This window comes from Ferrovibrio sp. (assembly GCF_036381655.1).
In the GTDB taxonomy this organism is placed as follows: Bacteria; Pseudomonadota; Alphaproteobacteria; order Ferrovibrionales; family Ferrovibrionaceae; genus Ferrovibrio.
Genome location: NZ_DASVCJ010000006.1, coordinates 1 through 113,428 on the forward strand (window position 1 = coordinate 1; position 113,428 = coordinate 113,428).

102 protein-coding genes and 2 pseudogenes (1 of these 104 cut by a window edge) are annotated in these 113,428 nt (G+C 64.4%); 46 read left to right on the plus strand and 58 right to left on the minus strand.

The window, feature by feature from the left end; all coding sequences use genetic code 11:
- Window positions 1-109: 109 nt before the first annotated feature.
- The 3 genes from VF194_RS00400 to VF194_RS00410 form a co-directional block, all read right to left on the minus strand.
- Window positions 110-493, minus strand: coding sequence for a recombinase family protein (locus VF194_RS00400; RefSeq protein ID WP_330886898.1), 384 nt, complete (start codon window positions 491-493; stop codon window positions 110-112).
- Window positions 494-622: 129 nt separating this feature from the next.
- Window positions 623-1,702 (minus strand): TauD/TfdA family dioxygenase, encoded by a 1,080-nt coding sequence (locus VF194_RS00405; protein ID WP_330886900.1) that lies wholly within the window; start codon window positions 1,700-1,702, stop codon window positions 623-625.
- Between the two features lie 124 nt (window positions 1,703-1,826).
- On the minus strand, window positions 1,827-2,594 hold the full coding sequence (locus tag VF194_RS00410) for a glucose 1-dehydrogenase (protein ID WP_330886902.1): 768 nt from the start codon (window positions 2,592-2,594) through the stop codon (window positions 1,827-1,829).
- 151 nt (window positions 2,595-2,745) lie between these two features.
- On the opposite strand from VF194_RS00410, the gene VF194_RS00415 reads away from it, so the two are divergent.
- Window positions 2,746-3,222 (plus strand): MarR family transcriptional regulator, encoded by a 477-nt coding sequence (locus tag VF194_RS00415; protein WP_330886904.1) that lies wholly within the window; start codon window positions 2,746-2,748, stop codon window positions 3,220-3,222.
- A 24-nt stretch (window positions 3,223-3,246) separates the two neighbouring features.
- Here the strand turns inward: VF194_RS00415 and aliB are convergent, their stop codons facing one another.
- Window positions 3,247-4,401 carry a cyclohexanecarboxyl-CoA dehydrogenase gene (gene aliB / locus VF194_RS00420; RefSeq protein ID WP_330886906.1) on the minus strand — a complete coding sequence of 385 codons (1,155 nt, stop codon included), beginning with the start codon at window positions 4,399-4,401 and terminating at the stop codon, window positions 3,247-3,249.
- 185 nt (window positions 4,402-4,586) lie between these two features.
- Between aliB and VF194_RS00425 the strand changes: the two genes are divergently transcribed.
- The gene (locus VF194_RS00425; protein ID WP_330886908.1) at window positions 4,587-6,107 is read left to right on the plus strand and encodes a class I adenylate-forming enzyme family protein; all 1,521 of its coding nucleotides are present in this window, start codon (window positions 4,587-4,589) and stop codon (window positions 6,105-6,107) included.
- A 25-nt stretch (window positions 6,108-6,132) separates the two neighbouring features.
- Here the strand turns inward: VF194_RS00425 and VF194_RS00430 are convergent, their stop codons facing one another.
- The 9 genes from VF194_RS00430 to VF194_RS00470 form a co-directional block, all read right to left on the minus strand.
- On the minus strand, window positions 6,133-6,915 hold the full coding sequence (locus tag VF194_RS00430; protein WP_330886910.1) for an enoyl-CoA hydratase/isomerase family protein: 783 nt from the start codon (window positions 6,913-6,915) through the stop codon (window positions 6,133-6,135).
- Window positions 6,916-7,010: 95 nt separating this feature from the next.
- On the minus strand, window positions 7,011-8,264 hold the full coding sequence (locus VF194_RS00435; protein WP_330886912.1) for an ABC transporter substrate-binding protein: 1,254 nt from the start codon (window positions 8,262-8,264) through the stop codon (window positions 7,011-7,013).
- Window positions 8,265-8,301: 37 nt separating this feature from the next.
- A complete protein-coding gene (locus VF194_RS00440; RefSeq protein WP_330886914.1) occupies window positions 8,302-9,123 on the minus strand; it encodes an ABC transporter ATP-binding protein in 822 nt (273 codons plus the stop codon).
- A 7-nt stretch (window positions 9,124-9,130) separates the two neighbouring features.
- On the minus strand, window positions 9,131-10,204 hold the full coding sequence (locus VF194_RS00445) for a branched-chain amino acid ABC transporter permease (RefSeq protein ID WP_330886916.1): 1,074 nt from the start codon (window positions 10,202-10,204) through the stop codon (window positions 9,131-9,133).
- Window positions 10,205-10,207: 3 nt separating this feature from the next.
- Window positions 10,208-11,095, minus strand: coding sequence for a branched-chain amino acid ABC transporter permease (locus VF194_RS00450; protein ID WP_330886918.1), 888 nt, complete (start codon window positions 11,093-11,095; stop codon window positions 10,208-10,210).
- Entirely contained in the window at window positions 11,096-13,033 is a 1,938-nt protein-coding gene (locus VF194_RS00455; protein ID WP_330886920.1) for an AMP-dependent synthetase/ligase, read from the minus strand.
- Window positions 13,020-13,823 carry an ABC transporter ATP-binding protein gene (locus VF194_RS00460; RefSeq protein ID WP_330886922.1) on the minus strand — a complete coding sequence of 268 codons (804 nt, stop codon included), beginning with the start codon at window positions 13,821-13,823 and terminating at the stop codon, window positions 13,020-13,022. Before VF194_RS00460 ends, VF194_RS00455 begins: the two co-directional genes overlap by 14 nt.
- Window positions 13,820-14,731 carry an SDR family oxidoreductase gene (locus tag VF194_RS00465; protein ID WP_330886924.1) on the minus strand — a complete coding sequence of 304 codons (912 nt, stop codon included), beginning with the start codon at window positions 14,729-14,731 and terminating at the stop codon, window positions 13,820-13,822. Before VF194_RS00465 ends, VF194_RS00460 begins: the two co-directional genes overlap by 4 nt.
- 131 nt (window positions 14,732-14,862) lie before the next feature.
- Window positions 14,863-16,200 (minus strand): TetR/AcrR family transcriptional regulator, encoded by a 1,338-nt coding sequence (locus VF194_RS00470; RefSeq protein ID WP_330886926.1) that lies wholly within the window; start codon window positions 16,198-16,200, stop codon window positions 14,863-14,865.
- Window positions 16,201-16,425: 225 nt separating this feature from the next.
- Between VF194_RS00470 and VF194_RS00475 the strand changes: the two genes are divergently transcribed.
- The 5 genes from VF194_RS00475 to VF194_RS00495 are packed head-to-tail and all read left to right on the plus strand — an operon-like array spanning window position 16,426 to window position 23,582.
- Window positions 16,426-17,586 carry an acyl-CoA dehydrogenase family protein gene (locus VF194_RS00475; protein ID WP_330886928.1) on the plus strand — a complete coding sequence of 387 codons (1,161 nt, stop codon included), beginning with the start codon at window positions 16,426-16,428 and terminating at the stop codon, window positions 17,584-17,586.
- Between the two features lie 11 nt (window positions 17,587-17,597).
- Window positions 17,598-18,992, plus strand: coding sequence for a phenylacetate--CoA ligase family protein (locus VF194_RS00480; RefSeq protein WP_330886930.1), 1,395 nt, complete (start codon window positions 17,598-17,600; stop codon window positions 18,990-18,992).
- Window positions 18,989-20,596 carry an acyl-CoA carboxylase subunit beta gene (locus VF194_RS00485; protein ID WP_330886932.1) on the plus strand — a complete coding sequence of 536 codons (1,608 nt, stop codon included), beginning with the start codon at window positions 18,989-18,991 and terminating at the stop codon, window positions 20,594-20,596. Before VF194_RS00480 ends, VF194_RS00485 begins: the two co-directional genes overlap by 4 nt.
- 11 nt (window positions 20,597-20,607) lie before the next feature.
- Entirely contained in the window at window positions 20,608-22,623 is a 2,016-nt protein-coding gene (locus VF194_RS00490) for an acetyl/propionyl/methylcrotonyl-CoA carboxylase subunit alpha (protein WP_330886934.1), read from the plus strand.
- The gene (locus VF194_RS00495; protein ID WP_330886936.1) at window positions 22,620-23,582 is read left to right on the plus strand and encodes a hydroxymethylglutaryl-CoA lyase; all 963 of its coding nucleotides are present in this window, start codon (window positions 22,620-22,622) and stop codon (window positions 23,580-23,582) included. The genes VF194_RS00490 and VF194_RS00495 overlap by 4 nt, the downstream gene beginning before the upstream one ends.
- Window positions 23,583-23,628: 46 nt before the next feature.
- On the opposite strand, the gene VF194_RS00500 is transcribed toward VF194_RS00495, so the two are convergent.
- From VF194_RS00500 to VF194_RS00510, 3 genes are all read right to left on the minus strand, one after another.
- The gene (locus VF194_RS00500) at window positions 23,629-24,438 is read right to left on the minus strand and encodes an enoyl-CoA hydratase/isomerase family protein (protein ID WP_330886938.1); all 810 of its coding nucleotides are present in this window, start codon (window positions 24,436-24,438) and stop codon (window positions 23,629-23,631) included.
- 28 nt (window positions 24,439-24,466) lie between these two features.
- Window positions 24,467-25,174, minus strand: a complete 708-nt coding sequence (locus VF194_RS00505; RefSeq protein ID WP_330886940.1) for a transglutaminase family protein — start codon at window positions 25,172-25,174, stop codon at window positions 24,467-24,469.
- Between the two features lie 377 nt (window positions 25,175-25,551).
- On the minus strand, window positions 25,552-26,538 hold the full coding sequence (locus VF194_RS00510; RefSeq protein ID WP_330886942.1) for an ABC transporter substrate-binding protein: 987 nt from the start codon (window positions 26,536-26,538) through the stop codon (window positions 25,552-25,554).
- Window positions 26,539-26,715: 177 nt separating this feature from the next.
- Between VF194_RS00510 and VF194_RS00515 the strand changes: the two genes are divergently transcribed.
- From VF194_RS00515 to VF194_RS00550, 8 genes are all read left to right on the plus strand, one after another.
- A complete protein-coding gene (locus VF194_RS00515; protein WP_330886944.1) occupies window positions 26,716-27,432 on the plus strand; it encodes a TetR/AcrR family transcriptional regulator in 717 nt (238 codons plus the stop codon).
- A 61-nt stretch (window positions 27,433-27,493) separates the two neighbouring features.
- On the plus strand, window positions 27,494-28,309 hold the full coding sequence (locus VF194_RS00520; RefSeq protein ID WP_330886946.1) for an ABC transporter permease: 816 nt from the start codon (window positions 27,494-27,496) through the stop codon (window positions 28,307-28,309).
- On the plus strand, window positions 28,306-29,352 hold the full coding sequence (locus VF194_RS00525) for an NAD-dependent epimerase/dehydratase family protein (protein WP_330886947.1): 1,047 nt from the start codon (window positions 28,306-28,308) through the stop codon (window positions 29,350-29,352). The genes VF194_RS00520 and VF194_RS00525 overlap by 4 nt, the downstream gene beginning before the upstream one ends.
- Window positions 29,339-30,208 carry a GNAT family N-acetyltransferase gene (locus VF194_RS00530; RefSeq protein ID WP_330886949.1) on the plus strand — a complete coding sequence of 290 codons (870 nt, stop codon included), beginning with the start codon at window positions 29,339-29,341 and terminating at the stop codon, window positions 30,206-30,208. The genes VF194_RS00525 and VF194_RS00530 overlap by 14 nt, the downstream gene beginning before the upstream one ends.
- Window positions 30,209-30,228: 20 nt before the next feature.
- The gene (locus VF194_RS00535) at window positions 30,229-31,293 is read left to right on the plus strand and encodes a dihydrodipicolinate synthase family protein (protein ID WP_330886951.1); all 1,065 of its coding nucleotides are present in this window, start codon (window positions 30,229-30,231) and stop codon (window positions 31,291-31,293) included.
- A complete protein-coding gene (locus VF194_RS00540; protein WP_330886953.1) occupies window positions 31,290-32,051 on the plus strand; it encodes an ABC transporter ATP-binding protein in 762 nt (253 codons plus the stop codon). Before VF194_RS00535 ends, VF194_RS00540 begins: the two co-directional genes overlap by 4 nt.
- A 235-nt stretch (window positions 32,052-32,286) precedes the next feature.
- On the plus strand, window positions 32,287-33,606 hold the full coding sequence (locus tag VF194_RS00545; protein WP_330886955.1) for an MFS family transporter: 1,320 nt from the start codon (window positions 32,287-32,289) through the stop codon (window positions 33,604-33,606).
- A gap of 17 nt (window positions 33,607-33,623) precedes the next feature.
- The gene (locus VF194_RS00550; RefSeq protein ID WP_330886957.1) at window positions 33,624-34,472 is read left to right on the plus strand and encodes an aldo/keto reductase; all 849 of its coding nucleotides are present in this window, start codon (window positions 33,624-33,626) and stop codon (window positions 34,470-34,472) included.
- 18 nt (window positions 34,473-34,490) lie between these two features.
- Here VF194_RS00550 and dinB read toward each other — a convergent pair whose 3' ends face one another.
- Window positions 34,491-35,684 (minus strand): DNA polymerase IV, encoded by a 1,194-nt coding sequence (dinB, locus tag VF194_RS00555; RefSeq protein WP_330886959.1) that lies wholly within the window; start codon window positions 35,682-35,684, stop codon window positions 34,491-34,493.
- Window positions 35,685-35,799: 115 nt separating this feature from the next.
- A complete protein-coding gene (locus VF194_RS00560) occupies window positions 35,800-36,351 on the minus strand; it encodes a ferritin-like domain-containing protein (RefSeq protein WP_330886961.1) in 552 nt (183 codons plus the stop codon).
- A gap of 174 nt (window positions 36,352-36,525) precedes the next feature.
- Between VF194_RS00560 and VF194_RS00565 the strand changes: the two genes are divergently transcribed.
- Together VF194_RS00565 and typA are read left to right on the plus strand one after the other, a co-directional pair.
- Complete coding sequence (locus VF194_RS00565; protein WP_330886963.1) at window positions 36,526-36,822, plus strand: SelT/SelW/SelH family protein; 297 nt, start codon at window positions 36,526-36,528, stop codon at window positions 36,820-36,822.
- Between the two features lie 951 nt (window positions 36,823-37,773).
- A complete protein-coding gene (gene typA / locus VF194_RS00570; protein WP_330886965.1) occupies window positions 37,774-39,594 on the plus strand; it encodes a translational GTPase TypA in 1,821 nt (606 codons plus the stop codon).
- 34 nt (window positions 39,595-39,628) lie between these two features.
- Here typA and VF194_RS00575 read toward each other — a convergent pair whose 3' ends face one another.
- A complete protein-coding gene (locus VF194_RS00575; protein ID WP_330886967.1) occupies window positions 39,629-40,495 on the minus strand; it encodes an SPOR domain-containing protein in 867 nt (288 codons plus the stop codon).
- A gap of 82 nt (window positions 40,496-40,577) precedes the next feature.
- Between VF194_RS00575 and VF194_RS00580 the strand changes: the two genes are divergently transcribed.
- Window positions 40,578-40,799, plus strand: coding sequence for a biotin/lipoyl-binding carrier protein (locus tag VF194_RS00580; protein WP_330886969.1), 222 nt, complete (start codon window positions 40,578-40,580; stop codon window positions 40,797-40,799).
- A gap of 28 nt (window positions 40,800-40,827) precedes the next feature.
- On the opposite strand, the gene VF194_RS00585 is transcribed toward VF194_RS00580, so the two are convergent.
- Together VF194_RS00585 and mtnA are read right to left on the minus strand one after the other, a co-directional pair.
- Complete coding sequence (locus VF194_RS00585) at window positions 40,828-42,882, minus strand: bifunctional aldolase/short-chain dehydrogenase (protein WP_330886970.1); 2,055 nt, start codon at window positions 42,880-42,882, stop codon at window positions 40,828-40,830.
- Between the two features lie 16 nt (window positions 42,883-42,898).
- Complete coding sequence (mtnA, locus tag VF194_RS00590; protein WP_330886972.1) at window positions 42,899-43,993, minus strand: S-methyl-5-thioribose-1-phosphate isomerase; 1,095 nt, start codon at window positions 43,991-43,993, stop codon at window positions 42,899-42,901.
- Between the two features lie 121 nt (window positions 43,994-44,114).
- Between mtnA and VF194_RS00595 the strand changes: the two genes are divergently transcribed.
- On the plus strand, window positions 44,115-45,284 hold the full coding sequence (locus VF194_RS00595) for an MFS transporter (RefSeq protein ID WP_330886973.1): 1,170 nt from the start codon (window positions 44,115-44,117) through the stop codon (window positions 45,282-45,284).
- Window positions 45,281-46,270 carry an NADPH:quinone oxidoreductase family protein gene (locus tag VF194_RS00600; RefSeq protein WP_330886975.1) on the plus strand — a complete coding sequence of 330 codons (990 nt, stop codon included), beginning with the start codon at window positions 45,281-45,283 and terminating at the stop codon, window positions 46,268-46,270. The genes VF194_RS00595 and VF194_RS00600 overlap by 4 nt, the downstream gene beginning before the upstream one ends.
- Window positions 46,271-46,300: 30 nt before the next feature.
- On the opposite strand, the pseudogene VF194_RS00605 reads toward VF194_RS00600, so the two are convergent.
- The 7 genes and pseudogenes from VF194_RS00605 to VF194_RS00635 form a co-directional block, all read right to left on the minus strand.
- Window positions 46,301-47,833 (minus strand): annotated as a pseudogene (locus VF194_RS00605) (PAS domain-containing sensor histidine kinase); the annotation flags it as partial.
- Between the two features lie 379 nt (window positions 47,834-48,212).
- A complete protein-coding gene (locus VF194_RS00610; protein ID WP_330887385.1) occupies window positions 48,213-49,385 on the minus strand; it encodes a type III PLP-dependent enzyme in 1,173 nt (390 codons plus the stop codon).
- A gap of 342 nt (window positions 49,386-49,727) precedes the next feature.
- Complete coding sequence (locus VF194_RS00615) at window positions 49,728-50,366, minus strand: FecR domain-containing protein (protein ID WP_330886977.1); 639 nt, start codon at window positions 50,364-50,366, stop codon at window positions 49,728-49,730.
- A 98-nt stretch (window positions 50,367-50,464) separates the two neighbouring features.
- Entirely contained in the window at window positions 50,465-51,103 is a 639-nt protein-coding gene (upp, locus tag VF194_RS00620) for a uracil phosphoribosyltransferase (protein WP_330886979.1), read from the minus strand.
- 22 nt (window positions 51,104-51,125) lie between these two features.
- A complete protein-coding gene (locus VF194_RS00625; RefSeq protein WP_330886981.1) occupies window positions 51,126-52,364 on the minus strand; it encodes a URC4/urg3 family protein in 1,239 nt (412 codons plus the stop codon).
- A 5-nt stretch (window positions 52,365-52,369) separates the two neighbouring features.
- Window positions 52,370-53,656 carry a GTP cyclohydrolase II gene (locus tag VF194_RS00630; protein ID WP_330886983.1) on the minus strand — a complete coding sequence of 429 codons (1,287 nt, stop codon included), beginning with the start codon at window positions 53,654-53,656 and terminating at the stop codon, window positions 52,370-52,372.
- Complete coding sequence (locus VF194_RS00635) at window positions 53,653-55,200, minus strand: acyl-CoA carboxylase subunit beta (protein WP_330886985.1); 1,548 nt, start codon at window positions 55,198-55,200, stop codon at window positions 53,653-53,655. Before VF194_RS00635 ends, VF194_RS00630 begins: the two co-directional genes overlap by 4 nt.
- A 199-nt stretch (window positions 55,201-55,399) precedes the next feature.
- Here VF194_RS00635 and VF194_RS00640 point away from each other — a divergent pair, with 199 nt between their 5' ends.
- Complete coding sequence (locus VF194_RS00640; RefSeq protein WP_330886987.1) at window positions 55,400-55,867, plus strand: carboxymuconolactone decarboxylase family protein; 468 nt, start codon at window positions 55,400-55,402, stop codon at window positions 55,865-55,867.
- A gap of 51 nt (window positions 55,868-55,918) precedes the next feature.
- On the opposite strand, the gene VF194_RS00645 is transcribed toward VF194_RS00640, so the two are convergent.
- From VF194_RS00645 to VF194_RS00660, 4 genes are all read right to left on the minus strand, one after another.
- A complete protein-coding gene (locus VF194_RS00645) occupies window positions 55,919-56,701 on the minus strand; it encodes an SDR family oxidoreductase (RefSeq protein ID WP_330886988.1) in 783 nt (260 codons plus the stop codon).
- An 81-nt stretch (window positions 56,702-56,782) separates the two neighbouring features.
- Window positions 56,783-57,916 (minus strand): CaiB/BaiF CoA-transferase family protein, encoded by a 1,134-nt coding sequence (locus VF194_RS00650; RefSeq protein ID WP_330886990.1) that lies wholly within the window; start codon window positions 57,914-57,916, stop codon window positions 56,783-56,785.
- The gene (locus VF194_RS00655; RefSeq protein ID WP_330886992.1) at window positions 57,913-58,344 is read right to left on the minus strand and encodes a rhodanese-like domain-containing protein; all 432 of its coding nucleotides are present in this window, start codon (window positions 58,342-58,344) and stop codon (window positions 57,913-57,915) included. The genes VF194_RS00650 and VF194_RS00655 overlap by 4 nt, the downstream gene beginning before the upstream one ends.
- A 41-nt stretch (window positions 58,345-58,385) precedes the next feature.
- Window positions 58,386-59,513 carry a hypothetical protein gene (locus VF194_RS00660; protein WP_330886994.1) on the minus strand — a complete coding sequence of 376 codons (1,128 nt, stop codon included), beginning with the start codon at window positions 59,511-59,513 and terminating at the stop codon, window positions 58,386-58,388.
- A 144-nt stretch (window positions 59,514-59,657) separates the two neighbouring features.
- On the opposite strand from VF194_RS00660, the gene VF194_RS00665 reads away from it, so the two are divergent.
- On the plus strand, window positions 59,658-60,497 hold the full coding sequence (locus VF194_RS00665) for a transglycosylase SLT domain-containing protein (protein ID WP_330886996.1): 840 nt from the start codon (window positions 59,658-59,660) through the stop codon (window positions 60,495-60,497).
- A 1-nt stretch (window position 60,498) separates the two neighbouring features.
- On the opposite strand, the gene VF194_RS00670 is transcribed toward VF194_RS00665, so the two are convergent.
- Window positions 60,499-61,437, minus strand: coding sequence for a 2-hydroxyacid dehydrogenase (locus VF194_RS00670; protein ID WP_330886998.1), 939 nt, complete (start codon window positions 61,435-61,437; stop codon window positions 60,499-60,501).
- A gap of 301 nt (window positions 61,438-61,738) precedes the next feature.
- On the opposite strand from VF194_RS00670, the gene VF194_RS00675 reads away from it, so the two are divergent.
- The 4 genes from VF194_RS00675 to VF194_RS00690 are packed head-to-tail and all read left to right on the plus strand — an operon-like array spanning window position 61,739 to window position 65,600.
- A complete protein-coding gene (locus VF194_RS00675) occupies window positions 61,739-62,827 on the plus strand; it encodes a polyamine ABC transporter substrate-binding protein (RefSeq protein WP_330887000.1) in 1,089 nt (362 codons plus the stop codon).
- A 4-nt stretch (window positions 62,828-62,831) separates the two neighbouring features.
- Complete coding sequence (locus tag VF194_RS00680) at window positions 62,832-63,911, plus strand: ABC transporter ATP-binding protein (protein WP_330887002.1); 1,080 nt, start codon at window positions 62,832-62,834, stop codon at window positions 63,909-63,911.
- 1 nt (window position 63,912) lies between these two features.
- On the plus strand, window positions 63,913-64,797 hold the full coding sequence (locus VF194_RS00685; RefSeq protein ID WP_330887004.1) for an ABC transporter permease: 885 nt from the start codon (window positions 63,913-63,915) through the stop codon (window positions 64,795-64,797).
- The gene (locus tag VF194_RS00690) at window positions 64,794-65,600 is read left to right on the plus strand and encodes an ABC transporter permease (RefSeq protein ID WP_330887006.1); all 807 of its coding nucleotides are present in this window, start codon (window positions 64,794-64,796) and stop codon (window positions 65,598-65,600) included. Before VF194_RS00685 ends, VF194_RS00690 begins: the two co-directional genes overlap by 4 nt.
- On the opposite strand, the gene cobD is transcribed toward VF194_RS00690, so the two are convergent.
- Window positions 65,597-66,631 carry a threonine-phosphate decarboxylase CobD gene (gene cobD / locus VF194_RS00695; protein WP_330887008.1) on the minus strand — a complete coding sequence of 345 codons (1,035 nt, stop codon included), beginning with the start codon at window positions 66,629-66,631 and terminating at the stop codon, window positions 65,597-65,599. The genes VF194_RS00690 and cobD overlap by 4 nt on opposite strands.
- 38 nt (window positions 66,632-66,669) lie before the next feature.
- Here cobD and cbiB point away from each other — a divergent pair, with 38 nt between their 5' ends.
- Window positions 66,670-67,647, plus strand: coding sequence for an adenosylcobinamide-phosphate synthase CbiB (gene cbiB, locus VF194_RS00700; RefSeq protein ID WP_330887009.1), 978 nt, complete (start codon window positions 66,670-66,672; stop codon window positions 67,645-67,647).
- On the opposite strand, the gene VF194_RS00705 is transcribed toward cbiB, so the two are convergent.
- Genes VF194_RS00705 through glmU form a run of 6 tightly spaced genes read right to left on the minus strand, consistent with a single transcriptional unit; the run spans window position 67,628 to window position 74,768 of the window.
- The gene (locus VF194_RS00705) at window positions 67,628-69,067 is read right to left on the minus strand and encodes a cobyric acid synthase (protein WP_414656060.1); all 1,440 of its coding nucleotides are present in this window, start codon (window positions 69,065-69,067) and stop codon (window positions 67,628-67,630) included. The genes cbiB and VF194_RS00705 overlap by 20 nt on opposite strands.
- Window positions 69,068-69,081: 14 nt before the next feature.
- Window positions 69,082-69,612, minus strand: coding sequence for a bifunctional adenosylcobinamide kinase/adenosylcobinamide-phosphate guanylyltransferase (cobU, locus tag VF194_RS00710; RefSeq protein ID WP_330887013.1), 531 nt, complete (start codon window positions 69,610-69,612; stop codon window positions 69,082-69,084).
- 1 nt (window position 69,613) lies between these two features.
- Window positions 69,614-70,981 carry a glutathione-disulfide reductase gene (gene gor / locus VF194_RS00715; protein ID WP_330887015.1) on the minus strand — a complete coding sequence of 456 codons (1,368 nt, stop codon included), beginning with the start codon at window positions 70,979-70,981 and terminating at the stop codon, window positions 69,614-69,616.
- Window positions 70,968-71,570, minus strand: a complete 603-nt coding sequence (locus VF194_RS00720) for a protein-tyrosine-phosphatase (RefSeq protein ID WP_330887017.1) — start codon at window positions 71,568-71,570, stop codon at window positions 70,968-70,970. The genes gor and VF194_RS00720 overlap by 14 nt, the downstream gene beginning before the upstream one ends.
- Before the next feature lie 13 nt (window positions 71,571-71,583).
- A complete protein-coding gene (glmS, locus tag VF194_RS00725; protein WP_330887019.1) occupies window positions 71,584-73,410 on the minus strand; it encodes a glutamine--fructose-6-phosphate transaminase (isomerizing) in 1,827 nt (608 codons plus the stop codon).
- Window positions 73,411-73,421: 11 nt separating this feature from the next.
- Window positions 73,422-74,768: a bifunctional UDP-N-acetylglucosamine diphosphorylase/glucosamine-1-phosphate N-acetyltransferase GlmU gene (glmU, locus tag VF194_RS00730; RefSeq protein ID WP_330887021.1), complete on the minus strand. Its 1,347-nt coding sequence runs from the start codon at window positions 74,766-74,768 to the stop codon at window positions 73,422-73,424.
- A 150-nt stretch (window positions 74,769-74,918) separates the two neighbouring features.
- Here glmU and VF194_RS00735 point away from each other — a divergent pair, with 150 nt between their 5' ends.
- Window positions 74,919-75,599 carry an HAD family hydrolase gene (locus VF194_RS00735; protein WP_330887023.1) on the plus strand — a complete coding sequence of 227 codons (681 nt, stop codon included), beginning with the start codon at window positions 74,919-74,921 and terminating at the stop codon, window positions 75,597-75,599.
- On the opposite strand, the gene VF194_RS00740 is transcribed toward VF194_RS00735, so the two are convergent.
- Window positions 75,554-76,678 carry a HAMP domain-containing sensor histidine kinase gene (locus tag VF194_RS00740; protein ID WP_330887025.1) on the minus strand — a complete coding sequence of 375 codons (1,125 nt, stop codon included), beginning with the start codon at window positions 76,676-76,678 and terminating at the stop codon, window positions 75,554-75,556. The two genes, VF194_RS00735 and VF194_RS00740, sit on opposite strands and share 46 nt — an antisense overlap.
- A gap of 75 nt (window positions 76,679-76,753) precedes the next feature.
- Between VF194_RS00740 and VF194_RS00745 the strand changes: the two genes are divergently transcribed.
- A complete protein-coding gene (locus VF194_RS00745) occupies window positions 76,754-76,972 on the plus strand; it encodes a hypothetical protein (protein WP_330887027.1) in 219 nt (72 codons plus the stop codon).
- A 12-nt stretch (window positions 76,973-76,984) separates the two neighbouring features.
- On the opposite strand, the gene VF194_RS00750 is transcribed toward VF194_RS00745, so the two are convergent.
- Both VF194_RS00750 and maiA read right to left on the minus strand, forming a co-directional pair.
- Window positions 76,985-78,049, minus strand: coding sequence for a TAXI family TRAP transporter solute-binding subunit (locus VF194_RS00750; protein ID WP_330887028.1), 1,065 nt, complete (start codon window positions 78,047-78,049; stop codon window positions 76,985-76,987).
- Window positions 78,050-78,688 carry a maleylacetoacetate isomerase gene (gene maiA / locus VF194_RS00755; protein ID WP_330887030.1) on the minus strand — a complete coding sequence of 213 codons (639 nt, stop codon included), beginning with the start codon at window positions 78,686-78,688 and terminating at the stop codon, window positions 78,050-78,052.
- 179 nt (window positions 78,689-78,867) lie between these two features.
- On the opposite strand from maiA, the pseudogene thiS reads away from it, so the two are divergent.
- The 3 genes and pseudogenes from thiS to VF194_RS00765 all read left to right on the plus strand — a co-directional run.
- Window positions 78,868-79,044, plus strand: a pseudogene (gene thiS, locus VF194_RS19760) (sulfur carrier protein ThiS); the annotation flags it as partial.
- A gap of 21 nt (window positions 79,045-79,065) precedes the next feature.
- Window positions 79,066-79,848 (plus strand): bifunctional sulfur carrier protein/thiazole synthase protein, encoded by a 783-nt coding sequence (locus VF194_RS00760; protein WP_414656065.1) that lies wholly within the window; start codon window positions 79,066-79,068, stop codon window positions 79,846-79,848.
- Between the two features lie 12 nt (window positions 79,849-79,860).
- On the plus strand, window positions 79,861-80,505 hold the full coding sequence (locus VF194_RS00765) for a DedA family protein (RefSeq protein WP_330887034.1): 645 nt from the start codon (window positions 79,861-79,863) through the stop codon (window positions 80,503-80,505).
- A gap of 14 nt (window positions 80,506-80,519) precedes the next feature.
- On the opposite strand, the gene VF194_RS00770 is transcribed toward VF194_RS00765, so the two are convergent.
- Window positions 80,520-80,972: a MarR family transcriptional regulator gene (locus VF194_RS00770; protein ID WP_330887036.1), complete on the minus strand. Its 453-nt coding sequence runs from the start codon at window positions 80,970-80,972 to the stop codon at window positions 80,520-80,522.
- Window positions 80,973-81,070: 98 nt separating this feature from the next.
- Here VF194_RS00770 and hppD point away from each other — a divergent pair, with 98 nt between their 5' ends.
- Genes hppD through VF194_RS00785 form a run of 3 tightly spaced genes read left to right on the plus strand, consistent with a single transcriptional unit; the run spans window position 81,071 to window position 84,356 of the window.
- On the plus strand, window positions 81,071-82,141 hold the full coding sequence (gene hppD, locus VF194_RS00775; RefSeq protein WP_330887038.1) for a 4-hydroxyphenylpyruvate dioxygenase: 1,071 nt from the start codon (window positions 81,071-81,073) through the stop codon (window positions 82,139-82,141).
- Between the two features lie 22 nt (window positions 82,142-82,163).
- Window positions 82,164-83,330 carry a homogentisate 1,2-dioxygenase gene (locus VF194_RS00780; protein ID WP_330887040.1) on the plus strand — a complete coding sequence of 389 codons (1,167 nt, stop codon included), beginning with the start codon at window positions 82,164-82,166 and terminating at the stop codon, window positions 83,328-83,330.
- Between the two features lie 30 nt (window positions 83,331-83,360).
- Window positions 83,361-84,356, plus strand: a complete 996-nt coding sequence (locus VF194_RS00785; protein WP_330887042.1) for a fumarylacetoacetate hydrolase family protein — start codon at window positions 83,361-83,363, stop codon at window positions 84,354-84,356.
- Here VF194_RS00785 and VF194_RS00790 read toward each other — a convergent pair.
- Window positions 84,349-85,020: an MBL fold metallo-hydrolase gene (locus VF194_RS00790; protein WP_330887044.1), complete on the minus strand. Its 672-nt coding sequence runs from the start codon at window positions 85,018-85,020 to the stop codon at window positions 84,349-84,351. The genes VF194_RS00785 and VF194_RS00790 overlap by 8 nt on opposite strands.
- A 59-nt stretch (window positions 85,021-85,079) precedes the next feature.
- Complete coding sequence (locus VF194_RS00795) at window positions 85,080-86,444, minus strand: hypothetical protein (RefSeq protein WP_330887046.1); 1,365 nt, start codon at window positions 86,442-86,444, stop codon at window positions 85,080-85,082.
- 378 nt (window positions 86,445-86,822) lie between these two features.
- Here VF194_RS00795 and aroQ point away from each other — a divergent pair, with 378 nt between their 5' ends.
- Genes aroQ through aat form a run of 4 tightly spaced genes read left to right on the plus strand, consistent with a single transcriptional unit; the run spans window position 86,823 to window position 89,945 of the window.
- Window positions 86,823-87,302: a type II 3-dehydroquinate dehydratase gene (aroQ, locus tag VF194_RS00800; RefSeq protein ID WP_330887049.1), complete on the plus strand. Its 480-nt coding sequence runs from the start codon at window positions 86,823-86,825 to the stop codon at window positions 87,300-87,302.
- A 58-nt stretch (window positions 87,303-87,360) separates the two neighbouring features.
- Complete coding sequence (gene accB / locus VF194_RS00805) at window positions 87,361-87,858, plus strand: acetyl-CoA carboxylase biotin carboxyl carrier protein (RefSeq protein ID WP_330887051.1); 498 nt, start codon at window positions 87,361-87,363, stop codon at window positions 87,856-87,858.
- Between the two features lie 17 nt (window positions 87,859-87,875).
- Entirely contained in the window at window positions 87,876-89,219 is a 1,344-nt protein-coding gene (gene accC / locus VF194_RS00810) for an acetyl-CoA carboxylase biotin carboxylase subunit (protein ID WP_330887053.1), read from the plus strand.
- A 54-nt stretch (window positions 89,220-89,273) separates the two neighbouring features.
- Window positions 89,274-89,945: a leucyl/phenylalanyl-tRNA--protein transferase gene (gene aat, locus VF194_RS00815; RefSeq protein WP_330887055.1), complete on the plus strand. Its 672-nt coding sequence runs from the start codon at window positions 89,274-89,276 to the stop codon at window positions 89,943-89,945.
- Here the strand turns inward: aat and VF194_RS00820 are convergent.
- From VF194_RS00820 to VF194_RS00835, 4 genes are all read right to left on the minus strand, one after another.
- Window positions 89,882-90,307, minus strand: a complete 426-nt coding sequence (locus tag VF194_RS00820) for a DUF2155 domain-containing protein (RefSeq protein WP_330887057.1) — start codon at window positions 90,305-90,307, stop codon at window positions 89,882-89,884. The two genes, aat and VF194_RS00820, sit on opposite strands and share 64 nt — an antisense overlap.
- A gap of 55 nt (window positions 90,308-90,362) precedes the next feature.
- Window positions 90,363-90,875, minus strand: a complete 513-nt coding sequence (gene mlaD / locus VF194_RS00825; protein ID WP_330887058.1) for an outer membrane lipid asymmetry maintenance protein MlaD — start codon at window positions 90,873-90,875, stop codon at window positions 90,363-90,365.
- 56 nt (window positions 90,876-90,931) lie between these two features.
- On the minus strand, window positions 90,932-91,273 hold the full coding sequence (locus VF194_RS00830) for an NADH:ubiquinone oxidoreductase subunit NDUFA12 (protein WP_330887060.1): 342 nt from the start codon (window positions 91,271-91,273) through the stop codon (window positions 90,932-90,934).
- 99 nt (window positions 91,274-91,372) lie between these two features.
- Window positions 91,373-91,918 carry a hypothetical protein gene (locus tag VF194_RS00835; protein ID WP_330887062.1) on the minus strand — a complete coding sequence of 182 codons (546 nt, stop codon included), beginning with the start codon at window positions 91,916-91,918 and terminating at the stop codon, window positions 91,373-91,375.
- Window positions 91,919-92,165: 247 nt separating this feature from the next.
- Here VF194_RS00835 and VF194_RS00840 point away from each other — a divergent pair, with 247 nt between their 5' ends.
- Both VF194_RS00840 and VF194_RS00845 read left to right on the plus strand, forming a co-directional pair.
- The gene (locus tag VF194_RS00840; protein WP_330887064.1) at window positions 92,166-95,789 is read left to right on the plus strand and encodes a vitamin B12-dependent ribonucleotide reductase; all 3,624 of its coding nucleotides are present in this window, start codon (window positions 92,166-92,168) and stop codon (window positions 95,787-95,789) included.
- Window positions 95,790-95,944: 155 nt separating this feature from the next.
- On the plus strand, window positions 95,945-97,072 hold the full coding sequence (locus VF194_RS00845) for a VIT1/CCC1 transporter family protein (protein ID WP_330887066.1): 1,128 nt from the start codon (window positions 95,945-95,947) through the stop codon (window positions 97,070-97,072).
- 12 nt (window positions 97,073-97,084) lie between these two features.
- Here the strand turns inward: VF194_RS00845 and VF194_RS00850 are convergent, their stop codons facing one another.
- From VF194_RS00850 to aspS, 3 genes are read right to left on the minus strand one after another with little or no spacing between them, the layout of a single operon-like run.
- Window positions 97,085-98,032 carry an alpha/beta hydrolase gene (locus VF194_RS00850; protein WP_330887068.1) on the minus strand — a complete coding sequence of 316 codons (948 nt, stop codon included), beginning with the start codon at window positions 98,030-98,032 and terminating at the stop codon, window positions 97,085-97,087.
- 24 nt (window positions 98,033-98,056) lie between these two features.
- Entirely contained in the window at window positions 98,057-98,689 is a 633-nt protein-coding gene (locus VF194_RS00855; protein WP_330887070.1) for a MarC family protein, read from the minus strand.
- An 18-nt stretch (window positions 98,690-98,707) separates the two neighbouring features.
- Window positions 98,708-100,513: an aspartate--tRNA ligase gene (aspS, locus tag VF194_RS00860; RefSeq protein WP_330887072.1), complete on the minus strand. Its 1,806-nt coding sequence runs from the start codon at window positions 100,511-100,513 to the stop codon at window positions 98,708-98,710.
- A gap of 158 nt (window positions 100,514-100,671) precedes the next feature.
- Between aspS and rnd the strand changes: the two genes are divergently transcribed.
- Window positions 100,672-101,838 carry a ribonuclease D gene (gene rnd / locus VF194_RS00865; protein ID WP_330887074.1) on the plus strand — a complete coding sequence of 389 codons (1,167 nt, stop codon included), beginning with the start codon at window positions 100,672-100,674 and terminating at the stop codon, window positions 101,836-101,838.
- On the opposite strand, the gene VF194_RS00870 is transcribed toward rnd, so the two are convergent.
- On the minus strand, window positions 101,835-103,346 hold the full coding sequence (locus tag VF194_RS00870) for a Ppx/GppA family phosphatase (RefSeq protein ID WP_330887077.1): 1,512 nt from the start codon (window positions 103,344-103,346) through the stop codon (window positions 101,835-101,837). The genes rnd and VF194_RS00870 overlap by 4 nt on opposite strands.
- A gap of 1 nt (window position 103,347) precedes the next feature.
- Window positions 103,348-105,525 carry an RNA degradosome polyphosphate kinase gene (locus tag VF194_RS00875; RefSeq protein WP_330887079.1) on the minus strand — a complete coding sequence of 726 codons (2,178 nt, stop codon included), beginning with the start codon at window positions 105,523-105,525 and terminating at the stop codon, window positions 103,348-103,350.
- Window positions 105,526-105,656: 131 nt separating this feature from the next.
- On the opposite strand from VF194_RS00875, the gene VF194_RS00880 reads away from it, so the two are divergent.
- The gene (locus VF194_RS00880; RefSeq protein WP_330887081.1) at window positions 105,657-106,193 is read left to right on the plus strand and encodes a histidine phosphatase family protein; all 537 of its coding nucleotides are present in this window, start codon (window positions 105,657-105,659) and stop codon (window positions 106,191-106,193) included.
- Window positions 106,194-106,264: 71 nt separating this feature from the next.
- Here VF194_RS00880 and VF194_RS00885 read toward each other — a convergent pair whose 3' ends face one another.
- Window positions 106,265-107,245, minus strand: a complete 981-nt coding sequence (locus VF194_RS00885; protein WP_330887083.1) for a bile acid:sodium symporter family protein — start codon at window positions 107,243-107,245, stop codon at window positions 106,265-106,267.
- Between the two features lie 250 nt (window positions 107,246-107,495).
- On the opposite strand from VF194_RS00885, the gene VF194_RS00890 reads away from it, so the two are divergent.
- Both VF194_RS00890 and VF194_RS00895 read left to right on the plus strand, forming a co-directional pair.
- Window positions 107,496-108,794, plus strand: a complete 1,299-nt coding sequence (locus VF194_RS00890) for an Nramp family divalent metal transporter (protein WP_330887085.1) — start codon at window positions 107,496-107,498, stop codon at window positions 108,792-108,794.
- A 114-nt stretch (window positions 108,795-108,908) separates the two neighbouring features.
- Window positions 108,909-109,082, plus strand: coding sequence for a DUF4169 family protein (locus VF194_RS00895; protein ID WP_330887087.1), 174 nt, complete (start codon window positions 108,909-108,911; stop codon window positions 109,080-109,082).
- Here VF194_RS00895 and VF194_RS00900 read toward each other — a convergent pair.
- Both VF194_RS00900 and VF194_RS00905 read right to left on the minus strand, forming a co-directional pair.
- Window positions 109,079-109,867, minus strand: coding sequence for an alpha/beta hydrolase (locus tag VF194_RS00900; RefSeq protein ID WP_330887089.1), 789 nt, complete (start codon window positions 109,865-109,867; stop codon window positions 109,079-109,081). The two genes, VF194_RS00895 and VF194_RS00900, sit on opposite strands and share 4 nt — an antisense overlap.
- A 74-nt stretch (window positions 109,868-109,941) precedes the next feature.
- Window positions 109,942-112,461, minus strand: coding sequence for an autotransporter outer membrane beta-barrel domain-containing protein (locus VF194_RS00905; RefSeq protein ID WP_330887091.1), 2,520 nt, complete (start codon window positions 112,459-112,461; stop codon window positions 109,942-109,944).
- Between the two features lie 160 nt (window positions 112,462-112,621).
- Between VF194_RS00905 and VF194_RS00910 the strand changes: the two genes are divergently transcribed.
- Window positions 112,622-113,428: the 5' portion of a sensor histidine kinase gene (locus tag VF194_RS00910; RefSeq protein WP_330887093.1), read on the plus strand. Its footprint extends 651 nt past the window's final position; 807 of the gene's 1,458 nt are visible here — the first part of the coding sequence; the start codon lies at window positions 112,622-112,624; the stop codon falls past the right edge of the window.

The following is a 113,428-nucleotide window of genomic DNA, read 5'->3' on the forward strand; positions in this document are numbered from 1 at the left end:
TCGGCCGTCGTCACTCCGGCCTCGTGCTCGCGTAGGATCGTGATGATCTGTTCTTCGCTAAATCGGCTCCGTCTCATCGTCCGGCTCCTTCTTCGGATCGGACTCTACCTCAAATCGGGGGCCTTTCGGGGGAGCAGGTCACCTTCAATGTCGTGATGCCGGCTGCCTGGATGTCAGCAATGAAGACTGCATAATCTTTCGCTCTGGCATCTGCCCTTTCGACAAGAGCTCGTGTACCGAGCTTGGTATCGACGGCGATACCTTTGAAACCGCCGAACTTGACGCCTCGTTGCTTTGCGGCTGCCAGTGCGGCCTTTGTACGCTCTGAAATCAAGCCCGCCTCCAACCGCGCGACGGCGGCGAGCTGCTGCAGAATGAATCGCCCCATTGGCCCCGAGACCTGAGGCAGGTCGGCAGACACCACCTCGACATCGCCGCTCAGAATCGTTTCCAAGAAGTGGACGTTACGGGCCAGCCGATCGACCTTGGCCACGACCAGGGCAGCCTTGTTAAGTGGAAGGCCTCATCTCTGATTAGATTGGCGTTTTCCTTGCCTTCCTTCCAATCTCGCGCTGAAATTCGACGTGCGTTGAACCGAGGATGCATCCGCGTCAGCGCCGCTTCAAACCGGATCGTAAGGCACGGTGAGCTGCATCCCCTCGACAGTCACCCCGCCCCTCCCGCCCGGCGTGACGCTGCCGTAGCGCTGCGCGAATGCCGGCGGCAGCGGCCGCGCATCCTCGGGCGCCAGCCAAAGCCGCAACAGATGCCGCCGCCGCTCCGGCTCGCGCCAGTCCTCAAAGGCGGTACGATCGTGCAGCAGGGTGTGATTGTGCACCAGCTGCACATCGCCCCGCTTCAACGTCATCTGGAAATTGAGGCTTTCGTCGTTGGCCAGCGCATCGAACAGGTCGTAGGCTTCGCGCTGCGCGGCCGTCAGCGGCGGCACATCGCTGAAGCGCCGCGCTGACTCGATATACTGCCGCTGATAGATGGCCGAAAGCAGCCCCGCATGCCAGCTATAGGTGGGGATGGTAAAATACGGCTTTTCGCCCGGCGGCACCTCGCCGCGCCGATCAGTTTCGATCGGCTCGAACAGCAGGGCCAGAAGATTGGGCCGCCGCCGGCGCATTTCATTGAAGATGGTGACCGAGCTTACCAGCGCCGAATGTCCGCCGGCCTTGGCGGTCTGCAGGCAGAGCAGGCCGACGATATCGCTCGAATCGGTGTGAAAGGTCTGGCGTTCATGGGTCTGGTAGATGCGGACATTGGGATCGTCGCTCGACAGCCCCATATCGATGACATGGCCGAGCACGTGGCCCCTGGCATTCTGTGGACGCGCCCTGCCGAAATGGCTGCCCAATCCCAGGAATGCGATCGCCGCCTGCCGTCGGCTCCACCGCTCCACCGGCAGGCCGCGGAGCAGAGCGAAGCCGCGCCCGTCCAGCACTTCCTTGCGCACCTGCCTGAGCCTCGGTGCGAGCTGCGGCAGCGGAAAATCGTCGGCCGTCAAAGCCGCAAGATTGACACCGGGATCGGTCAGGACGGCTTGCGTGGCAGCCTCGATTTCGGCGACATCGGCAGCCGTGAAATGCTGACACCACGATTGGTCCTGGATCATATCCGGTCCATACCAGGCGCTTGGCCCGGTAATCTCCGGCGGCAAGTCGAATGTCTGGAATTTCGGGTCGGCGGCGCTCATGTGGAACCCATCTTCGGAAACCTGACCGAGGTTTCCACGAGACGAAGCCGACTTCAATGCTCTTTTAGCTCGATGATGGCTCAATGGCGGGGCGCGGGCGGCTCGATGGCCCTGCCCCGCGCCATCAGCCATTCATGGTCAGGCCGCCGGACACGCTGAGAACCTGCCCCGTGATGTAATCGGCGTCGTCGCTGGCGAAGAAGGCAATGGCGCCCGGCAGGTCGTCGGGCTGCCCCAGCCGCCCGAACGGCACCGCGCGCTTGAAGGCCTCGACCAGCTTCTCCGGATTGCCGGCGCCCTCGAGATAGCCCTTGAACAGGTTTGTGTCGGTCGGGCCGGGGCAGACCACGTTGACGTTGATGCCCTTGGAGGCCAGCTCGCGCGCCACGGTCTTGGAGAAGGATACCAGGCCGCCCTTGCAGGCGGCGTAGACCGCCTCGCCCGAGGAGCCGACGCGCGCGGCATCCGAGGCGATGTTGACCACCTTGCCCGCGCGTCGTTCGGCCATCAGCGGCAGCACGGCGTGATGCAGGTTCAGCGCGCCGACCAGGTTGATGGCGATGATCTTCTGCCAGAGCTCGGGATCGGTCTTGGTGAAGGGGCAGAACACGTCCCAGCCGGCATTGTTGACCAGGATGCGGATCGGTCCGAGATCGGATTCCACCGCCTGCACCGCAGCGGCAACGGCAGCATGATCGGTGATGTCGACGGCATAGGCCCTGGCGGTGCCGCCGGCCGCGGCGATCTCCGCCCGCACGGCTTCCGCGCCCGGCCCATCGCGGTCGAATATCGCCACCTTGGCGCCTTCCGCGGCGAAACGCAAGCAGGTCGCCCGCCCGATGCCGCCCGCACCGCCCGTGATGATCGCCACGCTGTCGCGCAAACCACGCATGTTGCCTCCAATACCTGACATCGCCGCGCCGTCGCTATCGCCGCCGGCCGTTCCCGCCGCCGCGGCTTTCCATCGGCCGCTTTCTGCGCCATCATAGAATTCAAACGGATTACGTCAATATATTGTTATTCCTGTATGGGAAGGCCTTAGCATGAAAGATCTCCGCGGCAACAAGGCCTCGGCATCCTCGGAACTGGCGAACCGGATCTTCTTCCGGCTCTACCAGGCGGCCAACACCATGCACAAGACTGGCACCAAGGCGCTGGACAAATACGGCATCACCACCCAGCAATGGTCGGTGCTGGGCGCGCTGTCGCGTCCGCAGGCCGCGAACGGCATGGTGATCGGCGATCTCTGCCGCTTTCTGATGGTCAGCCGGCAGAATCTGACCGGGGTGCTCGACCGGCTCGGCCGGCAGGGCTACATCACCGCCGTCACCGATCCCGCCGACCGCCGCTCCAGGCGGGTCAAACTGACGCCGAAGGGCGAGAAGATCTGGAACGCCATCACACCGCTGATCTATGATTATTACGACAATACCTTGCAGGGATTCTCGTTCGACGACCGGGTCGCCTTCCTGCACCACCTGAATCACCTGCTGGACAACATGGTCAGGCTGGACGGCTAGGCGCATCCCGTCCGCGTCCGCCGGTCAGTAGGGAACGTTCTTCCGTCCCGCCCGCGTGCGGGCCACGATGGTCTTCATGATCTGCGCCGTGCCGTCGCCGATCTGCAGGCCAAGCACGTCGCGCAGGCGCTGCTCGAAGGGCAGATCGCGCGAATAGCCGGCATGGCCATGCACCAGCAGGCATTGATGGATGGTTTCATAGGCGAGCTTCGGCGCCCACCATTTCACCATCGCCGCCTCCGCGCTGTGCGGCAGACCGCTATCCTTCAGCCACAAAGTTTTCTGACACAGCAGGCGGGCAGCCGTCGCATAGGTGTCGAATTCCGCCAGCATATGGGAAACGCCCTGGAAGGCAGCCAGCGGCTGACCGAAAGCGTGGCGCTCCTGCACATATTGCCAGGTCTCGCGCAGCGAGGTTTCCGCCACCGCCAGACATTGCAGGCCGATCAGCGCGCGGCTGAAATCGAATCCCTGCATCACCTGGCGGAAACCGCCGCCCTCCTCGCCGAGCCGGTTGGAGGCCGGCACGCGCACATTGTCGAAGATCAGGCTGCCGCGGCCGATGGCGTGCTGGCCGTGATCGGCGAACCGGCCGCGATGGATGCCCGGCGATGACAGATCGACCAGGATTGCCGTAATGCCGGACGCGCCCTCCTCCGGACGGCCGGTGCGGCCGAAGACAATGGCGGCATCCGCCTGATCGGCCATGGAGATCGAGGTCTTCTCGCCATCGAGGATATAGCTGTCGCCGTCGCGCCGCATCCTGAGTTGCAGGCGCGCCGCATCCGATCCACCCTGCGGCTCGGTCAGGGCGAGCGCGACGACGACCTCGCCGCGCATCAGGCGCGGCAGCCACTGCCCGGCCAGCTCGGGCGCGGCATGATCGGCCAGAATATGGCCGTTCAGCGAGGCCAGAAGCTGGATATAGGCGATATTGAAATCGGCTGCCGCGATATTCTCGATGATCATGCCGGCCGTCACATAGCCGAGCCCGAGGCCGCCATAGCTTTCCGGCAGTTCGGGCGCGATCAGGCCCAGCGCGCCCATCTCGGCGATCAGGCCGCGGTCGAACCGCCCGGTCTCGTCGTGCTGGCGATACAGCGGCGCCAGCCGATCCTGCGCAAAGCGGCGCGCCGTTTCACGGATCGCGTCCTGTTCCGGCGATAAGGCGAAATCCATCTTTTCCTCCGCTATCCCGAGTCTTAGAATTGAGCCGGCATGTATGTCAATATATTGTTATATAAGACATGCGGCCTAAGGGTATGAGTTGGTAGAGAACAACAATAGATTGCCATTCTTCCGCTTGCAGGCGCGGACCGGTTGCGCCCGCCTGCGGCGGATGGAACAGAAGGAGGAATACCGAGATGGGACGCGAGCAGCAGCAGGCGGCACAGACGAGCGTCTATGATCTGTTTCATGGCCGTGCGCTGGCGACACCCGATGCGATCGCCATCGAGGACGGCACCAGGAAGCTCAGTTATGCGCAACTTCTCGACCGGGTGGACCGGCTTGCCGGTCTGCTGGCCGGCCGCGGCGTCGGGCGCGGCGACCGCATCGCCATCCTGTCGCATAACCGCAGCGACTATATCGAACTGGAACTGGCTGCCGCCGCCCGCGGCGCCATCCTCGCCTGCCTCAACTGGCGGCTGGCCGGCCCCGAGCTTTGCCATTGCGTCACGCTGGTGGAGCCGCGCCTCGTCTTCGCCGAGCCGGACCTCGCCCCGGCACTGGCCGCCATTTCCGGCATCGCGGTGCTGGTGTTCGATGCCGGGTACGAGGCGGCGCTGGCCGCCGCCGCACCCGTCGAGGCTACAGCGGTCGATCCCGAAGACGGCCTGGTGATCCTCTACACCAGCGGAACGACCGGCCTGCCGAAAGCCGCCGTCATCAGCCACCGGGCGATGGTGGCGCGCGCCATGGTGTTCGCCTCGGAACTGGCGATCGAGCCGACCGACGCCTTCGTCGCCTGGGCGCCGCTTTATCATATGGCCTCGACCGATCATGCGCTGGCGACGCTGATGCGCGGCGGCACCGTCGTGGTGGTGGACGGCTACCGGCCGGAGGCGCTGCGCGCCGCCATCGCGGCGCACCGCATCGGCTGGCTGGTGCTGATCCCCGGCATGGTCGAGCCGTTCATCGCGGCGCTGAAGGCCGATCCGGTGAAGCTGAAGGGCATTCGCGTCTGCGGCGCCATGGCCGATCTCGTGCCGCCGCATCAGATCGCCGAGATCACCGCTATCCTCCAGGCGCCCTATCTCAATACCTTCGGCTCGACCGAAACCGGGCTGCCGCCCGCCACCCGCGCCCTCATCCCCGCCGGCACCGCGCCCGAGCGCCTGTCGAAGCGGCTCAGCGCTTTCTGCGAGGTACGGCTGGTCGATCCGGAAGACCGCCCGGTGGCGCCCGGCACGCCGGGCGAGATGGCGGTGCGCGGCCCGACGCTGTTTTCCGGATACTGGAACGCAGCCGAGGCGAATGCGGAGGATTTCCGCGGCGGCTGGTTCCATATGGGCGACGTGTTCCGCCAGAATCCCGACGGCACGGTCGATTTCGTCGACCGCGCGAAATACCTCATCAAGACCGGCGGCGAGAATGTCTATCCGGCCGAGATCGAGCGGGTGCTGCTGGCCGATCCGCGGGTGACGGATGCCGCCGTGGTGCGGGCCGCCGATCCGCGCTGGGGCGAAGCGCCGGTCGCCTTCGTCTCGCGCTCGGACGACAGCCTCACGCCGGAGGCGTTGATGGAGCGCTGCCGTGCGGCGCTGGCCGGCTACAAGCTGCCGCGCCAGATTCGCTTCATCGGCTTCGACGACTTCCCGCGTTCGAGCAGCGGCAAAATCCAGCGCCACGCCCTGGAAGCGCGGCTGCGTAGGGGCGCGGCCTGACCTCTTCTGGCGTCACAGCGTCCCGTCAGCGCCCCTGCCAGACGGGCAGGCGCTTCTCGGCGAAGGCCTTCGGGCCTTCGATGGCATCGAGGCTGGCATAGACTTCCGCATGCAGGCGCTTGCCCTCTTCGATGCCGGCCGAGCAGCCGAGGTCCATCGTGGCCCGCAGGCTCGCCTTGGCCGCCTTCACCGAAAGCGGCGCGCCGGCGACGATGCGGTCCGCGAGCAGACGGGCACGGGCACGCACGGCATCCGGCGTCTTCTCGATGTAGTTGGTGAAGCCGTAATGATGCAGCGCTTCGATCGGCATCAGTTCGCCGGTCAGCAGCATTTCCATCAGGATCGGCTGGGGCAGCATCGACAGCGCCGGCGCCGCCCAGGGCGAGCCGCGTCCGACCTTCACCTCGGTGATCCCCGCCTTGGTGCCGGCCAGGCCGACCCTGAGATCGCAGTTGAGCGCCAGCATCATGCCGCCGGCCATCAGCGATCCGGTCATCGCGGCGATGATCGGCTTCGAGACATTGCGCATGATGTCGTGGAAGGGATCGCGCATCTTGCTCAGGATGTCGACGCCCTCGCGCGCGGCGATCTCCTGCGCCTCCTTCAGGTCGAGGCCGGCGCTGAAGATGCCGCAATCGGAAGAGGTGAGGATGGCGACCCGGATGGCGGGATCGGCCTCGATCCGCTCCCAGGCATCGGCCAGCCCGTTGGCGACCGCAACCGACAGCGCATTCTTGCGCTCCGGCCGGTCGATCAGCACGGTCGCGACCGCGTCCTTCACCTCGACCCGAAGACTTGCATCCGCCATCACGCCCTCTCCTCCGATTTCCCCTGTCCTTGAAATGCAGACGGCCGCCTTTTCGCCAGGCGGCCGTCCCGATCGGGCCAAACCGGCCCATGCGCTTACTTGTTCTCGGCGGCGAACTTCTTGGAATTCTCCTTCACGACTTCCCAGACGAGGTCGTTATAGGCGGAAATCCAGTCAGTCTGCGGCACCCACTTGGTGCCGTCCCACATCTCGAGGCGGGTCTTGCCGCCGCCGCCGTGATCCTCCGCCGTCACCGTGACCGGCGCGAAGAGCCCGTTGGCATCGTAGTTCTTGATGCTCTCGAAGCCTTTCTTCAGGGCTTCCGGCGTCACCGGCCAGCCGCCCTGCTTGACCGCATTGCGCGCCGCCTCGAAGGCGACCGAATAGATGGCCAGGCCGGTATTGTAGTACACGTCGTTGATCGCGGCGCGCTCGCCGTTGCCCTTACCCTTGTCGTAGAGATCGGCGATGATTTCCTTGACGATGGGAATGTCCTGACCGCCGGCGACGTTGGTACCACGCTTCAGCCCGGCGGCTTCCTTGCCGCCGAGATTGGCGATGTCGGTCTCGTTGAGCCAGTTCACCGAGATGTACTTGCTCATCGGGATGCCGTTGCGCTTCATCTCGCGCGAAGCGACGACATGCATCTTGGACAGCGACCAGCTTATGATCCAGTCGGGCTGGAACCGCCGCACCTGGGTCCAGGTCGAGCTCTGATCGCTTCCGGGCAGCGGATACGGGAACAGCCCGAGCTCAAAGCCCTCGCGCTGGGCGATGGTCTGCAGGATCTTGATCGGCTCCTGGCCGAAGGGATAATCGACATAGACGAAGGCGATCTTCGCGCCCTTCAGCTTGGCGCCCATCTGCTGCTTGATATAGGCCACGTCGTTCGCGGCCTGGCCCCAATAGGTCGGGCCGACCGGGAACACCCAGTCGAACACCTTGCCGTCGATGGCATCGCCGCGGCCGACCAGCGATTGCAGCAGGATGTTCTTGTCCTTCATGATGCGCGGCAGCACGGCGATCGATACCGGCGTCGACAGCATGTCGAACACCATCACGCCTTCGCGCTTCAGCTTTTCATAGCATTCGATGCCGCGCTGCGGCTCGTTGCCGTGATCCTGGACGACGAGTTCGATCTTATGTCCGTCCAGCCCGCCCTTCATGTTGACCAGGTCCGCGAGGTCGCGCGCGGCCTGGACGACCTGCGGGGTGATGAAGGTATAGGATTTGCTGAGGTCATAGCACATCCCGAACTTCATCGTATCCTGCGCGGATGCCGGGAATACCGAACCGATGCTTAGCGCCAGGCCGAGTGCGGCGCCCTTCATGCCTACCCCTAATCTCATGCTCTGTTCCTCCCTTTCGTCGCCGGAATTGGCGAGCTCATGTCAACCAGCGTTTCCTGCGCCGGTAATGCTTGACGTCGTGAAAACTCGTTTCGCCGCCGCCCAGGTAAAACTCCTGGATATCGGAGTTGTTCTTCAGCGCCTCGGCGGAATCGTGCATGACGATCCTGCCGTTTTCGATCAGATAGCCGTGCGAGACGATCTCGAGCGCGGCGAGCGCATTCTGCTCGACGATCAGGACGGACAGCCCCTGTTCGCGGTTGATCCGCTGGACGATGCCGAAAATCTCGGCGACCAGGAATGGCGCAAGTCCCAGACTCGGCTCATCCAGCATCAAAAGCCTGGGCTGCGTCATCAGCGCCCGGCCAATGGCAAGCATCTGCTGCTCGCCGCCCGACAGATAGCCAGCCTGCGAGGTCCGCCGCTGAAACAGCCGCGGGAAATAGCCGTAGATGCGGTCCTTTTCGCGCGCCACCGCCTGCCGCGACATGGCAGGCGGCGCCGCCGCCTCCAGGTTCTCGTCGGGCGTCAGATGCTCGAAGACACGGCGCCCTTCGAGCACGTGGCAGATGCCGAGTTCGACCCGCTCCTGCGGCAGCAGATTGTCGATCTGGCGGCCGGCGAACATCACCTCGCCGCGGCTGACGCGGCCGCGCTCGGGCTTGAGCAGGCCGCTGACCGCCTTCAGCGTCGTGCTCTTGCCTGCACCATTCGCGCCGAGCAACGCCACCATCTGCCCCTTCGGCACCTCCAGCGACACGCCCTTGATCGCCAGCGATACGAAATCGTAGACGACCTCGATGCTGTTGAGCGACAGAATGATGTCGTCCGGGCCGGCAGCGTTCTTTTGGTCGGTCATGCTGGGCTCATTTCTTCACGTAACCGAAAGGCCAGACCAGCAGGTAATCGCGGATATTGGCGTAAATCTTCCCCAGGCCGAGCGGTTCTATGATGAGAAAGCCGACGATCAGCGCGCCGTAGACCGCATTCGGCACATGGGCAAGCGTCTCCGGGCTCATCCGCACGTCGAGAAGCCCCACAATCCAGGCGAACAGGCCGTTCGACACGCCCGGCATCAGCAGGATCAGGGCGACGCCGAAATAGCTGCCGATGATGCTGCCGAGCCCGCCGACGATCACCATGGCGAGCAACTGGATCGAGACATTCACCGTGAACTGCTCGGGCGAGGCGAGGAAGTAAAAGGTGGCAATCAGGATGGCGCCGCTGATGCCGGCGATGAAGGACGATGCGGCAAAGGCGACGATCTTGTAGTAGAAGCTGTTCACGCCGAGGACCGCAGCGGCGTAATCCTTTTCGCGCACGGCAACGAGCGCCCTTCCCAATCCGGTGCGCCGCAGGTTCAGCATGAAGACCGTCACCAGCACACACCAGCCGAAGGCGACGTAGTAAAGCCCGGTTTCGGAGGTGATCGCATGGCCGAGCAGGCGAAGCGTGGGCGACTGCAGCGAAGCATGGGTGCCGCCGCTGATCGCCGGCACGTGCGACAGAATCCAGTCCATCACGAACTGCATGGCCAGCGTGGTGAGCGCCAGGTAAAGCCCTTTCACACGCAGCGCGGCGGCGGCGAAAATGCTGCCGATCACCGCCGACATCAGGCCGGCCGCGGGCAGGGCAAGCTCCCACGGAATGCCGGCGCGCGTCGCATGCACCGCGGTATAGGCGCCGACGGCCATCACCGCGGCATAACCCAGATGCAACTGCCCGGCCCAGCCGATGATCAGGTTGAGGCCAAGCGCCGCAGCCGTCCAGACCAGCCAGGGCAGGACGTAGCTGGCGATATAGAGCGGATCGAGCAGAACCGGTGCCGCCAGGCCGAGCAGACCGACGAGCCACAGGGCGGCGCGGTCGGCGGGAATCGTGAACAGCCTGCTTTCGGAAATGTAGCTCGTATGGCGGACGCCCGATTGCCGGTAGAACACGGATCAGATCCTTTCGATATCGTGGCGTCCGAGCAGGCCGTGCGGACGCAGCAGGACCGTCAGAATGAGCACCGCCGCGACGACGAGATCCCGGCTGCCGCCGCCGACCATCGGGTCGATATAGGACGAGCCGATATTCTCGACGATGCCAAGCAGAATGCCGGCGATGATGGCGCCGACGATGCTGTCGAGGCCGCCAAGGACGGCAACCGTGAGTCCCTTGAGCAGCAGCAGCGACAGCGACTGATCGACGCTCTGAATCTCGCCCCAGATGACGCCGGCGGCGACCGCCACCACGGAGGCGAGCGCCCAGGAGATCGCCACGGCGCGCTCGACCGAGATGCCGACCGACCACGAGGCGACGTAATCGTCGGACACCGCGCGCAGGCGGACGCCGAGACGGGTGCGGAAGAACAGCAGAAAGGCAACGAACAGCACCACGGCCACGCTCGCTCCCACCAGGTTGACGCGGCTCAGGAGGATCGGACCAAGAAACAGCGGATCGTAGCTCACGCCGAGATTCATCGGCCGCGACGTGGCGCCCCAGATCGCGAGCGTGGTTCCGTGCATGAAGATGTCGAGCCCCATCGTCATCATCAGGATCATGACGATGGGCCGCCCGGCCAGCGGCCGCAGCGCAACCCGTTCGATCAGCATGCCAAGAAAGAACATGACGATGACCGCGGCGATGATCGACAGCCACAGCGGCAGGCCGAGCTGTTCGACGAAGGCGAGCACGAAATAGGCGGCAACCATCGTCAGCCCGCCCTGGGCCAGGTTGGGGACCGAGGAGGACTTGTAGATCAGCACGAGGCCGATGGCGAACAGCGAGTACAGCAGGCCCGTGAGCGCCCCGTTGGCTGCCAGTTCGATCAGGAAAGCCGCGTCCATTCAGACCTCATGCACGGCAAGGGTACGCTCGACGATCCCCTTCTCGCCGCTCTCATACGTCACCTGGGCCTGCACCTTCACCGCGGACGAGCCGTCATAGAGTGCGTCGATCACCCGGGCGTAGCGCTCCTCGACGACCTTGCGGCGCAGCTTGCGGGTGCGCGTGATTTCGCCGTCGTCGGGATCGAATTCCTTGTGCAGGCTGACGAAACGGCGGAGCCGCAAGGCTTCCGGCAGTTCGGCGTTCACCCGGGCGAAGGCGGCCTTGAGGAGATCGGAAACTTCCGGCCGTTGCGACAGGTCGGCATAGGACATGTACGGCACGCCGTTGACCTCCGCCCAGTGACCGACCGCATCGAAATCGATGCAGACCATCGCCATCAGCCGGTCGCGGCCAGCCCCGATGACCGCGGCATCCTTGATATAGGGACTGAACTTCAGCCGGTTCTCGATATAGTTGGGCACGAAGCGCTCGCCGCCGGCGGTATGGACGACCTCGGAGACGCGGCCGAGCACGACGAGATGGCCATCCTCCTCGAGATAGCCGGCATCGCCGGTATGCAGCCAGCCGTCGCGCATGGTTTCCGCGGTGGCCTCCGGATTCCTGTAATAGCCGGCGAACACGCTCTCGGAGCGCAGCAGGATCTCTCCGTTATCGGCGATCCTGACTTCGACGCCGGGCAGCGCCTTGCCCACGGTGTGCAGCTTCACTTCATCGGGGCTCTGGATCGCGTTGAAGGCGCTGTTCTCGGTCTGGCCGTAAAGCTGGCGCAGCTTGATGCCGAGCGCCCGGTAGAACACGAAGGTATCCTCGCCGATCGCCTCGCCGCCGGTGAAGGCGTTGTGCAGCCGGGTGAAGCCAAGCTGATCCTTGATCGGACGGAATACCAGCCACTCGCCGAGGCGCCGCCACAGCCGCTCGAAGCGCGGCGGCGGTTCGCCCTTCAGCTTCCGCCGTTCCGCCGCCATCGCCCGATCCATGAAGCTCCGGTAGAGCCACTTTTTCAGCGGCGTGGAATCTTCCATGCGCACCTGCACGGTGGTCAGCAGAGCATCCCAGCTGCGCGGCGCGGCGAGATAGAGCGTCGGGGCGATTTCGCGCATGTCGCGCAGCACCGTCTCCTGCCGCTCCGGCACGTTGATCGTGAAGCGGCAGGTGATGCCGGCGGCAAGCGTCAGCGCGAAATCGCCGACCCAGGCCATCGGCAGATAGGCCAGGACTTCCTCGCCGTAGCGGAAAGCGCCGCCCTCGCGCGCGTTGCGCGCCGCCGCGATCACGTTGCGGTGGCTCAGCACGATGCCCTTGGGCCGTCCCGTTGTTCCCGAAGAATACAGAAACACCGCCGGATCCTCGGGCCCTGCGCGCGCGATGAGCTCCGCGCGCAGCGACGGAGTCTCGCGCAGCCGCTCGGCGCCGCGCGCCTGAATCTCGTCCCACGAAACCAGCCCGCGCGCCTGATAGGCATTGAGCCCGCGGGAATCGTCATAAATGATGGTGCCGATATCGACCCCTCGCCCGCGCAAATCGAGCACCTTGTCGACATGCTCCTGGTCTTCCGCGAAAGCAGCGACCACGCGGACGTTTTCGACAACGCTGTAAAGCTCGTCGAGCGTGACGCCGGTATAGGTCGGCGTGGCATAGCCGCGCAGCATGCCGGCGGCGAGCATGCCGGCATAGAGCCGTACCCGGTTGTCGCCGAGGATCAGCATCGCATCGCCGTCGCGGAAGCCCAGAGCCTCCAGACCGGCGGCGCAGCACAGCACCCATTCGGCCAGCTCGCTCCAGGTCACCTCTTTCCAGATGCCGCGCTCCTTTTCGCGCATCGCGACGGCCTTGGGATAGGCCGCCGCATTCGCGGCGAGGCTCGCGATCAGCGTCGTGCCGGCATCCTCCGTATTGGGCGCCGGAATGCGGGAGGCGATCCTACCCTGTTCCACGGGCGCCTCCGATATAGGCTTCGATGACGCGCGGATCCTTGACCACCTCCTTCGGGGCGCCGCTGGCGATCATCTCGCCGTAATTCAGCGCCAGCATGCGGTCGCAGATGCCGGTGATCACATCCATGTGGTGCTCGATCAGTAGGACCGTGACGCCCCGCTCGTCCCGCGCATCGAGGACGAAGCGGGCCATATACTCCTTTTCCTCTTGGTTCATGCCCGCCATCGGCTCGTCCAGGATCAAGAGCCGCGGCTCGGCCACCAATGCGCGCGCCAGCTCGACCCGCTTCTTCAGTCCCATCGGAATCCCGTCGACGAGTTCGTGGCGGATGCTCTCGAGCTGCATGAACTCGATCACCTCCTCGACCACTTCGCGGTTGGCGATCTCCTCGGGCCGCGCAAGCCACCAGTAGAGGGCGGTGCGCAGCACGCCGGGCCGCATATGGATGTGCCGGCCGAGCAGGATGTTGTCCAGCACGCTCATGCCGTTGAACAGGGCGAGGTTCTGGAAAGTGCGCGCGACGCCCAGCGCCGCCACCTTGTGCGGCGCCATGCCGGTGATATCCCGCCCGGCGAGCTTGATGGCGCCTTTCGTCGGCGGATAGAAGCCGCTGATCGCATTGGTCAGCGTCGTCTTGCCCGAGCCGTTCGGTCCGACAAGGCCGAAAATCTCGCCCGGCATGATATCCATGTCGATCCCGGTGACGGCGACCAGCCCGCCGAAACGCCGCTCGATCGAACGGCATTCGAGCAACGGAGTGTCGGCTGCGGTTTTCTCGTTCGGAGTCATTGGCCGCGCACCATTCTCTCAGGCGCGACTCTCTCAGGCGCGGCCGGCGGCCGGCCGAGATCGAAATACGGCGGCCTGCCGGTCGGCCATGGATCGCCCCAAAGCTGCTGCCCGCCATCGACGGTCAGCACTTCGCCGGTCACGAACTTGGCCGAGGGCGCCGCGAGATAGACCACGGCCTCGGCCACATCCCATTCGTCGCCGACATGGCGCAGCGGATTGGATTCGTCGAAGGTCGCCGCGCCCTCGGGCGGGTATTGGGCAAATCCGGTACTCTCGCAGCAGCCCGGCGCCACGCAATTGACCCGGATGCGATGCGGCGCCCATTCCACCGCCACCGTTTTCGACAGATAGACCACGCCGGCGCGGGCGGCGCAGGTATGGGCGATGCCGGGCATGCCGCGCCAGATATCCGCGACGATGTTCACGATCGCGCCCGGCCGGCCGGCTTCGACCCATTGGCGCGCGGCGGATTGCATCATCCACCAGGTACCGTTCAGGTTGGTGTCGATGACGGCATTCCAGCCCTTGGGGGAATAGTCGAGCGCCGGCTGGGGGAACTGCCCGCCGGCATTGTTGACGAGAATGTCGGCGCCGCCGAAACGCTCGCGGACCGCTTCGAAAAATGCCTGCACCTGTTCGACATTGCGGATGCTCATCGGCACCGCGAGCACGTCGGCTCCCAGGCTGCGCAGAAACCCGGCCGCCTGTTCGAGCCGGTCCAAATTGCGGCCGCAAATCGCCAGGTTTGCGCCGAGCCGGGCGAACAGCGCGGCGATGCCGCGGCCAAGGCCGCTCCCCGCCCCGGTGACGATCACGGTGGACTGCTTGAAAAGGTCCGCGCGATAGACGGTCTGTCTCGTCGTCAGATCGGCTTCCGAGAAGCCGAAGCCCGGCGCCTGCGCCATAGACAGACTCTCCTCCCTGCTTAATCGCGATCTTATGCCGCTTACGGACAAAAACTAACAGACGTTAGAAAGCCATGCAAGACCCACTTTATGGAACGATTCAGCCGGCCCGGCGCTCCCGCCCGCCGATGTCAGGCGGACAGCTTTATATGCGATTCCTCGGGCGGCGGCAGCGCGATGCCGTCGAGAAGAAGCTGCACGCACATATCGGCGAACTGGTCGAGATTGGCGAAGCCGTCCCGGTCGGCCTTGGCGGGATCGAGCCATTCGACCGTCCAGTTCAGGGCGCCGAGCAGCACTTGCCGCAATTGCACGACCTTTATATCGCGCCGCAGCGCGCCGGCCGCCTGGGCCTCGGTCAGCAGGCGATCCCAAAGCGAGGAATAATCGCGGCGGATCGGCCGATGGCGCTCGCGGATATGCTCGGGAAGCTGCCCGTAGCTGCGGATATTGGCAGAGGTGAATTCACCGCGGGCCAGCAGAAACGTCAGATGGGTGCGGATCGCCGCCGCGATCGTGGCGCGATAGTCGCGGTCGGAGCCCTTTTCGCAGATAACCGCCCGCACGCCGTCGCGAATGTCGCGCAACCCGCGATCGAGCACCTCGTCGAGGATCTTCTCCTTCGAGCGGAAGTGGTAATAGATGCTGCCGGCCTCCATGGCGGCTTCGCTGGCGATATCGCGCAGCGTCGCGGCGGCATAGCCGCGGTCGCGGATCAGCCGGGCGGCGGCGCGAAGGATTTCCTCGCGCGTCCTGTCCCCTTTCGGCCGCAGCCCGTCGTCCTCCAGCGCCACTTTCTCGGGCAAACGGTAAGGCATGCCCCCCGTATCCGCGACCTCAGGTTTCGTGGCCATGCCGTCGAGGATCAGCTTTGTCGCACGCTCGCCCAGCATCTTGACCGAGGACCGCTCCGGATCGAACCACTCCACCGTCCAGTTCAGCGCACCCAGCACGAACTGCCTGAGCGGAACGATGCGAAGATTGGGGCGTATGGCGCCTTCGGCCTGCGCCTGTTTCAGCAGACCGTCCCACAGCGCGCCATACTGGCGCCGAAGCGGAAGATGGCGGCGGCGCACGGCCTCCGGCAACTGCGAATAGTTGCGGATATTGGTCGAGGTGAAATCGCTCAGCGTAAGGAGATAGGTCAGATGCGCCGCCACCGCGGCGGCAAAGCGCGTGCGGAAATCGGCGCCGGCCTCCTCGCAGTCCGACAACGCCGCCTTGACGCCAAGGTAGATGTCGCGCACGCCGCGATCCAGCACTTCGTCAAGGATCGCGTCCTTCGAATCGAAATGATAGTAGATGCTGCCCGCCTCCACCTGCGCTTCTGCGGCGATGTCTCTCAGCGTGGACGCGGCATAGCCCCGCCGCCGGAACAGCCGCGCCGCCGCGCCAAGAATCTGCTCCCTGGTCGCCTGCGACTTGGTCAGCGCGGCTTGCGGGTCCCGATTGTTTTTCGGCTTGGCCATGGCTGCACAAAATGCCCGCGACCATCGCAATTGCAAGCATCTTGATTCGAACATACGTTCGATTTTCTCCCGATGCCGCAGTTATGGGCTTGCCAAATAATCTAACGATTGTTAGTTTTTTCTCAAATAGAAATGCATCGCCATGCGAGGGAGGCCGCCCGTGACCGTCTTCGCCCCGACGCACGACATGCGCTGCATCCCGGACTTCATGCGAGGGCAGAACTGATGGACTTCAACCTCACCACCGAGCAGCGCCAGATCTACGAGTACGGCGGCAAGCTGGCCCAGAAATACGACAATGCCTATTGGCTGGAGCATGCCCGCCGTCATGCCTTTCCGAAGGAACTGTTCCGGCAGATCGCGGATGACGGCTTCCTGGGCATTATGGTGCCGGAGGAATATGGCGGCGCCGGCCTCGGGATGACGGAAATGGCGCTGCTGATGGAAGGCATGGCCAATCACGGCATTCCGCTCCTGATGCTGGTCGTCGGCCCGTGCATGTCGCTGGCGCACCTGGCCGCGCATGGCACCGAGTTCCACAAGAAGGAACTGCTTCCGGCCGCCTGCCGCGGCGACATCCAATTCTGCTTCGCCATCACCGAACCGAACGCCGGCTCGAATTCGATCAGAATCGAGACGGTGGCCAAGCCGAACGGCAACCGGTTCTCGCTGACCGGACAGAAAACCTTCATCACCGGCGCCGATCTTGCCGATTATTGCCTCGTCGTCGCCCGCACCAAGCCGCATGATGAAGTCGCCCGAAAGACCGACGGCTTCACCCTCTTCGCGGTCGATCTCAAGGCCAAGGGCATCGAGAAGCAGCGCGTGCGCGTCTCGATCCCGGTTCCCGAGGAGCAGTGGACGCTCTATTTCGACGAGGTCGATCTCGGCCCCGAGGACATCGTCGGCGAAATCAACGACGGCTTTTCCATCCTCTTCGACTCGCTCAACCCGGAGCGGATCATGGTCGGCGCGATGTGCTGCGGCCTCGGCCGCTTCGCGCTCGGCAAGGGCGCCGCCTATGCCTCGCAGCGCTCGGTGTTCGGCCAGCCGATCGGCGCGCATCAGGGCGTGCAGCATCCGATGGCCAAGGCCCATGTCGCGGTCGAGACAGCCAGCCTGATGACGCGGCGCGCCGCCTGGGAGTTCGACAACGGCTTGCCGGCCGGCGGCTCCGCCAACATGGCGAAATACGCTGCCGCCGAGGCGGCAATCGAAGCCGTGGACGCGGCGCTGCAGGCCCATGGCGGCGCTGGCTTCACCGAGGATACCGGCCTTTACGAGCTTTATCCGCTGGTCAGGCTGCTCAGGACGGCACCGGTCAATCGCGAACTATGTCTGAGCTTCATCGGAGAAAAGCTCCTGGGCATGCCGCGATCTTATTGAGGGAGGAAATCGTGGAATTCGGGATGCGCTTCCGCCGCGCCGACGCCTTTGAGCGAAAGGGCGCCAGGTCCTGGCATGACATCGAATGTGCGCCGCTGGACGAGGTCAGACGAGTCCAGGAGGCTAAACTCGTCCGGCAGATGGAATGGCTGAGCCGGCGCTCCGCCTTCTACCAGCGCAAGTTCGCTCAAGCCGGCGTTGCCTTCGAGGATATCCGCCGCATCGAGGACCTGCAGAAGCTGCCCTTCACGCTGAAGACCGAAATCCGCGAGAGCCTGTCGGCCGAGCGCCCGTTCGGCACGCATCTGGCCGCCGACCTGTCGGCCATCGCCCAGATGCAGGCGTCGTCCGGCACCACCGGAAGCCCCTCTTACGTCGCCCTGACGGAATCGGATGCCGAGATGTGGCATGAGATGTCGTCGCGCTGCTTCTTCGCCGGCGGCATCCGCCCCGGCGATATCGTGCTGCATGCCTTTTCGATGGCCAAGGGCTTCGTCGGCGGCGTCCCCATCGTCCAGGGGCTCCAGTATATGGGCGCCATCGACGTGCCGATCGGCGCCGATGGCGGCGCCGACCGCCTGCTGCGCGCCGCCGCCGATCTGCGGCCCCGCTGCGTGCTCGGCGCGCCGAATTTCGTCGCCTATCTGGCCGAGAAGGCGCCGGAACTGATCGGCATGAAGGCCCGCGATCTCGGCGTCGAGCGGGTCATCGTCGGCGGCGAGCCAGGCGGCGGCATTCCCGCGATCCGCCACCGTATCGAGGAGCTGTGGGGCGCGAAATGCTGCGAGCTGCTCGGCGGCACCGATATCGGCATGGCGTACTGGTCGGAATGCGACGAACAGTCGGGCATGCACATGGTCGCGCTCGATCACGTGATCGTCGAACTGCTCGACACCGAGACGGGCGCGATCATCCCGTTCGAAACCGGCGTCCGCGGCGAACTGATCTACACCGCCATCGGACGGCAGGCGAGCCCGCTGGTCCGCTTCCGCTCGGGCGACCATGTCGAGGTCCTGGGCACCAGTTGCGCCTGCGGCCGCACCGGGCCGAAAATCCGCTGCGTCGGCCGCACCGACGACATGCTGATCGTGCGCGGCGCCAATGTCTTTCCTTCGGCGATCCAGAGCATCGTCACAGAGATGGCGCCGCTGACCAACGGAGTCATGCGCGTGCTCGCCGATTTCGAAGGCCATACCACGCAATCGCCGTTGACGGTGTATGTGGAGCGCGGTCCGGCGCAGCAGCCCGCGGACGATGCCGCGTTGAAGGAAAAGGTGGAGACCCGCCTGAGGAATGCCCTTGCCTTCAAGGCGAACGTGATCATCGTGGATGCCGATACTTTTGAAAAGCCGGGTGTGGCCAAGGTCGCACTGACCCTGCGCCAGAAACCGAAATTCCTGTCATGACCGTCATCAAGACCATGCTCGATACCGGCTCGGAAACCTTCCGCGCCAACGAAGCCAGTTACCGCGCCAAGATCGCGCAACTCCATTCCCTGCGGGCCCAGCAAAGGGCCGGCGGCCCGGAAAGCGCGCGCGCGCGGCATGTGAAGAAGGGCAAGCTGCTGCCGCGCGAGCGCGTCGAGCGCCTGCTCGATCCCGGATCGCCGTTCCTGGAGATCGGCGAACTCGCCGGACTCGGCAAATACGACGACGTGCCGCCGGGCGCCGGGATCATTACCGGGATCGGCCTGGTTTCCGGCCGCCACTGCATGATCATCGCCAATGACGCCACGGTGAAGGGCGGCACCTATTTCGGCATGACCTGCCGCAAGCATGTCCGCGCCCAGCGGATCGCCTGGAAGAACCGCCTGCCCTGCATCACGCTGGTCGATTCCGGCGGCGCCTTCCTGCCCGACCAGCAGAATATCTTCCCCGACGAAGGCCAGTTCGGCACCATCTTCCACAACCAGGTCGGCATGTCCGGCGACGGCATCCCGCAGATCGCCGTCGTCATGGGCCCCTGCACCGCCGGCGGCGCCTATATCCCGGCGCTGTGCGACGAGGTGGTGATCGTGCGCGGCCAGGGCTTCATGTATCTCGGCGGACCGGAGCTTACCTTCGCGGCGACCGGCGAGAAGGTCGACGCGGAAACCCTCGGCGGCGCCAAGATGCACACCTCCGTTTCGGGCGTGACCGACCATCTGGCCGAGGACGACGCCCATGCGCTGGCGATCACCCGCCAGATCGTCGCGCATCTGGGCGAACCCGCCGCGCCGCGCAAGACGCCGGCCGCGCCGCGCCCGCCCGCATACCCGGTCGAGGAGATCTACGGCATCGTCAGCCGCGATCCCAAGATTCCGACCGACAACCGCGAAGTGGTCGCCCGGCTGGTCGATGGCAGCGAATTCCACGAATTCAAGCCGCTCTATGGCGACACGCTGATGACCGGCTGGGGCCGCATTCATGGCCACGAAGTGGGCGTGCTGGCCAATACCGGCGTGCTGTTCGTCGAATCCGCCCTGAAGGCGGCGCATTTCATCAGCCTCTGCGTCCAGCGCGACATTCCGCTGATCTTCCTCGCCGACATCACCGGCTTCATGGTCGGGCGCGAGGCCGAGCAGGCCGGCATCGCCAAGGCGGGGGCGAAGATGATCACCGCCATGTCCTCGGCCCGGGTGCCGAAATTCACCGTCATCACCGGCGGCGCCTATGGCGCGGGCTATCTGGCCATGCTGGGGCGCCCGTTCCAGCCGGATGCGCTGTTCTTCTGGCCCAGCGGCCGCGCGGCGATCATGGGACCGGAACAGGCGGCCAGCGTGCTCGCCCAGGTGCGCACCCAGATCAACGCGCGCGAATCGAAACGCTGGACTCCCGAGGAGGAGGAAGCCTTCAAGGCGCCGATCCGGCGCGAATACGAAGCCTTCCAGGATGCCTATAACTTCGCCTCGAACCTCTGGGCGGATGCCGTGATCGAACCGGCGGAAACGCGCGAAGTCCTCGGGCTTCTGCTGGACGTGGCGGCGCGCCGCCCGAAAGTCGACACGAATTTCGGCGTGTTCCGTTTTTAGGAGAGTCCCACATGAAGATCGGAACACTCCTGATCGCAAACCGCGGCGAGATCGCCTGCCGCATCGCGCGCACCGCGCGCAGGCTGGGCATCGTTCCCGTCGGCGTCCATTCCGATGCCGATACGGGCGCGCTCCATGTCCGGGAGATCGGACAGTCGATCCGCATCGGGCCGGGCCCGGCCTCCGAGAGCTACCTGCGCATCGATGCGATCCTTGATGCCGCGCGCCGCGCCGGGGCCGACGCCATCCACCCTGGCTACGGCTTCCTCTCGGAGAACCCGGCTTTCGCGCGCGCCGTGGAGGCAGCGGGGCTGATCTTCGTCGGACCGACGCCCGAAACGCTGGAGCGCTTCGGCGACAAGGCGCAGGCCAAGTCCGCTGCGATCAAGGCGGGCGTTCCGGTTCTTCCCGGCAGCGAAGGCGCCTATTCCGCCCCGGCCAAGATCGCCGCCGAGGTCCGGCGCCTCGGCTTGCCCGCGCTTCTGAAAGCCATCGGCGGCGGCGGCGGACGGGGTCAGCGCCTGGTGACAAGCGAAGCGACGCTGACGGGCGACATCGAGGCCGCCTTGCGCGAGGCGCGCAGCACGTTCGGCTCCGAAGGCCTGCTGATCGAGCGCTTCCTGCCCGAGTCCCGCCACATCGAAATCCAGATCGCCGGCGACGGGCGCGGCAATGTCATTCACCTCCGCGAACGGGACTGCACGTTGCAGCGCCGCCATCAGAAGGTGATCGAGGAGGCGCCTGCCGTCGGTCTCGACCGGGCTCTGCTCGACCGGATCGCTTCGGACGCGGTGCGTCTCGGACGAAGCGTCGACTACCGCGGCCTCGGCACGGTGGAATTCCTGGTTGCGGGCAATGACTATTTCTTTCTCGAGGTGAATCCCCGGCTCCAGGTCGAGCATCCGGTCACCGAGGCGATCACCGGGCTCGACCTGGTCGCATTGCAATTGGCCATCGCCGCAGGCGAAGGCCTGCCGATTGCGCAGGAGGATGTCCGCTGCGACGGCCACGCGATCGAGGCGCGGCTCTATGCCGAAGATCCCGCCAACCAGTTCGCTCCATCCACGGGCAGGATCGAGGATTTGATCCTGCCCGACCGCATCCGCGTCGATAGCGGCGTCGTCCGGGCCGATGCGGTAACGCCGTTCTACGATCCGATGATCGCCAAGCTGATCGTGCATGCCGGCGACCGCGCGGCCGCTCTGGCGGCGCTCGAACGGGCGCTGGGGCAGAGCGCCGTTTCCGGCGTCAAGACCAACCGGGCATTCCTCCGCGCCCTGCTTCGCGACGAGGAAGTTGCAGCCATGCGGATTCACACCCGCTGGATCGATGCCCGCCTAGATCGGCTGGTGGCGGACATGCCTGGGCCAAGGCAGCGCCTCTGGCAGGCCGCCGCCGCCTGCCTGTACCTGATGGACGGGCGCATGGCGGGTGCGGCGGATGCCTGGCGGCGGCGCGACATCTTCACCGGCTGGCGGCTCGGCCTCGGCTCTCCGGAAGCGGTGGCGGGCCAGCGGGTGACGCTTTCGGCCGCGGACGGCGCCGACGAGGAATTCCGCGTCTCTCCCATCGGGCCGAATGGGGCATTCACCGTCATCGCCGCCGATGGCAACGCCACCGACCTCTGTCTGTCGGAATTCCGCCCAGGCGAGTGGCTGATCGCGCATGCCGGCGAGGAATACGCGATCCGCGCCACGGTCTGCGCCGGCGAAATCGGCATCGAAACCGCCGAGGGGCGTTACAGCTTCAAAGCGCTTCCCCCGCTCGCCACGGCGACGGGCGAGTCGGTGCTGGACGGGACGTTGAACTCGCCGCTGACCGGCCTCATCGTCAAGGTCGCCGTTGCCGAAGGCGATCCGGTGACAGCCGGCGAAACGGTCGCGATCCTGGAATCGATGAAACTGGAGATATCGATCAAGGCCACCACGTCGGGCCGGGCCGCCAGGATTGCCGTGCGCGAGGGCGACATGGTCGACCGCGGCCAGACGATTGCGGAAATCGCGCCGCTGGAGGTGCAGGCAACATGACCGGCTATCCGAAATTCGTCGAATTCCGCGAGGAAGGTCCGCGCGAGGGATTCCAGATCGAAAAGAAGATCTATCCGATCGAGCAGCGTCTCGCCTTCATCGACATGCTTAGCGACACCGGACTGAGGCAGATCCAGGTCGGCTCCTTCGTCAGCCCTAAATACGTGCCGCAAATGGCCGACACGGCCGACGTCTTCGAGCGGATCAGGCGCGTCGAGGGAGTCCGCTACACGGCGCTGTGGCTCAACGAGAACGGCTTTCAGCGGGCGCTGGCCGCGAAGGATGTCCATATCGACGCAAGGCTGTTGTTCTACGCCTCGGACACCTTCTCGCGGAAGAACAACAACTGCTCGGCCGCCGAAATGCGCGAGCGCCAGCGCGACTGGGTGCGGCTGTACAAACAGCATGGCTTCGCCGTGGAAACGGCCTATGTGATGGCGGCCTTCGGGTGCAATTTCGAAGGCGAAATTTCCCAGGACAGGGTGATGGACGATTTCCGGTTCATCCTGCGTCTGGCGGAGGAAGAGGAGATCCCCGTCCCGGCCCTGGTGATCGCCGATACCATGGGATGGGCCAATCCCGAAGCGGTCAAACGGATGATCGGCGGGTTGCGCGAGATCGCACCCGGAGCGCGCATCGGCATGCATATCCACGACACCCGCGGCCTCGGGATCGCCAACGTCCAGGCCGCGCTCGGCATGGGAGTCGACCTGTTCGAGACGTCGGTTGCCGGCCTCGGCGGCTGCCCCTTCGCCAGCCACGGCCATGCCCGCGCGGCCGGCAATGTCTGCACCGAGGATGCCGTCTTCCTCTGCCACGAGCTGGGCATCGAGACGGGCATCGACCTGGACAAGCTGATCGCCGCGGCGCAGGCGGCGGAACGGCTGATCGGCGCGCCGCTGATGGGGCGCGTCATGCATTCCGGCGGGCTGGCCCAGTATCGCAGAAGCAAGAGCTGAGCGGCGCGGCCGGCGACTGCTCCCGCGGCGCCGCCCCTGCTTGCGATCAGATCGGGCAATCCTTGCGGAAATTCGGCTTGCGCTTCTCGCGGTGCGAAGCGACGCCTTCCTTCACGTCCTCGCCCATGAAGCCGAGCATTTCGAGCGCGGTGGAGGTGTCGAAGATCGGGCCCGCCTGACGCAGCCAGTTGTTCAGCGAGTATTTCGTCCAGCGGATGGCGCTCTGCGCGCCATTGGCCAGCTCGCTGGCGATCTCGATCGCGGTATCCTGCAGCACCTCGTCCTCGACGCACATCGAGACCAGGCCGATCCGGTCGGCCTCTTCGCCCGAGATGGCGCGGCAGGTCAGCAGATAGTATTTCGCCTTCGCCATGCCGCACAGGAGCGGCCAGATGATCGGCGCGACGTCGCCGGCGGCCACGCCCAGCCGCGGATGGCCATCGACGATCTTGGCCTTCTTGCCGGCGATGGAGATGTCGGCGAGGATGCCGACCACCAGGCCGGCGCCGGCCGCAGGGCCGTTGATCGCCGAGATGATCGGCTTGTTGCAGTTGATGATGTTGTAGACGAGATCCTTGGCTTCCTTCCAGGTCGCCATCACCTGGTCGAAATTGCCGGTCAGGCTTTCGATCAGGCCGAAATCGCCGCCGGCGGAGAACGCCTTGCCGGCGCCCGTCACGATCACCGCGTTGACGTTCGGATCGCGGTCGATGTCGCGCCAGACATCGGTCATCTGCGTATGCGTTTCGGCATCGACCGAGTTGAAGGTCTGCGGCCGGTCGAAAGTCATGCGCAGGACGCGCTCTGCCGGATAGTCGAATTTCAGCCTGTCATAGACCGCGTACCGGTCGCTCATCTGCGTTCTCCCGTTTTATGTTAAAGGCTTATCCAGCGAAATCGGCGTCGTGCAGGCCTGCCTGCGATCCGGCGAGGCGCTTTTCGTTGAACTCGACCAGGCGCGGATAGGTCTTCCTGAAGTCGGCCAGGAACGTATCGATCGGCGGATCGGCGTAGATGCCGCGGTTGTTGACGTATTCCATATGCCGCTGGTTCTTCGTATCGAATTCGTGGAACAGCGCGTCCGCCCGGCCGTCGAAGATCAGCGGCTTGACCCCGAACCGCGCGCAAAGTTCCATGTTGAAGGCAGGCGTCACCTTGCGGGCCGCGCCGTCCAGCCAGAGCTGGACATAGCCGTGATAGATGAACAGGTCCGTCTGCATCATTTCCGCCAGCTTGGGCGAGTTCAGGTGATTGCGGACATCGGCGAAGCCGACCGCCGCCGGGATCCCCGCGGCCCGCAGGCAGGCCGTCAGCAGAATGGCCTTCGGCACGCAGAAGGCGGTCTCCTGCCCTGTCACCGCGCTGGCGCGATAATCCTCGGCCCGGACGGGAATATTGTAGGGATCATAGCGCAGGCCGTCGCGCACGGCCTCGAAAAGCCGGATGCTCTTTTCGGTCGGCGAAGCGCCTTCCTGCCCTTCCAGCGCCTTCGCGGTGAAGCGCCGCACCTCCGGCGAATCGCAGTCGATGTATTTCGTGGGTTGCAGGTAGCGCTCCGCCGGAAACTCCCTGTCCGCTTCGCTCGTTCCCAAGGGGCAATCTCCACTCCGAGCTGACGCTCCGCTCCGCGCCATGGGCGCCAGATGGAAGTCCGGCCGCGCGCAGCCCGGCCCGTCGCGATCTCAGTTTCTAACGTTTGTTAGATAATCTACGCAGCCTGAGCTGTCAAACTGAAAATGAGGCGCGCGCCGAACCGCATGGGCCGGCGCTTCCCCGCGCGGGAAGCCCCCTGCCTGTCGGACAGATCGGATTTTCAGGAAGCACTCGAAGCGGAAGCGGCCTAGACGGATATGGGCCCGAAGCCATTTGCGGCCACCGCAATTCCCACCGCCTTCAAGGCGCGTTCCTTGATGATGTCCGCCCGCCGCTCAAGGGGGCAGGCCCCCTTGAGCGGCCATGACGGCAGATATCACTTCGTCATCTTGATCGAGGGATCAAGAAAGTCGTTCGTATAGGTCTTCGCGATGTCGAAATCCTTTTCCATCCCGAAGTAGGCCTTCACCATCGTATAGTCGGCCTTCATCCGCTCGGCGTTGAAGGCGCCGAGAGCGACGCTGGTGGTGGTCGGATCCGTCATCAGTTCCTTGATGCGATTCCACTGGTCGCGCTGGTTGGCTTCGTCAAGACCGCTGACGCTGGCCATCAACGCCTTCAGGCAGGGGCCGATATCGGCCACGCAGGCGGCGAAAGCCTTTTGCGAAATCTTGACGAAGTTTTCGACGACGGCGCGGTTCTTCTTCAGATATCCGCCATTGACGATGATGGCGTTGCCGTACGGATTGATGCCGATATCGCGCCAGGCGACGAAGCCGAGGTCAGGGCCGAACTCGCGTACCTTCAAATCGTGTTCATTGTAGAAGTCGCTCGTAATATCGATCGCATGGCTCTTGAGCGAAGCGACCTTGGCCTGCGGCGTGACATTGACGAAAGTCACTGAATCGGGCGCAATCCCGACCTGCTTGGCAAAGGCCGGCCACATCACACGGGAGGCGTCGCCGGGCGGATTGCCGATTTTCTTGCCGGGGAAATCCTTGGGGCCGGTGATGCCCGAACTCTTGAGCCAGTAAAATCCCTGCGGCGAATTCGCATAGACGGCCATCACCGCCACCAGATCCGCGCCCTTGCTCTTGGCGACCAGCGCGGTGGCCATGTCGGCAATGGCGAATTGCGTATTGCCGGCGCCGACACGCTGCGCCGAGACGCCGGAACCGCGGCCGGTTTCGATGCTGACGTCGAGACCGGCCTTCTCGTACCAGCCTTGCGCCTTGGCGTAGTAATAGGGCGAATGATCCGCCGTCGGCACCCAGTTGAGCAGCAAGTTGACCTTCTCCGCGGCCTGACTTGCCGCGGGCAGCAGCGCTGCGGCGGCAATAACGAGAATGGCGCGCAATTTCATGATAGACCCCCTGTTACGGTCTCCCGGCCTTGCTCATGCCGGGACTGTGTTCGGTCTGGCGAGGGGAGCAGCAATCCGTCGCCGGAGCCCCAGGATGGGGCTCAGTCGTGAAAACTCTAGTCAGAGCCGGGAAACCATTCAATAATTAATCAACTAGTTGGATGATTAGAGGGAAGAATGCAGGACAGCCTACCGGGACGCCATCCGGCACGGGACTTTGCTCGCGACGACACCACCGAGCGGCGGCGCGATCCCACCGCGACAAAGGCGGCATTGTTGCGGGCAGCCGTGGCCGAGTTCGCCGCCAAGGGGCTCGCCGGTGCGCGCATCGACGAAATCGCCCAGCGCGCCGAGGTCAACAAACAGCTTGTCTATCATTACTTCGGCAGCAAGGATGAGCTGTACCGGGCAGCGCTGGAACACGTCTATGGCGAGATCCGCGAGCGCGAACGCGCATTGCATCTCTCCGACCTGCCGCCCTTGATGGCAATGGAGCGGCTGATCGGATTCTCTTTCGACTATCTGGCCGAACATCCGGAATTCATCGCCCTCCTCAATGACGAGAATCGGCTCGATGCCCGCCATGTGCAGAAGTCTGACCGGCTGGAGCAGATGCACTCCCCCCTGGTGGCATTGATCAAGGAGACCCTGCAACGCGGCGCCGCGGAAGGCGTCTTCCGCGCCGATTTCGATCCGGTGCAGCTCTATGTGTCGATCGCCGGGCTATCCTATTTCTTCTTTTCCAACAATCGCACGCTGTCGGCGATTTTCGGCCGTGCCATGGACAGGCCCAAGGCGGTCGCCGAGCGGCGGCGGCATGTGGTGGCCTTCGCCATGGGGGCATTGCGGCCGGCGGAACCGCAGCGGCGCGGGGAATCGCGGCGCGGCAAATAATCAACTGGTTGGTTGATTGCTGCCGCGCCGGCAGTTATTCTGGCCGAGTAAGGGGGTGAGCATGGCATCCAGCGATCAAACCGGCCTGCCGGCAAGCGAGCTCGGCGGTGCGCCGGCAGATAATCGCCATCTGCACTGGTTCACGATCGGCGCCGTCCATGTCGCTGCCGTCATCCTGTGGGAAGTGCTGGTCCGGGCGACCGCCCTGCCGGCCTTCATCCTGCCGGCTCCGAGCGCCATCTTCGCGACGCTGGCCAAATCCAATTACGACTGGCTCGGCAATAGCTGGGTCACGGGCGTGGAAATCTTTGGTGGTTATCTGCTGTCCGTCGTTTCCGGCGTCATCCTGGCCCTGCTGTTTACGTGGTCCCGTCTTTTGACGCTGGGCGTTTTTCCTCTTTTCGTAACGCTCAATATGATACCGAAAGTGGCGCTCGGGCCGCTGATCATCGTCTGGTTCTCCTACGGCATCAGCACCAACATCCTGATCACCCTGAGCCTCTGCTTCTTTCCGATCCTGCTGACCACCGTGCGCGGCTTGAAGGAGATCGAACCGGACCTCCTCGATCTGGTCCGCTCATTGAAGGGATCGCGCTGGCAGACCTTCGTTTACATCCAGCTTCCCGGCGCGCTGCCATATGTCTTTTCCGGCATGAAAGTGGCGGCGATCCTGGCCGTCGCCGGCGCGGTCGTCGGCGAGTTCATCTCTTCCGATCGCGGTTTGGCCTATCTGATGATCCAGGTTCAAGCGGCCCTGGATACCCCGGCCATGTTCATGGCCGTCGTCATCATCACGCTCCTCGGCATCGCCCTCTATCTTCTGGTGCTGCTCCTGGAACATCTGCTCATCCGCAAGGACGCGAGGATTGCATCATGACCACGCTTTGGCTCGACGACAGCGAACTGCCGAAGGGCTTTGCCGACGAGGAGGCCCTGGAAGAGTTCATGACCCGTCCGAGCCGCGCATTGGCCGCGGATCTGAAGGCGTTGGACGGCGACATCATGATCCTTGGCGTTGGCGGCAAGATGGGACCGACGATGGCCCGGCTGGCCAAGCGGGCGGCGCCGGAGAAGCGCGTTATCGGAGTCGCCCGCTTCAGCGAGAAAGGCCTGAAGGAAAAGCTCGAAAGCCACGGCGTCGAAACGATCGCCGCCGATCTCATGGATCGCGCCGCCATCGAAAAGCTGCCGAGCGTCTCCAATATCGTATTCATGGCTGGCCGCAAATTCGGCGCCAGCGGCAATCAGGCGCTGACCTGGGCGATGAACGCCCATGTGCCGGCCCTGGTGGCCGAAGCCTTCTCCGCCTCTCGCATCGTCGCCTTCTCCACCGGCTGCGTCTATCCTTTCGTGCCGGTCAACAGCCAGGGCGCGACCGAAACGACGCCGCCCGAGCCGCCGGGCGAATACGCCATGTCCTGCATCGGGCGCGAACGCATGTTCGAGCATTTCTCGCAAATCCATGGCACGCCTGGCCGGCTTTTCCGCCTGAATTACGCCATCGATCTGCGCTATGGCGTTTTGCACGATGTCGCACGACTGGTCATGCGCGACGAGCCGGTCGACGTCACCATGGGGCATGTCAATGTCATCTGGCAGGGCGACGCCAACGCTCAGGCGCTGCGCTGCCTACGCGCGGCCACGACGCCGACCTCGCCGATCAATGTCAGCGGTCCGGAGACGATCGCCGTGCGCTGGCTGGCGGAAAGCTTCGGCGCGCGCATGGGCAAGAAGCCGACGATCATAGGGACCGAGGCGCCGACCGCCTGGCTGACCAATACGGCGGAAGCGGCCAGACTGTTCGGCTATCCGCGCGTCACGCTGGCCGCCATGCTGGACTGGGTCGCCGATTGGGTGATGCGCAGTGGCCGCAGCTTCGGCAAGCCGACCCATTTCGAGGTCCGCGATGGCAACTACTGAGGCGCTTGGCATAGGCCGCCTCGGCCATGCCGACCTGCCGGCGGCGCTCGGCCTGTCGGCGGAAGCCGGCTGGAACCAGACGGCCGACGACTGGCGCCTCTTTCTCGATCACGGCCGCGTCTTTGCCTGCCGTAACCAGGACGGCATGCCCATGGCGACGGCGGCGATCCTGCCCTATGGCCGTTTTGCCTGGATCAGCATGGTGCTGGTGACCGCCGGCATGCGCCAGCGGGGACTGGGTACGGCTTTGCTGAAACACTGCATAGCCGAATTGCGGCGCGACGGCCTGACCCCGCTGCTCGATGCCACGCCGGCGGGCGAGCATGTCTATCTGCCGCTTGGCTTCAAGCCGATCTTCGGGATGACGCGCTGGCAGGGCGAGACTGCGCGGCAAGCGGCGGCGCAGGATTCCGGCCGCAACATCGCCGGACCGATCGCCACGGCGACTGCAATGGACGCCGGCGCTTTGGGATCCGCGGCGATGCTCGATGCGGCCGCTTTCGGAGCGCCGCGCGAATTCCTGCTGCAATCCCTTCTCGGCCGGGCGCCGGATCTGGCCCTGCGTCTGAAAGAACATAGCTTCGTCTTGGCGCGGCCGGGCCGGCTCGCCACCCAGATCGGACCGCTGGTCGCCAATGACGAGGCCGCCGCATTGGCATTGCTGCAAACCGTGCTCGCGCGCCTCGATGGTCCGGTTTTTCTGGACGTGCCCGATCGCTGGCAGAGGTTGCAGGCGGCCCTGCGGCAGCTCGGCTGTACGGTTCAGCGCAGCTTCCGGCGCATGGCCCTGGGCAGGGACGAGGCTTTTGGCGATCCGGCGCGATGTTTCGTGGTCGCCGGACCGGAATTCGGATAACGCGAAAGAAGGCAAGACGCATGGGACTGCATCACTCCCAACTGCCATCGGATATTCTGGCCAATCTGCGCAAAGGCGTGGTCATTCCGGCCCATCCTCTGGCGCTCGACGCGAACCGGAAATTCGACCGCAGGCGGCAGCGCGCCTTGACGCGCTACTATGTCGATTGCGGCGTCGGCGGACTGGCCGTCGGCGTGCATACCACCCAGTTCGCCATCCGCGATGTCGGGCTATACGAGCCGGTGCTGACGGCCGCGATGGAAGACGCCCGGGCCTGGACCGATCGCCCCCTGATCATGATCGCCGGCCTGGCGGGACGCACCGACCAGGCCGTGCAGGAAGCAAAAACCGCCGTGAGGCTCGGCTACCATGCCGGCCTGCTCAGCCTCGCCGCCATGAAAGCTGCCGATCCGGACGCGATCATAGCGCATTGCGAGGCGGTGGCGGCCGAAATCCCGCTGGTCGGCTTTTATCTGCAGCCTGCCGTCGGCGGCGTGGTGCTCGACGCCGAATTCTGGCGCCGCTTCGCCTCGATCGAGAACGTCATCGCCATCAAGGTAGCGCCGTTCAACCGCTATCGTACGCTGGATGTCATGCGCGGCGTGGCCCTGGCGCGCGCCGAGAACCGCATCTCGCTCTACACCGGCAACGACGACCACATCGTTCTCGATCTCAGCATCCCGTTCACGGTCATGCGCGAGGGCGGTCCGGTGACGCTGCGTTTCGTTGGCGGCCTGCTCGGGCATTGGTCGGTGTGGACGAAGCGCGCGGTGGAATTGCTGGACCGCATCCATGCCGCCGTCGCCGCCGGCGATGGGCTGCCGAATGATCTGCTCGCCCTCGACGCGCGCGTGACCGACTGCAATGCCGCCTTCTTCGACGTCGCCAACGACTTTCACGGCTGCATCGCCGGCTGCCACGAAATGCTCCGCCGGCAGGGTCTGCTGGAAGGCATCTGGTGCCTCGATCCGCATGAAGGCCTCAGCCCGGGTCAGGCCGAAGAACTCGACCGCGTCAGCCGCGAGCATGCCGATCTCTCGGACGATGCCTTCGTGGCGGCCAACCGCGAGCGTTGGCTGTCATGACTTCGCCCCTGATCGAGCTGCGCAACGTTCGAAAGGTCTACCGCACCGGCAGCCGTGAATTCGTCGCCGTTTCCGATGTCACATTCGACGTCGTCGAAGGCGACCTCGTCTCTCTGGTTGGCCCGTCCGGCTGCGGCAAGACCACGGTGCTCAAGATCCTGGCCGATCTGCACAAGGCGGACGATGGCGTCGTGAAGATCGGCGGCACCTCCGGCTTCGAGCCCGGCCGTGACGTGGGTATGGTATTTCAGCAGGCGCTGCTGCTGAAGTGGCGCACCATTCTCGATAATGTCCTGCTGCCCGCCGACATACTGGGCCTGCCGCGCAAGGCGGCCCGCGCCCGGGCGCGCGACCTGCTGGCCATGGTCGGCCTGTCCGGATTCGAGGAGAAATACCCTTACGAACTCTCCGGCGGCATGCAGCAGCGCGCCGCCATCGCCCGCGCCCTGGTGCACGATCCGAAGCTGATCCTGATGGACGAACCGTTCGGAGCATTGGATGCGCTGACCCGCGAGAAGATGAATCTCGAGATGCTGCGCATCTGGGAAGAAAGCCGCAAGACCATTATTTTCGTGACGCATTCCATCCAGGAGGCGGTTTTCCTCGGTTCGCGCTGCGTGGTGCTGACCGCCGGTCCGGCGCGCATGGCCGACACGTTTACCATCGACCTTCCCTTCCCGCGGACGCTGGATATGAAGACGGCCGATGAATTCGGCGCCTATACGCGACGGATCTATCGCCTGCTCGGCATGGACTGAGCATTTCCGGGCGGCGGGCGGCGATATCGGGCTTCAAGAAGCCCGACGTTTCGGCGCCCCGTGCTTTTCTGGAAAACTATGGGAAGTTGCATGCGAGCATTCGCACCCGGCCTGGAAAAATCGGCATCGGCGCCGCCGCTCCCCGCACCATAACGCGGCAAAGGGGTTCCTATGCATGAACGGCCGGGCGCCACGGCCAATGCCGAGCGCCGCTGCCTGCCTGCGAGGAGCACCGATGTCGACCGCCTCTCTCTTCGAACCCTCTGCCGAACGGCACGAAACCCGCCGCCGCATCCTTGCCATCGTTGCCGGTTCCTCCGGCAACCTGGTCGAATGGTACGATTTCTACGTCTATTCGTTTTGCGCGCTGTATTTCGCGCCCGCCTTCTTTCCCAGCGACGACCGCACCACGCAATTGCTGAATGCGGCCGGCATTTTCGCCGCCGGCTTCCTGATGCGGCCGATCGGCGGCTGGTTCTTCGGCCGCTTCGCTGATACCCGCGGGCGCCGCGCCGCCATGGTGCTGTCCGTGCTGATGATGTGCGGCGGCTCCCTCATCATCGCCATATTGCCCACCCATGCCAGCATCGGCGCCGCCGCGACCCTGATCCTTCTGCTCGCCCGTCTGCTGCAGGGCCTGTCGGTCGGCGGCGAGTACGGCACCAGCGCCACCTATATGAGCGAGGTGGCCGTCGCCCGCCATCGCGGCTTCTACGCCTCCTTCCAGTATGTCACCCTGATCGGCGGCCAGCTCACCGCCGTGCTGGTACTGGTGGTGCTGCAGCAATTCCTCAGCCATGAACAGCTCATGGCCTGGGGCTGGCGCATTCCATTCTTCATCGGCGGCCTGCTGGCATTGGTGGCCCTGTTCCTGCGCCGCGGCCTGCCGGAGACAGCGCCGCAGCGGACGCGGGCGGAAACGGAAGCCGGCACCCTGCGCGGCCTGAGCAAGCATCCACGCGCCGTCCTGCAGGTGCTGGGCTTGACGGCCGGCGGCTCGCTCGCCTTCTACACCTACACCACCTATATGCAGAAATACCTCGTCAACACCGCCGGCATGGATGCCAAGGCGGCCAGCACGGTGATGACCGCCGTCCTGTTCATCTACATGCTGCTGCAGCCCGTCATCGGCGCGCTGTCGGACCGCATCGGGCGGCGCAACAGCCTGGTCGCCTTCGGGGTTCTGACGCTGATTGCCACCGTTCCGCTGCTCGGTGCGATCAGCAAGGTCGGCAGCCCCTACGCGGCGTTCGGCCTGATCCTGCTGGCGCTGTTCTTCGTCAGCTTCTACACCTCGATCAGCGGCCTGGTGAAAGCCGAACTGTTTCCCACCCAGGTCCGGGCGCTTGGCGTCGGATTGTCCTATGCCGTCGCGAATGCGATCTTTGGCGGTTCCGCCGAATACGTGGCCCTATGGTTCAAATCGGCGGGCCACGAAAGCTGGTTCTATTATTATGTTGCCGGGATGGCCGCCATCGCCCTGCTTGCGGCGCTGTGGATGGGAGATACCCGGCGGCATGGCCAGCTCAGCGACGAAGACCTGCCGATGGAATAGAAAGCGATCGAGGAACCATGACAGGAAATGCAATTCCCACCGTCCGGCTTCCCGGCGGAGAGACGATCCCCCGACTGGGCCAGGGCACATGGCGGATGGCCGAAAAGCCGTCGCTGCGCAAGGCCGAGAGCGAGGCGCTGCGTGCCGGCATCGATCTCGGCATGACCCTGATCGACACCGCCGAGATGTACGGCGACGGTGCGGCCGAACAGCTGGTCGCCGAGGCGATCCGGGTCCGGCGGGACGAAGTGTTTCTGGTCAGCAAGGTGCTGCCGCAGAATTCCAGCCGCGCCGGCACGATTGCCGCCTGCGAGCGCAGCCTGAAACGCCTGGGCACCGACCGGATCGATCTCTACCTGCTGCATTGGCGCGGCATGCCGGCCCTGGAGGATACCCTGGCCGCCTTCACGGCGCTTGTCGGGGCCGGCAAGATCCGCCATTGGGGCGTCAGCAATTTCGACATCGACGACATGGAAGAGCTTGCCGGGATTCCAGGCGGCGATGCCGTCGCCACCAACCAGGTGCTCTACAATTTGACCCGGCGCGGCATCGAATACGATTTGCTGCCCTGGAGCCGCCGCCGGCATCTGCCGGTCATGGCCTATTCCCCCATCGAGCAGGGCCGGATGCTGAATCACACGGCGCTGGCGGCGATTGCCGGAAAGCACGGCGCGACGCAGGCGCAGGTCGCGCTCGCCTGGCTGTTGCGGCAGGACGACATCATCGTCATCCCGAAGGCATCCTCCCGGCAGCATGTGGAGGAGAACCGCGCCGCGCTCGATCTCGTCTTGACGGCCGATGATCTGGCGGCGCTCGACCGCGCCTTCCCGCCGCCGACGAAACGACGCCCGCTCGAAATGCTCTAAGCGCGCGTGACGGCCGCTTCAGAGCGTCAGGCTGAGCTGCGTCTTATCTTCCGGCGGTTCCTCGCCGAGGGAGGTCAGCGTCACGCCGAACAGGCGGATGCCTTTCGGCACCGGAAACAGCGGCTCCAGCAGCGCGAAGGCGATCCGCTCGATATCGCGACGCGCGGCGATCGGCGCCGCCAGCGTGCGGCTTCTGGTGATCTGCTGGAAATCGGCATATTTCACCTTCAGCACGACGGTCCGGCCATGAATGCCCGACGCTTCGCAGTAGCGCCACACCTTGTCGATGATCGGCTGCAACTCGCTTTGCGCGGCATCGAGGGTGAAGAGATCGGCAACGAAGGTGTTTTCGGCGCCGACCGATTTGCGGATGCGGTCGGCGCGGACGGGACGCTCGTCGATGCCGCGCGAAATCCAGTAGTAATGCTGCCCCGCCTTGCCGAAATGCCGCTGCAGGAAAGGCAGCGTCTGCGCCCGGAGATCCAGGCCGGTCTCGATGCCAAGCTGCTTCATCTTCGCCGCGGTTGCCGGTCCGATGCCATGAAAGCGGCCGACCGGCAGGTCTTCCACGAAGGCCGGGCCCATCCTGGGCGTGATGACGAACAGGCCGTCGGGCTTGCGATGATCGGAAGCGAGCTTGGCCAGGAACTTGTTGTAGGACACGCCGGCCGAGGCGGTCAGTCCGGTGACGGCGCGGATTTTGGCGCGGATTTCCTCCGCGATCTGCGTCGCCGTGGCAATCCCGCGCAGATTCTCCGTCACGTCCAGATAAGCCTCGTCCAGCGAGAGCGGCTCGATCAGCGGCGTATACTCGGCGAAGATTTCCCTGATCTGCTGCGAGACGGCCCGGTAGACGTCGAAACGCGGCTTGACGAAAATCAGCTCAGGACAAAGGCGCTTGGCAGTTACGGAAGGCATCGCCGAGCGCACTCCGAATGTCCGCGCCTCGTAACTGGCCGCGGCGACGACGCCGCGCTGTTTCGAACCGCCGACCGCGACAGGCTTGCCGCGCAATTCCGGATTGTCGCGCTGCTCGACCGAGGCATAGAAAGCATCCATGTCGATATGGATGATCTTGCGCGGCGGCGCGCTTTCCGCCGGCCCGCTCTCGGCCGCCCCGTTCCGGGCATGGCTTTCCGCCGCCGGATGTCCGGCTTTTACAGCGGCGCCATCCTGCGCATTCAGCCCTGCCCCTTCCTCCGACGCCAACATGCTTGCGGAACCCGCGGCTCTCCATCCGTGACACTGCGACTCCGAAAATATTATTTCCACGTTTTGTTCGCAATCGCGGGCGATACCGGCGTGACGGAAACCCGGCATCCGGCGATCAGGACAGCTCGGCCCTGGGCAAGGAGGATTCCGCGGCTGCGGCCGAGCCCTGCTGCGGGTCGGCGGCGGCTTTCGGATTGACGATCTGCTCCGCCACGCCGGCGACCTCCAGGATGACCTCCTCCTTCTCGGCCAGGCATTGGCCAAGAAGATTGGAGACATCCGTTTCCTGCAGAGCGTCGGCGAAACCGCAGATGTTGCCGTAGCAGGCATGGCCGTGATGGGCCAGTTTCCGGATCAGCGCCAGAATGGCGGCGTCCTTGACCTCCGCGCTGCATTTGCGCGCGGCAACCTCCTGCGCGGCATCGGAAAACAGGCGCACGATCTCATTCGCCTGCGGACGTACCGGCACCTGCAGCAGGTCGAAGGCCGCCTCGAGCCGCTGCACGCATTCGGCGGTCAGCTCCATGCCTTCGCGGCAGACCCGCTGCACGGCTTCCGCCACGGCGGCATTTGCCAGTTTGGGATAGATTCGCAGCAACTGCTTTTCCGCGTAATGGACCTCACGCATCTCGCCGATCAGAAGGTCGCGCAGACTCAACCTGGTCATAGAACCCCCTACTGCTTGTCCCTCAACCAAGTAAAATCAACCGGACAGGCGGCCGTTTCGTTCCACCGCCGGATCGATCGCATTCGGCCCGCCGGCATCCTGCCGCGAGCCCCGGGCAGCGGCGGGCCCGATCCGCCATATTTAAAATTCCTCTGTCATGGCAGGAGGGCCTGCATGTCGTTCGACGCCGGTGCAAAAGCGAGACCAAGGATTGCAATCACCTACTGCACGCAATGCCAATGGCTGCTGCGCGCCGCCTGGATGGCTCAGGAGCTGCTGTCCACCTTCACCGAGGATCTGGCCGAAGTGGCGCTCATTCCTGCAAGCGGCGGCACCTTTTTCATCACCTATGACGGCGAAACGATCTGGGACCGCAAACGCGACAACGGCTTTCCGGACGTGAAAACCCTGAAGCAGCTCGTCCGCGACAGACTCGATCCCGCACGGCATCTGGGCCATATCGATCGCTGAGGGATGCCCCGCATCAATGATCACAGCGTGATCACACCCGCCCTCGCTTCACGGCCCTCCCTTTCACGGCCCTCTCTTTACTGCGGTGCCGCCGGCACGCTGCCCAGGCCGTGCATGCTTACTTTCATACCCAGGGGCATACCCACCCCGCCATCCGGTGACGGGCGATTCACGAGAGGCGCGGCCGCATCGGCCGGCGCGGAATCGATCACGGCCAGGGGCGGCCTGATCGGCGGGGCCACCGCTGAATGAACAATGACGGGCTGCGGGGTTGGCGTCTCTTCCTGAACCTTGGTTCAGCCTTCGACAGCTTGTCCGGCCTTGCTCCCGGCCTAGCCCCGCGAGGCGGCGGATCGCCAATGGCCCCGGCCGGTCGACCATATCGCCGGCATCATCGGCATCCATTGCCGCCCGCTTCCGCTCCCGCTCGCCCAGGCGCTCCACCTCGCCGCCGACGCCGAGCATTTCGGCCAGCCAGGATAGATTCTGGCCGCTGGCGGAATGGAACCGGCGCAATGCCGCGGGCACGCCAGCGGCAAAATGCAATTGCAGCACCAGCCGGCGCCGCTCCAGCGCCCATGAACATTCGAGGTATGATATGAATTTAATCTAATATAAGAACAAAAGATGTTGATAGGTTTTTTGGCGGACAGGAAACACGAGTCAGCATACAGGAGTATGCTACCATCCCTTCATCCGGCATCGGCCATCGCCGCAGCCTGCCTGCGGCAGCGGTAGCCGAAGTTCGGGCTAACCTGTTGAAAAGAGCATCGCCCGGACGGATCGGCGGGCCGGCCCCCCCGCCACCGCAGCGCAACAAATCTCTCCTTGTCACAATCGGGCCGGCACCGTATATACCCGGCAGCTTTCAAGCCAAACCCCAGAGGAATCGCGCCCGGCCGCCTTGCTCAGGACGCCTGAGAAGAGGCAGGTCGGCCTTTTTGTGTAAGCATGGATATCCGCAATATCGCCATCATCGCCCATGTCGACCACGGCAAAACGACCCTGGTCGATGCCCTGCTGCGCCAGTCCGGCTCGTTCCGCGAGAACCAGCAGGTCGCCGAGCGCGTCATGGACAGCAACGACCTCGAGCGCGAACGCGGCATCACCATCCTGGCCAAATGCACCTCGGTGGAATGGCGCGGCACGCGGGTGAACATCGTCGACACGCCCGGCCACGCCGATTTCGGCGGCGAGGTCGAACGCATCCTCTCGATGGTCGATGGCGTGGTGCTGCTGGTCGATGCCGCCGAAGGCCCGCTGCCGCAGACCAAATTCGTGCTGACCAAGGCGCTGGGGCTCGGCATGCGGCCCATCGTCGTCATCAACAAGGTCGACCGCCAGGATGCCCGGCCGGTGGAAGTGCATTCGGAGGTGTTCGATCTCTTCGCCGCTCTGGATGCGACGGAAGAGCAGCTCGACTTCCCGGTCATGTTCGCCTCCGGCCGCTCCGGCTGGGCCGATGACAGCCTGGAAGGCCCGCGCAAGGACCTCGCCCCCCTCTTCGACCTGATCGTGCGGCATGTGCCGGCGCCGCAGGCCGAGGTCGACGCCCCGTTCAAGATGCTGGTGACGACCCTGGAGGCCGACAACTTCCTCGGCCGCATCCTCACCGGCCGCATCTATTCGGGCAAGATCAAGATCAACGCGCCGATCCATGCCCTGCGCGGCGACAAGGAAGTGGAATCCGGACGCGCCACCAAGCTGCTGGCCTTCCGCGGCATCGAGCGCGTACCGGTGGACGAGGCGCAGGCCGGCGACATCATCGCCATTGCCGGCCTGACCACCACCACGGTCGCCGACACCATCTGCGATCCCGCCGTCGCCGAAGCCGTGCCGGCCAACCCGATCGATCCGCCAACGCTGGCCATGACCTTCTCAGTCAACAATTCGCCCTTCGCCGGCAAGGAAGGCAGCAAGGTGCAGAGCCGCGTGATCCGCGAGCGCCTGCTGCGCGAGGCCGAGGGCAATGTCGCGATCCGCGTCACCGAGACCGACGAGAAGGACGCCTTCCAGGTTTCCGGCCGCGGCGAATTGCAGCTCGGCGTACTGGTCGAGACGATGCGCCGCGAGGGTTTCGAACTGTCCATCAGCCGTCCGCGCGTCATCTTCAAGAAGGACGAGAACGGCCAGCTGCTGGAGCCGATCGAGGAAGTGCATGTCGATGTCGACGACGCCTATACCGGCGTGGTGGTCGAGAAGATGAGCCTGCGCAGGGCCGAGCTGCGCGACATGCGCCCCTCGGGCGGCGGCAAGACCCGCATCACCTTCCTGGCGCCGTCGCGCGGCCTGATCGGCTATCACGGCGAGTTCCTGACCGATACCCGCGGCACCGGCATCATGAACAAGCTGTTCCACGGCTATGGTCCGCATCGCGGCCCCATCCCCGGCCGGCGCCACGGCGTTCTGATCGCCAACGGCACCGGCGAAACCGTGGCCTATGCGCTGTGGTATATCGAGGAACGCGGCGTGCTGTTCGTCGATCCGGGCACGCCGGTCTATGAGGGCATGATCATCGGCGAGAACAGCCGCGACAACGACCTCGAAGTCAACCCGATGAAGGCGAAGCAGCTCACCAACATCCGCGCCGCCGGCAAGGACGAGGCCGTGAAGCTGACCCCGCCGCGCAAGATGACGCTGGAACAGGCGATCGCGTATATCGGCGACGACGAGCTGGTCGAGGTGACGCCGAAATCGATCCGCATCCGCAAGAAGCTGCTCGATCCGAACGACCGCAAGAAGGCGCAAAGAGCGGCGGAGGCTGCCGCGTAAGCGCGGCCGAAGTCGCTGCCTGGCGGCGGCGGCGCTAGTCCTTCATCGCCGCGCAATAGCGCCGGGGGCCGCGGATCTTGGCGCAGGCCGCATCGGCCTCCTTGCGGTCAGCCCAGCCGCCGGCCAGCAGACGCGCGAAGGAGCCGCGCCCTTTGAGGTCGACCCATTCGATCTTCGGATCGAACTGGCCGTAGAGTTTCGGATTCCGCTTGAGCAGTTCCTGCCACTCGCTGATCGCCGCCCATTCGGTGCGATGCGAAGCGAGATGCACACGCCAAAGACCATCGGATGCCGGCTTCTGCGTCATCTTGCCGACGGCTTCAGGTGAGGCCGTAGCAGGTTTCATTGCCGCTTTCCCGGCAGCCTGCTCCGTGGCCGCTGCCGAGGCATAGGCCGGCTTCGGCTGCGGCGATGCCGGAGCGGCGGAAGCGGCAGGCCCAGTCCCAGTAGGCCCAGTACCGGCTGGCCCCGCCCCGGCTGGCGCGGCAGACGCGGTGGCCGGCGGCGGCATCTTCGCTGCCGGAAAGGCGCCAGGCTTGAGCGGCAATGGCTGCCCCGCCGGCGCGGCGTTCGTCGCGGCGCTTGTCTCCTCGGCTGCCTTCGGCGCCGGCTTGTAGCCGACCGGGACGGTATTGTTCTGCGGGGTGTAATAGGTCGCCCGCTCGGCGGCCCAGCTGGCCTGCGAGATATCGCCGGCAACCGGCACCGGCTGCCGCGGCCCGGGCGCTGGTGCGGGCGGCGGTGCGGGCTGCATCGCATGATCGCCCTGCGCCATGGTCTGCCGCGGCGGATCGACCGGGTCGACGCCGAGGTCGCGCCGGAAACCGTTATAGGTGTTGCAGCCGCCGAGGCTTGCCGCCGCAACCAGTGCCAGACCCGAAATGACGTTACGGCAAGCCAAGCTGTCCCCCTCGCATCGCTGCATTTTATGCAGACGCTTCCGGCGCTTCCAGCTAGAAAGATGGTAAACAGCAGGAGGAATCATGCCCGTCATCGATATCAAGGCCGACGTCACCGGCAAGGTTTGGAAAATCGAGGCCCAGCCGGGCGCCAGCCTCGGCGCCGGCGATCCGGTGATGATCCTCGAATCGATGAAGATGGAGATTCCGGTCGAAGCGCCGAAGCCGGGCACGCTCGCCGCGATCGTCGTCGACGAGGGCGACAGCGTGAAGGAAGGCCAGGTGGTGGCGCGGATCGAGGTCTGACCCCGATCCGAGCCGATACCCGCCTTCGCTAGCGCAACGCGGCGGCGATATTGCCGCCATCCACCGTCGCCACCGCCGCCGTGGTCTTCTGCGCCAGGGCAAGCTGCACGAAGGCCTGCGCCACGTCGTCGGCCTTCACCTCGCGGCGCAGCAGGTTGCCGGACATATACTCCTTCTCCGACACGCCGCGCGCCCTGGAGCGCTTCGCCACCATCTCGTCGGTGAGCAGGCCGGAGCGGATGCGGTCGGCATTGACCGCCGACGAACGGATGCCTTCGGCGCCGTAATCGAGCGCATATTGCCGCGAGAGGAACAAGGTCGCCGCCTTGGGCAAGCCATAGGGTCCGAAATCGGGGCCGGGATTGACCGCCTGCTTGGAAGCGTTGAACAGCAGGCAGCCGCCGGTCTTCTGCCTGAGCATGATCTTCACGGCGGCCTGCGCGACATATTGATGGCTGAAGAAATTCAGCTCGAAGCTCTGGCGCAGCAGCGCATCGGAAACCTCGCCGATCTTGCCGCCCCAGGCATTGCCGGCATTGGACACGACGATATCGACGCCGCCGAAATGCGCGACGACCTTGGCGAAAGCCGCCGCGACGGCGTCCGGCCTGGTGACGTCGCAGGCGATGCCGATGCCGCCCAGCTTTTTGGCGACCTCGGCCGCCCTGGCACCGTCGAGATCGAATACCGCCACCTCGGCGCCCTCGGCAGCGAAGGCCTTCGCCGTGGCCGCACCGATGGCGCCGGCGCCGCCGGTGACGACGACCACCTGGCGCGCCAGCGGCTTCTCGCCACCCTTGCCGAGCTTGGCCTGCTCCAGCGACCAGTATTCGACATCGAAAATGTCGCGTTCCTTGATGCTGGTGAAGCGGCCGATCGCCTCGGCGCGGGTGATCACTTCGACCGCCGTGGTGGCGATATCGGCCGCGATGGCGGCATCCTTGCGGCTCTTGCCGACGCCGACAAGGCCAAGCCCCGGAATCAGCAATGCGCGCGGCATCGGGTCCAGCATGATCTTCTTCGGCTGGGCCTTGGCATTGTGGCGCTCGAAATAGGCCTGGTACTTTTTGATATACGCATCGACCGCCTTGCGGGCGGCGGCGGCGAAGTCGTCGAGCTTGCCGGCTTCCGGCGCCGGCAGCACCAGCGGCCAGGGCTTGGTGCGGATCACATGGTCCGGCGTGACGGTGCCGGCCTGGCTGTAGCGCATGACCTCCTTGCCGCGCGCGAAGGCCTGGATCTCGGCACTGTCGCGCAGATCGAAGACCCAGCGCCTGAACGCGCCGTCCTCGCCGGCCGGCAGGGCGAGCAGGCCGCGCAGGATTGGCAGCACCTCCTCCGCCGGCGCGATCTTCTTCGGCAGCCTGGCGCCCGGCGCAAAGACCGTCTTGCGCCCCTTGGCCAGATAGGCTTCAGCCATCGAGACGAAGGCGATCATGCGGTCATAGGCCTGCCTGGCCGTATCGCCGACGGTGAAGATGCCGTGCTTGAGCAGGATCAGGCCCTCGCAATCGGGCTGCGCCTTCCAGGCCGCGGCGGCCTTCTTGGCCAGGCCGAAGCCCGGCATCCCGTAATCGACCAGCGCGACGCGGCGGCCGTAGATTTTCCGGCAGATCGCGGCGCCGTCCGGCTGATCGGTGATCGCCAGCACCGCATTGGCATGGGTATGGTCGATGAACTTGTGCGGCAGGAAAGCGTGAAACAGCGTCTCGACCGAGGGATTCGGCGAGGTGCTGTCCAGCAGGTTGCAGCGCTGGATGTTGACCATGTCCTCATCGGTGAGGCTTTTCAGCGCGATCAGGTCCTGCAGCGGCTTGAGCTTCACCGCCGGCAGGCCGGGCGGCTCGATCACCGCCATGTCCCAGCCAGAACCCTTCACGCAGAGCACGTCCACCGGCTTGCCGAGCGGATCGGGCATGGTGGTCTTGACCGAGGTGTTGCCGCCGCCATGCTGCACCAGGGCCGGCACGCCGCCGAGCAGCCGCGTCGTGTAGGTGCGCAGCGCCAGATCCTCGTTCACGCCCTGCCTGGCATATTGCGCGATGGCGACCTTGGCGTCGCGGTCGGACCACAGATTCTTCATGTCGACTTTCCTGGATTTAAGCGAATTCGGGATAGAGCTTCGTCAGGCCGGCTTCGGATGCCGCGCAGACGCCGCGCTCGGTCACCAGGCCGGTCACCAGGCGCGCCGGCGTGACGTCGAACGCGTAATTGCCCGCCCTGCTGCCCTCCGGCATGATCGTCACCGGCACCACCTCGCCCGATGCGGTGCGTCCGCTCATCACGGTCACTTCCTCCTGGGCGCGTTGCTCGATCGGGATTTCCTTGACGCCGTCGCGGATCGTCCAGTCGATGGTGGAATGCGGCAATGCCACATAGAAGGGCACGCCATTGTCCTTGGCGGCGAGCGCCTTCAGGTATGTGCCGATCTTGTTGCAGACATCGCCTTCGCGCGTGGTGCGGTCGGTGCCGACGATGCACATATCGACCTGGCCATGCTGCATCAGATGGCCGCCGGCATTGTCGACGATCACCGTATGCGGCACGCCGTGGCTGTTCAGCTCCCAGGCGGTAAGCGACGCGCCCTGGTTGCGCGGCCTCGTCTCGTCGACCCAGACATGTACCGGAATGCCCTTATCATGCGCCTTGTAGATCGGCGCGATCGCCGTGCCCCAGTCGACGGTGGCCAGCCAGCCGGCATTGCAATGCGTCAGGATGTTGATGGCGCGCTTGCCGCCGGCCCTGGCATGGAGTTCCTCGATGATGCCCAGCCCGTGATCGCCGATCGCCGAGCAGGTCGCGACATCCTCGTCGCAGATCTCGGCGGCGACCTTGTAGGCGATGGCGGCGCGGCCCGATGGCGGCTGGTTGTGCAGCGCGTTGCGCACGCGATCGAGCGCCCATTTCAGGTTGATCGCCGTCGGCCGCGTCTCGTTGATGACCCGATAGGCCTTGTCCAGCATCGCATCGGACGGATCGGCGCGCATCGCCAGCGCCAGGCCATAGGCGCCGGTAGCGCCGATCAGCGGCGCACCGCGCACCACCATCGCCTTGATCGCATGGGCCGCCTCCTCCCAGGTCTTCAGGCTGGTGGTGACGAAGGCGTGCGGCAGCCTGGTCTGATCGATGATGCCGACCGACCAGCCGTCGTCATTGACCCAGATCGTGCGGTAGGGTACGCCCTTGACCTTCATGGCCCGCCTTTCCCTTTCCCGGCCATTCGGCCGTAAAAACGCGCGGAAAGTACCGGACAGCGCCGCTTCCGGCAATGCCGACGCGGCCGGGTTTTGGCCTTGTCACAAAGGCTTCGGATAGATGCTGGCGGCGGTGTTCCTGACCGTCGTCGTCGACCTGATCGGCTTCGGCCTGATTCTGCCGCTCCTGCCCTTCTATGCCAGCCATTTCGGCGCCTCGCCTTTCGCCGTGGCGCTGCTGTCGGCCGTCTTCTCGGTCGCACAATTCCTCGTCGCGCCGCCGCTTGGCAGCCTTTCCGACCGGATCGGCCGCAAGCCCGTCTTCCTCGCCTGCACGATCCTGACCGCCGCCGGCTATCTGACGCTGGCTTTCGCCGACAGCCTCTGGGTGATCTTCGCCGCCCGCGTGATGGGCGGCATCGGCAGCGGCAAGATCGGCATCGCGCAGGCGATCATCGGCGACGCCACCCCGCCGCAGAAGCGCGCCAAAGGCATGGGATTGATCGGCGCAGGCTTCGGGATCGGCATGATCCTGGGTCCGATCCTTGGCGGGGTCCTGATCGGCGATGATCCGGCGCATCCGGCCTATCATCTGCCGGCCTTTGCCGCGGCTGCCGCCTCCAGCCTTGCGCTGCTGCTTGCCGCGATCACCATCAGAGAGACGCTGTCGCCAGGATCGGGCAGCGCGGTAAGGAGCCGGAACATCCTGAAGACGCTGCCGCAGCTCAGCCCCGGCGCCCTTGCTTTCGTGACGATGAATTTCGCGATCAGCTTCGCTTTCGCGCAGATCGAAACGCTGTTCCCGCTTTTCGCCAATGCGCGGCTGCACTGGCACGCCTATGAGGTGGGCATCGCCTACACCTTCATCGGGGCGATCGTCCTGGCGATGCAGGGCCTGCTGATCGGCCCGCTGGCGCTGCGCTTCGGGGAAGCCAGGCTGCTCGTCGCCGGCCTGATCGGGCTGGCCGCCGGCATGCTGATGTCGCACTGGATTTTCGCACCCGTCGAAATGGCGCTGTCGATCATCCTGACGGCAACCGGCTTCGCCCTGGTCAATCCGAGCATCAACAGCCTGATCTCGCGCAGCGCCGATCCCGGCAAACAGGGATTGACCATGGGCACGGCGCAGTCCATGGCGGCGCTCGGCCGCGTGCTCGGCCCGGTCTGGGGCGGCTGGCTCTTCGATGAGATCGGGGTCAGCGTGCCCTATATCGTCGGCAGCATCATTCTGCTGCTCACCTTGGCCGCGGGATGGCGCCAGATCCGGGCCGTGCCGGGGGAGAAGACTTGAGCGAGACCTACCGCGCCATTCTTTGCGAACAGCTTGGGCCGCCCGAACTGCTGCGTTTTTCGGAGCTGGCCAGGCAGCCACTGGCCCCCGGTCAGGTGCGGGTGGCGATCCGCGCGGCAGGCGTCAATTTTCCCGACCTGCTGCAGATCGCCGGTTCGTACCAGCACAAACCGCCCCTGCCCTTCACGCCCGGCTTCGAGGCTGCCGGAGACATCGTCGAGGTCGGCGCGGCAGTGACCCGCTGGCGGATCGGCGATGCCGTGATCCTGCGAAGCCGGGGCGGCGCCTATGCCGAAGAGGTGGCGGTCGAGGCGCAGGCGCTGCTGCCCAAACCGCCGGACTGGAGTTACGAAGAGGCGGCGGCGTTTCCCGTTGCCGCCGCCACGGCCTGGGTCGCGCTGGTGCCGCGCGGGCGGCTGCGGGCCGGCGAGACGCTGCTGGTGCTGGGCGCCGGCGGCGGCACCGGCCTGGGCGCGGTGGCGCTCGGGGCCCGTATGGGCGCCACGGTGCTGGCTGTCGCCTCCTCCGCCGGGAAGCGCGCCGCGGCGCTGGCGGCCGGGGCCCGCGGCGCGCTTGATCCCGCCGACGAAAGCTGGATCGAGCAGGTGCGCAGCCTCACGCAGGGGCGCGGCGCCGACGTGGTCTTCGATCCGGTCGGCGGCGAGCTTTTCGCGGCGGCCTGGCGCGGCGTCGCCAATGGCGGGCGCTATCTGGTGGTCGGCTTTGCCGCCGGGCAGCATCCGAAGCTGGCCGTCAACCGCCTGCTGCTGCGCGAGGCCGAACTGATCGGGGTGCGGGCCGGCGAACAGGGCCGGCGCGATCCGGCGCTCGGCCGGCAGCTCGGCGCGGCGCTGGCGGAGCAGTTAGTCAGCGGCCAGGGGCGACCGTTTGTCGGAGGGGTCTACCGGCTTCCGGACGCCGCTGCCGCCCTTCGCCTGCTGGCCGAGCGGCGCGCGGTTGGCAAGCTGGTGCTGCAGGCCGGCTAGCGGGCCCAACTGGCAACGTTCCAGCGGCAGACAGACGGTTACCGTCGTGCCGACGCCGACCTGGCTTTCGATATGCAACTCGCCGCCATGCAGCTCGATCAGGCTGCGCGACAGCGACAGGCCGAGGCCGGTGCCTTCATGGCTGCGCGACAGGGCGTTGGCGACCTGGCTGAAGGGCTGCTGAACCCGCTCGATATCCTCCTCGGCAATGCCGATCCCGGTATCGGCGACAACCACCTCGAAGCTGCCGTCCGGCCCGATATCGCAGCGGATATCGACACTGCCGCCGCGCGGCGTGAACTTCACGGCGTTGCTGAACAGATTGATCCAGACCTGACGCAGGCGGCGCGAATCGCCCCAGATCGACGGCGAGGGCGTCGGCATGACCTTGCGGATGGTGATCTCGCTGGCATTGGCGCGCTCGCGCACCAGCAGCAGAGCGGCGTCCAGGCTTTCGCTCAGGTCGATCCATTCCTCTTCCAGGCTCATCATGCCGGATTCGACCTTGGCCATGTCGAGGATGTCGTTGATCAGCGACAGCAGATGCTCGCCGCTGGCGACGATGTCACGGCAGTATTCGCGGTATTTCGCATTGCCCAGCGGCCCCATCATCTCGTGCAGCAGGACCTGCGAGAAGCCGAGGATCGCATTCAGGGGCGTGCGCAGTTCATGGCTCATATTAGCCAGGAAATCCGACTTGGCCCGGTTCGCGGCCTCGGCCTGGTCCTTGGCCAGCATCAGTTGCTGCTCGGCATGACGCTGCCGGCTCACGTCGCGGAACATGCCTTCGATCATCACGGCATTGCCGCGGTCGTCGGCGACGCGGCGCAGCGTCTTCGATACCCAGATGGAGCTGCCGTCGCGGCGGCGCATCTCCGAGCGGAAGTCGCGGACCACGCCATATCGCTCGAGCTGCCTCAGCAGCTCCTGGCGGCGGTCAGGGTTGACGTAGAGCTGCTCGCCGGCGCGCGTGACATTGGCCAGCATCTCCTCCGGCGAATGGAAGCCGAAAATCTCGGCGCCGGCCCGGTTGATCGCCAGCACCCGGCCCTCCGGGGTTTCCTGGATGATGCCTTCATGGACGTTGTCGAAAATCTGGCGGTACTTCGCCTCGGCCTGGCGCAGCCGGATCTGCGCCCGTTTGCGCAGCGTGATATCGGTGAAGACCGATACATACCCGCCGCTGGGCAGCCGCCGCCAGTCGAAATTCAGCCAGGTGCCGTCGGTCAGCCGGACCTCCTGCTTGCGATCCGCCTTGGTGGACGCATCGATATAGGCGTCGATCCAGGCGGCCGCCTCTTCGGCGCGGATGGTCACGGTGCCACGGTCGATCAGCAGCCAGAGGAAATCCTTTGCCGACAAGCCGGGCTGGATTTCTCCGGGAGCGAAGCTGAACAATTCCGCCAGCCGGCGGTTGAAGCGGATCAGGTTGGGCCCGGCATCCCAGACCGCCAGCCCCTCGCCCACCGTGTCGAGGGCCTCATAGAGCAATGTGTCGGCTGGATCGGAGCCCGCGCCGGCCTGCGCTCCCGGCGCGTCCTGGTGACGGCCCAGCGCAGCCATGAACCGGTCGTCGCCGTAAGGCGGCTTGCTCAACGCTCCCCCCTTTAGCCCACAGGCATTCGATTACAGCACTGGCGATCCCGGCGCCCGGGACAGATACGGTGGCAAAAATCATGCGCCTGGCGAACCGTAATCTCCCAACGGCCACCCGGATTGCCCGTTATACGCGTCATTATTGGGGCGAGAAGTTGTCACATAGCTCGCCGGCCTCCGCAATAGAAAACGCCAGATTCATGCTAAGGATATCGGGAATCGGGCAAATTCCGGCTGGAAAGCCGGGCCGCGCCCCGTCGTTCAGCGGCGAGCAGGTAGCAAAAAGGGCCGGCAGCCTGCGCCGCCAGCCCTTCGCAACCCGGTGGGTGAATCTCCTGCCGGTCCCTTAGATGCAGTAGCTCTTCAGCGGCGGGAAGCCGTTAAACCCTACCGACGAATAGGTCGTCGTATAGGCCCCGGTGGACAGGATCTGGACCTTGTCGCCGACTCGCAGGGCCAGCGGCAGATGGTAGTCCGTCTTCTCGTAGAGAATGTCGGCGCTGTCGCAGCTCGGGCCGGCCAGCGCCACCGGGCCGGTCGGTCCCCCGTCATGCGGCGTGACGATGCGGTATTTGATCGCCTCGTCCATGGTCTCGGCCAGGCCGGAGAACTTGCCGATATCGAGATAGACCCAGCGCCGATCGTCGCCGTAATCCTTCTCCGAAATCAGCACGACCTCGGCCTGAATGACGCCGGCATCGCCGACCAGGCCGCGGCCCGGCTCGATGATCATGTCCGGCAGGTTGTTGCCGAAATGCTTGGTCATGGCGTTGCCGATCGCCTGGGCATAGGCCTCCAGCATCGGCACGTCGGAGCGATAGCGCGCCGGAAAGCCGCCGCCGAGATTGACCATGCGCAGCTCGACGTCGTGCTGCTGCAGCACGGTGAACATCTGCGAAACCTGGGCGACCGCCTTGTCCCACTGGTTCAGATCGGTCTGCTGCGAGCCGACATGGAAGGAGATGCCGTAGGGGTCGAGCCCGAGCGCACGCGCCTTGACCAGCAGATCGGCAGCCATGTGCGGCGCGCAGCCGAATTTCCGCGACAGCGGCCATTCGGCCCCTTCGCATTCCATCAGAACGCGGCAGAAGACCTGCGAGCCCGGGGCGACCTCAGCCAGCTTCTCCAGCTCGCAGAGCGAGTCGAAGGCATAAAGCCGCACGCCCTTGTCGAAGGCCCAGGCGATGTCGCGCTTCTTCTTGATCGTGTTGCCGAAGGAGATGCGGTCCGGCGTAATGCCCAGGCTCAGGCACTGCTCGATCTCGCCGGCCGAGGCGGTGTCGAAATTGGAGCCCAGCGACCGCAGGCGGCGCAGGATTTCCGGCGCCGGATTGGCCTTGATGGCGTAGTAGACGCGGGCATGCGGCAAAAGCCGCCGCAGCTCGCGGTAATTCTGCTCGACGACATCCACGTCCACGACCAGGAACGGGTCGCGATCCTTGGACTCGGCGAGGAACTTCTGCAGTTTGGGGGTGAGTTGCCCCTGTTCAATACGCGACTTGGACGAGGAACGTCGCATACGGGTCGTCGTGCGGCCAGCAGCTGCAAGCATCGAAACTTCCCTCTCGGACCGGCTCTGAACCCGACGTAGCTCGCGCTACGCCACCAAAAGAGACGCGTTCGTCGTTGCATAACCTGCCAGGGGCCATCGGCACGTGCGGGTGCGTCAATGAAGCGCTATTTACAGCATTCGCCCCTCGATGCAATAGGAAATCGTGGCCGCATAAAAATATTTTGCAGCGGGCGTGTCCTCGGTGCCACGACGGCGCGAGTCGCGCGCGGCGGCGGACAGCGCGGCGCGCCGCACGAGGCGCGGCTCCCATCGCTAGCGGCCGGCGCCGCCAAGAGAGGCGCCAGCCGGTCAGTACAGAGCGGCGAGCTGGCTTGGCAGCCCGATGAAGCCGCGCAATTGCTGCGGTGACAGCGATGCCGGCCGGCTCGGCGCTCCCAGGCCGACGATCCGCGTCATCTGTCCGGCCTGCTCCAGATGCACCACCTGCCCGCCGAAGCCGGTCACCTCGGCGCGGCCGACACTGAGCAGCGCCACCTCGGTCGCATCCGGCCCGATGCGTCCCGCCACGGTGGCCGCCTTCACGGCGACGGTGGCGGTCGGCAGAACCACATAGACGTTCCCGGGATTGGCGGAATCCAACTGGAAGCTGCCCCGTTCGATCTGCAGCACCACGCGGTCGGCCTCGAATTCGTCGACCCGGAGAGAGCTGTTGGGACCGATGATCAGAGCCGTCCGATCGTTCAGCAGGAACTTCATGCCCGAGCCCGGGCCGCTGGCGATCCGACTGCCGAGGACGACCGGACGGCCGCCCTGCAATTCCTGCCCCACTATCTTCGGCGCAGTGGTCGCGGCGGCGGGCATGACATCTTCCGGCGCCATGCCGGGATGATCCGGGGCCGCCCAGCTCTGGGCGGCGTAGCCGGCAATTGCTGCAACGGCAAGCGTGAGGGATGCGCGCAAGGCGCGGCGGTAAAGAGAGGCAGCCATGAGACGGCTCCGGGCAAATGTGAGGATTGCGCGCACTATGCGCGCGATTTGCGCCGGCCGCTGTGATGGCAGCTACGAATCGGACTTATTTGAGCGCGCTATTTGGTGCCGTAGATCCGGTCGCCGGCATCGCCGAGGCCCGGACGGATATAGCCGTGATCGTCGAGCTGGCGGTCGATGGCGCAGGTGAAGATCGGCACATCCGGATGGTTGTCCTGCATGACCTGCAATCCCTCCGGCGCGGTCAGCAGGCAGACGAACTTGATCTGCGTGGCACCGGCCTCTTTCATCCGCGTCACGGCGGCGGCCGCGGAATGCCCCGTGGCCAGCATCGGGTCGACCACGATGACCAGGCGTTCGCGGATATCCTCCGGCAGCTTGAGATAATACTCGACCGGAACGAGGGTCTCCGGATCGCGATAGAGGCCGACATGGCCGACGCGGGCCGAAGGCACCAGATCGAGCATGCCGTCCAGGATGCCGTTGCCGGCCCGCAGGATCGAAACGAAGCAGAGCTTCTTGCCGGCCAGCAGCGGCGCCTTCATCGGCTCCAGCGGGGTTTCGATCTCGACCTTCTCCAAAGGCAAATCGCGCGTCACCTCATAGGCCAGCAGCAGGCTGACCTCGCGCACCAGCCGGCGGAACTCCGCGGTCGAAACCTCCCTGCGGCGCAGCAGGGTGAGCTTGTGCTGCACCAGCGGATGGCTGACCACGGTGACATTCGGAAATGCGTTCATCGCTGCTTCCCCCGAGTCGAACTCAAAAAACCGTCCCGTCGCTGATCACCCTGATCGGCGGGCTGCCATCCGGCCGCTTTTCCCGCGCGATCTTGCGGCCGGCAGCCCAGGTGCCGCCTTCCAGGATGCGGGCGAGCGGCAGCTCGGCCCGGCTCTTGCCCAGACGTTCGCGCACCGGGTCGGCGATGCGGTCGAGCAAGGCCAGCGTCAGGGCACGCCACTCAACCACCGCTTCGTCCTCGACGGGCAGCGCATATTTCGCCAGCGCCTCATGCCGCAGGGACAGCACGCCGGTATCCAGGAACAGCCCGCCGTTGCGGTATTCCGGCAGGCCGGTGAGGTCGTCGAGGCCGGTGACGGAGATGCCGGCCTCCTCGAAAATCTCGACCAGAGAATAGGTCAGCCACTGCGAGAGCTTATGGAACGGCACCAGGCCGCTGGTCAGGTCGCCGCTGACGATGGCGCGGTGCCGCCAGACATCGCCGAGATTGGCGCCGTCGATCGTCATCCGCGAGGGCCAGATCGGCGCCAGCCCTTCCAGAATGGCAGCGAGAATGGCGCGCGCCGGCAGTTTTCCATCGACGGCGGATGCCTTCAGATAGTCGTAGAGGCCGCCGATGCGGCGCTCCTCGCCGAACAGGTCGGGGCGCGCCTTCAACGCCGCGCCCAGATTGCGCATCAGCGCCGCCCGCCCTTCCACGCCGACCAACGGATTCCCGCTGCCGACCTGGAACGCCTTTTCGATGGCGTTCGGCGGCAGCGGCAGCAGCCCCGCCGCATCGGCCCGCAGCGACCGGTCCTTGTCGCCGGAGAACAGCCCGGCCCGGAAGGCATGCAGGCTCGCCACCGCCAGGCCTTCGGAGCGGGCAAGCCTCTGGCCGGTTGCAGCTTCCTCATATCGCCAATCCGGGCCGGCGCCGGCATCGAGCAGCACGCTGGTGACGCATAGATCGAAGCGGATGCGCGCGACCTCGTCCTTGTCCCGGCCCCGCAACTCGCTCGCCAAGCGGCCCCAGCGGTCGACGCCGCCGGCCGCGAAATGCCGCCAGCGGGCGTGATAGGGAATTTCCAGGGTCGGATAATTCTCGCGGATAACGGCCGCCACATAATCCGCGGCAGCCGGCAGGGCTTTGAAATGCACATGGAAATTGGGCAAGGCATCGCGCTCGCCCAAGGCCAGTAGCTCATGACAGCGCAAACGGATCGCTTCCGGCGTGCGCAGCCAGGCAACAGCCTGCGCCGGATCCTGCAAATCACCCACCAATCCTACTCCTCGAGCTTCCGGCCCTTCGCCCGCTTCAACTCGTCGCTATCCGGTACCTTGTCGGTGAAATAGCCGGCCGCCTTCTTGGCATCCATCTCCACCTTCGCGTCGGCCGGAATCAGTTCATCCGGGATCGGCACGCGCTCGACCACCTCGATGCCGCTATCGACGATCGGTTGATACTTCATGTTGCTCATCGAAACCAGACGGTCGATGCGGCTGATGCCGAGCCAGTGCAGCACATCCGGCATGAGTTCCTGAAAGCGCATATCCTGCACGCCGGCGACGCATTCCGTGCGCTGGAAATAGGCCTCGGCCCGGTCGCCGCCCTCCTGGCGCTTGCGCGCATTGTAGACGAGGAACTTGGTCACCTCGCCCAAAGCGCGGCCTTCCTTGCGGTTGTAGACGATGACGCCGACGCCGCCCTGCTGCGCCGTCTCGATGCAGACCTCGATGCCATGCGCGAGATACGGCCGGCAGGTGCAGATGTCCGAACCGAACACATCCGAGCCGTTGCATTCGTCATGCACCCGGCAGGCGATCCTGGTCTCCGTCTTGCCCAGCTTGGCCGGGTCGCCGAACAGGTAGACCGTCATGCCGCCGATCGGAGGCAGGAAGACCTTGAGGTCCGGACGGGTCACCAGTTCGGGGAACATGCCGCCGGTCTGCTCGAACAAGCCGCGGCGCAGCTCGGTCTCGCTGATCTTGAAACGCTTGGCGATGCTCGGCAGCCACCAGACCGGCTCGACCGCCATCTTGGTGACCTTCACGTCGCCGTTCGCCGCCAGGATATTGCCGTCCGGCTTCAGGCGGCCGGCCTGTATCGCCTGCTGCAGTTCCGGCATGTTGATATGCGCCTTGGTGACCGCGATGGTCGGGCGGATATCCCAGCCGGCGGCGATTTGCTGGGCAAAGACCTCGCTGGTCATGTGGCCCCAGGGATCGAGCGAGACGATCTTCTCCGGATCGGCCCATTGCGGGAAGGGGCCGATCGGCTCGGCCGGGGTGGTGTTCGTCAGGTCCGGACGATGGTCGGCGTTGAGCTGGCCGGCCGCCACCGCCAGCGCGCGATACAGCGAATAGGCGCCGGAATGCGTGCCGATGGCATTTTTGCCGCCCGGATTCTTCAGCGTGGCGACGATCGGGCCGCGCTGGATCGGATCGGCGGCCCCCCACTCGATCGGCAGCGGCCTGGCGCTTTCCGCCTTGCTGGGATGCGAGGTCAGAACGATCGGTTTCGGAGCCGGCTTCTTCTGATTCGGAATATTCGGGATGTCGGTCGTTGTCATGGTCTATACCCGAAGGTTGAGGGGCCCGGCTGGCGCAAGGGCGCCGCCAGATTGGCAAACTCACACAGCAATGGCCGCGTATCGCGCGGATCGATGATCTCTTCCACCAGGAAGGCTTCCGCCGTGCGGAACGGCGAACGCACCTTGTTCAGCCGGTCCTCGATCTGCTTGAGCAGCGCCGCGGGATCGGCGGACTTCTCCAGCTCGGCGCGATAGGCCGCCTCGATACCGCCTTCCAGCGGCAGGCTGCCCCAATCGCCGGACGGCCAGGCGTAGCGGTATTGCAGCCGGCTGTGATTAGAATGGGCTGCCCCGGCGACGCCGAAGGACTTGCGCACCAAGATCGAGCACCAGGGCACGCTCGCCTGATACACCGCCGCCATCGCCCTCGCCCCGTGGCGGATGGTTCCGGCCTGCTCGGCCTCGGGCCCGATCAGGAAGCCGGGGATGTCGACGAAATGCACCACCGGCAGATGGAAAGTCTGCGCCAGATCGACGAAGCGGGTGATCTTATGCGCCGCATCGGCGGTCCAGCCGCCACCGTAATGATACGGATCGCTGGCCAGGATCGCGACCGGCCAGCCATCCAGGCGGGCCAGGCCGGTGATCGACGAACGGCCGTACATGCGGCCCATCTCGAAGAAGCTGCCCTGATCCACCGTCATGTCGATGATCTCGCGCATCTTGTAGACGCGGCGGCGGTCGCGCGGCACGATCGACAGCAGACGTTCATCGCGGCGGTTCGGATCGTCGCTCGGCGCGATGCGGGCGGGCAGCTCGTAAATCGATTGCGGCAGGTAGGACAGGAAGCGCCGCGCCGCCGCGAAGGCCTCCTCCTCGCTGGCGACCGCCAGGTCCGCCGCCCCGGCGCGCGTATGGATCTCGCTGCCGCCGAGTTCTTCCTTGGTCATCTCGACCCCGGTGCGGGCGACGACCGGCGGCCCCGCGATGAACATCTGCGAGATATTCTCGACCATGACGCAGAAATGGCTGCTGACCGCGCGCGCCGCGCCCAGGCCGGCCACCGAGCCCAGCGCCAAAGCCACCACCGGCACGGTGTTCAGGTTCGCGACCACATGCTGCCAGCCCGGCATGCGCGGCACATAGGTGCGGCCATCCATCTCGAGCGACTTGACCGAGCCGCCGCCGCCGGTGCCGTCGACGAGGCGCACCATCGGCAGGCGCAGTTCATGCGACATCTGCTCGGCCATGACCTGCTTCTCCCAGATCGAGGCATCGGCAGCGCCGCCGCGCACGGTGAAATCATCGCCGCCGACCACTACCGGCCGGCCTTCTATGCGGCCCCGGCCGAACACGAAGTTGGTCGGACTGAAATCGATCAGGTTGCCATCGTCGTCGTATTGCCCGCGGCCGGCGATGGCGCCGATTTCATGGAAAGAGCCGGGATCGAGCAGCCGCTCGATGCGTTCGCGGACCGTCAGCTTGCCGCCATCATGCTGGCGCTTGACCTTCTCCGGCCCGCCCATACGGCGAGCCAGTTCCTCACGGCGGCGCAGTTCGGTGATTTCAGCTTCCCAGCTCATTTTCATGGCCCTGTGGCACTGGAAAGCAATGGAGTGTAACGCCCGCCTCGGGGGCGCACAATGGGTTGGACAGGCTGTCGCGGGAGCTTAACCCCAGGGAAAGCCAGGGTTTCAGGAAAGCCCCCCCCGCGGCCTGTCACAAAATCGGGGCTGGGGCGTCTTTAAGACTGAACACGCATGGTGCGTGATGGAGAAAGCGATGTCCCCCCGAGTGAAAGACCATATCAAGCTGGCTCCCGAGCAGGTCAAGGCGATGCTGGCCCTGGAAGCCAGTTTCGAGAAAAGCAGCCTGGAACCTGGCCTGCGTGATCTGGTGAAGCTGCGCGCCTCCCAGATCAATGGCTGCGCCTTTTGCATTCACATGCATACATCCGACGCCCGCAAGCAGGGCGAAAGCGAGATGCGGCTGTACATGCTGAATGCCTGGCGGGAATCGCCGCTCTACAGCAAGCGGGAACGGGCGGCCCTGGCCTGGACGGAGGCCCTGACCCGGCTGGCCGAAACGGGCGCGCCGGATGCCGATTACGATCTGGTGAAAGCCGAATTCAGCGAGGCCGAGCAGGTACAGCTGACGATGCTGATCGGCGCGATCAACGTGTGGAACCGGCTGCAAGTCGGGTTCCGCGCCCAGCATCCGGTGGATGCCAAGGACAAGCCGGCAGCGTAACGCCGATGGCGACCCTCGGGCGGAGGGGGCTTACGCCCCCTCGCGCCGCTGTTAGAACGTGCCCGGATAATTGCCGCCATCGAGCAGAATGTTCTGCGCGGTCAGATAGCCGGCCGGAACGGAGCACATGAAGGCGCAGACCTGTCCGAATTCTTCCGCCGTGCCGAAACGGCCGGCGGGAATGGTGGCAGCCTGCTTCTGGAATTCCGCTTCGAGCTCTGCTCCGCTCTTTTTGCTCTGGGCGCCGATCGTGCCCTTCAGCCGGTCGGTGAGAAAACGTCCCGGCAGCAGGTTGTTGATGGTGACCCCGTGCTTGGCGACCTGACGGGCGACGCCGCCGATGAAGCCGGTCAAACCGGCGCGGGCGCCGTTCGACAGGCCCAGGATCGGGATCGGCGCCTTCACCGAACTGGAGGTGATGTTGACGATGCGGCCGAATTTGCGCTCGGCCATGCCGTCGACCACCGCCTTGGTCAGCAGGATCGGCGTGATCATGTTCGCATCCAGCGCCTTGATCCAGACATCGCGATCCCAGTCGCGGAAATCGCCCGGCGGCGGTCCGCCGGCATTGTTGACGAGGATGTCGATCTGTCCGGCCGCTGCCAGGGCCTGCTCGCGTCCGTCCGCGGTGGTGATGTCGCCGGCGACGGTTTTCACGGTGACGCCCGGCGCGGCCTCCCGGATGGCCTTGGCCGCTGCCTCCAGCGCTTCCGCGCCGCGGGCAGTGATGGTGACGTTGACGCCTTCCTTGGCCAAGGCCATCGCGCAACCGAAGCCGAGCCCCTTGCTGGCCGCGCAAACCAGAGCGTTACGTCCTTTGATGCCAAAATCCATGATGACTCTCCTTCGTCTTTTTCGTCTTTTCCGGCTTGTCTTTTCCGGGGGGATTTTGATGTCGTTTGCCTGAAGCCGCCGTCATTCGGCGGATGCGGCATACTCCGTTTCCGAAGCCACGCCCCAGTCGCGCAGCGCCTCGGCGCCACCCTGGTCGCGCTCGACCGGGGCGGAGCGAATGGCTCCGGGGGTGCGGGAGAAGCGCGGCGCCGGGCTTGGCTGAACCACGCCGCCGATTTCGGCGAAGGTCTTCCGCGCCGCCATGTGCTTATGCTTCGGCGCCTCCTCGAGCGACAGGACGGGCGCAAAGCAGATATCGGTGCCTTCCATCAGCGCGCACCATTCATCGCGCGATTTCGTCCTGAAGCTGGCGGCGAAAGCGGAGCGTAAAATCTCCCAGTTCCGGCGATCATACTGCTTCGGCAGAGTCGCCGGATCGAGCCCGAGCACCTTGATCAGTTCGGCGTAGAACTTGCCTTCGATCGAACCGATCGAAATGAAGAGGCCGTCCTTGCATTCATAGGTGTCGTACCAGGGCGCGCCCGTATCGAGGATGTTGCTGCCGCGCCGATCCGACCAGATTCCGGCTCCCATCATGCCGTAGAAGCCGGTCATCAAGGAGGCAGCGCCATCCACCATGGCCGCATCGACCACCTGGCCGCGGCCGGATTGCTGCCGCTCATACAGCGCCGCCAGCACGCCCATCGCCAGGTAGAGCGAGCCGCCGCCGAAATCGCCGACCAGATTGAGCGGCGGCACCGGCTTGCCGTCCTTGAGGCCGATCGCATGCAGCGCGCCGGTCAGCGCGATGTAATTGATGTCATGCCCGGCGGCGGAAGCCAGCGGCCCTTCCTGCCCCCAGCCCGTCATGCGCCCGTAGACGAGTTTCGGATTGCGGTCGAGCGCAACATCCGGCCCAAGACCCAGGCGCTCCATCACGCCAGGGCGGAAGCCTTCGATCAGAACATCGGCTTTCGCGATCAGCTCCAGCATCAGGCGGATCGCCTTGGCATCCTTCAGATCGAGCGCCAGCGAGCGCTTGCCGCGTCCGTTCAACGCATATTTGGTTTCGACCTTCAGGCCGAGATCGGACTCGCCGACGCGATCGATGCGCAGAACGTCAGCCCCGAGATCGGCGAGCAGCATGCCGCAAAACGGCACGGGGCCGATCGCCGGCATCTCGATCACTTTCAATCCGGTCAGCGGGCCGCTCATTGCTTTTCACCTACCGGTTTGGCGGTCTTCGGCTTCCACTCCACCGTCGGCAGGTTGGCCTTCTTCCACTCGCCGAGGCCGCCATGGATATGGGCCACGTTCACCAGACCCATCTCCTTTGCAGTCTTGCCGGCGAGCGCCGAGCGCCAGCCACCGGTGCAGTAAAAGATGTATTGCGTCTTGGCCTGCGCCTCGGGAGCGAAAACCGGTTTGTGATACGGGCTTTCGGGATCGATCCAGAATTCCAGCATGCCGCGCGTGGCATGAAAGGCATTCGGGATCATGCCTTCGCGTTCAAGCTCGCGCGGATCCCGCAGATCCACAAAAACCACGTCCGGTTTGCCAAGCTGTTCGGCGGCTTCCTGCGGCGTCAGCGTGACGATCTGCGCCAGCGCCTCTTCCAGCATGGCCTTGTAGCCTTTGGGCATGGTGGCGTCCTCCCGTATTGCCTGGGGAGGCTGACTATAAGTCACCAATGCAGGCGAGACCATGCCCCGCGCCAGTCAATGCTGCAATCGGGCCAGAGCCGGGGCCGCCATGTCCATCCCGCGGATTGTATTGCATCCCGAACCGACATCATCAGGGGATCGTCCGGGTCGAACAGCAGGGCGTTGTTGTGCCAGGTATCGGGCAGCGCCGCAGCCATGCCATCCTGCCCCGGAGCGGACCGCCCGACCAGCAGCAGCGCACTGACGCTGTTATGGCCGGGATCAAATCGCAGGCGCAGGCCGCTGAGCCAGTTGCGGCCGGCCAGGATGTCAAAATCCTTGCTGCGCAGATCGTCGGGCCGCTCGGCGATCATCAGGGCATCGCCTTCGCTCCAGGTGACGACGGGAATGCCGCGCTCGGCGAGCGCGGCGAGACGCTGGCGCAGCACGACCTCCGGGACCGGCCCGCCCTCCCCGCGACGCTGCGCGGCGGTTTCCAGCATCTGCCCCGCGCCGATGATCGCGGCTCCCATCCAGGCGGAGATCAGCAACCCATGTCCCCAACGGCTGTGCAGCAACCGCAAGGGACCGGGAAAGCGGCGGGCCCGCAACGCCGGCGTCGCCTGCCGGCGCCGCTTGAGCGCAGCCGAGTCCGGTCCGTAAAAGGCGAACAGCATGGCCCCGATCACCAGCCACTGGCCGCAGGCATAGCTGCCGGGTTTCTCGCCGCTTAGCTGAAACGACAGGCCTGCCTCGGCGTATTCCACGCCCTGCGCGGCAAAGCTGGCGAAACGTTGCGCCGCCGCAGTATCGGCATCCGCCGCATTGCGGAAGCGGGCGGCCATGACCGCGGTGCCGTCGCCGAACCGCGCCAGTTCCGCCGCCAAAGCCCCGGGAAACAGCGGCCTCACGTCCCGGTATTCGCTCGCATGGCGGCCGAATACCGCCCAGGAATTCATGAAGCCGCCATAGCGGGTCGCCAGGGCCACCGTGTCGACGCGCAGCCGACGGGCCGCCCAGCGGTCGAATATCTCGTAGACGCCAACCGGCACGCCAACGCCGCCCACGAGAAGCAACAGCATGGCAAGCCACGGACCCTCGCCCGTCCAGTCGAATATCGTCCAATAGGCCGCCAGACGGCCGGCTATCGCGGAGACGAAACCCTCCACCGCATCCCCCAATCAACCCCGCTATCTGTTTGCTCTAAAAATCCCGCAACTACAATGGCTTGTTGCAATCCGGAAGATATTAACGGAATCTTTGCGCCCAGGCGGTTAAGGACGGGACAGTTCAGACGAGGCAATCACGAGTCCATGGCCCCGATTTCCGCGCCTTCCGCCGCCCTACGCCCGGACACCTACCGCATCGGCGGTCATCAGGTGAGCTATGAACTGCTGTCGACCTTGCGGCAGGCCAGCCACCGCACCGGCGTCGATTTCGCCTATCTGGTCGCCCAGGCCGGCCAGGAAAGCGGTTTCCAGCCGAATGCCCAGGCCAGGACCAGTTCGGCCCGCGGGCTGTTCCAGTTCGTCGAGAGCACCTGGCTCGAATTGGTCCGCGATCACGGCAGCAAATACGGCCTGGCCGCGCAGGCCCAGCAGATTTCGACCGGCAGCGATGGCCGGCCACGGGTCGGGGATGCCGAGGCGCGCCGCGAAATCCTGGCGCTGCGTGACGATCCGCGCATCGCTTCCGTCATGGCCGCCGAATATGCCCGCAGCAACGAGCAGGCCCTGTCCCGCGAACTTGGCGTCGATCTGAACAGCGTCGATCTCTATCTGGGGCACTTCCTCGGCGCCGCCGGCGCCGGGAAATTCCTGGCCGCCAGGCTGGACGATCCCTCGCAAAGCGCCGCCGCCCTGCTCCCCGAGGCGGCCGCGGCAAACCGCAGCGTGTTCTATACGGCCGATGGCCAGCCGCGCAGCGTCGGCGATATCTACGCCGACTTCCAGCGCAAGCTCGCCAACAACATCCAGGGTCTTGATCTGCCCCCCACCACCGGCAGGCCCCGGATATCTGCCGTGGCCAACCATCTGGCCGAACAGCGCCGCATCACCGATCAAGCCGTCAAGATCATGGCTTTCGAGGCCTTGCGCGACATGATGCTACGCGACCGGAAAAAGCCCGGCAGCGACATCGACAGCTCCTGGTAATTCAGACGACGCGGGTGAGTACCGGACGGCCGCCAAAATGCGCCGCCAGGTTCTGCAACACCAGCTCGCCCATCGCACGGCGGGTCTGATGGGTGCCGCTGCCGACATGCGGCGTCAGCACGACGTTCTCGAGGCTTAGCAGCGCCTCCGGCACATGCGGCTCGTCGGCGAAGACATCGAGCCCGGCGCCGGCGATCTTGCCTTCAACCAACGCCTTCACCAGCGCCGGTTCCTCGACCACGCTGCCGCGCGCGATGTTGACGACATAACCCTTGTCGCCGAGCGCCGCGATCACCTCGGCGTTGACGATGCCTTCGGTTTCCCGTCCGCCCGGGCAGGCGATCATCAGGATATCGACATCCTTCGCCATGGCCGTGAGGTTATCATAATAGCGATACGGCAGGTCGTTCTTGCGGCGCGGTCCGAAATAGCAGATTTCGACGCCGAAGGGTTCGGCGCGCCGCGCGATGGCCTGGCCGATGCGGCCAAGCCCGACGATCCCCATCACCTTGCCGCCGAGCTTTTCGGTCAGCGGGAACTTGGCCTTGGGCCATTGTCCCTGACGGACGAACTGATCGCCTTGCGGAATGCGCCGCATCACGCTGAGCAGCAGCACCATCGCGATATCGGCGACATCGTCGGTGAGCACATCCGGCGTATTGGTGACAATCACCTTGCGTTCCTTGGCGCAAGCGATGTCGATCGGATCGTAACCGACTCCGAAACTGGAAATGATCTCAAGCCTGGGCAGGGCTTCGATCAGGGCGCGATCCGCTCCCACACTGCCCGACGTCACCAGCCCGCGGACCCGGCCCGAGGCCTCGCGGATCAATGCATTGCGGTCGGAAGCCTGCCACAGCCGATGCACGGTATAGTCCCGCTGCAGGATCTCCTCGATCACTGGCGGCAACGGCGTGGTTTGCAGAATCTCAACGGCCATCCAACATACTCCCTAGCATCTGATATCTTGCAGCGTAATGGGATCGGCTGGCGCACCGCAAGGCATGGCATCCGGCGGCGGCGGCCCATGATCCGACCCGGCCCCACGATCCGGCCGAACCGCCGAATCGCCCGGCACCCGATCCACCCCAGGCCCGGATTCCACCAAGCCCGATTCCACCGCGACCCGACATCCGGGGCAACGGCCCCGGGAGCGCGAATGGGACCGGGCCCGTCGCGAGCCGACATTGCCGGCCGATAACGCGACCGTCATAATCTGCCGACCTTACGGGAGCCGAATCATGCGCCTTTCCGCCCTCATCCTTGGATGCGCCGCCATCCTGACCGCCCTGCCCGCGGGAGCGCAGGAAAAGGTGGTCAATGTCTACAACTGGTCCGATTACATCGCCCCGGCGGTCCTGCAGGCTTTCGAGCAGGATACGGGCATCAAGGTCCGCTACGACGTCTACGATTCCAACGACACGCTGGAAGCCAAGCTGCTGGCCGGCAAGACCGGCTACGATGTCGTGGTGCCGACGCAGTATTACATGGCGCGGCAGGTGCAGGCGAAGCTGCTGCAGCCGCTGGACAAGAGCAAGATTCCCAATCTGAAGAACCTCGATCCGGCGCTGATGGAGCGGCTGGCCAAATACGATCCCGGAAACGCGCACGCGGCCATCTACATGTGGGGCACCAGCGGAATCGGACTCAACCCCGACAAGATCAAACAGCGCCTGCCGAACCCGCCGGCCTACAGCCTGCGCATGCTATTCGACCCGGAGGTGGTGTCGAAATTCGCCGATTGCGGCGTCGAGGTGCTGGATGCGCCGGATGAGATCATGGTCGCCGCCATGAAATATCTCGGCCTCGATCCCAATTCGAAAGATGCCGCCAGCATCGCCAAGGCGGAGGGGGTGCTGATGAAGGTGCGCCCCTACATCCGCAAATTCCATTCGTCGCAATACATCAACGATCTGGCGAACGGGGACGCCTGCCTCGCCTATGGCTATTCCGGCGACATCCTGCAGGCCAGGGCCCGCGCCGAGGAAGCCAAGAACGGCGTGCATGTGCAGTACCTGCTTCCCAGGGAGGGCGCGCAGCAATGGTTCGATGTGATGGCCATTCCCGCCGATGCGCCCCATGCGGAAAACGCCCACATCTTCATCAATTACATCCTGCAGCCGAAGGTAATCGCCAAGATTACCAACGCCGTGCAATATCCGAATGCCGTGCCTGCCTCCCTGCAATTCGTCGACAAGGACGCCATGGCGGATAAAGACGTCTTCCCTCCAGCCGAGACGATCAAGCAACTCTATACGGTGCAGCCGTTCAATCAATCGCAGCAGCGTATCCTGACCCGCGCCTGGACGCGGGTGAAAGGCGGCGGCTGAAGCCATGGCCCTTCTCAGCCTGAAGGGCGTTTCCAAGCATTACGGCGACGAAACGGCAGTCGACACCCTCGATCTTGATGTCGAGGATGGCGAATGCCTCGTCCTGCTGGGGCCATCGGGTTGCGGCAAATCCACCCTGCTGCGGATGATCGCCGGCCTGGAGACGCCCGATGGCGGGCAGATCCTGCTGGATGGGCGCGACATCACGGACCTGCCGCCGCACAAGCGGCCGGTCAATATGATGTTCCAGTCTTATGCCCTGTTTCCGCATCTGACAGTGAAGGACAACATCGCCTTCGGTTTGCGCCGGGAAGGGTTGCCGAATGTCGAGATCGCGCGGCGCCTCGATGAGGCGATGGCGATGCTGGAGATCGCCGCATATGCCGACCGCAGGCCGCATCAATTGTCCGGCGGCCAGCAACAGCGCGTCGCCCTGGCGCGCGCATTGGTGAAGCGGCCGCGATTGCTGCTGCTGGACGAGCCGCTTGCCGCGCTCGACAAGCGCCTGCGTCAGCAGACCCAGGCCGAGTTGCGCAAGCTGAACCGGCAGACCGGCATCACCTTCGTCTTCGTCACGCACGACAATGACGAAGCCATGGCGCTCGCCGACCGTGTCGCCGTGATGGACCGGGGCCGCCTGCGACAGGTGGATCGGCCTCGGCAGGTCTATGACCGGCCCATCGACCGGTTCGTCGCCACGCTCATGGCGGATATCAATCTGTTCGACGCGGTGGTCGCGGAGGAGGCCGGCGGACTGACGCTGGCGCGCAGCGGCGTAATGATGCTGCAATTTCCCATGAACGGAGCGGAGCCCCAGCCGGGAGGCCGGCAATTGCTCGGGTTGCGGCCGGAGCAGATCAAGATTTCCCGCGAGGCCGGACCGAGCGCGCCCAATACGGCCTCGGGCATCGTCACCGATATCGACTACATCGGCGACATGACGACACTCGAAATCCGCCTCCCCGACGGCCAGACCGTCAGGGCCTCGCAACTGAACTCGATCCAAGAGCCGATCGTCGAACGCGATGAAACGGTTTGGCTTGCCTGGGATGCCAATGCCCTCGTCCCGCTGGCGGATCGGTGAGATGACGCGTCGCAGTGCCGCCCTGCTTGCCGTACCCGCGCTGTGGACGGCCGTCTTCATCGCCGTCCCGCTGGCCCTGATCCTGAAGATCAGCTTCGCCGAGCCGCTGCTGGCGCAGCCGCCCTATACCTCTTTGTTCGAATGGACCGCGCAAGGTCTGCACTGGAAAGCCCAGCTCGGCAATTTTGCGCTGATCTTCAGCGATCCTCTTTATATCCATGCGCTCGGCAATAGCCTGCTTTTCGCCGGCATCGCGACGCTCTGCTGCCTGGGGCTCGGCCTGGCGATCGCCCGCGCCGTCGATCGGGCCGCGCCGCAATGGCAGCCGATATTGCTGACGGCGATCATTCTGCCCTTCTGGACCTCGTTCCTCATTCGCGTCTATGCCTGGATCGCCCTGCTCAAACCCGAGGGGCTGATCAATGCGGCACTGATCGAGCTTGGCCTGATCGATACGCCGCTGGTGATGATCAATACCGGCTTCGGCGTGGTGATCGGCATGGTCTATTCTTATCTGCCATTCGCCATCCTGCCGATCTACGCATCCCTGGCCGGCCAGTCGCCGCGGTTGACGGAAGCCGCCATCGATCTGGGCGCTTCGCCGATCAAAGCCTTCTGGCTCGTCACCGTACCGCTGGCCCGGCCAGGCATTCTCGCCGCCGCCCTCATGATCTTCATTCCCACGGTTGGCGAATTCGTCATTCCCGACCTGCTCGGCGGCTCGGCCACGATCACCCTGGGCCAGGCGCTCTGGACCGAATTCTTCTCCAACCGCGACTGGACCATGGCGAGCGCGCTGGCCGTACTGCTGACCTTGCTGCTGCTCGCTCCCGCACTCTGGCTGCAACGGCTGGAGCTTGCCGATAAACCGGGGCTGCGGCGATGATCCGGCATCCGTCTCCCAGACTGGGCTTTGCGCATCTCACCGCCCTCACCTTCGGGCTGGCATTTCTCTACCTGCCGATCCTTCTGGTGGTGATCTTCTCTTTCAATGCCTCGAAGCTGGTCACCGTGTGGGGTGGCTTTTCCCTGCACTGGTATGGGGTTCTGTTTTCCAATTCGGCTTATCTCGAAGCAGCTGTCAACTCGCTGAAGATCGCAACGCTAGCGGCGACCCTGGCAACCGCGCTGGGCACGCTCGGCGCTTTGGCGCTGACCCGACTCGGCCGCTTTCCCGGACGACAGATTTTCGGCGGCCTCCTGCTGGCGCCGATGGTCCTGCCGGAAGTGATCCTTGGCGTGAGCGCGCTGATGCTGTTCGTAACGCTGGGGATCGAGCGCGGCTTGCCATCCGTGGCGGTGGCGCATGCCACTTTCGGCGCGGCTTACGTGCTGGTGATCATTCAGTCGAAGCTGGTCACCCTGGATCCGAATCTCGATGCGGCGGCGCGCGATCTGGGAGCCGGGCCGGTTATGGCCTTTCTGCTCGTCACCGTGCCAAGCCTGCTGCCGGCCCTTGTCGCCGGGTGGCTGTTGGCGTTCACCCTGTCGCTTGACGACGTCGTGGTGGCATCCTTCGTCAACGGTCCAGGCGCCACCACCCTGCCGGTGCGCGTCTACAGCGCGGTACGCCTCGGCGTCTCGCCGGAAATCAACGCCATCTCCACCATCATGCTGGCGATCGTCGGCATCGTCGTCATTGCCGCCAGCTTGCTGCAGAAACAAGCCTTAATGCGCAATCGCCGCTAAAGCTGGAATTGCTGCAACGTCATGTCGAGGCGGCGCAGGAATTCCGCCTCGTCCGCCGGCAGGCCGAAGCGCATCCAATGCGGTCGATTGTCGAAGATGCGGACATGGACGCCCTGCTTGCGCAGCGCCGCGGCGAAAGCGGCTGCGTCGGCGATCTTGGCCAGCCTGAACAGGCCGGTGCCGCCAATGACATGAATGCCGCGCTGGCGCAGGGCCTGATCGAAGCGCACTTGTCTCTCGCGCAAGGCGCTCCGCATAGCGGTCTGCCAGGCCGTATCGCTCAAAGCCGCGGTTCCGATGGAAAGCGCCGGGCCGCACACCGCCCAGGGTCCCAGCGCGGCCGCCAGGACCCGGGTGACGCCGGGTTCGCCCAGCACGAAGCCGAGCCGCAATCCTGCCAGGCCGAAGAATTTCCCGAAGGAGCGCAAAATCAGCAGGCCCGGGCTGCCGGCGGCATCCGCAAGGGAGGTTTCGGGAGCCACATCGGCGAAGGCTTCATCGACGATCAGCCAGCCGCCCCGGCCTGCCAGCTCTTTCTGCCAGCGAAGCAGCATGTCGCGCCCAATCACCCGGCCGTCGGGATTGTTCGGATTGACGACGATCAGGACATCGACACCATTCAGGCTGCCGGGCAGGCCCTCGATCTCGGTTACCGCATGCCCGGCCATTCTCCAGGCATAGGCGTGTTCGGCATAGGTCGGCCCGAGGACGGCAACCCTGGCTGGCGCGAAAAGGCGCGGCAGCCACTGGATCGCCGCCTGCGTGCCGGGCGCGGCGGCTATCCCGGCCGCAGGCGGACAGCCATAGGCGCCTCGCGCCGCCGCCAGCAAAGCCTCCACTTCGATGGCCGATGGCAGGCGGGTCCAGGCCCCGTCAGGAACCGACGGCATCGGATAAGGCCCCGGATTGATCCCGGTGCTGAGATCGATCCACTCCCCTGCATAATCTTCCGCCCCAGCCCTCCGCAACGCGGCCAGGTCGCCGCCATGCCTGGGCGGCTCCGGTTGACGGCCTGGCGGTGTCTCGCTCATGGTGAACCCCGACTTCCTCGACTGGTGGCGATCTTACGGTGACCCCGGCTGCAAGCAACCTTTGGCTTCTTGTTATCGCGTTAGGCCTGGACGCCGCATTCGGCTATCCGGATGCAGTCTATCGTGTGATCCGGCATCCGGTCGTCTGGATCGGCAGCCTAATCCGCCAGTTGGACAGGCAGAGCAATCGGCCGGCCTGGCGACGCTGGCAGCGGCGGATCGGCGGCGTGGTAGCGCTGCTCGTGCTGCTCGGCGTCGTATTCGCCATCACGGCCGCGATCCGCGCGCTGTTGCGCGATGTTCCGTACGGCTGGGTCGTCGAGGCCGTGCTGTGCGCCAGCCTGATCGCGCAGCGCAGCCTGCGGGATCACGTCTCGGCCGTGGCACGCGGCCTGGAGCAGGACGGCCTGGCGGGCGGACGCAAAGCCGTGGCCATGATCGTCGGCCGCGATCCCGACAGCCTCGATGAGCACGGCGTCAGCCGCGCCGCCATCGAGAGTCTGGCGGAAAATTTCTCCGATGGCGTCGTCGCTCCCGCCTTCTGGCTTGCCGTCGGCGGGCTGCCCGGAATCGCGCTCTATAAAGCGATCAACACGGCCGACAGCATGATCGGCCACAAGTCGGACAAATACCGCGACTTCGGCTGGGCTGCGGCACGGCTCGATGACCTCGTGAACCTGCCGGCCTCGAGGATTTCCGCGTTGCTGCTGATCCTGGCCTGCCTCTTTACGCCCGGCACGTCGTCGCGAGACGCCTTCACCGCCCTGGAACGGGATGCCGGGCAGCACCGCTCGCCCAATGCCGGCTGGCCGGAGGCTGCGATGGCCGGGGCGCTTGGATTGCGCCTCGCCGGACCGCGCCGGTATGCCAGCGGCTGGGTGGATGATCATTGGATGGGCAACGGCAATGCCGATGCCACGGCGGCCGATATCCGCAAAGCGCTGCGCCTTTACCGCGCTGCCTGCGCATCGCTCGGGTCCATGGCGATCCTGGCCGCTATCGCGCTGACGCGATGAGCGCATCCATATCGAGATGCGTTTCGATCGCCGACGCCAGGCCGTCGAGCGCCTGCTCGACCTCCGCATCGTGGTTCCTGACGGCGATTTTCTCGCCGGAGATCAGTTCAAGATAGGCCTGCCGGAAGCTGTCGCCGGCGAACAGGCCATGCAGATAGCAGCCGGCCACCCGGCCATCCGCAGAAACCGCACCGTCATGCCGGCCAGCGAGCCGCAGCAACGGCCGCGTCGTGTCCGGGCCGTTCGTCGCGCCGACATGCATTTCATAACCGCGGATCGGCTCTCCGGTGAAGCGTTCGAAGCCGTCCACCTCGACAAGGGACTTGTCGCCGGTCAGCACGGTTTCGACTTCGAGCAGCCCGAGGCCCTGCACGAATTCCGGCTCCCCCTCGATCCCGCCCGGATCGGCAATGCCGCGCCCCAGCATCTGATAGCCGCCGCAGATGCCCAGCACATGGCCGCCGCGGCGCAGATGCGCCAGCAGATCGATATCCCAGCCCTGCGCACGGAAAAACTTCAGATCCGCGATGGTCGCCTTCGAGCCCGGCAGGATGACGAGCGCGGCATCGGGCGGCAGCGGCCGGCCGGGCTGCACGAAGACCAACCGGACCTCCGGCTGCTGCCGCAGCGGATCGAAATCGTCGAAATTGGCGATATGCTGCAGCCGCGGCACCGCAACGACGATCTTGCCGTCCTGACCGGCCGCCCTGTCGAGGCTGAGCGCATCCTCAGCCGGCAGGTGAGAAACCTCCGGCAGATGCGGCAGAATGCCGAAACTGCGCCATCCGGTATGTCGGGTGATGATTTTCAGCCCGTCGTCAAATAGCGACGCGTCTCCTCGAAACTTGTTGATGACATAACCGGCGATCAAACGTCGTTCGTCTGGCTCCAGCAGCGCCGCCGTGCCGACGAGGCTGGCGATCACGCCGCCGCGATCGATATCGCCCACCAGGATGACCGGCACGTCGCTTCGGCTGGCGAAACCCATATTGGCGATGTCGTTGGCGCGCAGATTGACTTCGGCCGGCGAGCCGGCGCCTTCGACGATGACGAAATCCGCCTCCTGCTTCAGGCGGGAGAAACTGTCGACGACGAAAGGCCAGAGTTCCGCCTTCAGATCGAGATAGCCCCGTGCGTCGCCGCGGCCGTATATCCGCCCCTGCACGACGATCTGCGATGTGCGATCGCCCTGCGGCTTCAGCAGGACGGGATTCATGTGAACACTGGGCGCGGCGCCGGCAGCACGGGCCTGCAGCGCCTGAGCCCGGCCGATTTCGCCTCCTTCCGCGGTGACCGCCGCGTTATTCGACATATTCTGCGGCTTGAACGGCAGAACGCGATAGCCTCGCTTGCGCAACGCCCTGATCACGCCGGCGCAGAGCACGGATTTGCCGACATCCGAGCCGGTACCCTGAAACATCAAGGCGCGCGCGGTCATTTCAGCACGAGAGGCAGGCCTACCGCCGTGAAGATCACGTGATCCGCCAGTTCGGCAATGCGCTGGTTCAGCCGGCCTTGCCGGTCGCGGAAATCGCGGGCCAATTTATTGTCCGGCACGATCCCAAGCCCGACTTCGTTGGAAACCATGATGACGGGACATGCAGACGTAGGAAGAACGGCCAGCAGCCGCTCCGTTTCCTGCTCAACGTCACGGTTGGCATGCATGAGATTGGACAGCCACAGGGTCAGGCAATCCACCAGGACGGCGCCGATCCGGGGCGGAAGCGTCTGCAATGCATCGGCTACGGCAATCGGCGCCTCGACAGTCTGCCAGCGATCGCCACGCCGCGCCCTGTGCTGCATTATTCGGGCGCGCATTTCATCGTCCCAGGCCTCCGCCGTCGCCAGATAGGTCAACGGCCCTTCGCGCTGCTCGGCCAGCCGTTCCGCGAGCCTGGATTTACCCGACCGCGCACCGCCGACGATAAGCGTTACGCGAGCGTCTGCGCGAAGTCGAACCGGCATTTCACGCCCGCACCGGCTCGCGGACCTTTTCGCGCATGGTCACGAACTCCTCGGCAGCCGTCGGATGAATTCCGACCGTGGCATCGAAATCCGCCTTGGTGGCACCGGCCTTCAGGGCAATGGCGATGCCCTGGATGATCTCTCCCGCCTCATGCCCCACCATATGGACGCCGACGACCCTGTCCGACTTCGCATCGACAACCAGCTTCATCATGATGCGTCCTTCGCCGCCGGATATCGTCGCCCGCATCGGCCGGAATACGGTGCGGTAGACATCGACTTCGCCAAAGCGCTTGCGCGCTTCGGCTTCGCTCAGGCCCACGGTGCCGACGCTCGGCTGGCTGAAAACGGCCGCGGGCACGTTTTCATAAACCATCCTGCGCGACTTTCCGCCAAACACCGTATCGGCAAAGGCATGTCCCTCGCGAATGGCCACCGGCGTCAGATTCATCCGGTTGGTTACATCGCCGACGGCGTAGATATTCGGCACGCTGGACTGGGAATACTCGTCCACCACCACCGCGCCTTCCTCGTCGAGATCGACGCCAAGCGCCTCGAGGCCCAGTCCATCGGTATTGGGCCGGCGGCCCGTAGCCGCCATGACGCAATCGGCCTGCAAAGTGCTGCCGTCGGTCAGCGACACGATTAGGCCGCCCTTCCCCTTCTCGACCTTGGTGACATCGGTCTTCACCCGCAAATCGATACCGGTCTTGACCAGTTCGCCGGCCAGATGATTGCGGATATCGTCATCGAAGCCGCGGAGAATCTGCTCGCCGCGATAAAGCTGAGTCACCTCGGAGCCGAAGCCATTGAAGATGCCGGCGAACTCGCAGGCAATATAGCCGCCGCCGAGGATGATCACCCGCTTGGGCAACGCCTTCAGATGGAAGGCCTCGTTGGAGGTGATCATCAGCTCGGCGCCGGGAACGGCCGGCTTGACCGGATGGCCGCCCGTGGCGATCAGGATCTTGCCGGCGCTGACGGATTTGCCGTTCACGACAACGGTATGGACGTCCTTCACGGTCGCGCGGCCGTCGAAGGTTTTCACGCCGGCATTCTCGAAAATGCCGCGGTATATCTTCTCCAGACGGCCGATTTCCTTATCCTTGTTGGCGATCATCGTCGCCCAGTCGAACCGCGCGCCCGAGACCGTCCAGCCGAAGCCGGCGGCCTCCTCGAAGGCATGGCCGAATTCCGAGCCGTAGACAAGCAGCTTCTTCGGCACGCAGCCCCGGATCACGCAGGTGCCGCCATAACGATATTCTTCCGCCACGGCGACGCGGGCGCCGTAACCCGCGGCGATCCGGCCGGCGCGCACGCCGCCGGAACCGCCCCCGATTATGAACAGGTCGAAATCATATTGGCTCATTGCGATTTGATCCTTCGGCGAACTCGGCGGGCAATTCATGCCCGCGGCCGACGCCGGAGATCAGTGTCCGAACCTCGGGAAAGCGGCGGGCGACGTCAATTTGATGCTGCCGGAGCGCTTCGGCAAGTACCCCTCGGCGCTGCAGCAGACGATCAGCATGATTGATCATCACGGCGTTCGGCCAAGCCCGTGGCCGCACATCGGCCAAGGCGGCGAATACTTCGCCTTCGCGCCCTGGATTTCGTTGCGCCATCAAAATCGCGGCCGCCGCGGTGGAGCGCGAGATGCCGGCGAAGCAGTGAACCAGCAGATGCTCGACTTTCATCTGCGACAGTTGCTCGCCGACCTTTAGGATACTGGCGACGTCCCGTTCGCTCGGCAGCTTCTTATCGGGTTCCGGCATGACGATGTCGTAGAAGCGGAATTCGCGGCACTCCGCCTTGGGGTGATGAAGCCGGTATTCCGGGCCCAAACTGCCCGGATCGAGAATGCCAAGAATATGGGAAATCCTGCCGGCATACTGGTGCAGTTCGGCGACACCGCAAATACTGAGGCGGTAGGGAAGCAGGCCGCGTTCCAGCGCACTCATGCCGGCACCTCCCTCATTCGACCGTCACGGACTTGGCCAGATTGCGCGGCTGATCGACATCGGTTCCCTTCAATACGGCCACATGATAGGCCAGCAATTGCGCCGGAATGGCGTACAGGATCGGCGCCACGAACGGATCAACTTCGGGCAACTCGACGGTGGCAAAAGTCCTGCCGTCGATATGCGTGAACCCCTTGCGATCCGACATGAAAATCACCTTGCCTCCGCGCGCCATCACTTCCTGCATGTTCGAGATCGTCTTCTCGAACAGTCCGTCGCTGGGCGCAATCACGATGACCGGAACACCCTCGTCGATCAATGCGATGGGGCCATGCTTCAGTTCCCCTGCAGCATAGCCCTCGGCGTGAATATAGGAGATTTCCTTGAGTTTCAAAGCCCCCTCCAGTGCCAGGGGGAAGCAGGAGCCGCGGCCGATATAGAGCACGTCGCGCGCATCCATGATCTTCTCGGCCAAGGCGTGCAGGGCCTCGTCGTGATTCAGCACTTCCGAAGCCCGGGACGGCACCTCGATCAATGCCGCCATGAGCCGGGCGGTTTCCTCTGCCGACAGCGCCTTGCGTGCCTGGGCGATGGCCAGGCTGAATGCCGCCAGCGTGACGAGCTGGCAGGTAAACGCCTTGGTGGACGCCACGCCGATCTCAGGTCCAGCCTTGGTCAGCAACACGCCATCGGCTTCGCGCGCCATGCTGCTTTCGGGCACATTGACGATCGCCAGCGTGCGCCCGCCATTGGTTTTAACATAGCGCAGCGCAGCCAGCGTATCCGCCGTTTCGCCCGACTGGGAGATGAAGATCGCCAAGCCCTTGGGATCGACCGGGGCTTCGCGGTAGCGGAATTCCGAGGCGACATCGACCTCGACATTGATCCTGGCGTGGCGCTCCAGCCAGTATTTCGCAACCAGGCCGGAATAGTAGGACGTGCCGCATGCGACGATGGTCAGGCGGGTGATCCGGGCCAGATCGAGGCCGAGATCCGGCAGATGGACGAGGCGATCGGTCGGGCTGACGACGGTGTTTACGGTATCGCCCATCACCGCCGGCTGCTCGTAAATCTCCTTCAGCATGTAATGGCGATAATTGCCCTTGCCGATCATGGCGCCGCTGATGGCCGTCGGCCTGACCGTCCGCTGCACTTCGCGGCCCTCGGCATCGAAGAAACGCGCGCCGGCCCGGCTGAGAACGACGTAGTCGCCCTCTTCCATATAGGCGATGCGGTCCGTCAGCGGCGCGAGCGCCAGGGCATCGGAGCCGAGATACATCTCGCCGTTGCCAAACCCTACGGCGAGAGGCGCCCCGCGGCGGGCGCCGATCAGAAGATCTTCCTTGCCGTGAAACAGAACGGCGAGAGCAAAGGCGCCATGCAGGCGTCCCAGGGCGGCTTCCACCGCAGCCTGAGGCTCCTTTCCGTCGATCAGGTGCTGATCGATCAGCCGCAGCGCGACTTCCGTGTCGGTCTGACTCTGGAATTCATGCCCCTTGGCGATCAGTTCGGCAGCGATCTCACGGTAATTCTCGATGATACCGTTGTGAACCAGCGCAACCCGCTCGGTCGCGTGCGGATGCGCATTGGCTTCGTTCGGCGCGCCATGCGTAGCCCAGCGGGTATGGGCAATGCCGATCAAACCCTGCAGCGGCTGCTGCGCCAGGCGTTCTTCCAGCTTGGCGATCTTGCCCTCGGCGCGGCGGCGCTCGATCGCACCTGTCCTGGAGAGAGTGGCGATGCCGGCGGAATCATAGCCCCGGTATTCCAGCCGCTTGAGTCCGTCTACCAGCAACGGCACGGCATCCCGCGTGCCGACGACGCCGACGATTCCACACATCGTTTACTCTCCTACTTATTCTTCTTGGCGGCCCGGCTGCTGCGGAACCGCGCCGCGAAACCGGCAATATCTTCCTGGCGGCCGCGCGCCACCGCCAGGGCATCGCCGGGCACATCGCGCGTGATCGTGCTGCCGGCCGCGACCATGGCGCCGTCGCCGACCTTGACGGGCGCCACCAGGGCCGTGTTTGAGCCGATGAACGCCCCGGCGCCGATATCGGTGAAATGCTTGGCGAAGCCGTCGTAATTGCAGGTGATCGTGCCGGCCCCGATATTGGCCTTCGCCCCCACCCGCGCATCGCCGATATAGGTCAAGTGGTTGACCTTGGCTCCGGCCTCGATCGCTGCCTGCTTGATCTCGACGAAATTGCCGATATGCGCATCCAGGCCGATCTGCGCGCCGGGCCGCAGCCGGGCGAAGGGTCCAATGGTGGCGCCGGCGGCGATTGCGGCGCCCTCGATATGGCTGTAGCTGCGGATGACGACGCCGTCGCCGACAGAGACATTGTCACCGAAAACAACGAATGGCTCGACCGTGACATCCCGACCGAAGCGGGTGTCGCTGCGCAGATAGACCGTCTCCGGCGCAATCAAGGTCACGCCGTCAATCATGGCGCGATGGCGCAGACGCTGCTGCATCGCGGCCTCGGCCTGGGCCAGTTCGGCACGGGTATTGATGCCCATCACTTCGACGGGATCGGCTTCGACCACCCGGCAAAGCCAGCGCTTCGCATTGGCATGCTCGACCACATCGGTGAGCAGGTATTCGCCTTGCGCATTGTCGTCGCTGAGCTGCTGCAGAAGCAGAGGCAGACGCGCCCCATCGAGAGCCATCAGTCCGGCATTGCAGAGCCGGACGGCGCGCTCCTGTGCGGAGGCATTCTTGTATTCGACGATCCTTTCCAGACGGTTCTCGCTGCCGAGAATCAGACGGCCATAAGCGGCGGGTTCCGCCGGAGTGAAGCCGACGACGACCGCCGCCGGATCGCCTTCGCCCCGCCGCGCTTCGACCAGACGTTTCAGCAGGTCCGGTGTCAGCAGCGGCGTATCTCCAAAAAGGACCACGACATCGCCATCGAAGCCGTTCAGGGCCGGCAGGGCCGCCATGACGGCATGCCCGGTACCCCGCGGCGGGTTCTGGACCGCGGCTGTTGCCGGAGCCGCGGCGGCGGCCACCTGCTCCTGCCCTTTCCCGACCACCACGACCACCCGATCCGGCTCGAGGCTGGCACCGGCGTCCAGCACATGGCGCAGCATTGGCCGGCCGGCGACCGAATGCAGGACCTTGGGCAACTGCGATTTCATCCGCGTGCCCTGCCCAGCCGCCAGCACCACAATCGCTACGCCCCGTTTCGTCATTGCGCCATTCCGTGTAATGAAGAGATCAGATTCGCAAAAAGCCGCGATTCGCCCCAACCCGACGCGCGGCGGACTGTGTCATAGCCACCGCAGAGTTCGGAAATCAAAAGATTTTTCCGTCTGTTTCAGGATTTTTCTAATTGTAACAGCATGATGCACAAAGCAATCCTCTTCGATCTGGACGGCACATTGGTGGATACCGCACCTGATCTCGCCGCCGCAACCGACTATGCCCTGCAGTCCGCCGGACGGCCAGCCATAGGCCTCGATGCGGTCCGCCAGATGGTCGGCGACGGCGCCCGCGCCCTGCTCGAACGCGGCTTCCAGGTAACGGGCGGCATGCCTTCGCAGGACATCTTCGAGGCGGCCGTGGCGGCGCTCTACGTTTATTATGAAGACCATCTTGCCGATACCAGCCGTCCTTTCCCCGGCGTCGTCACCAGTCTGGCGAACCTGGCGGAGAATGGTTATGCGCTGGCAGTCTGCACCAACAAGCTGGAGCGGTTCAGCCGCGAATTGCTGCAACGGCTCGGCCTCGACGGGTTCTTCGGCGCCGTCGTCGGCGGCGACACGCTGTCGGTTCGCAAACCCGATCCTGGCCATGTCCGCGGAACCGTCGAGAAACTGGGGGAAAAGCTGGGCAAGCAGATCGGCTGGGCGGCGATGGTGGGGGATTCCGCCTATGACGTGAATGCCGCACAAGCGGCGGGACTGCCGTGCATCGCCGTCAGTTTCGGCTATACCCGAATCCCGGCACGCGAACTTGGCGCCGACCGGCTCATCGATCACTTTGCCGAATTGCCGGACGCTATCGCGGAATTGGGCGGTTGATGCGGCGACACCACCCGATAGGGCGGCAAATAGACGCTGACCCGCGTTCCCGAGCCGGGGGCGCTTTGAATATCCAGCCGGCCGCCATGCAGCCGGATCAGCCTGTCGCTTAGCGGAAGCCCCAGGCCGGTTCCCGGCTGCACCCGTGTAAGCGCATTCTGAATCTGCCCGAAAGGTTGCAGCGCAACCTTGATCTGCGCGGGATTCATGCCGATCCCGGTATCGATGACAGTGTAGGCGAAGCCGCCATCCTCTACCGGGCCCGCCGACAAAGTCACCTTTCCCACGGTCGTAAACTTCACGGCGTTGCTCATCAGATTGATAAGCACCTGCAGCAGGGCGCGGCGATCCGCCCGAAGCGTAACGAGTTCGCGGGCCGGCACGACCTCGAGTTCAAGCTGTGCGCGCGCCATCTTCTCGCGAACCAGGCGCGCCGCAATCGTCATGATGTCATCGGCGTCGAAGTCATCCTCCGCCAGCTCGAATTTACCGGCTTCCACTTTCGACAGATCGAGAATGTCGCTGATGATCGCGAGCAGATGCTCGCCGCTGCCATGAATGTCCCCGGCATACTCGCGATAACGGGGAATGTTGACTGGGCCGAGCATCTCGTTCTTGATGATCGAGGAAAAGCCAATGATGGCGTTCAGCGGCGTCCGCAATTCATGGCTCATATTGGCCAGAAACTCGGATTTCGCCCGGTTGGCCTCCTCGGCGATCCGTTTGGCTGCCAGCGCCGCCAATTCGGCCTGTTCCTTCAATTCGACGACGCGGCGCTGCCGGAAGAGCAGAAGGACCAGACCGATCACCAGCGCCGCAACAAAAGCTATCAAAATGGCTACGCCGTTGGCAAAACGGTCCAAGCGCTGTTCCTGTGCCTGCAGGATTTGCCGGGCCGTCGCACGCGATTCCTGCAACAGCGATATCAGCCTGACTTCCGCATCGCGGGCACGGCCAAGCATGAGGGAAATAACGGCCGGGGACTCCGCATCCTGCCCGGGAACGCCCTCGGCAAACCAATTGAGCAGGTCCTGCAATGCAGGATTGGCGACCGCGTACATGCCGGCGGCGCCGACCATGTTGTCCAGATTGTAGTTGGAGCGCAATTCATCCGCCCGTGCGCGGGCCCGGCCAAGCTGTGTTTCGACCCGAAGGTGATTGATCTGACTGGGATTCTGCTGCCACATTTCGATCGCCCAGGTCAGATTGCTGATTTCCCGGATCAACGTCTCGGCGTCACGCTCCTGATCGAGCAACGTCAGCGGCAGGTTCCGTGCTACCGTCGTGAGCGTGTTCTGCACATAGATGGTGATGCCAATGGCGCCGATGGCAATCAGAATTATGGCAATCATGATCTGCCGGCGACCAAATGATATCGGCATCGGTCACCCCGGAAGCAAGCCACGTTGGCGGTAGAAGCGTTCGGCGCCCGGATGCATCGGGATGCCGCGGCCTGCCAAAGCCGAAGAAATTTGTATTTCGCTTCCCCGCGGATGGCCCTTTTTCAGAATCGTTTCGCCCCTCTTGCTCCATAATGCATCCAGGATATTCGCAATCCTATCGGCGGGAATATCGGCGCGCACGATAAGCTGCGCCCCCACCATCAAGGTCCGGATCGCCGGTATGCCCGCATAGGCATTGGCGGGAATTTCCCCATAAGTCAAAAAAGGATTGGCGGCGATGACCGCCCGCGCCTGCTCGGGCCCTATGGACAGAAGCCCCGCATGGCCGGAGCCAAGCGCATCGACGACGGCTTTTGCGGGCCATCCCGCCACGATGAAGAAGGCATCCAGTTTCCCCTGCATCATCCGCGGCAGCGCCAGATCCGGCTTGATATACTCCGCATGAAGATCGCCGTCGGTCAGATGGTAGGCGCGCAGCAGATTGCGGACATGAACGAGCGTCCCGGAGCCCGGCTCGTCGAAGGCGGCGGTCCGCCGGCGAAGATCGCCGACCGTATGAATGCCCGCCTCTTTCCGCACGACGACATGCATCGCCTCGGAATAGAGATGGGCAAGAAACCGCAAGCGATCCAGTCGCGGTTTGCCGGCATACAGCTCTTTCCCCTCGAAGGCCCACTGGGCAACATCGGCCTGCACCAGCGCGGCCTCGATTTCACCCGATTGCAGGGCCGCGACATTGGCGACGGAGCCATTCGATGTCTGCGCCACGGCGATCAGACCGGGCACGCCGCAGCGCACTTGCACGCAATCCCTGCCTTGCGCCACGTCGCTGATGATCTCGGCGATCAGTCTGCCGACAGGAAAATAGGTTCCGCTCTGACCGCCGGTCCCAATGCGGAAATACTGCCGCGCAGACTGCGCCTTTGCGGAAGCCCCAAAAAACTGAAGCGAAAGACCGGCCAGCAGAACGGTGGCGAGCCAGATCGGAACCGGACGTCGCCCCCGGCGTAACGGGTGCCGTATTTCACGGCGACCTTCTAGCGACATTTATTCGGCATCCGGCTGTTTACCTGGTGCCGCCTTGATGAAGGCGTCAAGGCGATTGCACTCGGCATCGATCCGCTCCACCGTCGGACATGCAGACAGATCGCAATTGAATCGGCGGGCATTGGCAACCTGCGGCACGAGGCAGATATCGGCCAGGGTCGGCGTATCGCCGTGGCAGAACCGGCCCGTGGCCGAACTGCCCGCCAGCATCTTTTCCAGGGCCTGCAGCCCGGTTTCCACCCAATGGCGATACCATTGATTCTTCTTGTCGTCGGAAACCCCCATATCCTTGACCAGATAGCGGAGTACCCGAAGGTTGTTGAGCGGATGAATGTCGCAGGCAATGGCCAGTGCAAGCGCCCGCACACGCGCCCGCTCGGCCGGCTCTTTCGGCAAAAGCGGGGGATTGGGATGGGTTTCGTCGAGATATTCGATGATTGCCAGCGACTGGGCCATCTGCCGGTCGCCATCGACCAGGGTGGGGACCAGCTTTTGCGGATTCAGTCTGGCGTAATCCTCGGATAATTGGTCGTTCTTCTGCAGATGGATGAAATGATTGTCGTAGGCGAGCCCCTTGAGGTTCAATGCGATCCGGACCCGGTAGGCCGCCGATGATCGAAAATACCCATAAAGCAGCATGCATCCCTCCCTGTCGAAGCCGGATTTTACTTCAATACCGGAATGTTACAAAGCATTGATCGTATTTCGGGCGATGATAAGGGTTGCTCCTCTCGGGGGCGGCGCTCTATTGTCGGCGCGCCTTCTGGCCCCCATCTTCGGTAAAGTCATAAGGCATTTTGGGTGACGACATGCGGTTGATGATCAATGGCGAGACCCGCGATCTGACGGGGACGGCAACAGTAGAGGAACTGCTGGCGCGGCTTGAGCTTGATTCGCGCAAAATCGCCATCGAACTGAATCGCGAGATCGTGCCCCGCTCCGCCTATGCGGGCACCCCCCTGTCGGACGGCGACCAGATCGAGATCGTCCATTTCATCGGCGGCGGAAATGCCCCGCTGAAGCGGGATCAGGACGACTACTTCGAAGTGGCCGGCCGGCGCTTCCGTTCCCGTCTGCTGGTCGGGACTGGGAAATACAAGGATTTCGAGCAGACCAAGCTGGCGATCGAAGCCTCGGGCGCCGAAATCGTCACGGTCGCGGTACGGCGGGTCAACATCACCAATCGCAGCCAGCCGATGCTGGTCGATTACGTCGACCCCAAGAAATACACCTATCTGCCGAACACGGCCGGCTGCTTTACCGCCGAGGATGCCGTACGGACGCTGCGGTTGGCCCGGGAAGCCGGCGGCTGGAAATTGGTGAAGCTGGAGGTCTTGGGGGATCAAAAAACCCTTTATCCGGACATGGAGCAGACCCTCGCCGCCACCAGGTTGCTGGTGAAAGAAGGCTTCGACGTGATGGTGTATTGCGCCGATGACCCGATCGCTGCCAAGAAGCTCGAGGACCTCGGCGCCTGCGCCATCATGCCGCTCGCCGCTCCGATTGGCTCCGGCCTCGGCATCCAGAACCCGGTGAACATCCGCATCATCGTCGAGAACGCCAAAGTCCCGGTCCTGGTCGATGCGGGCGTCGGCACCGCCTCCGACGCCGCCATCGCCATGGAACTCGGCTGCGACGGCGTGCTGATGAACACGGCCATCGCCGAAGCGAAAGACCCCATCCGCATGGCCGAAGCGATGAAACTGGCGATCGAGGCGGGCCGGCTGGCCTATCTGGCGGGCCGGATGCCGAAAAAGCGTTATGCCGATCCGTCATCTCCGCTTGCCGGCCTGATCTGACCGGCGACGCATTTGGGACGAACAGTGGAAGTCGACATCTACCATCTGGTCGCCCATTACCATGACTGGTTTTACGTCATCACGTTCCTCTGGACGTTTCTGGAGGGCGAAACCTTCGTCATCTTCGCCGGGGCGGCGGCGAGCCAGAAGCTCCTCAACATCTACTGGCTGGTCGCAGCCGCTTGGCTGGGCAGCTTTGCCGGCGATCAGCTCTATTTCCTCGTCGGTCGGAAATACGGTCACCGCCTGCTGAAGCGCTTTCCCAAGCTGCAGAGCGGCGTGAACATCGCGCTGGATCTGCTGCACAAGTACCATGTCGGCTTCATCCTCAGTTTCCGCTTCATATACGGGGTGCGCAATTTTTCCTCGCTGGCAATGGGGATGAGCATGATTTCCTGGCCCCGCTTCGCCGCACTCAATTTCATTGCGGCGGGCCTGTGGTCCAACTGCTTCGTCTGGCTCGGTTACTTGCTCGGCGTTGCTTTCGAAGCGGTGCTGGGCAATATCGCCAAGGATTTCGGCCTCATCATGCTGGCGCTCTTCGTCACCGTCAGCGTGGTGCTGTTCTTTCTGCATCGGCGCAGCAAGGCCCGCTTTGAAGCCAAGATCGCCGAGCAGAAGAAGCAAATGCAGGAACCGGTCGCGAAATCAGACTGAGGCCGGGGGCAGCGTCAGCTGCCTGCCATGCTGTCCATCTTCGCATTGAGCTTGTTGATGATGACATCCAGCTGCGCGACCTCTTCCTCGGTCAGCGCGGTCAGCAGGTCGCGCTCGAAGCCAAGCGCCAGCGGTGCGATCTCGCCATGAACGGCCTGGCCTTTCGGCGACAGAGACAGGCGCGAACGGCGCTTGTCGCCTGCATCGCGCACGCGTTCCAATAATCCCTTCTCCTCAAGCGACGCAACGGCCCGGCTGACGGTCACCTTGTCCATGGCGGAACGCTCCGCCACCTCGTTTGCACTCAGCCCCGGATGCCGGCCGAGATTCGCGATCACCCGCCATTCTGGGATGCTGATTCCGAACCGCGTCGCATAGTGCCGGGAAAGCGCACCGCTGATCCTGTTGGTCACCACCGACAGGCGATACGGCAGAAAAATTTCAAGTATTAGCTGCCCCTTCCCCATGAGCTCCCCGAATTCCTTCCGTCAGGCATCTTGATTTAGTTTCAATTGTAACTATTATGCGAGTCATGCGCAAATTCTAATAACGGAGGATATGCCCCATGGCCGACCTCTTCGACAACCCGATGGGTACCGACGGCTTCGAATTCATCGAATATGCCGCGCCCGAACCGGCAAAATTGGCGGCTCTGTTCGAACGCATGGGCTTTCAGCCGGTGGCCCGGCACCGCTCGAAAAACGTCACCCTGTATCGTCAAGGCGACGTCAACTTCATCCTCAATGCCGAGCCGGAGAGCTTCGCGCAGAGCTTCGCCCGTATCCATGGCCCGTCGATTTGCGCCATGGCCTTCCGGGTCAGGGATGCCGCCAAGGCCTATAAACGCGCGATCGAACTGGGCGCCTGGGGGGTTCAGCCGCATGTCGGGCCGATGGAGCTCAACATCCCGGCGATCAAGGGCATCGGCGACAGCCTGATCTATCTCGTCGACCGCTACGGCGATCGCGGCACGATTTATGATGTCGACTTCGTGCCGCTGCCCGGCACGGACCGGAATCCGAAGGGCGTCGGCCTGACCTATGTCGATCACCTGACTCATAACGTGCATCGCGGCCGCATGGCGGAATGGGCCGAGTTCTACGAGCGCCTGTTCAATTTCCGCGAAATCAAATATTTCGACATCGAAGGCAAGCTGACTGGCCTCAAATCGAAGGCGATGACCAGTCCTTGCGGCAAGATCCGCATCCCGATCAACGAAAGTTCCGACGACAAGTCGCAAATCGCCGAATACCTCGATGCCTATCATGGCGAAGGCATTCAGCATGTCGCATTGGGAACCGACGATATCTACGGCACCGTCAGCGCCCTGCGCGGCCGTGACGTTCCTTTCCAGTCGACCCTGGACACCTACTACGATCAGGTGCCCGACCGTGTCCCCGGCCATAACGAGGATCTCGCGCGGCTCAAGGAGCTGCAGATCCTGATCGACGGCGCGCCGACCCAAGGCCAGGGGCTGCTGCTGCAGATCTTCACCGAGAATGTCATCGGCCCGATCTTCTTCGAGATCATTCAGCGCAAAGGCAACGAAGGCTTCGGTGAAGGCAATTTCAGGGCGCTGTTCGAGTCGATCGAGCTCGACCAGATCCGCCGCGGCGTGCTGAAGCCGCACGCCTGACAGAAGAAATGGAGGATTCGCCATGGCCAAGACCTGGATACCAATGACTCACGCCGAAGGCGTCACCTCGCGCCAAGCCCATGTCGCCTTGCCGGAAGGCACCTTCGAGCGCGAGATGGGCAAGGAGGGCTTCTTCGGGCCGGCCGCCCATCTCTATCATCGCAATCCGCCGACCGGCTGGATCGACTGGGAAGGCCCGCTGAAACCGCGGGCGTTCGATACGGCCAAGTTCGCCGATGCCGTCGACTGCCCCTGGAAGGCCAGACCGCTGCTGTCCAACGCCCATGTGAAATACCGGCATCTTCTGCTGACGCAGCCGATGGATCATCTGGTACGCAATGGCGACGGCGACGAATTGCTGTTCATCCATGCGGGCAACGGAGAACTGTTCTGCGATTTCGGGCATTTCTCCTATGGCGAGGGCGATTACATCATGCTGCCGCGCGGCACGATGTGGCGCCTGGAGCCGACGAGCCCCAGCAAGCTCCTGCTGATTGAAGCCACCAACGACAGCTATCGCCTGCCCGACAAGGGCCTGGTGGGTCCACATGCCATTTTCGACCCGGCCGTGCTGCAGATCCCGCAGATCGACGACGCCTTCAAGGCCCAGCAGCAAAAGGGCCCGGCTTCGGGCGGGCGGAACTGGCGCGTGGTGATCAAGCGGCGCGACCAGCTTTCCACCGTTACCTATCCCTACAATCCGCTCGATGTGGTGGGCTGGAAGGGTGACCTGGCGGCCGTGAAGCTGAACTGGCGCGACATCCGCCCGCTGATGAGCCATCGCTACCATCTGCCACCATCGGCGCATACCACCTTCCTGGCCTCGCGCTTCGTCGTCTGCACCTTCGTGCCGCGTCCGATCGAGAGCGATCCGGAGGCGCTTAAGGTGCCGTTCTTCCACAACAATGACGATTACGACGAGGTAATCTTCTATCATCAGGGCCAGTTCTTCAGCCGCGACAATATCCATCCCGGCATGATCACCCTGCATCCGTGCGGCTTCCCGCATGGCCCGCACCCGAAGGCCTTTGCCGCTGGCGCCAAGGCAGCGCGCAAGGAAACCGACGAGGTCGCGGTGATGCTCGATGCCCGCGATGCGCTGGATGTCGCGCCGGCGGCGGAGAGCGTCGAGTTCAAGGGTTATGTCGGCACCTGGAACCCGGAAGGCTTCAGGCAGGCCGCAGAGTAAGCGCACCCAAGTTCAGGGAGAGAAAAAGCAATGAAACTTGCCTCGTTGCGGCACGGCCGCGATGGCCGTCTTTGCATTGTCAGCCGCGACCTGTCGCGGATGCTGCCGGTCGACAGCCTTTGCCCCACCCTGCAGATGGCGCTGGACAGCTGGGCCACGATGGCGCCGAAACTGCAGGCGCTGTCGGACGCCCTGAACGGCGGCAATGCCAGTGGGGCAATCGCCTACGATCCGGACAAGCTCGCCGCCCCCCTGCCACGCGCCTATCAATGGTGCGACGGCTCGGCTTATCTCAACCATGTCGAACTGGTGCGCAAGGCGCGCGGCGCCCAGATGCCGCCGGAATTTTTGCACGATCCGCTGATGTATCAGGGCGGCTCGGACGATTTCCTGCCGCCGACCGCCGATATACCGGTCGCCGACGAAGCCTATGGCATCGACATGGAAGGCGAAGTGGCGGCGATTGTCGATGACGTGCCAATGGGGATATCGCCGAAGGACGCCGCCGCGCATATCAAGCTGCTGATGCTGGTGAACGACGTTTCCCTGCGCAACCTCATTCCCGGCGAATTGGCCAAGGGGTTCGGCTTTTTCCATGGCAAGCCCTCCACCGCCTTCTCGCCGGTCGCCATCACGCCCGACGAGCTGGGGACGGCCTGGAAAGACGCCAAGGTCTGCCGCCCGCTGGTGACGCACTTGAATGGCAAGCTCTTCGGCCAGCCGGATGCCGGCGCGGATATGCAGTTCAGCCTCGCCGACCTGATCGCCCATGCCGCCAAGACCCGCAATCTGCGGGCCGGCTGCATCGTCGGCAGCGGCACGGTTTCGAACAGGGATGCCTCGAAGGGCTTCTCCTGCCTGGCCGAGATCCGCATGATCGAGACGATCAACGAGGGCAAGCCGAAAACCCCATTCATGAAATTCGGCGATCACGTCCGGATCGAAATGTTCGACACGGACGGCAAGTCGATCTTCGGCGCGATCGATCAGACCGTGGTGAAATATACCGGACCCAACCTCAGCTGATCCCCAGCGCCCGATCCGAGACGAAGGGGTTGGTTCGGCGTTCCTGGCCGAAGGTCGATAGCGGACCGTGGCCAGGCACGAAGGTGATATCGTCGCCGAGCGGAAACAGCTTCTCGCGGATCGAGCGGATCAGGTCGGCGTGATTGCCGCGCGGAAAGTCGGTGCGGCCGATCGAACCCTGGAACAGCACATCGCCAACCAGCGCCACCCGCGACGGGGCATGGACGAAGACGACATGGCCCGGCGTATGGCCCGGGCAGTGAATGACATCGAGTTCCAGATTGCCGACGGTGACAGTGTCGCCATTCTGCAGCCAGCGCGTCGGTGTGAAGCTTCGAACCGGCGGGAACCCATACTGCTGCGCCGCTTGCGGCATGCCATCGATCCAGAACTGATCATCCTCATGCGGCCCCTCGACCGGCAGGTCGAGTCTCTCGGCGATATCCTTCACTGCGCCGGCATGATCGAGATGGCCATGGGTGACCAGCAGCTTCTCCAAGGTAACGCCATGCCGCTCCGCGGCCGCCAGCAGGCGCTCCGGCTCGCCGCCGGCATCCACCAGCGCGCCCCGCATGGTCTGCGGGCACCAGATCAGCGAGCAATTCTGCTGGAAGGGCGTAACAGGGTTGATTTCGCAATGCAGTCGGGGGGCTTCGGTCGTCATGGCTCATGACTTAGTCTCCGTCGCCGGGTTTTGGCAACAGACCGGGCGAAACCGGGCGATCAGATCCGGCTGTCGAAGACCTGCCCGGACGTTTGGCCCAGGCTCAGGCCCGGTGTGCCAAAACGGCTATCTCCTGCCGCGATGCCCCCGAGATACGGCAGTCCGAAACGGGGCAGGCCACCGCCCTCGCCTTCGGTCTGATCCGGCCGGGTGTTCCGCTCGTCGCTCTCTTCCGTTGGCTGCGCCACCAGGACCGCAATATTGGGGACCGGCGGCGGCGGCTCGCTCAGCTTTTGGAGCGGCTTCAGGCTTTCCTGCACCGACTGATACACTGCCACCACCTTTGGCGCCGTCTTGACCGAGGGAACGAATGTCGTTTCCTCCACAAGCGTCGCCTCCCGCGTGCCGGGCAGCGGCGGCACCGCCGGCTGCCCCGGTATGACAACCGTCTGCGAGCGACTGGTTGCCGCCGCATAGCGGTCAACGAGGCCCTGCAATTCTTCCGCCGTCTCGCTGCGCAGACGATCGTCGTCATTCCCCTGAACATCTTCCAGGTCCTGCACCGTCTTGATCGTCCGCTGCAGCTGTTCGATGGCCTGCAGCCCGAGCGATCCGCCGCGCAGCTCCGCCAATGTCTGATCGAGGACATCCGCAATGCGGCGGGCATAAACGTCTCCGGCAGGGGCGCCTCCGATATGATCGAGAAAATGCTGCAGCGCGGGCCCGGCGCTGCTTTCGTGATCCAGCGCCCGGCCCAGCCGGTTAATCGCCGAGGACAGCGCCTGAAGCGAGTCGTTGTGCGGGTTGTCGTCGTAGAGCCGGCCATCGGCGATATGGCGGATCACGTCGCCCAAGGCATCCGCTGCCTGATGGTTGGTGCGGCTCGAGAATTCCGTCAGACCGGTGCCGATGCCGAAAAACAGGCCTGGATCGCGGAAGAAATCGAACAGATCGAAACCGTCGCCCAACACGCTGGTTTCGATCCGGCGAATGATGCCGGTCAGCGCGCTTTTAGCCTCCTGGCCGAGCGTCTGACCGAAGCGGTTCAGCGTATCGGTCAGCAGGGGAACCAGGCGTGACTGCCCGTCATCGCCGTGCCGCAACCGATCGATCAAAACCTGCAGGTCATCCAGCGCCTGCGGATCGAGCCTGCCTTCGCGGACCGTCGTCGTGCTGACCGCATCCGGTGTTCCCGGCCGGCCCGGACTGGCCGGCATCTCGCTGACTTGAAACTTCTGACGCAACTCAGTTTCAAGTTGCGTCCGCTCGTCGCCGACCACGACATTGCGCGTGACACTCAGCACCCCCCGGTCCTGCAGGGTGGTAAACACGCTGGGGCTGACCCGCGGCACATCGAAATAGAGAATCGCCGGCGCCCGCTGGCGGCCCGCGTTCTGGGGCTCCGTCAACGGGGTCGGCAGCAAGGGATTCTTCCGCTTGCCCTGTTGGCCCGCCGTGGAAAGTCCTGTCAAAGAGGCAAGCGCGGCCTGCCCTGCAACGGCTCCGACCATGAGGGGGTTATAAACTGTTTACCAAAATGCGAAATACCGCAGATTCGAGCGGATTTTTGGATTCACTCTACTTTTACGTTCATCCAAATACTCTGCCTACGTGTGCACTCGACGATCGTTGAGCAGCCGGCCCGGCCCTCTTGGCCTTGCGCCGCCGGGGACATGTTTCACATCAAACATCCCGGGAACGGCTCGTCGTCAGCCGGCCGGTGGCACGGCCGGCCAGTGGGTTGCCGCCAGCGGGCCGATAGTGTACGGCAAGCGCTTGAGATTATACGGAGCGGCAGGGGTATGGCGCAGCGGACGAAACAGCCGGCATCGAAAGGGCGCCAGAGCTCGCTGCCGGCGATCTATGTCTTGAACGGCCCCAACCTCAACCTGCTGGGGCAGAGACAGCCGGAAATCTACGGGCGAGACACGCTGGCCGATGTAGAACGGCTTTGCCGCCAGGCCGGAGAAAAGCTGGGCCTGGGCATAGTGTTCCGCCAGAGCAACCACGAAGGCGAGCTGGTAGACTGGATCCAGGAAGCGCGCAGCAAGGCCGTCGGCATCGTCATCAATGCGGGAGCCTACACGCATACCTCGGTGGCGCTGCTGGACGCCCTTTCCGCAGCGGAGAAACCGGTCATCGAGGTCCATCTGTCGAACATTTTCCGCCGCGAGAATTTCCGCCATCACTCCTATATCTCGATGGCGGCAAAGGGCGTGATCTGCGGTTTCGGCCCGAAGGGCTACGTGTTGGCGCTTGAAGCGCTCGCCGAGATCGTCTGAATACCGCATCGTTGGCAACAAACGAATCACTGGTTGTTTCAATACAGAGGAGTCCCCCATGGCGTCCGCGCCGCAGGATAAGAACGGAAAATCCCGCTCGAGCCGCGTCGACCAGCAGATGATCCGCGACCTTGCCGACCTGCTCAACGAAACCGGGCTGACCGAGATCGAATGGAGCGAAGGGCCGTTGAAAGTCCGCGTCACCAAGGGCGGTGCGGCCGGCGCGCCGGTCTATGCCGCGCCCGCAAGCGTCGCCGCTGCGCCCGCCGTTCCGGCCGCGGCGGCTTCGGCCGGCGCAAGCGAAGCAGACCTCGCCTCTCACCCCGGCGCGGTGAAATCGCCGATGGTCGGCACCATCTACGTTGCGCCGGAGCCCGGTGCCGCCCCATTCGTGAAGGTTGGCGACACGGTCAATGCCGGGCAGACGCTCCTGATCGTCGAAGCCATGAAGACGATGAATCCGATCACGGCGCCCAAGGGCGGCCGGATCGCGCAGATTCTCATCGAGAACCAGCAGCCGGTCGAATTCGGCCAGGTTCTGCTGATTATTGAGTAAAAGGCGGGCCGCATCGCATGTTCGATAAGGTGCTGATCGCCAACCGCGGCGAGATCGCCCTGCGTATCCACCGCGCTTGCCGCGAAATGGGCATCCGCACGGTGGCTGTGCATTCAACAGCGGATTCCGAGGCGATGCATGTGCGCATCGCCGATGAATCGGTCTGCATCGGGCCGCCGCCGTCGAATCTAAGCTACCTCAACATCCCTGCCATTATCGCCGCAGCCGAGATTACCGGCGCCGACGCGATCCACCCGGGCTATGGCTTCCTGTCGGAGAATCCGAAGTTCGCCGAGATCGTGGAGGCCCATGGCATCACCTTCATCGGCCCGACCTCGGAACACATCAAGCTGATGGGCGACAAGATCGCCGCCAAGGAAGCCGCCAAGCAGCTCGGTCTGCCGGTCGTGCCGGGTTCCGACGGCGCCATCGCCGACGAGGCGCAGGGCCGCAAGCTGGCCGACGAGATGGGCTATCCCGTGCTGATCAAGGCCACCGCCGGCGGTGGCGGCAGAGGCATGAAGGTTGTGCGCTCGCCCGCCGAATTCGGCCAGGCGCTCGCCCAGGCCAAGGCGGAAGCCCGCAGCGCCTTCGGCAATGATGCCGTCTATGTCGAGAAGTATCTGGCCCGCCCGCGCCATATCGAAATGCAGATTTTCGGCGACAGCCACGGCAACGCCGTGCATCTGGGCGAGCGTGACTGCTCGCTGCAGCGCCGGCACCAGAAAGTGCTGGAAGAAGCGCGTTCGCCGGCGCTGAATGCGGATCAGCGCGAAAAGCTCGGCACGCTGGCGGCAAATGCGATCGCCAAGCTGGGCTATCGCGGTGCCGGCACGATCGAGTTCCTGTACGAGAACGGCCAGTTCTACTTCATCGAGATGAATACCCGGCTGCAGGTGGAGCATCCGGTGACCGAGATGATCACCGGCCTGGATCTGGTCCGCGAGCAGATCCGGATCGCCAGTGGCGCTCCGCTGGGCTACATCCAGGACGACATCCGCTTCAACGGCCATGCCATCGAATGCCGCATCAACGCGGAAAATCCGCGCACCTTCGCCCCCTCGCCCGGTCGGGTCACCGATTACCACGTTCCCGGCGGCCTCGGCGTGCGCGTCGATAGCGCCCTTTACACCGGCTACCAGATCCCGCCGCATTACGACAGCCTGATCGGCAAGCTGATCGTGCACGGCACCAGCCGCAACGAATGCCTGATGCGCTTGCGCCGGGCGCTGGAGGAATACGTGATCGGCGGTCTGGAAACCACGATTCCGCTGCATCTGGCCCTGATCGATGAGCCGGATTTCGTCAACGGGGCCTATGACATCCACTGGCTGGAGGAGTTCATTGCCCGGCAGGGATAGCCCCTCGGACGGGACTGGCGGCCCCCCCGCCTTGCGCTAAGCTCCTCTCCTACGATGAGCATGCGCCCCGAACCGCTCACGCCGGAACTCCTGCTGCAGGCCTATGCGCGCGGCTATTTCCCGATGGCCGACAGCGCCGACGATCCGTCATATTTCTGGGTTTACCCGCAGCGGCGCGGCATCATCCCGCTGGACGATTTCCATCTGCCGCGCAAACTGGCGCGCAAGATCCGCTCCGGCCTGTTTCGCGTCACCGTCGACCAGGATTTCTCCGGGGTGATCACCGCCTGCGCGGAGCCGACGGAACATCCGCAGCGGCGCAACACCTGGATCAATGAAACGATTCGAAGGGCTTACATCCAACTGCATCGCCTGGGCTTTGCCCACAGCGTCGAATGCTGGGACGCCGATGGCGATCTGGCCGGCGGATTGTACGGCGTGCAGCTCGGGGCGGCCTTCTTCGGCGAGAGCATGTTCAGCCGCATGACGGATGCCTCCAAGGTGGCGCTGGTGCACCTGGTCGGGCGGCTGATCGCCGGCGGTTTCGAGCTGCTGGACACGCAATTCGTCACCCCGCATCTGATGCAGTTCGGGGCGATCGAAATCACGCGCGAGCGGTATCTGGAACTGCTGTTCGACGCCCTGCCGCGGCGGGCCGACTTCTACGGCTTACCGCCGGATGCCTCGCCCGACTTGCTCCTGCAATCGATCAGCCAGACATCGTAAACCGGATGCTCGAGCGGATTGAGCGCGGGACTGGAGGCGAACATCCAGCCATGGAAGCGCTCGACCGGTTCCTGTCCCGGCGGCTGCTCGACGATTTCCAGATAGGCGGCGCTTTCCGGCGGATACTCCGGCGGCCGCTTCCGACAGGTCCTCACCGTGACCTTGAGCGTGCCAAAACCGATGGTCTGTCCCACCGGCGCTTCGAAGGTGTAGGTGCGGGCGGTGATCTTATCCAGCCCCTGCAGCACCGCGATCGGCATGGGGTTCGACGGGTAGTCCGGCGTCGTGTCCGAGGTCTGCGCCCCGACCGGGCCGGCCGCGGTCAGGAAACCGGCGATGAGAAGAAGACGCGGGAGGTTCACTGGATCAAGGCCGGCCGGTCGTATGTTGAGCCCGGGTTCACTTGCTGGGCCCGGTTCACTTGCTGGGTAGGGGCGACAATTCCGGGGCGTCGCCGTCCTGCCCCTTCTTGCCATTAGCGGCACCGCTGGCACTGAAAATGGCCTGGCCGATCAAATCCATCAGGTTGACGGACCCCTGCGTGTACTTGACCTCTTCGCCTGCTTTCAGCATGACGTCGCTGCCGCCCGGCTCCACCGAAAGGTAATTGCCGCCGAGCAGGCCTTCGGATGCCACCTTCACGGCGCTGTCCTCGGGAATCTTGTAGCGGCTGTCGACCGAGAAGGTCACGATCGCCGCATAGGTCTTCGGATCGAGCGACTGATGCGTGATGGTGCCGACCTTGATCCCGGACATGCGGACATCGCCGCCGACCACCAGACCATCGGCCCGATTGAAACGCGCCTGCAATTCGTAGCCCGAGCCGCCGCTATTGCCGAAGCCGGTCTTGTTGTAGGCAAAGCCGAGGAAGAACACGGCAACAGCCAGCACCACTGCACCAATCAGGGTTTCAACCAGGTTGCCGTTCATACCGTCCTCTCGCCTCTACCTTCCGCGCCCAACATCCTGCGCCGGGGCCATTCAGCTTATTCCGGCTGCCAGGCTTCGTAATCACCCGTGGCGGGCGGCCGGTGACCGCCCTTGGCGACACTGCCCGCCGGCCGGTAGGCGAAGGGCGTGCCGCTGAGATTCGGCACATGCTCTTTTTGCCACGGCTTGCGCTCGACACCGCCCAGCGGCGCCTCGTCCGTGGTGTAATGCAACCAGGCGTGCCATTCCGGCGGCACTTTCGACGCCTCGGCCACGCCGTTGTAGATCACCCACCGCTTGCGTCCGCCCTTTTCGCGGAAATAGCGGTTGCCGAACTGATCCTTGCCGACCAGTTTACCCTTCCACCAGGTGTAAAGCTTGGTGCCGATGAGACTCATGGATGCGCCTACCTCAACCGGGAATCCGGGCCGAAAACCGGGCGGACTATGGCATCCCAGCCGCGCGCGGGCAAGCCTCGTCCCCTCAGCAGATCATGCCTAACGTGCGGTAATCAGAGCGATTTCCTGGGCGAATTCACGCTGCAGCTCCTGTTTCGCCGCAGTCTCGAAGGCCGGATACTTGGCCGCGGCCGACATCAGCGCGGGATTGTCCTTGGGCAGGTCGTCGGGGCGGAGAATGTCGCCCGCCTTCACCTGCCCCTTCTGGCCGAGGCTGAGGACGGCCCGCGTGATGGCCGTCGTCAGCAGCCGCTGCCCTTCGCCGCTCGCGAAATAGGTGTCCAGCGCGTCCAGTTCGGGCTTGCTGTACTGGCGGACGGCAGCGTTGACGACGGCCTCCTGGAATCGCTGGCCCGCCCCGGGGGCGCGTTCGCGCAGGCTGGCGGCCTTCGCCTGCTGCTCCGGCGTCTGGGCCGGCAGGAAATTCAGGTAAAGCTGGACAATCGTATCGACCCGCTTTTCCAGGCCGATAGTCGTCATCAGCCGCTCGGCGGCGGCCCGGGCCGCCTTGTCCGGGGCGGCACCGGCAGGCGGGGCAAAAGCGGCAATAAAAAAAATCAGGCTGACGGTCAGCAGGCGGCGCATCGGCGAATCCCGAAAAACTCAACGAGTCACATTGGAAGGGTGGATTGTGGCAAATCCCTGTCAATAAGCCATACCCCAAGCCATAGCAGATTTCGTGTTTGCTCAGACCACGGCGTTCACCTAGATTTAGCATCTGTGGCGGCAGATTGGCGCTAGATGTTGGGTTTTTACCCCTTCTCGATTGCCCAATCACACCACAACATATTGATTTCATTGGCGACTTTGGATGGCGGGGAGATCGACGGTTATGCGCATTCAGCGGCATTTCACGGTAGCAGGCGAAGACGCTTACGCGGGTCTGGAGTGGAAGACCACAACCAGTGAAATCCGCAACCCGGACGGCAGCATCGTCTTCAAGCTGGACCAGTTGGAAGTGCCGGCCTCCTGGTCGCAGGTCGCCGCCGATGTGCTGGCGCAGAAGTATTTCCGCCGCGCCGGCGTGCCGGTCGCCCTGAAGGCGGTCCCCGAAGAGGATGTGCCCGAATTCCTGTGGCGCCGCGAGCCCGATGCGGAGGCGTTGGAGGCTCTGCCGGAGAAAGACCGCACGACTCAGGAGATGAGCGGCCGCGAGGTGTTCGACCGGCTGGCCGGCACCTGGGCCTACTGGGGCTGGAAGGGCGGCTATTTCGATTCGGAAAACGACGCCCGCGCCTATTTCGACGAGATGCGCTTCATGCTGGCCGCTCAGGTGGCCGCCCCCAACTCGCCGCAATGGTTCAATACCGGCCTGCATTGGGCCTATGGCATCAATGGTCCGGCGCAGGGCCATTATTACGTCGATTACAAAACCGGCCAGCTCACCAAATCGACCTCGGCCTATGAGCATCCGCAGCCGCATGCCTGCTTCATCCAGTCGGTGCAGGACGACCTCGTCAACGAGGGCGGCATCATGGACCTCTGGGTGCGCGAGGCGCGCCTGTTCAAATACGGCTCCGGCACCGGCAGCAACTTCTCCAAGCTGCGCGGCGAAGGCGAAAAGCTGTCCGGCGGGGGCAAATCTTCGGGCCTGATGAGCTTTCTGAAGATCGGCGACCGCGCAGCCGGCGCCATCAAATCCGGAGGCACCACGCGGCGCGCCGCCAAGATGGTGATCTGCGACATCGATCATCCCGATATCGAGCAGTTCATCGACTGGAAGGTCATCGAGGAGCAGAAAGTCGCTGCCCTCGTCGCCGGCTCCAAGCTGGCCAACAAGCACCTCAATCTGATCATGCAGGCCTGTTCCCTAGGCAGCGGCGACGGCCGTTTCGATCCGAAGAAGAACGTCCAGCTGCGCCGCGAGATCGTTGCCGCCCGCAAGGCGATGATCCCGGAGAACTATATCCAGCGCGTCATCCAGTTCGCCAAGCAGGGCTATACCGAGATCGAGTTCCCCACCTACGACACCGACTGGGATTCGGAGGCCTATCTTTCCGTCTCCGGCCAGAACTCGAACAATTCGGTACGCGTCAGCGACGACTTCCTGCGTGCCGTGGAGAATGACGGCGACTGGTCGCTGATCCGCCGCATCGACGGAAAGCCGGCGAAGGTGCTGAAGGCGCGCCAGCTCTGGGAACATATCGGCTATGCCGCCTGGGCATCCGCCGATCCGGGCATTCAGTTCGATACCTCGATCAACGACTGGCATACCTGCCCGGCCGATGGCCGCATCAATGCGTCGAATCCGTGCTCGGAATACATGTTCCTGGACGATACGGCGTGCAATCTCGCCTCGCTGAATCTGATGTGCTTCCGCCAGGCGGACGGCAAGTTCGACGTCGAAGCCTTCGAACATGCCGTGCGGCTGTGGACGATCACGCTGGAAATCAGCGTCATGATGGCGCAGTTCCCCAGCCGCGAGATCGCCGAGCTGTCGTATAAGTTCCGCACGCTCGGCCTCGGCTACGCCAATCTCGGCGCCCTGCTCATGTCCTGCGGCCTGTCCTACGACTCGGATGCCGGGCGCGCGCTCTGCGGTGCCATCACGGCGGTGATGACCGGCGTCGCCTACGCCACCTCGGCGGAAATGGCCGGCGAACTCGGCGCATTCCCAGGCTATGCGCCGAATGCCGAGGACATGCTGCGCGTCATCCGCAATCATCGCCGCGCCGCGCAGGGCGATCATTTCGGCTATGAAGGCGTGACCACCCCGCCGGTGCCGCTCGATCATGCCAGTTGCCCGGACACCGCCTTGCTCACCGCCGCCGAACGGGCCTGGAACCGGGCCCTGGAATTGGGCCGGCAGCATGGCTATCGCAACGCCCAGGTCAGCGTCATCGCCCCGACCGGCACGATCGGTCTGGTGATGGACTGCGACACCACCGGCATCGAGCCGGACTTCGCGCTGGTGAAGTTCAAGAAGCTGGCGGGCGGCGGCTACTTCAAGATCATCAACCGCACGGTGCCGCTGGCGCTCAGGACGCTCGGCTACACCGATGCGGAGATCAAGGACATCGTCGACTATGCTGTCGGTCATGGCACCCTGGCCAATGCGCCGGGCATCAATCATCAGGCACTGAAGGCCAGGGGCTTCACCGACGAAGCCATCGCCAAGGCCGAGAAAGGCCTGCGTGGCGCGTTCGACATCAAGTTCGTGCTGAATCGCTGGACGCTGGGCGCCGATTTCTGCAAGAGCCTCGGCTTCACCGATGCCCAGCTCGACGATCCCGATTTCGACCTCCTGACCGCGCTCGGCTTCAAGGCCGAGGAGATCGCCGCGGCCAATCTCTATTGCTGCGGCGCCATGACGGTGGAAGGCGCACCGGGCCTGCGCGACGAGCATCTGCCGGTCTTTGACTGCGCCAATCCCTGCGGTAAGGACGGCACCCGCTTCCTGTCCGCGGAAAGCCATATCCGCATGATGGCCGCCGCCCAGCCGTTCATTACCGGCGCGATCTCCAAGACCATCAACATGCCGAACCTCGCCAGCGTCGAGGATTGCAAGCAGGCCTACATGCTGGCCTGGAAGCTCGGCTGCAAGGCCATCGCGCTCTACCGCGACGGCTCGAAACTGTCGCAGCCGCTGCAGGCGCAGGTGCTGGAAGACGATGCAGAGGATGCCGAAAGCATCGCCGAGCAGGTAGCCGAGGCGCCGGCGGCGGCTCGGGCGCAGATCATCGCCGAGCGCATCGTCGAGAAGCATATTGCCGGCCGGCAGAAGCTGCCGCTGCGCCGCAAGGGTTACACCCAGAAGGCCATCGTCGGCGGGCACAAGGTCTACCTGCGCACCGGCGAATACGATGACGGCAAGCTGGGCGAGATTTTCATCGACATGCACAAGGAGGGCGCCGCCTTCCGCAGCCTGATGAACAACTTCGCCATCGCCATCTCCATCGGCCTGCAATACGGCGTGCCGCTCGAGGAATTCGTCGACGCCTTCACCTTCACCCGCTTCGAACCTTCGGGCATGGTGGAAGGCAACGACGTCATCAAGATGGCGACATCCATCCTCGACTACGTCTTCCGCGAACTGGCGATCAGCTATCTCGGCCGCACCGACCTCGCCCATGTGCAGCCGGAAGATCTGCGCCATGACGCGCTCGGTGCCAAGCAGGCGCCGCTGAAGGAGGTCGGAAAGGTCGACGAGGTAATCAAGGTCGCTTCCACCGGCTATATCCGCTCCAATCTCTATGTGCTGAAAGGTGGCCAGAAGCGCGAGGCGGCGGCGGAATTGCAGGCAACCGGCACCGATGGCCCCGCCATGACGATGACGGCGAGCGAACCGGCCACGGTTACGGTTGGCGCCACGTCCAAGGTGATGGAGCGCATCGCCGAAGCCCGCATGAAGGGTTACGAAGGCGACGCCTGCCCCGAATGCGGCAACTTCACCCTGGTACGCAACGGCACCTGCCTGAAATGCGACAGCTGCGGCAGCACGACGGGCTGCAGCTGATCGCCGCGTAAAAGTTCTCTCCTCCAGAGGAAACCCCGGCCTCCAGAATCGGAGACCGGGGTTTACTTCTTTCGGGACTAGGTTTCAAAGACAACCGCTCGCGCAATCCGACGCTATACTGCAACAGCCCTGCACACCGGACCGGAGCTAGAATCATGGCCGACCAGACCGATGAAGCGCGCTATCGCACGAATTTTCAGGACGAAATCGATGGTGCCCGGCTTTACCGGGCATTGTCCGAGGCCGAGCCTAATGCCGACATCGCCAAGGTCTATGCCAAACTAGCCGCCATCGAAGAGGCCCATGCCGAAGTCTGGCGCAAGCAGCTCGCCGCCATGGGCAAGAAAATCCGCCGCCCGAAGCCCGGCTGGCGCACGCAGGCGCTCAGTTTTCTGGCGCGCCGTTTCGGCCCTGCTTTCGTCCTGCCGGTGATCACCGGGCTCGAGCGCGCCGACAGCAGCAAGTACGACAACCAGCTCGAAGCCATCGCCGACGGCCTGCCGCAAGCCGAACGCTCGCACGCGCGAATCCTGCAGGCAATCGGCAGCAGCACGCCGGGCGGCCTGCCTGGCTCGGTACTGGGCCGCCTTGAGGGGCGGCATCGTTCCGGCGGCAACGCCTTGCGGGCGGCCGTGCTCGGGGCGAATGACGGCCTGGTGTCCAATCTGTCGCTGGTAATGGGTGTCGCCGGCGCCGCGGTCGAAAACTGGACGCTGCTCGTGACAGGCCTGGCCGGACTGATCGCCGGTGCCTGTTCGATGGCGATGGGCGAATGGCTCTCGGTCAACAGCGCCCGCGAATTGTATCAGTCGCAGATCGAGACCGAGGCTGCCGAACTGGAACAGGCTCCGGACGAAGAGAAGGAGGAGATTACTCTCATTTACCAGGCCAAGGGCCTGCCCGAGAGCGAAGCGAGGCGCCTGGCCGAGCAGATGATGTCGAATAAGAAGACGGCGCTGGATACGCTGATCCGGGAAGAGCTCAATATCGATCCCGACGATCTTGGCGGATCAGCCTGGACGGCGGCGGCAACTTCGTTCGGGCTGTTCTCCTTCGGCGCGATCTTCCCGCTGCTCGGCTTCATTTTCTTTTCCGGCGATACGGCCATCCTGGCCGGCCTCGGCGCCAGCGCCGTCGCGCTGTTCGGCATCGGCGCCGGCACCAGCCTGTTCACCGGCCGAGGCCTGCTTTTCTCCGGGCTGCGTCAATTGATGATCGGCCTGGGCTCGGCGGCGATCACCTACGGCATCGGCAAGCTGATCGGCGTCAGCATAGCGGGCTGAGGGCCGCGAATATCATCCCTGCCCGAAAGCCAGCTTGAGCGCCACGCCCATCTCGGCCAGGGCCTGGCCGGCCTGCGGGATCACCCGGCCCATGGTGATGAAGCCGTGGATCTGGCCTTCGAATTCGCGGAAGACGACCGGCACGCCGGCCTTTCTGAGGGCCATCGCATAAGCCTCGCCCTCGTCGCGCAGCGGATCGTTGCCGGCAACCAGCACATAGGCCGGCGGCACCCCTTTCAGGCTCTTGGCCAGAATGGGAGACGCCCGCCAATCCTCACGATCTGCGGGGCCGTTCAGGTATTGCTCCTGGAACCAATCCATCGACGGCCGCGTCAGCAGATGGCCTTCGCCATACCTGCGATGGCTTTCGGTGTTCATGTGCATGTCGGTCGCCGGATAGATCAGGAGCTGATAGGCGATCGCCGGCACGCCCTTCATGTCCCGCGCCATCAGCGCAACCACCGTCGCCAAGTTGCCGCCCGCGGAATCGCCGCCGACGGCCAGCCGCTTGGGGTCGATGCGAAGCTGCCGGGCCTCTTCCGCGACCCATTTCCCCGCTGCATAGGCATCTTCCACCGCCGCGGGAAACTTGAATTCCGGCCCCATCCGGTAATCCACCGACACGACGGCACAGCGCCCCTCGTTGCAGAGCGTCCGGCAGACCACATCATGCGTATCGAGATCGCCGATCACCCAGCCGCCGCCGTGATAATAGACCAGGGCGGGCAGCACTTCCTTCTTCTCGACATCGGCAGGCCGATAGTAGCGCAGCGGGATCGGGCCGTTCGGTCCAGGGGCCGCGATGTTGTCGAGCTCGGAAATCTCCGGCGGCTCCGGCGTGACCGCAGCACGGGTCTCCTTGTAGAGCTTGCGGGCCTCGGCCGGCGTCAGCGTCGAATATTCCGGACGATTGGCGGCCTTGATCGCATCCAGAACGGCTTTGGCTTCTTTATCGAGCATGGGCAGGCTTCTTCTCGTTGTGGGTCAACCCAAGACCGGAAACAGGCCCCGCAACCCATCGGCAAAGATTTGAACAGCCAGCGCGGCCAGCAGCAAGCCGAAAATGCGATTGACGATGTTCAAACCTGTTTGACCGAGCCTCCGGCCAATCGGCTCCGCCAGCTTGAGAGAAAGCCAAACCGCCAGGCAGATCAGCGCGATGACGCCAACGCTGATCCCCTTGTGCAGCAGCGCGCTCTCGCGCTGCATATGGATGATTGTCGCGGAAATCGCACCCGGCCCGACCAGCAGAGGCATTGCCAACGGCACGACGCCGACAGCACCACGCTCTCCGGCCTCGGCCTCTTCTTCCGGCGTGTGCTGCTGCGGACTGATCTTGGCATTGATCATGCTGAGCGCCATCAGAAGTAGCACGATACTGCCGCCGACCTGAAAAGCAGGCAGGCTCGCGCCAATCAGACGCAATATCAGATCGCCGGAAAAGCCGGCCACTACCAGAATGATGAACACCGCCAGGGCGGTCACTCGCGCGGTGCCGGCCTGTTTAAGGCGCGAATGCCCGGCCGTCAGCAGCAGGAAGATCGGAATCGCCGCAAAGGGATCCAGGATGAAAAACAGCGTGGCGGCGAAACGAACATATTCAAGGAGATCGAGCATGATCGTTTCGCCGGTGCCTTATGGCTGCTTCTTCTCGGCCGAGTCTTTCGACTCCTGCGGAGCGACAACGCGGATATGCAGTTCGCGAAGCTGCTTCATCGTCACCTCGCTGGGCGCCTGCATCATAAGATCCTGCGCCTGCTGGTTCATCGGGAACAGAACGACCTCGCGGATATTCGGCTCGTCCGCCAGCAGCATGACGATGCGATCGATGCCCGGAGCGATGCCACCGTGCGGCGGCGCGCCGTATTTGAACGCATTCAGCATGCCGCCGAACTTGCCCTCCACCACTTCGGGGCCGTAGCCGGCAATCTCGAATGCCCGGTACATGATCTCGGGCTTATGATTGCGGATGGCGCCGGACGACAGTTCAACGCCGTTGCAGACGATATCGTACTGGAAGGCGAGGATATCGAGCGGATCCTTGCTGTTCAGCGCTTCGAGGCCGCCCTGCGGCATCGAGAAAGGATTGTGACTGAAGTCGATCTTCTTTTCGTCCTCGTTGTACTCGAACATCGGAAAATCGACGATCCAGCAGAACTTGAAGACGTTCTTCTCGCAGATGTCCAGTTCGTCGCCGATGCGAAGGCGCGCCTGACCGGCCAGCTTGGCAGCGGCGGCCTCCTTGTCGCAGGCGAAGAAGATGGCATCGCCATCCTTCACGTTGCCGAGCTGCTTCAGCTTGGCGACGCGATCGGCGTCGAGGAACTTGGCGATCGGGCCTTTCGCTTCGCCATTGTCGAAAATGATGTAGCCCAGGCCCGCCGCGCCTTCCTGGCGCGCCCAGTCGTTCATCTTGTCGAAGAAGCTGCGCGGACGCGACGCGGCCCCCGGCGCGGGAATGCCGCGCACCACGGCGCCGTTTTCGATATTGCGCGCGAAGACGCCAAAGCCGGACCCGCGGAACACCTCGGTCACATCGGCCAGAATGATCGGATTGCGCAGGTCCGGCTTGTCGGAGCCGTATTTCAGCATCGCTTCGCGGAACGGGATGCGCGGGAAATCCTTGGGGCCGCAATCCCGGCCGTTGGCGAATTCCTGGAATACGCCGTGGATCACCGGGCCGACGGCATTGAAGACGTCGTCCTGCTCGACGAAGCTCATCTCGACGTCGAGCTGATAGAACTCACCCGGGCTGCGGTCCTTGCGCGCATCTTCGTCGCGGAAGCAGGGCGCGATCTGAAAGTAACGATCGAAACCCGAAACCATGATGAGCTGCTTGAACTGCTGCGGTGCCTGGGGCAACGCATAGAACTTGCCTGGATGCAGGCGGCTCGGCACCAGGAAGTCGCGCGCGCCCTCCGGCGACGAAGCCGTCAGGATCGGCGTCTGGAATTCCATGAAACCCTGCTCGGTCATGCGGCGGCGGATCGACGAGATCACCTTCGAGCGCAGTACGATATTGTTGTGCAGCCGCTCGCGCCGCAGATCGAGGAAGCGGTATTTGAGGCGTATCTCTTCCGGATATTCCTGCTCGCCGAAAACCGGCATCGGCAGTTCCTGGGCCTCGCCCAGCACTTCGATCGAGGCGACCACCACCTCGACATTGCCGGTCGGCAGATTGGGGTTCACTGTCTCCGGCGTGCGCGCCACCACCTTGCCGGTGATGCTGACCACATATTCGGAGCGCAGGCTTTCCATCTGCTTGAAGGCTTCCGAGCCGCTTTCCGCCACGCATTGCGTGATCCCGTAATGGTCGCGCAGGTCGATGAACAGCAGATTGCCGTGATCGCGCTTGCGGTGAACCCAGCCGGCAAGCTTGACCTCGCTGCCGACATGCTCGGCGCGCAGTTGTCCACAGGTATGCGTGCGGTAACGGGACATGGGGAACCTTTGAAATCTCTCTGAAAACCCGGGGAAATCGGGGGCGAACAGGCCCTGTCGGGCCGGGAAAGTCAAGGCCGATCCTAGCGGAAAATCCGCCTCCGGGATACCGGCGGGGCATTGGGCTGGCCGGCTTGGCATGCTAAGAGGCAAACGTCATGCGTGCCGATCCCAGCCCCATTACCACCACCGACGAACTCGCCCGTTTCTGCGCCTCGCTGTCCGCGGTCTCCTACGTGACCGTCGACACCGAATTCATGCGGGAAACCACCTACTGGCCGAAGGTCTGCCTGATCCAGTTGGCCGGACCGGAGGAGGCCCGGGTGATCGATCCGCTGGCCGAAGGCCTGTCGCTCGAGCCGCTCTTCGAGCTGCTGCGCAACCAAGGCGTGCTCAAGGTGTTCCATGCCGCGCGGCAGGACCTCGAGATCTTTACCAAGCATATGGGCGAGGTGCCGGCGCCGCTGTTCGACACCCAGGTCGCCGCCATGGTCTGCGGCTTCGGCGACCAGGTCTCCTACGAGCAGCTCGCCACCAAGCTGGCCAATGGCCAGATCGACAAATCCTCGCGCTTTACCGACTGGGCCCGGCGGCCGCTGACCGAGAAGCAAATCCGCTATGCCCTGTCGGATGTGACCTACCTGCGCAAGATCTACGACAAGCTCAGCCAGCGCCTGCAGAAAAACGGCCGTGCCGACTGGCTGAAGGAAGAGATGGCGATCCTGGCCGATCCGGCGACCTATGACTTGCCGCCGGAGAATATGTGGCGCCGGCTCAAGCCGCGCACGACCAAGCCGGAATATCTGGCCGTGCTGCAAGCCGCCGCCGCCTGGCGCGAACTCGAAGCCCGCAAGCGCGACCTGCCCCGCCAGCGCATCCTGCGCGACGAAAGCGTCATGGAGATTGCCGCCCATCCGCCGAAAACCGCAGAAGATCTGGAACGCATGCGCGGCCTGTCCAAAGGCTTTGCCGAGGGCAAGATGGGCCAGAGCCTGCTTGCCGCCATCGCCGCCAGACTGGCGGAGCCGCGCGAGACCTGGCCGGTGCTGGAGCGCGAGCCCGAGCTGCCGCGCGGCATCGGACCCTTGGTGGAACTGCTCAAGGTTCTGCTCAAAATGAAATGCGACGACAACGACGTCGCGCAGAAACTGGTCGCCTCTTCGGCCGATCTCGACAAGATTGCGGCCGACGATAATGCCGACGTCCCTGCCCTGCATGGCTGGCGCCGCGAGGTTTTCGGCGAAGATGCCCTGCGGCTCAAGCGCGGCGAACTGGCGCTTGCCGCTCAGGGCGGCAGGATCAAGCTGGTGCCGTTGAAAGCCTAGCGCGCCTTCCCGATCCGCACCTCGCCGATGCGGCCGATCGCCTTGCCCAGAGCCTCGAGCCGGCGCTGCACCGACTCGCCAAACAAGGCCGCGTGCTGCGCCGGGATTTCCAGCAGCAGGCCGTTACCGTTCAGCCGCAGCTTGCAGTCGCCCAGGATGCCTGGCACGCCGCCGGACAGCGTCTGGCCCAGACGGATCGCCAGCCCCACGCGCTGGGCGTAATCGAGATCTTCCTGGCTGAGCAACTGCGCGGCCGGGGCGGCGGCAGGATCGCTTGCGCTGCCGGTATAACGGGCGAAGACCGTGAGCGCCAGCAATGCACGCTCGGCCTGGGTGATGGCACCGAAGGGGGCATGCAGAATGATGCCGAGCGATTGTTCGCCGCGGTAATCGGGATGCACCCGCCAGGCGGTATCGGCGAGGACGGCGGCAGCCAGCCGGATACGCCGCCGCTCCGGCGGATCGCGATCGAATAGCGGTGCGATGAAGCGGTCGATCTCGGCGCCATGCTCGCCGAAGCGGCTCTCCCGCTCCGCCATATGGACGCAAAACGACAAGAGCGGATCGTCGCCGCGCTGCTGTTCGCTCAAGAGCGCATAAGCCAGGCCCTCGCGCAGGCCGTTGGCGGAAAAAACCACATCCTTGGGTTCGAGCACCTTGAGCAGGCGCCGCATGACCAGCGCCGCCAGCGGCAACGCGTCCTGGCGCCGGCGCGGCACGCCCTGCACCCGGACCAGCGAATCCTTGCTCTGCTTGGCCAGAAGCCGGGCGAAGTCCCCTGCTTCGCTGCGGCTCAGCGTATACTGATGGATGATATGCAGCGGCGAATGCTTCTGCGCCATATGGACGCGGGCGATCGCCCGCCAGGAGCCGCCGACAGCGTAAAGCGACCTGCCCTTCCATTTCTTGAGCCAGCCGACCTCGGCAATCTTCTCGTCGATATAGGCTTTGACGACGCCGTAGGAGCCGAGATTGGCGATGCGCAGCGGTCCGAGCGGCAGGGTCACGCTGTCGCCCAGCTTATGGCCGTCGACCGCCACCAGTTCGAGGCTGCCGCCGCCGAGATCGCCCATGACGCCGCAGGCTTCGGGAATGCCGGACAATACGCCATAGGCCGAGTAGGTCGCCTCTTCCTCGCCGGAGAGGATACGGACCCTCTCGCCGGTATCGCGCTCAATCTGCGCCACGAACTCGGCGCCGTTGCTGGCATCGCGGACTGCGGCGGTGGCGACGATCTGCAACTTGCGCACCTTCATGCTGCGCGCCAGGGCGACAAAGCGCCGGATTGCCGTCACCGCAAGGGCGGCACCGTCGCGATTCAATGCTCCCGTCTCGCTCAAGCCACGGCCGATGCCGCACAGCACTTTTTCGTTGAACATCGGAGTCGGCAGCCGCAGCGGTTCGCCGAACACCACCAGTCGGACCGAATTCGATCCGACATCGATGACGCCAAATGGCAGAATAGCCTGAACGGTAGAGACTTTGGGCAACGATTGTGCGACGGCCATCCTAGCCTATCTTCCACTGCAGACGCGGAATCGATTCCGGCTTCTTCAAAGCCTTGCCGCGGCCGGACAGGCTGGGGTTAGTCATGAAGTAGGTATGTGCGCTGAAGGCGTCCGGATCGCTCGAGGCCCGGACATATTTGTCGTCGGAGCCAAGATACCAGCTTTGCGCCTGATCCTTCAGGTTGGCGACCATGATCTGATCCAGGATCTGCTCATGCACGGTCGGATTCTGGATCGGCACCAGCACTTCAACGCGGCGGTCGAAATTGCGCTGCATCCAGTCGGCCGAGGAGATGAACACCTTCGCTTCGGGCGAAGGCAGGCCATGGCCCGCGCCGAAGCAGACGATGCGCGAATGCTCGAGGAACCGGCCGATCAGGCTTTTGACCCGGATCGTCTCGCTCAGTCCCGGCACGCCCGGCCGCAGGCAGCATATGCCGCGCACCACCAGGTCGATCTGCACGCCGGCCTGGCTTGCCTGGTAAAGCGCATCGATCACCACCGGATCGACCAAGCTGTTCATCTTGGCCCAGATCGCCGCCGGCCGGCCGGCCTCGGCATGCTCGATCTCCTCGTTGATGAGCGCGAGCAGGCGCGGCCGCAAGGTGTAAGGCGAGATCGCCACCTTCTTCAGGTTTTCCGGCGCGGCGTATCCGGTAAGGAAGTTGAACAGGCAGGTTGCGTCGTGGCACAGCGCCGGATCGTCCGTGAAGAAGCTGAGATCGGTATAAACGCGCGCCGTATACGGGTGATAGTTGCCGGTGCCGAAATGCGCGTAGGTATTGAGCTGGCCGCCCTCGCGGCGGATCACCAGCGAAATCTTGGCATGCGTCTTCAACTCGATGAAGCCGTAGACCACCTGCACGCCGGCGCGCTCCAGATCGCGTGCCCATTTGATATTGGCGGCCTCGTCGAAACGCGCCTTCAGCTCGACCAGGGCGGTTACCGACTTGCCGGCTTCGGCCGCCTCGATCAGGGTGCGCACGATCGGGCTGTCATCCGAGGTGCGGTACAGCGTCTGCTTGATCGCCACCACCTGCGGATCGGCCGCTGCCTGGCGCAGGAACTGCACCACCACGTCGAAGCTTTCATAGGGGTGGTGGACGACGATGTCCTTGTGACGGATCGCCGCAAAGCAATCACCGCCGAAATCGCGGATGCGTTCCGGGAAGCGCGGGCTGAAGGGCGGGAATTTCAGCTCCGGCAGGTCGTCCACGATCAGCTTCTTGGTATCGGCCAGGCCGAGCAGGCCCTCGACCAGCACCACCGCCTCCGGGCTGACGCCAAGTTCCTCGCAGACGAACTTCTTCAGGTCGTCCGGCATGTCGTGGTTGATCTTCAGCCGGATGACATTGCCCCGGCGGCGGCGCTTGAGCGCGGTCTCGAACAGGCGGACCAGATCTTCCGCCTCCTCCTCGATCTCGATGTCGCTGTCGCGGGTGATGCGGAACAGGCCGGCCCCAAGAATCTCATAGCCGGGAAACAGCTTGCTGAGGAACAAGCCGACCAGATTCTCCAGGGACAGGAAGCGGATGCCATCGCCCGGCAGGCGGGTGAAGCGCTCGACCTGGCTGGGCAGCGGCAGCAGCGCATTCAGACTGCGGCCATCCCGCATCCGCCGCATCTGCATCACCATCGCGAAACCGAGATTGGGGATGAACGGGAAAGGATGCGCCGGGTCGATCGCCAGCGGCGTGAGCACCGGGAAGACATGGGCGAGGAAATAATCCTCCAGCCAGCGCCGGTCTTCGGCCGTCAGCTGGTGCGGCTCCAGCACCTGGATGCCGGCGGCGGCCAGTTCGACGCTGAGCGAGCGCCAGCAGGCCTGCTGCTTGCGCATCAGATCGCCGGCAGCCTCGGTAATCCGCGCCAGTTGCTGGGCGGGGGTCAGGCCGTCCTGGCTCGGCTCCTCGATGCCGGCGCGGATCTGACCATGCAGGCCGGCGACGCGGACCATGAAGAATTCGTCGAGATTGTTAGCCGAAATCGAGAGGAAGCGCAGCCGCTCGAGCAGCGGATAACGCTTGTTGTTGGCTTCCTCCATGACGCGCAGATTGAAGGCGAGCCAGGATAATTCGCGGTTGATATAGCGCTCGCGCGGACTGAGCGTGATCGCCGGCCGCGCCAAGGGGGCCCCAGCGGGGGCAGCGGTCTGGAGACTATCGGCCAATTGCTGCATATCTCTGCCTCTGTCGCTCCCGGCCGCCTGTCCGGGCCATTGGCCGGTCGACGCCTCGGGTATAGGTCCTAACCACCCTTTATGTCAAAGCGGCGGCAGCCTCGCGGGCGGATCTGATCAAGGATAACTCCATGCTTCTGTTATGGCTTTTGCGGCATGCCAAGTCGGCCTGGGACGATCCGGAGCGGGACGATTTCTCCCGCCCCCTAAGCCCACACGGTAAAAGGGCCTGCCGCCTGCTCGCCCGCCATATCGCCGAGCGCGGCCTGCGGCCCGACCTCGTCCTCTGCTCGCCGGCGGTGCGGGCCCGGCAAACCTGGGAGGGGGTGGCCAAAGGGCTGGCCGGCGACGACCGGAGGCCGATGGCCGAAATCCGCTTCGAGCCCTCCCTTTACATGGCCGCGCCGCCGACCCTGCTGGCGTTGGTCCGCGCGGTGCCGGCCATTTGCCGCAAGGTTATGCTGATCGGCCACAATCCAGGTTTGGAGGACTTCGCCCGGCAACTGACCGGCAGCGCGGACCGCGACACCCTGCTCCGGCTCGCCAGCAAATATCCGACCGGCGCTCTGGCCGAACTGACCTTTCCGGTCGAAAGCTGGAGCCAGATCGGGCCAGGCGGCGGCTTTCTGGCCAGCCTCACGGCGCCAAGAGAAATAGAATCTAAATAAAACAGCTACTTATGAGGATTTATTGATGTCATTTGCAGGATTAAGCCAATGGAAGCCAGTTCAGCCCATTCCTATCCCTCGGCCACCTCCGGCCGCTTGGCATAGCGGCGGGCCAAAGCGGCGCAGACCATCAGCTGGATCTGGTGGAACAGCATCAGCGGCAGCACCGCCAGGCTGACCGAACCGCCGGCGAAGAGCACGGTGGCCATCGGCAGGCCGGTGGCGAGGCTTTTCTTGGAGCCGCAGAAGACGATGGTGATTTCGTCTTCCTTGTTGAAACGGAAGAGACGGGCCGTCAGCGTAGTGAGACTGAGCGCCACCGCCAGCAGCGCACAGCAGACAATCAACAGCATGCCGAGATCCAGCCATTCGAGCTGCTGCCACATGCCGCTGACCATGCCCTCGCTGAACGCCGCGTAAACGACCAGCAGGATCGAGCCGCGATCGACATAGCTGAGCAATCTCTTCTGCCGCTCCACCCAGCGCGCGGTCAGCGGACGGCTGAGTTGCCCCACCAGGAACGGCACGAGGAGCTGCAGCACGATCTTTTCGATGCTGGAGGCCGAAATCTGTACGTTGCCCTCGCTCTGCAGCAGCAGACCGACCAGCAGCGGGGTGATGATGATGCCAAGCAGGCTGGACAGCGAAGCGCTGCAGATCGCCGCCGCGACATTGCCGCGCGCGATCGAGGTGAAGGCAATCGAGGACTGCACCGTGGACGGCAAAGCGCAGAGGAAAATGATGCCGACATAAAGCTGGGTCGGGATCACCTGCGGCACCAATGGCATCAGCGCCAGCCCCAGCAGCGGAAACATGGCGAAGGTGGCCAGCACCACGACGAGATGCAGACGCCAATGCTTGGCGCCGGCCCAGGCCGCCTGCGGGGATAGCCGGGCGCCATACAGGAAAAACAGCAGGGCGATGATGGCCACGATGGCCTGCGACAGGCCATCCGCCACTGCGCCGCGCGCGGGAATCACGGCAGCGGTGGCGGCGGTGAGGACAATGGCCAGGACATAGCCGTCGACCGGCAGGCGGATTTTGGCAGCCACGGGAATCCTTAAATTGTTTGATTCGGGGAGGCGACAGGGCGCGGCATCATCCCGGGTCGGCCGCTTGTATGCAATGCTTGGGTATATAAAAAGTCGTCGTTCGACGATAATCGAACCCTAGCCCTACTCTCTTCGGCGCTTTTTTGATCATTGGTATAGTCAATCAGTCTGATCAGAATAATCTGTTTTCTCGTATTGCCTGCCCTATATAAACTGCAAATCGTTCGCAATTAGGGGCGACGAAAACGCCATGTCGAGTCTCGTCACCGCCATCACGCTCGGTCGGGCCGGCTTTTCTCAACCAGGCCTGCGCCAGACGCTGCGACGGCTGGTCGGCCCCGGCCTGCTAGTCGCCGTCGGCTATATCGACCCGGGCAACTGGGCTACCGACATCGCTGGCGGCACCGGCTTCGGCTACAGCCTGCTGGCCGTGGTGGTGATCTCCAGCCTGCTGGCGATGGCAATCCAATCGTTGGTCGTCCGCGTCACGGTGGCGACCGGCGAAGACCTTGCCAGCCTGACTGGCCGCCTCCTGCCCCGCCCCGTCGCTGTGCTGTCCTGGGCGGCCGGCGAGGCCGCCATTCTGGCAACAGCCCTGGCCGAACTGGTCGGCGGCGCCATCGCGCTGCGCCTGCTATTCGCGCTGCCGCTGCAGGCCGGCCTGGCGGTGACGGCCCTGGGCACCATCGCCGTGATGCTGGTCTCCAGGGGCCATGCCGGCCTGCAGGAAAAGCTGGTCAATCTGCTGATCGCCGTCGTCGCGCTGTCTTTCGTGGCCCTGCTGATCGCGGCCAGGCCGGATGCCGGCGCAATGGTGCGCGATGTCGCCCATGCGGCGCCGCTGCTGCTCCAGGATCATGGCGCCTTGCTGATCAGCCTCGGCATCCTGGGCGCCACCATCATGCCACATAACCTGTATCTGCATTCCGGGCTGCTGGCAGAACGGCTGCGCGACATGCCGGGGCCGACCCGGGGCGCCGCAGGCGCGGCGCTGCGCACGGCCACCGGCGATACGGTGCTGTCGCTGTCGCTCGCGATGCTGGTCAACGGCGCCATCCTGGTGGTCGCCGCCGCCTCGCTGACCGGCGGCACCGTCGCAATCGCCAGCCTGGACGAGGCGCATGAGGCGATGCGGCTGGTTCTTGGCGGCGCAATGGCGACCGTCTTCGCGACCGCACTCTATGCCGCCGGGCAATCCTCGGCGATTACCGGCGTGCTGGCCGGCCGCATACTGACGCGCGGCTTCCGCGGCCGGGAAAGCCGGACCTGGCTGCGCGGCATCATCACCCGCGTGATCGCGGTCGCCATCGGTTTCGTCCTGACGACGCAACGCGGCGGCGAAAGCCCGGATACGCTGCTGGTGCTGAGCCAGGTGGTGCTGTCGCTCGCGCTGCCTTTCGCACTGGTGCCGCTGGTGGCAATTGCCGCCCGCCGGCAGGTGATGGGCCGTTTCGCTCTCCATCCCGCCGCCGTGCTGGCGGCGGCCGCAATCACCGCGCTGATCGTCGGGCTCGATCTCTACCTGCTGCGGGCTGCCATCGCCGGATGACGATTTGCGGGATGCGGAAAATCGGCCCCGGCTTTCGCAGGCGGCTATACGCAGCTATACTCGACGCATTCCGGATCTCAACGCAGCCGGCCCGTTTCATGACAGGATGAGGCCATGGGCGACGTCGTCAATCTGAATAAGGCACGCAAGGAACGCGAACGGCGCGCCGCCAAGGCGCAAGCGGCAGCGAACCGGGTCCGTCACGGCCAGAGCAAGGCGGGCAAGGCCTTCGAACGGCGGGAGGCGGATCGCGCTGCGAAGGATCTGGACGGCAAGAAGCTGGATTAGCGGCAGGGCAATGGCATCTGCAGCAGGCGCGGCCATTGCTCATGCCAGCCTTCGCCGTGGCTGGCTGCCACCCGGCCGACCGCGGCGCAGGCGCCCACCTCGGACGAAAACCGTTCCGCGATGGATGCCGGCACGATCTTGTCGTCGTTGCCGACGAAATGCCGCTGCGGCAGGAGTTTCAGACGCGGCGCCAGCGCGGCGACATCGATCGCAGTCGGCATCCGGGAAACATGATGCAGGCGGTTGACCGCAGCCGGGTCGAGATTGCCTGCAACGGTACGCAACGAGAGAATGTCGCGGCGCCGGGCCGCCAGAGCAACGGCAATGGCGGCACCGCCCGAATAGCCGACCAAGTTGGCCGGCATGGCAGCGGGCTTCATTTGGCCCAGCGCCCGGTCGATGGCCTCCACTGCCGATTGATCGAAACGCCCGTCCGTCCAGGTTCCGGTCTGACAATGCGTTTCCCGCCGCAGGTCGACATACATGCAGGGCCGCGCCAGATAGATGACATTCGGCGCCGGATCGGCCACGGCCAGCAGAAGGCCGACGGGATGCCGGGGCGTCGGATCAGGCGACGGATGGGTGCGGTCGAGCCACGCCAGACCATCCCCTTCTATGTAGACATCGACTGGCAACGACGGATCGCGGAGCCGCCGCCACACGGCCAGGCGATAGGCCGGGGTTTCGACGATCTGGAATTGCAATCCGGCGGGCGCAGCCTGCCGCTCGGCAAGGGCCAGCCGGTCGGTTGCCGCGCAAGCGCCGAGACCGACGCATGCAAGCACTGCCAGGATAATCGTAATCCAACGCATGATGCAGTTTAGCAGGAGCGGCTCAAAAATGCCGCTCCTGTCCCAACTTACAAGGCCAATTTGGCGCGGCCTGAGAAGGTATGGTCCTGGGCGTCGCGCGCCAGGCTGCCGCCATAGCCCAGCGTGAAGGTCAGGCCCTGGCCGAGATCGACGATATCGACGCCAAGACCGATCTCCAGGCTGTCGCGGTCCATCTGCGCGCCGGTGACCGAGAAGCGCTGATCCGGCAGCAGGACGAAGGCGGCATCCATCTGCGGCGCGTTGTCGGCGAACTGATGCGCCCAGCCCAGGTTGATCATCGGCGCAATACGCGTCTCCTTGCCCGCCACCGCCTCGAATTCCCAGGCGGCGCCAAGCCGGCTGACCAGGCTGTCATGCGTGAAGGCGCTGTAGCTCAGATTGGCGGTTCCCGCCCCCGTCTCGCTGAACGCACCTTGCCAATAGCGCTGGCCGGTCAGCCCGGCGAAGGGCCGTATATTGGCATTGAAGTCGTCGCTGCGCACCAGCTGGAAGGGAGCGCTGACCTGTAGCCCCGCCCCGAGGCTCCAGCCGTTATTCTCACCGGTGGCCGTGCTGGTCGCCGTGCCCACCGTCACGCTGCGGCTCTGCTCGGCATAATGGCGGCCGCCCATCAGTGTGCCGTCGAGGCGGATGCCCCAATTCTCCAGCCGGCCATAGAGGCCGAGGAAGCCGGCCGTGGCGCTGGCGGCTCCGCCGTCGCTGTCGATATCGGTGCGGCTGCCGACATAGCCGAAGGAGATACCCGCCGTCAGCTGATCCTCCTTCAGCGGCAGATCGATGCCGCCGGCAAGGCCGCCGGTCTTGGTGCTCGAGCCGGCAACGCCATTCTTGGCATCGACCGAGCCGAAGCCGCCAAGCACGCTGACCCAGGCGCCATGATCGGCATCCGACGCCTGATCACCGGTGGCGACGCCGCTGCGGCCGCCGGCATCGGCGCTGTCGGCCGAACCGCTGAAGCGGATCGGCGCAGTGGCGCCGGGCTGCGCCGTGTTGTGGTTAAGCACGGTGGACACCACCGAGGCGGCCGCCGTGGTCGGCATCGCGGCCACCGTCGTGGTGGTCTGCCCTGACAGCGAGGTCAGCGACGCCGCCTTCTGCTCGGCCGGCAATGCATCCAGCACGGCGATCAGGTTGGTCAGCTGCGTATTGCCGCGGGCCGCATCCAGTACGCCGGCAGCCGCCGTGCCGCTGCTGGTGATTGCCGCCGGCACCAGCTTGCCGGATTGCGCGGCCTGCAGCTTGACGCTGGTGCCGTCGTAATGCACCGAATCCGCGATGCTGTCGCCGCCGGCCAGTATCGCGGTGCCGAACTGCCCGGTCAGGCTGCTGCCCGACACCAGAATCTGGCCGCCCGGATTGAAGGCGATGCTGGCATCGATCTTCAGCGTCGCGCCCGGATTGATCGTGACCGCGCCCGTAGTCGCCAGGCGGTCAACGCCGCCGCTGCCGAAATCCAGCAGCAGCGTCGAGCCGCTGTTGAAGGTGACATCGCCGGTGGCGTTGAGCGTGCCGATGGTGCCGACGCCGCCCGGCGCCAGCGTGCCGCCAGTGTTGACGACGATGGTCTTCACCGTGCCGGCGCCCCCCAGGATGCCGCCGCTGTTGACGTTTATCGTGCCGCCCAGCTTGCCCGTCACCGTCAGCGTGCCGCCGTCGATATCGGCCGTGCCGGTGAAGGCTGAGCTGTCGCCGCTGAGAATGGAAACGCCGGCAAGCTGGCTGACGGTGCCGCTGCCCGACATTGCCGCGCCTAGCGTGAAACCGGCGCTGGTATGGTTGAGGATGAGCTTGCCGGTGCCGCCGCCAAATTGAATAGAGCCGGCTTCCACGACGCCCGCTGCGGCGGCGGTCTGGCCCTCATCCGCACCGATGATCAATGTACCCGAACTGCCGGCAACCATGTCAAGTCTGACGATCCCAGTGCCGCCGCCAACCGTCAGCTTGCCGCCATCCGTTAGGACCACCTTACCGGCACCTTGACCGCCTATTACTATAAAGGAATTGGTGGTAAGGCTCGAACCCAGACCGGACACCGTGACATTGCTAACGCCGCCGCTACCGGCGCCGAACATACCAAAACCGGTTACCGATACCGTGCCGCCGTTGAAGATGGAGAGCGTGCCAATCCCTGCATAACTGGAATACAGGTCTCCGGTGATGTTCCATTGGCCGTTGTCGACGGTTACAGTGCCTTGATCGGCGCTGTTGTTTACTGTTGCCTGGCCCGTGGTGCTCAGCACTCCCCCGTTAGTAATGGTGAGTGCGCCGCGAAGACTCGAATAGCCGATCGCGATGTTGCCGCTTGCCGTAGTTCCACCGGAAATAATGACAGGACTGGAGGTGCCGTTGATGCCCACCACGGTGGAGCCGTCGGGCACGAAGCCGAGAGTCCAGTTTGCGGCATTATACCAATTCATGTCGCCGCCATCGCCAGTCCATAGCTGTGCTGCGGCCTTCTGCGGCGCCAACGCGACCAGCGCAGTTGCCGCGAACAGCGCCGCGCGGAGTGCGGCAGCCTGCCAACGCGCAGCCATACGCATCGTCATGATGAATACCCCACCGGATATGCCTGCTTCCGGTAGTCCATCTCACAACTCCGCGCGCGCGTCGCCTCACCAATTCTGACCAATTCTGACCAATTCTTGCGGTGCGCGATGTCGGCTAAGGTCTAGTCTTTCCCGACGAGATCGGAGAGGATGCGGCCGCATGCTCGACCTGAAGACCATCCTGATCATCCTTGTCGTCAATGCCAGTCTCCAGGGCATTGTCTGGCTGTTCGTTTGGGTGTCGCAGCGCCATTTATACGAGCTCACCCTCATTGCCAGCGCCTATATCGTATTCGCGATTGGCCTGGTCCTGATCATCATGCGCGGCCCGGCACCGCCGGCGTGGCACATCGTGCTCGACAACACGCTGGTGAATACCGGGCTGATACTGGCGGCAGACGGCTTGGCGCGCTTCCTCAACCAACGGCGGTTTCCCCTCGTCAATATCGGAGTGGTCGCCTTTTCCGTCGCCTTCTGGTCGCTGGCACTGGCGCTGGACCCAACCAATGTGGCGATCCGCACCCACGCCACCGCCCTCGTCACCATTACCGCGGTGGCGATCATGATTCGAACGCTGGCTTTCGATCGCACGCAACCCCGGTTCTTGCGTTGGACGACAATCGCATTTCTTGTAGAGCACGCGGCAGCCACGATCAGCCGCGCCTGGCTGACAGCCCAGGATCAGACTTCGCTCGAAATGCCGGCGGCGGATAACACCACCCAGGCGCTTTACTTTTTCGAGATCAACGTCTTCGTCACGATCTACTTCCTGTGCCTGCTGCTCATGGTCGGGCTTCGGCTGTCTTCCGATCTGCGGCAGAAAAACGAGGCGCTGTCCAATGAAGTGGCGGAACGGCGCAAGCTGCAGGAACAGCTATCGGCCAGTCTGGCCGCCGAGAAGGCGCTGCGCTCGGAGCAGCACCAGCTCCTGCGCATGGTCAGCCACGAATTCCGCACGCCCCTTGCC

What these genes read in the sequence shown, in the direction of transcription:
- VF194_RS00405 (WP_330886900.1), bottom strand. Translation starts at nt 1,702, where the DNA reads ATGAGCGCCGCCGACCCGAAATTCCAGACATTCGACTTGCCGCCGGAG.
- VF194_RS00410 (WP_330886902.1), bottom strand. Translation starts at nt 2,594, where the DNA reads ATGCGTGGTTTGCGCGACAGCGTGGCGATCATCACGGGCGGTGCGGGC.
- VF194_RS00415 (WP_330886904.1), top strand. Translation starts at nt 2,746, where the DNA reads ATGAAAGATCTCCGCGGCAACAAGGCCTCGGCATCCTCGGAACTGGCG.
- aliB (WP_330886906.1), bottom strand. Translation starts at nt 4,401, where the DNA reads ATGGATTTCGCCTTATCGCCGGAACAGGACGCGATCCGTGAAACGGCG.
- VF194_RS00425 (WP_330886908.1), top strand. Translation starts at nt 4,587, where the DNA reads ATGGGACGCGAGCAGCAGCAGGCGGCACAGACGAGCGTCTATGATCTG.
- VF194_RS00430 (WP_330886910.1), bottom strand. Translation starts at nt 6,915, where the DNA reads ATGGCGGATGCAAGTCTTCGGGTCGAGGTGAAGGACGCGGTCGCGACC.
- VF194_RS00435 (WP_330886912.1), bottom strand. Translation starts at nt 8,264, where the DNA reads ATGAGATTAGGGGTAGGCATGAAGGGCGCCGCACTCGGCCTGGCGCTA.
- VF194_RS00440 (WP_330886914.1), bottom strand. Translation starts at nt 9,123, where the DNA reads ATGACCGACCAAAAGAACGCTGCCGGCCCGGACGACATCATTCTGTCG.
- VF194_RS00450 (WP_330886918.1), bottom strand. Translation starts at nt 11,095, where the DNA reads ATGGACGCGGCTTTCCTGATCGAACTGGCAGCCAACGGGGCGCTCACG.
- VF194_RS00460 (WP_330886922.1), bottom strand. Translation starts at nt 13,823, where the DNA reads ATGACTCCGAACGAGAAAACCGCAGCCGACACTCCGTTGCTCGAATGC.
- VF194_RS00465 (WP_330886924.1), bottom strand. Translation starts at nt 14,731, where the DNA reads ATGGCGCAGGCGCCGGGCTTCGGCTTCTCGGAAGCCGATCTGACGACG.
- VF194_RS00470 (WP_330886926.1), bottom strand. Translation starts at nt 16,200, where the DNA reads ATGGCCAAGCCGAAAAACAATCGGGACCCGCAAGCCGCGCTGACCAAG.
- VF194_RS00475 (WP_330886928.1), top strand. Translation starts at nt 16,426, where the DNA reads ATGGACTTCAACCTCACCACCGAGCAGCGCCAGATCTACGAGTACGGC.
- VF194_RS00485 (WP_330886932.1), top strand. Translation starts at nt 18,989, where the DNA reads ATGACCGTCATCAAGACCATGCTCGATACCGGCTCGGAAACCTTCCGC.
- VF194_RS00490 (WP_330886934.1), top strand. Translation starts at nt 20,608, where the DNA reads ATGAAGATCGGAACACTCCTGATCGCAAACCGCGGCGAGATCGCCTGC.
- VF194_RS00495 (WP_330886936.1), top strand. Translation starts at nt 22,620, where the DNA reads ATGACCGGCTATCCGAAATTCGTCGAATTCCGCGAGGAAGGTCCGCGC.
- VF194_RS00500 (WP_330886938.1), bottom strand. Translation starts at nt 24,438, where the DNA reads ATGAGCGACCGGTACGCGGTCTATGACAGGCTGAAATTCGACTATCCG.
- VF194_RS00510 (WP_330886942.1), bottom strand. Translation starts at nt 26,538, where the DNA reads ATGAAATTGCGCGCCATTCTCGTTATTGCCGCCGCAGCGCTGCTGCCC.
- VF194_RS00515 (WP_330886944.1), top strand. Translation starts at nt 26,716, where the DNA reads ATGCAGGACAGCCTACCGGGACGCCATCCGGCACGGGACTTTGCTCGC.
- VF194_RS00520 (WP_330886946.1), top strand. Translation starts at nt 27,494, where the DNA reads ATGGCATCCAGCGATCAAACCGGCCTGCCGGCAAGCGAGCTCGGCGGT.
- VF194_RS00525 (WP_330886947.1), top strand. Translation starts at nt 28,306, where the DNA reads ATGACCACGCTTTGGCTCGACGACAGCGAACTGCCGAAGGGCTTTGCC.
- VF194_RS00530 (WP_330886949.1), top strand. Translation starts at nt 29,339, where the DNA reads ATGGCAACTACTGAGGCGCTTGGCATAGGCCGCCTCGGCCATGCCGAC.
- VF194_RS00535 (WP_330886951.1), top strand. Translation starts at nt 30,229, where the DNA reads ATGGGACTGCATCACTCCCAACTGCCATCGGATATTCTGGCCAATCTG.
- VF194_RS00540 (WP_330886953.1), top strand. Translation starts at nt 31,290, where the DNA reads ATGACTTCGCCCCTGATCGAGCTGCGCAACGTTCGAAAGGTCTACCGC.
- VF194_RS00545 (WP_330886955.1), top strand. Translation starts at nt 32,287, where the DNA reads ATGTCGACCGCCTCTCTCTTCGAACCCTCTGCCGAACGGCACGAAACC.
- VF194_RS00550 (WP_330886957.1), top strand. Translation starts at nt 33,624, where the DNA reads ATGACAGGAAATGCAATTCCCACCGTCCGGCTTCCCGGCGGAGAGACG.
- dinB (WP_330886959.1), bottom strand. Translation starts at nt 35,684, where the DNA reads ATGTTGGCGTCGGAGGAAGGGGCAGGGCTGAATGCGCAGGATGGCGCC.
- VF194_RS00560 (WP_330886961.1), bottom strand. Translation starts at nt 36,351, where the DNA reads ATGACCAGGTTGAGTCTGCGCGACCTTCTGATCGGCGAGATGCGTGAG.
- VF194_RS00565 (WP_330886963.1), top strand. Translation starts at nt 36,526, where the DNA reads ATGTCGTTCGACGCCGGTGCAAAAGCGAGACCAAGGATTGCAATCACC.
- typA (WP_330886965.1), top strand. Translation starts at nt 37,774, where the DNA reads ATGGATATCCGCAATATCGCCATCATCGCCCATGTCGACCACGGCAAA.
- VF194_RS00580 (WP_330886969.1), top strand. Translation starts at nt 40,578, where the DNA reads ATGCCCGTCATCGATATCAAGGCCGACGTCACCGGCAAGGTTTGGAAA.
- VF194_RS00585 (WP_330886970.1), bottom strand. Translation starts at nt 42,882, where the DNA reads ATGAAGAATCTGTGGTCCGACCGCGACGCCAAGGTCGCCATCGCGCAA.
- mtnA (WP_330886972.1), bottom strand. Translation starts at nt 43,993, where the DNA reads ATGAAGGTCAAGGGCGTACCCTACCGCACGATCTGGGTCAATGACGAC.
- VF194_RS00595 (WP_330886973.1), top strand. Translation starts at nt 44,115, where the DNA reads ATGCTGGCGGCGGTGTTCCTGACCGTCGTCGTCGACCTGATCGGCTTC.
- VF194_RS00610 (WP_330887385.1), bottom strand. Translation starts at nt 49,385, where the DNA reads ATGCGACGTTCCTCGTCCAAGTCGCGTATTGAACAGGGGCAACTCACC.
- VF194_RS00615 (WP_330886977.1), bottom strand. Translation starts at nt 50,366, where the DNA reads ATGGCTGCCTCTCTTTACCGCCGCGCCTTGCGCGCATCCCTCACGCTT.
- upp (WP_330886979.1), bottom strand. Translation starts at nt 51,103, where the DNA reads ATGAACGCATTTCCGAATGTCACCGTGGTCAGCCATCCGCTGGTGCAG.
- VF194_RS00630 (WP_330886983.1), bottom strand. Translation starts at nt 53,656, where the DNA reads ATGACAACGACCGACATCCCGAATATTCCGAATCAGAAGAAGCCGGCT.
- VF194_RS00635 (WP_330886985.1), bottom strand. Translation starts at nt 55,200, where the DNA reads ATGAGCTGGGAAGCTGAAATCACCGAACTGCGCCGCCGTGAGGAACTG.
- VF194_RS00640 (WP_330886987.1), top strand. Translation starts at nt 55,400, where the DNA reads ATGTCCCCCCGAGTGAAAGACCATATCAAGCTGGCTCCCGAGCAGGTC.
- VF194_RS00645 (WP_330886988.1), bottom strand. Translation starts at nt 56,701, where the DNA reads ATGGATTTTGGCATCAAAGGACGTAACGCTCTGGTTTGCGCGGCCAGC.
- VF194_RS00650 (WP_330886990.1), bottom strand. Translation starts at nt 57,916, where the DNA reads ATGAGCGGCCCGCTGACCGGATTGAAAGTGATCGAGATGCCGGCGATC.
- VF194_RS00655 (WP_330886992.1), bottom strand. Translation starts at nt 58,344, where the DNA reads ATGCCCAAAGGCTACAAGGCCATGCTGGAAGAGGCGCTGGCGCAGATC.
- VF194_RS00665 (WP_330886996.1), top strand. Translation starts at nt 59,658, where the DNA reads ATGGCCCCGATTTCCGCGCCTTCCGCCGCCCTACGCCCGGACACCTAC.
- VF194_RS00670 (WP_330886998.1), bottom strand. Translation starts at nt 61,437, where the DNA reads ATGGCCGTTGAGATTCTGCAAACCACGCCGTTGCCGCCAGTGATCGAG.
- VF194_RS00675 (WP_330887000.1), top strand. Translation starts at nt 61,739, where the DNA reads ATGCGCCTTTCCGCCCTCATCCTTGGATGCGCCGCCATCCTGACCGCC.
- VF194_RS00680 (WP_330887002.1), top strand. Translation starts at nt 62,832, where the DNA reads ATGGCCCTTCTCAGCCTGAAGGGCGTTTCCAAGCATTACGGCGACGAA.
- VF194_RS00685 (WP_330887004.1), top strand. Translation starts at nt 63,913, where the DNA reads ATGACGCGTCGCAGTGCCGCCCTGCTTGCCGTACCCGCGCTGTGGACG.
- VF194_RS00690 (WP_330887006.1), top strand. Translation starts at nt 64,794, where the DNA reads ATGATCCGGCATCCGTCTCCCAGACTGGGCTTTGCGCATCTCACCGCC.
- cobD (WP_330887008.1), bottom strand. Translation starts at nt 66,631, where the DNA reads ATGAGCGAGACACCGCCAGGCCGTCAACCGGAGCCGCCCAGGCATGGC.
- VF194_RS00705 (WP_414656060.1), bottom strand. Translation starts at nt 69,067, where the DNA reads ATGTTTCAGGGTACCGGCTCGGATGTCGGCAAATCCGTGCTCTGCGCC.
- cobU (WP_330887013.1), bottom strand. Translation starts at nt 69,612, where the DNA reads ATGCCGGTTCGACTTCGCGCAGACGCTCGCGTAACGCTTATCGTCGGC.
- gor (WP_330887015.1), bottom strand. Translation starts at nt 70,981, where the DNA reads ATGAGCCAATATGATTTCGACCTGTTCATAATCGGGGGCGGTTCCGGC.
- VF194_RS00720 (WP_330887017.1), bottom strand. Translation starts at nt 71,570, where the DNA reads ATGAGTGCGCTGGAACGCGGCCTGCTTCCCTACCGCCTCAGTATTTGC.
- glmS (WP_330887019.1), bottom strand. Translation starts at nt 73,410, where the DNA reads ATGTGTGGAATCGTCGGCGTCGTCGGCACGCGGGATGCCGTGCCGTTG.
- glmU (WP_330887021.1), bottom strand. Translation starts at nt 74,768, where the DNA reads ATGACGAAACGGGGCGTAGCGATTGTGGTGCTGGCGGCTGGGCAGGGC.
- VF194_RS00735 (WP_330887023.1), top strand. Translation starts at nt 74,919, where the DNA reads ATGATGCACAAAGCAATCCTCTTCGATCTGGACGGCACATTGGTGGAT.
- VF194_RS00740 (WP_330887025.1), bottom strand. Translation starts at nt 76,678, where the DNA reads ATGGTCGGCGCCGCCGGCATGTACGCGGTCGCCAATCCTGCATTGCAG.
- VF194_RS00750 (WP_330887028.1), bottom strand. Translation starts at nt 78,049, where the DNA reads ATGTCGCTAGAAGGTCGCCGTGAAATACGGCACCCGTTACGCCGGGGG.
- maiA (WP_330887030.1), bottom strand. Translation starts at nt 78,688, where the DNA reads ATGCTGCTTTATGGGTATTTTCGATCATCGGCGGCCTACCGGGTCCGG.
- VF194_RS00770 (WP_330887036.1), bottom strand. Translation starts at nt 80,972, where the DNA reads ATGGGGAAGGGGCAGCTAATACTTGAAATTTTTCTGCCGTATCGCCTG.
- hppD (WP_330887038.1), top strand. Translation starts at nt 81,071, where the DNA reads ATGGCCGACCTCTTCGACAACCCGATGGGTACCGACGGCTTCGAATTC.
- VF194_RS00780 (WP_330887040.1), top strand. Translation starts at nt 82,164, where the DNA reads ATGGCCAAGACCTGGATACCAATGACTCACGCCGAAGGCGTCACCTCG.
- VF194_RS00785 (WP_330887042.1), top strand. Translation starts at nt 83,361, where the DNA reads ATGAAACTTGCCTCGTTGCGGCACGGCCGCGATGGCCGTCTTTGCATT.
- VF194_RS00790 (WP_330887044.1), bottom strand. Translation starts at nt 85,020, where the DNA reads ATGACGACCGAAGCCCCCCGACTGCATTGCGAAATCAACCCTGTTACG.
- aroQ (WP_330887049.1), top strand. Translation starts at nt 86,823, where the DNA reads ATGGCGCAGCGGACGAAACAGCCGGCATCGAAAGGGCGCCAGAGCTCG.
- accB (WP_330887051.1), top strand. Translation starts at nt 87,361, where the DNA reads ATGGCGTCCGCGCCGCAGGATAAGAACGGAAAATCCCGCTCGAGCCGC.
- accC (WP_330887053.1), top strand. Translation starts at nt 87,876, where the DNA reads ATGTTCGATAAGGTGCTGATCGCCAACCGCGGCGAGATCGCCCTGCGT.
- aat (WP_330887055.1), top strand. Translation starts at nt 89,274, where the DNA reads ATGAGCATGCGCCCCGAACCGCTCACGCCGGAACTCCTGCTGCAGGCC.
- mlaD (WP_330887058.1), bottom strand. Translation starts at nt 90,875, where the DNA reads ATGAACGGCAACCTGGTTGAAACCCTGATTGGTGCAGTGGTGCTGGCT.
- VF194_RS00830 (WP_330887060.1), bottom strand. Translation starts at nt 91,273, where the DNA reads ATGAGTCTCATCGGCACCAAGCTTTACACCTGGTGGAAGGGTAAACTG.
- VF194_RS00835 (WP_330887062.1), bottom strand. Translation starts at nt 91,918, where the DNA reads ATGCGCCGCCTGCTGACCGTCAGCCTGATTTTTTTTATTGCCGCTTTT.
- VF194_RS00840 (WP_330887064.1), top strand. Translation starts at nt 92,166, where the DNA reads ATGCGCATTCAGCGGCATTTCACGGTAGCAGGCGAAGACGCTTACGCG.
- VF194_RS00845 (WP_330887066.1), top strand. Translation starts at nt 95,945, where the DNA reads ATGGCCGACCAGACCGATGAAGCGCGCTATCGCACGAATTTTCAGGAC.
- VF194_RS00850 (WP_330887068.1), bottom strand. Translation starts at nt 98,032, where the DNA reads ATGCTCGATAAAGAAGCCAAAGCCGTTCTGGATGCGATCAAGGCCGCC.
- VF194_RS00855 (WP_330887070.1), bottom strand. Translation starts at nt 98,689, where the DNA reads ATGCTCGATCTCCTTGAATATGTTCGTTTCGCCGCCACGCTGTTTTTC.
- aspS (WP_330887072.1), bottom strand. Translation starts at nt 100,513, where the DNA reads ATGTCCCGTTACCGCACGCATACCTGTGGACAACTGCGCGCCGAGCAT.
- rnd (WP_330887074.1), top strand. Translation starts at nt 100,672, where the DNA reads ATGCGTGCCGATCCCAGCCCCATTACCACCACCGACGAACTCGCCCGT.
- VF194_RS00870 (WP_330887077.1), bottom strand. Translation starts at nt 103,346, where the DNA reads ATGGCCGTCGCACAATCGTTGCCCAAAGTCTCTACCGTTCAGGCTATT.
- VF194_RS00875 (WP_330887079.1), bottom strand. Translation starts at nt 105,525, where the DNA reads ATGCAGCAATTGGCCGATAGTCTCCAGACCGCTGCCCCCGCTGGGGCC.
- VF194_RS00880 (WP_330887081.1), top strand. Translation starts at nt 105,657, where the DNA reads ATGCTTCTGTTATGGCTTTTGCGGCATGCCAAGTCGGCCTGGGACGAT.
- VF194_RS00890 (WP_330887085.1), top strand. Translation starts at nt 107,496, where the DNA reads ATGTCGAGTCTCGTCACCGCCATCACGCTCGGTCGGGCCGGCTTTTCT.
- VF194_RS00895 (WP_330887087.1), top strand. Translation starts at nt 108,909, where the DNA reads ATGGGCGACGTCGTCAATCTGAATAAGGCACGCAAGGAACGCGAACGG.
- VF194_RS00905 (WP_330887091.1), bottom strand. Translation starts at nt 112,461, where the DNA reads ATGACGATGCGTATGGCTGCGCGTTGGCAGGCTGCCGCACTCCGCGCG.